General features: G+C 43.2%; 120 protein-coding genes and 1 other annotated feature (2 of these 121 cut by a window edge). Of the genes, 118 read left to right on the forward strand and 2 right to left on the reverse strand.

Annotation, left to right across the window (positions count from 1 at the left end; genetic code table 11):
* The 26 genes from murB to pyrE form a co-directional block, all read left to right on the forward strand.
* On the forward strand, positions 1-763 hold the 3' portion of the coding sequence (murB, locus tag BTO28_RS00295; RefSeq protein ID WP_076762862.1) for a UDP-N-acetylmuramate dehydrogenase. It extends 146 nt beyond the left edge of the window; the window shows 763 of its 909 coding nt (coding positions 147-909); its start codon lies off the left edge, out of view; the stop codon is at positions 761-763.
* A gap of 19 nt (positions 764-782) precedes the next feature.
* Positions 783-1580 carry a cell division protein FtsQ/DivIB gene (locus BTO28_RS00300; protein WP_076762864.1) on the forward strand — a complete coding sequence of 266 codons (798 nt, stop codon included), beginning with the start codon at positions 783-785 and terminating at the stop codon, positions 1578-1580.
* A 218-nt stretch (positions 1581-1798) separates the two neighbouring features.
* Positions 1799-3103, forward strand: coding sequence for a cell division protein FtsA (ftsA, locus tag BTO28_RS00305; RefSeq protein ID WP_076762866.1), 1305 nt, complete (start codon positions 1799-1801; stop codon positions 3101-3103).
* A 38-nt stretch (positions 3104-3141) separates the two neighbouring features.
* Positions 3142-4299 carry a cell division protein FtsZ gene (gene ftsZ / locus BTO28_RS00310; RefSeq protein WP_076762867.1) on the forward strand — a complete coding sequence of 386 codons (1158 nt, stop codon included), beginning with the start codon at positions 3142-3144 and terminating at the stop codon, positions 4297-4299.
* Positions 4300-4456: 157 nt separating this feature from the next.
* Positions 4457-5305 carry a sigma-E processing peptidase SpoIIGA gene (locus BTO28_RS00315; protein ID WP_076762869.1) on the forward strand — a complete coding sequence of 283 codons (849 nt, stop codon included), beginning with the start codon at positions 4457-4459 and terminating at the stop codon, positions 5303-5305.
* 22 nt (positions 5306-5327) lie between these two features.
* A complete protein-coding gene (gene sigE / locus BTO28_RS00320; protein WP_076762871.1) occupies positions 5328-6047 on the forward strand; it encodes an RNA polymerase sporulation sigma factor SigE in 720 nt (239 codons plus the stop codon).
* Positions 6048-6108: 61 nt separating this feature from the next.
* A complete protein-coding gene (gene sigG, locus BTO28_RS00325; RefSeq protein WP_076762872.1) occupies positions 6109-6888 on the forward strand; it encodes an RNA polymerase sporulation sigma factor SigG in 780 nt (259 codons plus the stop codon).
* A gap of 76 nt (positions 6889-6964) precedes the next feature.
* Entirely contained in the window at positions 6965-7222 is a 258-nt protein-coding gene (locus BTO28_RS00330; protein WP_198936722.1) for a YlmC/YmxH family sporulation protein, read from the forward strand.
* 51 nt (positions 7223-7273) lie between these two features.
* Positions 7274-8089 carry a peptidoglycan editing factor PgeF gene (pgeF, locus tag BTO28_RS00335; protein ID WP_076762876.1) on the forward strand — a complete coding sequence of 272 codons (816 nt, stop codon included), beginning with the start codon at positions 7274-7276 and terminating at the stop codon, positions 8087-8089.
* Positions 8090-8093: 4 nt separating this feature from the next.
* Positions 8094-8768 carry a YggS family pyridoxal phosphate-dependent enzyme gene (locus tag BTO28_RS00340; RefSeq protein WP_076762877.1) on the forward strand — a complete coding sequence of 225 codons (675 nt, stop codon included), beginning with the start codon at positions 8094-8096 and terminating at the stop codon, positions 8766-8768.
* Positions 8769-8784: 16 nt separating this feature from the next.
* Complete coding sequence (locus BTO28_RS00345) at positions 8785-9210, forward strand: cell division protein SepF (protein WP_076762879.1); 426 nt, start codon at positions 8785-8787, stop codon at positions 9208-9210.
* A 5-nt stretch (positions 9211-9215) separates the two neighbouring features.
* On the forward strand, positions 9216-9476 hold the full coding sequence (locus tag BTO28_RS00350) for a YggT family protein (protein ID WP_076762881.1): 261 nt from the start codon (positions 9216-9218) through the stop codon (positions 9474-9476).
* A gap of 12 nt (positions 9477-9488) precedes the next feature.
* The gene (locus BTO28_RS00355; protein WP_198936723.1) at positions 9489-10265 is read left to right on the forward strand and encodes a YlmH family RNA-binding protein; all 777 of its coding nucleotides are present in this window, start codon (positions 9489-9491) and stop codon (positions 10263-10265) included.
* Positions 10266-10356: 91 nt separating this feature from the next.
* A complete protein-coding gene (locus BTO28_RS00360; protein WP_076762884.1) occupies positions 10357-10866 on the forward strand; it encodes a DivIVA domain-containing protein in 510 nt (169 codons plus the stop codon).
* 50 nt (positions 10867-10916) lie between these two features.
* Positions 10917-11135, forward strand: a binding site (T-box leader).
* Positions 11136-11188: 53 nt separating this feature from the next.
* Positions 11189-13960, forward strand: coding sequence for an isoleucine--tRNA ligase (gene ileS, locus BTO28_RS00365; RefSeq protein ID WP_076762886.1), 2772 nt, complete (start codon positions 11189-11191; stop codon positions 13958-13960).
* A gap of 73 nt (positions 13961-14033) precedes the next feature.
* The gene (lspA, locus tag BTO28_RS00370) at positions 14034-14492 is read left to right on the forward strand and encodes a signal peptidase II (RefSeq protein ID WP_076762887.1); all 459 of its coding nucleotides are present in this window, start codon (positions 14034-14036) and stop codon (positions 14490-14492) included.
* A 1-nt stretch (position 14493) separates the two neighbouring features.
* Complete coding sequence (locus BTO28_RS00375) at positions 14494-15405, forward strand: RluA family pseudouridine synthase (protein ID WP_076762889.1); 912 nt, start codon at positions 14494-14496, stop codon at positions 15403-15405.
* Between the two features lie 171 nt (positions 15406-15576).
* Positions 15577-16113 (forward strand): bifunctional pyr operon transcriptional regulator/uracil phosphoribosyltransferase PyrR, encoded by a 537-nt coding sequence (gene pyrR / locus BTO28_RS00380; RefSeq protein WP_076762891.1) that lies wholly within the window; start codon positions 15577-15579, stop codon positions 16111-16113.
* Positions 16114-16304: 191 nt separating this feature from the next.
* Entirely contained in the window at positions 16305-17213 is a 909-nt protein-coding gene (locus BTO28_RS00385) for an aspartate carbamoyltransferase catalytic subunit (protein WP_076762892.1), read from the forward strand.
* Positions 17197-18477 (forward strand): dihydroorotase, encoded by a 1281-nt coding sequence (locus tag BTO28_RS00390; RefSeq protein WP_076762894.1) that lies wholly within the window; start codon positions 17197-17199, stop codon positions 18475-18477. The genes BTO28_RS00385 and BTO28_RS00390 overlap by 17 nt, the downstream gene beginning before the upstream one ends.
* Before the next feature lie 2 nt (positions 18478-18479).
* Complete coding sequence (locus tag BTO28_RS00395) at positions 18480-19571, forward strand: carbamoyl phosphate synthase small subunit (protein WP_144289418.1); 1092 nt, start codon at positions 18480-18482, stop codon at positions 19569-19571.
* On the forward strand, positions 19564-22770 hold the full coding sequence (carB, locus tag BTO28_RS00400; RefSeq protein WP_076762896.1) for a carbamoyl-phosphate synthase large subunit: 3207 nt from the start codon (positions 19564-19566) through the stop codon (positions 22768-22770). Before BTO28_RS00395 ends, carB begins: the two co-directional genes overlap by 8 nt.
* A complete protein-coding gene (locus BTO28_RS00405; RefSeq protein WP_076762897.1) occupies positions 22767-23546 on the forward strand; it encodes a dihydroorotate dehydrogenase electron transfer subunit in 780 nt (259 codons plus the stop codon). The genes carB and BTO28_RS00405 overlap by 4 nt, the downstream gene beginning before the upstream one ends.
* Positions 23543-24454 carry a dihydroorotate dehydrogenase gene (locus BTO28_RS00410; RefSeq protein ID WP_076762899.1) on the forward strand — a complete coding sequence of 304 codons (912 nt, stop codon included), beginning with the start codon at positions 23543-23545 and terminating at the stop codon, positions 24452-24454. The genes BTO28_RS00405 and BTO28_RS00410 overlap by 4 nt, the downstream gene beginning before the upstream one ends.
* On the forward strand, positions 24454-25167 hold the full coding sequence (pyrF, locus tag BTO28_RS00415; protein ID WP_076762901.1) for an orotidine-5'-phosphate decarboxylase: 714 nt from the start codon (positions 24454-24456) through the stop codon (positions 25165-25167). Before BTO28_RS00410 ends, pyrF begins: the two co-directional genes overlap by 1 nt.
* Positions 25164-25790: an orotate phosphoribosyltransferase gene (pyrE, locus tag BTO28_RS00420; protein WP_076762903.1), complete on the forward strand. Its 627-nt coding sequence runs from the start codon at positions 25164-25166 to the stop codon at positions 25788-25790. Before pyrF ends, pyrE begins: the two co-directional genes overlap by 4 nt.
* 102 nt (positions 25791-25892) lie before the next feature.
* On the opposite strand, the gene BTO28_RS00425 is transcribed toward pyrE, so the two are convergent.
* Positions 25893-27596, reverse strand: a complete 1704-nt coding sequence (locus BTO28_RS00425) for an Rqc2 family fibronectin-binding protein (RefSeq protein WP_076762905.1) — start codon at positions 27594-27596, stop codon at positions 25893-25895.
* A gap of 169 nt (positions 27597-27765) precedes the next feature.
* Between BTO28_RS00425 and remA the strand changes: the two genes are divergently transcribed.
* From remA to spoVM, 15 genes are all read left to right on the forward strand, one after another.
* Complete coding sequence (gene remA / locus BTO28_RS00430; RefSeq protein WP_076762907.1) at positions 27766-28026, forward strand: extracellular matrix/biofilm regulator RemA; 261 nt, start codon at positions 27766-27768, stop codon at positions 28024-28026.
* A 5-nt stretch (positions 28027-28031) separates the two neighbouring features.
* Complete coding sequence (gmk, locus tag BTO28_RS00435) at positions 28032-28649, forward strand: guanylate kinase (RefSeq protein ID WP_076763413.1); 618 nt, start codon at positions 28032-28034, stop codon at positions 28647-28649.
* Positions 28649-28876: a DNA-directed RNA polymerase subunit omega gene (rpoZ, locus tag BTO28_RS00440; protein WP_076762908.1), complete on the forward strand. Its 228-nt coding sequence runs from the start codon at positions 28649-28651 to the stop codon at positions 28874-28876. The genes gmk and rpoZ overlap by 1 nt, the downstream gene beginning before the upstream one ends.
* Positions 28877-29064: 188 nt before the next feature.
* Positions 29065-30270, forward strand: coding sequence for a bifunctional phosphopantothenoylcysteine decarboxylase/phosphopantothenate--cysteine ligase CoaBC (gene coaBC / locus BTO28_RS00445; protein WP_076762910.1), 1206 nt, complete (start codon positions 29065-29067; stop codon positions 30268-30270).
* On the forward strand, positions 30267-32663 hold the full coding sequence (gene priA / locus BTO28_RS00450; protein WP_076762912.1) for a primosomal protein N': 2397 nt from the start codon (positions 30267-30269) through the stop codon (positions 32661-32663). The genes coaBC and priA overlap by 4 nt, the downstream gene beginning before the upstream one ends.
* Positions 32664-32677: 14 nt before the next feature.
* The gene (gene def / locus BTO28_RS00455) at positions 32678-33160 is read left to right on the forward strand and encodes a peptide deformylase (RefSeq protein WP_076762914.1); all 483 of its coding nucleotides are present in this window, start codon (positions 32678-32680) and stop codon (positions 33158-33160) included.
* A complete protein-coding gene (gene fmt, locus BTO28_RS00460; RefSeq protein ID WP_076762916.1) occupies positions 33160-34101 on the forward strand; it encodes a methionyl-tRNA formyltransferase in 942 nt (313 codons plus the stop codon). Before def ends, fmt begins: the two co-directional genes overlap by 1 nt.
* A 1-nt stretch (position 34102) precedes the next feature.
* Complete coding sequence (gene rsmB, locus BTO28_RS00465) at positions 34103-35428, forward strand: 16S rRNA (cytosine(967)-C(5))-methyltransferase RsmB (protein WP_076762917.1); 1326 nt, start codon at positions 34103-34105, stop codon at positions 35426-35428.
* Positions 35429-36508, forward strand: a complete 1080-nt coding sequence (rlmN, locus tag BTO28_RS00470; RefSeq protein ID WP_076762919.1) for a 23S rRNA (adenine(2503)-C(2))-methyltransferase RlmN — start codon at positions 35429-35431, stop codon at positions 36506-36508.
* 5 nt (positions 36509-36513) lie between these two features.
* Positions 36514-37266, forward strand: a complete 753-nt coding sequence (locus tag BTO28_RS00475; RefSeq protein ID WP_076762921.1) for a Stp1/IreP family PP2C-type Ser/Thr phosphatase — start codon at positions 36514-36516, stop codon at positions 37264-37266.
* A 4-nt stretch (positions 37267-37270) separates the two neighbouring features.
* Entirely contained in the window at positions 37271-39214 is a 1944-nt protein-coding gene (gene pknB / locus BTO28_RS00480; RefSeq protein ID WP_076762923.1) for a Stk1 family PASTA domain-containing Ser/Thr kinase, read from the forward strand.
* A gap of 11 nt (positions 39215-39225) precedes the next feature.
* Entirely contained in the window at positions 39226-40101 is an 876-nt protein-coding gene (gene rsgA, locus BTO28_RS00485; protein ID WP_076762925.1) for a ribosome small subunit-dependent GTPase A, read from the forward strand.
* Positions 40102-40103: 2 nt separating this feature from the next.
* Positions 40104-40763: a ribulose-phosphate 3-epimerase gene (rpe, locus tag BTO28_RS00490; protein ID WP_076762926.1), complete on the forward strand. Its 660-nt coding sequence runs from the start codon at positions 40104-40106 to the stop codon at positions 40761-40763.
* Positions 40760-41419: a thiamine diphosphokinase gene (locus BTO28_RS00495; RefSeq protein WP_076762928.1), complete on the forward strand. Its 660-nt coding sequence runs from the start codon at positions 40760-40762 to the stop codon at positions 41417-41419. Before rpe ends, BTO28_RS00495 begins: the two co-directional genes overlap by 4 nt.
* Positions 41416-41499, forward strand: coding sequence for a stage V sporulation protein SpoVM (gene spoVM, locus BTO28_RS17795; RefSeq protein ID WP_076762930.1), 84 nt, complete (start codon positions 41416-41418; stop codon positions 41497-41499). Before BTO28_RS00495 ends, spoVM begins: the two co-directional genes overlap by 4 nt.
* Positions 41500-41546: 47 nt before the next feature.
* On the opposite strand, the gene rpmB is transcribed toward spoVM, so the two are convergent.
* Positions 41547-41735 (reverse strand): 50S ribosomal protein L28, encoded by a 189-nt coding sequence (gene rpmB, locus BTO28_RS00505; protein ID WP_018392308.1) that lies wholly within the window; start codon positions 41733-41735, stop codon positions 41547-41549.
* A 226-nt stretch (positions 41736-41961) separates the two neighbouring features.
* Here rpmB and BTO28_RS00510 point away from each other — a divergent pair, with 226 nt between their 5' ends.
* The 77 genes from BTO28_RS00510 to BTO28_RS00890 all read left to right on the forward strand — a co-directional run.
* Entirely contained in the window at positions 41962-42324 is a 363-nt protein-coding gene (locus tag BTO28_RS00510) for an Asp23/Gls24 family envelope stress response protein (protein WP_076762931.1), read from the forward strand.
* A 17-nt stretch (positions 42325-42341) separates the two neighbouring features.
* Entirely contained in the window at positions 42342-44006 is a 1665-nt protein-coding gene (locus BTO28_RS00515; protein ID WP_076762933.1) for a DAK2 domain-containing protein, read from the forward strand.
* A gap of 50 nt (positions 44007-44056) precedes the next feature.
* Positions 44057-46120 carry an ATP-dependent DNA helicase RecG gene (recG, locus tag BTO28_RS00520; RefSeq protein ID WP_076762935.1) on the forward strand — a complete coding sequence of 688 codons (2064 nt, stop codon included), beginning with the start codon at positions 44057-44059 and terminating at the stop codon, positions 46118-46120.
* A gap of 85 nt (positions 46121-46205) precedes the next feature.
* Positions 46206-46796, forward strand: a complete 591-nt coding sequence (gene fapR / locus BTO28_RS00525; RefSeq protein ID WP_076762937.1) for a transcription factor FapR — start codon at positions 46206-46208, stop codon at positions 46794-46796.
* Positions 46780-47781, forward strand: a complete 1002-nt coding sequence (plsX, locus tag BTO28_RS00530) for a phosphate acyltransferase PlsX (protein ID WP_076762938.1) — start codon at positions 46780-46782, stop codon at positions 47779-47781. Before fapR ends, plsX begins: the two co-directional genes overlap by 17 nt.
* Positions 47781-48728, forward strand: a complete 948-nt coding sequence (gene fabD / locus BTO28_RS00535; RefSeq protein WP_076762940.1) for an ACP S-malonyltransferase — start codon at positions 47781-47783, stop codon at positions 48726-48728. The genes plsX and fabD overlap by 1 nt, the downstream gene beginning before the upstream one ends.
* Positions 48725-49468, forward strand: a complete 744-nt coding sequence (gene fabG, locus BTO28_RS00540) for a 3-oxoacyl-[acyl-carrier-protein] reductase (RefSeq protein ID WP_076762942.1) — start codon at positions 48725-48727, stop codon at positions 49466-49468. Before fabD ends, fabG begins: the two co-directional genes overlap by 4 nt.
* Before the next feature lie 60 nt (positions 49469-49528).
* Positions 49529-49762, forward strand: coding sequence for an acyl carrier protein (acpP, locus tag BTO28_RS00545; protein WP_045850123.1), 234 nt, complete (start codon positions 49529-49531; stop codon positions 49760-49762).
* Between the two features lie 116 nt (positions 49763-49878).
* Positions 49879-50616: a ribonuclease III gene (gene rnc, locus BTO28_RS00550; protein WP_076762943.1), complete on the forward strand. Its 738-nt coding sequence runs from the start codon at positions 49879-49881 to the stop codon at positions 50614-50616.
* A gap of 17 nt (positions 50617-50633) precedes the next feature.
* Positions 50634-54194 (forward strand): chromosome segregation protein SMC, encoded by a 3561-nt coding sequence (gene smc, locus BTO28_RS00555; protein WP_076762944.1) that lies wholly within the window; start codon positions 50634-50636, stop codon positions 54192-54194.
* 20 nt (positions 54195-54214) lie between these two features.
* Positions 54215-55231, forward strand: a complete 1017-nt coding sequence (gene ftsY, locus BTO28_RS00560; RefSeq protein WP_076762946.1) for a signal recognition particle-docking protein FtsY — start codon at positions 54215-54217, stop codon at positions 55229-55231.
* A 211-nt stretch (positions 55232-55442) separates the two neighbouring features.
* Complete coding sequence (locus tag BTO28_RS00565; protein ID WP_198936728.1) at positions 55443-55742, forward strand: putative DNA-binding protein; 300 nt, start codon at positions 55443-55445, stop codon at positions 55740-55742.
* Positions 55743-55756: 14 nt separating this feature from the next.
* The gene (ffh, locus tag BTO28_RS00570) at positions 55757-57106 is read left to right on the forward strand and encodes a signal recognition particle protein (protein WP_076762950.1); all 1350 of its coding nucleotides are present in this window, start codon (positions 55757-55759) and stop codon (positions 57104-57106) included.
* A gap of 101 nt (positions 57107-57207) precedes the next feature.
* Positions 57208-57480 carry a 30S ribosomal protein S16 gene (gene rpsP, locus BTO28_RS00575; protein ID WP_076762952.1) on the forward strand — a complete coding sequence of 91 codons (273 nt, stop codon included), beginning with the start codon at positions 57208-57210 and terminating at the stop codon, positions 57478-57480.
* Between the two features lie 78 nt (positions 57481-57558).
* Positions 57559-57948 (forward strand): YlqD family protein, encoded by a 390-nt coding sequence (locus BTO28_RS00580; protein ID WP_076762954.1) that lies wholly within the window; start codon positions 57559-57561, stop codon positions 57946-57948.
* A 5-nt stretch (positions 57949-57953) separates the two neighbouring features.
* Positions 57954-58472, forward strand: a complete 519-nt coding sequence (rimM, locus tag BTO28_RS00585; RefSeq protein WP_076762956.1) for a ribosome maturation factor RimM — start codon at positions 57954-57956, stop codon at positions 58470-58472.
* The gene (gene trmD, locus BTO28_RS00590) at positions 58469-59203 is read left to right on the forward strand and encodes a tRNA (guanosine(37)-N1)-methyltransferase TrmD (protein ID WP_076762958.1); all 735 of its coding nucleotides are present in this window, start codon (positions 58469-58471) and stop codon (positions 59201-59203) included. Before rimM ends, trmD begins: the two co-directional genes overlap by 4 nt.
* A gap of 129 nt (positions 59204-59332) precedes the next feature.
* The gene (gene rplS / locus BTO28_RS00595) at positions 59333-59680 is read left to right on the forward strand and encodes a 50S ribosomal protein L19 (RefSeq protein WP_076763415.1); all 348 of its coding nucleotides are present in this window, start codon (positions 59333-59335) and stop codon (positions 59678-59680) included.
* Positions 59681-59775: 95 nt separating this feature from the next.
* Complete coding sequence (gene lepB / locus BTO28_RS00600) at positions 59776-60315, forward strand: signal peptidase I (RefSeq protein WP_076762959.1); 540 nt, start codon at positions 59776-59778, stop codon at positions 60313-60315.
* Between the two features lie 23 nt (positions 60316-60338).
* A complete protein-coding gene (gene ylqF, locus BTO28_RS00605) occupies positions 60339-61193 on the forward strand; it encodes a ribosome biogenesis GTPase YlqF (RefSeq protein WP_076762961.1) in 855 nt (284 codons plus the stop codon).
* Between the two features lie 70 nt (positions 61194-61263).
* Positions 61264-62034 (forward strand): ribonuclease HII, encoded by a 771-nt coding sequence (locus BTO28_RS00610; protein WP_076762963.1) that lies wholly within the window; start codon positions 61264-61266, stop codon positions 62032-62034.
* Between the two features lie 15 nt (positions 62035-62049).
* Positions 62050-63738 (forward strand): hypothetical protein, encoded by a 1689-nt coding sequence (locus tag BTO28_RS00615; RefSeq protein WP_076762964.1) that lies wholly within the window; start codon positions 62050-62052, stop codon positions 63736-63738.
* Positions 63735-64007, forward strand: coding sequence for an EscU/YscU/HrcU family type III secretion system export apparatus switch protein (locus BTO28_RS00620; RefSeq protein WP_076762966.1), 273 nt, complete (start codon positions 63735-63737; stop codon positions 64005-64007). Before BTO28_RS00615 ends, BTO28_RS00620 begins: the two co-directional genes overlap by 4 nt.
* Positions 64008-64162: 155 nt before the next feature.
* Entirely contained in the window at positions 64163-65323 is a 1161-nt protein-coding gene (gene sucC / locus BTO28_RS00625) for an ADP-forming succinate--CoA ligase subunit beta (RefSeq protein ID WP_076762968.1), read from the forward strand.
* Positions 65324-65357: 34 nt separating this feature from the next.
* Positions 65358-66260 (forward strand): succinate--CoA ligase subunit alpha, encoded by a 903-nt coding sequence (sucD, locus tag BTO28_RS00630; protein WP_076762970.1) that lies wholly within the window; start codon positions 65358-65360, stop codon positions 66258-66260.
* A 67-nt stretch (positions 66261-66327) separates the two neighbouring features.
* Positions 66328-67203, forward strand: coding sequence for a DNA-processing protein DprA (gene dprA / locus BTO28_RS00635; protein WP_233129792.1), 876 nt, complete (start codon positions 66328-66330; stop codon positions 67201-67203).
* Positions 67204-67416: 213 nt separating this feature from the next.
* On the forward strand, positions 67417-69495 hold the full coding sequence (topA, locus tag BTO28_RS00640) for a type I DNA topoisomerase (RefSeq protein WP_076762973.1): 2079 nt from the start codon (positions 67417-67419) through the stop codon (positions 69493-69495).
* A 144-nt stretch (positions 69496-69639) separates the two neighbouring features.
* Positions 69640-70944, forward strand: a complete 1305-nt coding sequence (gene trmFO, locus BTO28_RS00645; RefSeq protein ID WP_076762975.1) for an FADH(2)-oxidizing methylenetetrahydrofolate--tRNA-(uracil(54)-C(5))-methyltransferase TrmFO — start codon at positions 69640-69642, stop codon at positions 70942-70944.
* A gap of 61 nt (positions 70945-71005) precedes the next feature.
* On the forward strand, positions 71006-71905 hold the full coding sequence (gene xerC, locus BTO28_RS00650; RefSeq protein WP_076762978.1) for a tyrosine recombinase XerC: 900 nt from the start codon (positions 71006-71008) through the stop codon (positions 71903-71905).
* Between the two features lie 13 nt (positions 71906-71918).
* Positions 71919-72461, forward strand: coding sequence for an ATP-dependent protease subunit HslV (hslV, locus tag BTO28_RS00655; RefSeq protein ID WP_076762979.1), 543 nt, complete (start codon positions 71919-71921; stop codon positions 72459-72461).
* A gap of 11 nt (positions 72462-72472) precedes the next feature.
* A complete protein-coding gene (hslU, locus tag BTO28_RS00660; RefSeq protein ID WP_076762981.1) occupies positions 72473-73882 on the forward strand; it encodes an HslU--HslV peptidase ATPase subunit in 1410 nt (469 codons plus the stop codon).
* 19 nt (positions 73883-73901) lie between these two features.
* A complete protein-coding gene (gene codY / locus BTO28_RS00665) occupies positions 73902-74681 on the forward strand; it encodes a GTP-sensing pleiotropic transcriptional regulator CodY (RefSeq protein WP_076762983.1) in 780 nt (259 codons plus the stop codon).
* Between the two features lie 261 nt (positions 74682-74942).
* Positions 74943-75329: a flagellar basal body rod protein FlgB gene (gene flgB, locus BTO28_RS00670; protein WP_076762985.1), complete on the forward strand. Its 387-nt coding sequence runs from the start codon at positions 74943-74945 to the stop codon at positions 75327-75329.
* Positions 75326-75778, forward strand: a complete 453-nt coding sequence (gene flgC / locus BTO28_RS00675) for a flagellar basal body rod protein FlgC (protein WP_076762986.1) — start codon at positions 75326-75328, stop codon at positions 75776-75778. The genes flgB and flgC overlap by 4 nt, the downstream gene beginning before the upstream one ends.
* 13 nt (positions 75779-75791) lie before the next feature.
* Positions 75792-76097 (forward strand): flagellar hook-basal body complex protein FliE, encoded by a 306-nt coding sequence (fliE, locus tag BTO28_RS00680; RefSeq protein WP_076762989.1) that lies wholly within the window; start codon positions 75792-75794, stop codon positions 76095-76097.
* Between the two features lie 37 nt (positions 76098-76134).
* Positions 76135-77706, forward strand: a complete 1572-nt coding sequence (fliF, locus tag BTO28_RS00685; RefSeq protein ID WP_076762990.1) for a flagellar basal-body MS-ring/collar protein FliF — start codon at positions 76135-76137, stop codon at positions 77704-77706.
* A gap of 11 nt (positions 77707-77717) precedes the next feature.
* Positions 77718-78731 carry a flagellar motor switch protein FliG gene (gene fliG, locus BTO28_RS00690; RefSeq protein WP_076762992.1) on the forward strand — a complete coding sequence of 338 codons (1014 nt, stop codon included), beginning with the start codon at positions 77718-77720 and terminating at the stop codon, positions 78729-78731.
* Positions 78724-79482 (forward strand): flagellar assembly protein FliH, encoded by a 759-nt coding sequence (gene fliH, locus BTO28_RS00695; protein ID WP_076762994.1) that lies wholly within the window; start codon positions 78724-78726, stop codon positions 79480-79482. The genes fliG and fliH overlap by 8 nt, the downstream gene beginning before the upstream one ends.
* Before the next feature lie 3 nt (positions 79483-79485).
* Positions 79486-80799 (forward strand): flagellar protein export ATPase FliI, encoded by a 1314-nt coding sequence (gene fliI, locus BTO28_RS00700; protein WP_076762996.1) that lies wholly within the window; start codon positions 79486-79488, stop codon positions 80797-80799.
* A 5-nt stretch (positions 80800-80804) separates the two neighbouring features.
* Positions 80805-81251 (forward strand): flagellar export protein FliJ, encoded by a 447-nt coding sequence (gene fliJ, locus BTO28_RS00705; protein WP_076762998.1) that lies wholly within the window; start codon positions 80805-80807, stop codon positions 81249-81251.
* A gap of 5 nt (positions 81252-81256) precedes the next feature.
* A complete protein-coding gene (locus BTO28_RS00710; protein WP_076763000.1) occupies positions 81257-81889 on the forward strand; it encodes a MotE family protein in 633 nt (210 codons plus the stop codon).
* A gap of 54 nt (positions 81890-81943) precedes the next feature.
* Positions 81944-83356, forward strand: coding sequence for a flagellar hook-length control protein FliK (locus tag BTO28_RS00715; protein ID WP_076763002.1), 1413 nt, complete (start codon positions 81944-81946; stop codon positions 83354-83356).
* Positions 83357-83359: 3 nt separating this feature from the next.
* The gene (gene flgD / locus BTO28_RS00720) at positions 83360-84034 is read left to right on the forward strand and encodes a flagellar hook assembly protein FlgD (protein ID WP_076763004.1); all 675 of its coding nucleotides are present in this window, start codon (positions 83360-83362) and stop codon (positions 84032-84034) included.
* Between the two features lie 19 nt (positions 84035-84053).
* Positions 84054-84446: a TIGR02530 family flagellar biosynthesis protein gene (locus BTO28_RS00725; RefSeq protein ID WP_076763006.1), complete on the forward strand. Its 393-nt coding sequence runs from the start codon at positions 84054-84056 to the stop codon at positions 84444-84446.
* Between the two features lie 80 nt (positions 84447-84526).
* The gene (gene flgG, locus BTO28_RS00730) at positions 84527-85372 is read left to right on the forward strand and encodes a flagellar basal body rod protein FlgG (RefSeq protein ID WP_076763008.1); all 846 of its coding nucleotides are present in this window, start codon (positions 84527-84529) and stop codon (positions 85370-85372) included.
* 29 nt (positions 85373-85401) lie between these two features.
* Positions 85402-86241: a flagellar basal body rod protein FlgG gene (flgG, locus tag BTO28_RS00735; RefSeq protein WP_076763010.1), complete on the forward strand. Its 840-nt coding sequence runs from the start codon at positions 85402-85404 to the stop codon at positions 86239-86241.
* A gap of 60 nt (positions 86242-86301) precedes the next feature.
* Complete coding sequence (locus tag BTO28_RS00740) at positions 86302-86523, forward strand: flagellar FlbD family protein (RefSeq protein WP_076763012.1); 222 nt, start codon at positions 86302-86304, stop codon at positions 86521-86523.
* Complete coding sequence (gene fliL, locus BTO28_RS00745; protein ID WP_076763014.1) at positions 86513-86962, forward strand: flagellar basal body-associated protein FliL; 450 nt, start codon at positions 86513-86515, stop codon at positions 86960-86962. Before BTO28_RS00740 ends, fliL begins: the two co-directional genes overlap by 11 nt.
* 30 nt (positions 86963-86992) lie before the next feature.
* A complete protein-coding gene (fliM, locus tag BTO28_RS00750) occupies positions 86993-87994 on the forward strand; it encodes a flagellar motor switch protein FliM (RefSeq protein ID WP_076763016.1) in 1002 nt (333 codons plus the stop codon).
* Complete coding sequence (fliY, locus tag BTO28_RS00755; RefSeq protein ID WP_076763017.1) at positions 87984-89165, forward strand: flagellar motor switch phosphatase FliY; 1182 nt, start codon at positions 87984-87986, stop codon at positions 89163-89165. Before fliM ends, fliY begins: the two co-directional genes overlap by 11 nt.
* A gap of 23 nt (positions 89166-89188) precedes the next feature.
* Positions 89189-89554, forward strand: coding sequence for a response regulator (locus BTO28_RS00760; protein ID WP_076763019.1), 366 nt, complete (start codon positions 89189-89191; stop codon positions 89552-89554).
* Between the two features lie 13 nt (positions 89555-89567).
* A complete protein-coding gene (locus BTO28_RS00765; protein ID WP_076763021.1) occupies positions 89568-90239 on the forward strand; it encodes a flagellar biosynthetic protein FliO in 672 nt (223 codons plus the stop codon).
* Positions 90232-90897 (forward strand): flagellar type III secretion system pore protein FliP, encoded by a 666-nt coding sequence (fliP, locus tag BTO28_RS00770; protein WP_076763023.1) that lies wholly within the window; start codon positions 90232-90234, stop codon positions 90895-90897. Before BTO28_RS00765 ends, fliP begins: the two co-directional genes overlap by 8 nt.
* Before the next feature lie 12 nt (positions 90898-90909).
* Complete coding sequence (fliQ, locus tag BTO28_RS00775; protein WP_076763025.1) at positions 90910-91179, forward strand: flagellar biosynthesis protein FliQ; 270 nt, start codon at positions 90910-90912, stop codon at positions 91177-91179.
* Between the two features lie 6 nt (positions 91180-91185).
* A complete protein-coding gene (gene fliR / locus BTO28_RS00780) occupies positions 91186-91962 on the forward strand; it encodes a flagellar biosynthetic protein FliR (protein WP_076763027.1) in 777 nt (258 codons plus the stop codon).
* A 4-nt stretch (positions 91963-91966) separates the two neighbouring features.
* Positions 91967-93046, forward strand: coding sequence for a flagellar biosynthesis protein FlhB (flhB, locus tag BTO28_RS00785; protein WP_076763029.1), 1080 nt, complete (start codon positions 91967-91969; stop codon positions 93044-93046).
* A gap of 23 nt (positions 93047-93069) precedes the next feature.
* The gene (gene flhA / locus BTO28_RS00790) at positions 93070-95106 is read left to right on the forward strand and encodes a flagellar biosynthesis protein FlhA (RefSeq protein ID WP_076763031.1); all 2037 of its coding nucleotides are present in this window, start codon (positions 93070-93072) and stop codon (positions 95104-95106) included.
* Positions 95103-96215, forward strand: coding sequence for a flagellar biosynthesis protein FlhF (gene flhF / locus BTO28_RS00795; protein WP_076763033.1), 1113 nt, complete (start codon positions 95103-95105; stop codon positions 96213-96215). The genes flhA and flhF overlap by 4 nt, the downstream gene beginning before the upstream one ends.
* Complete coding sequence (locus tag BTO28_RS00800) at positions 96212-97102, forward strand: MinD/ParA family protein (protein WP_095532626.1); 891 nt, start codon at positions 96212-96214, stop codon at positions 97100-97102. The genes flhF and BTO28_RS00800 overlap by 4 nt, the downstream gene beginning before the upstream one ends.
* Positions 97102-98187: a protein-glutamate methylesterase/protein-glutamine glutaminase gene (locus tag BTO28_RS00805; protein WP_076763036.1), complete on the forward strand. Its 1086-nt coding sequence runs from the start codon at positions 97102-97104 to the stop codon at positions 98185-98187. The genes BTO28_RS00800 and BTO28_RS00805 overlap by 1 nt, the downstream gene beginning before the upstream one ends.
* A gap of 6 nt (positions 98188-98193) precedes the next feature.
* On the forward strand, positions 98194-100242 hold the full coding sequence (locus BTO28_RS00810) for a chemotaxis protein CheA (RefSeq protein WP_076763038.1): 2049 nt from the start codon (positions 98194-98196) through the stop codon (positions 100240-100242).
* Positions 100243-100256: 14 nt separating this feature from the next.
* Positions 100257-100694: a chemotaxis protein CheW gene (locus tag BTO28_RS00815; protein WP_076763040.1), complete on the forward strand. Its 438-nt coding sequence runs from the start codon at positions 100257-100259 to the stop codon at positions 100692-100694.
* A gap of 17 nt (positions 100695-100711) precedes the next feature.
* Positions 100712-101353, forward strand: coding sequence for a chemotaxis protein CheC (locus BTO28_RS00820; RefSeq protein WP_076763042.1), 642 nt, complete (start codon positions 100712-100714; stop codon positions 101351-101353).
* Positions 101346-101843 (forward strand): chemotaxis protein CheD, encoded by a 498-nt coding sequence (locus BTO28_RS00825; protein ID WP_076763044.1) that lies wholly within the window; start codon positions 101346-101348, stop codon positions 101841-101843. Before BTO28_RS00820 ends, BTO28_RS00825 begins: the two co-directional genes overlap by 8 nt.
* A 120-nt stretch (positions 101844-101963) precedes the next feature.
* Positions 101964-102728, forward strand: a complete 765-nt coding sequence (locus tag BTO28_RS00830; RefSeq protein WP_076763045.1) for a FliA/WhiG family RNA polymerase sigma factor — start codon at positions 101964-101966, stop codon at positions 102726-102728.
* Positions 102729-102756: 28 nt separating this feature from the next.
* Positions 102757-103056, forward strand: coding sequence for a hypothetical protein (locus BTO28_RS00835; protein ID WP_076763047.1), 300 nt, complete (start codon positions 102757-102759; stop codon positions 103054-103056).
* 8 nt (positions 103057-103064) lie between these two features.
* A complete protein-coding gene (locus BTO28_RS00840) occupies positions 103065-103535 on the forward strand; it encodes a DUF6115 domain-containing protein (protein WP_076763049.1) in 471 nt (156 codons plus the stop codon).
* A gap of 151 nt (positions 103536-103686) precedes the next feature.
* Positions 103687-104439, forward strand: a complete 753-nt coding sequence (rpsB, locus tag BTO28_RS00845) for a 30S ribosomal protein S2 (RefSeq protein WP_076763050.1) — start codon at positions 103687-103689, stop codon at positions 104437-104439.
* Positions 104440-104585: 146 nt separating this feature from the next.
* Positions 104586-105467 carry a translation elongation factor Ts gene (gene tsf / locus BTO28_RS00850; protein WP_076763052.1) on the forward strand — a complete coding sequence of 294 codons (882 nt, stop codon included), beginning with the start codon at positions 104586-104588 and terminating at the stop codon, positions 105465-105467.
* Between the two features lie 90 nt (positions 105468-105557).
* On the forward strand, positions 105558-106280 hold the full coding sequence (pyrH, locus tag BTO28_RS00855; protein WP_076763054.1) for a UMP kinase: 723 nt from the start codon (positions 105558-105560) through the stop codon (positions 106278-106280).
* Between the two features lie 38 nt (positions 106281-106318).
* Positions 106319-106840: a ribosome recycling factor gene (gene frr, locus BTO28_RS00860; RefSeq protein WP_408606623.1), complete on the forward strand. Its 522-nt coding sequence runs from the start codon at positions 106319-106321 to the stop codon at positions 106838-106840.
* Between the two features lie 117 nt (positions 106841-106957).
* Positions 106958-107719, forward strand: a complete 762-nt coding sequence (locus BTO28_RS00865; RefSeq protein ID WP_076763058.1) for an isoprenyl transferase — start codon at positions 106958-106960, stop codon at positions 107717-107719.
* Between the two features lie 25 nt (positions 107720-107744).
* A complete protein-coding gene (locus tag BTO28_RS00870; protein WP_076763060.1) occupies positions 107745-108533 on the forward strand; it encodes a phosphatidate cytidylyltransferase in 789 nt (262 codons plus the stop codon).
* 12 nt (positions 108534-108545) lie between these two features.
* Positions 108546-109691 (forward strand): 1-deoxy-D-xylulose-5-phosphate reductoisomerase, encoded by a 1146-nt coding sequence (dxr, locus tag BTO28_RS00875; RefSeq protein WP_076763062.1) that lies wholly within the window; start codon positions 108546-108548, stop codon positions 109689-109691.
* An 18-nt stretch (positions 109692-109709) separates the two neighbouring features.
* Entirely contained in the window at positions 109710-110969 is a 1260-nt protein-coding gene (rseP, locus tag BTO28_RS00880) for an RIP metalloprotease RseP (RefSeq protein ID WP_076763064.1), read from the forward strand.
* A gap of 33 nt (positions 110970-111002) precedes the next feature.
* Positions 111003-112709: a proline--tRNA ligase gene (locus BTO28_RS00885; protein WP_076763066.1), complete on the forward strand. Its 1707-nt coding sequence runs from the start codon at positions 111003-111005 to the stop codon at positions 112707-112709.
* 58 nt (positions 112710-112767) lie between these two features.
* Positions 112768-115343: the 5' portion of a PolC-type DNA polymerase III gene (locus BTO28_RS00890; protein ID WP_076763068.1), read on the forward strand. It continues 1741 nt past the right edge of the window; only the first 2576 of its 4317 coding nucleotides appear in the window; the start codon lies at positions 112768-112770; its stop codon lies beyond the right edge, outside the window.

Here is a 115343-nt window from a genome sequence, read left to right on the forward strand (position 1 = left end):
AATGAATGTCATTATTAAACATCAGGTGCCGTGGCGTGTGATTGGACGAGGATCTAACCTGCTCGTTTCAGATTCAGGCATTCGCGGTGTTGTTATTAAACTCGGAAAAGGAATTGACGACGTTTCAATAGACGGTGATATTGTTACAGCAGGTGGAGGATTTCCTCTAGTTGTACTTGCGACAAAAGTTGCGAAAGAATGCTTGACCGGCCTTGAATTCGCAGGCGGCATTCCTGCCTCTGTTGGGGGCGCAGTTTATATGAATGCAGGTGCTCATGGATCAGAAATGTCTTCTATTCTTATGAAAACGCACATTTTGTTTGCTGATGGGAAAATGGCATGGCTGACGAATGAAGAAATGGACTTTTCATACCGGACGTCTATTTTACAAAAAAAACGTCCGGGTATTGTTCTCGAAGCCATTTTTCAATTGGGTGAGGGGGATCGTGAAACCATTCGCTCTCACATGATGAAATATAAAGATTATCGCAGGACAACACAGCCATGGGATCACCCTTGCGCAGGAAGCATTTTTAGGAATCCACTTCCGGAACATGCCGGTCATTTAATTGAAAAAGCTGGATTAAAAGGGTATTCCATTGGAGGGGCGAAAATTTCCGATCTTCATGGCAACTTTATCGTGAACACTGGAAATGGTACTGCAGCTGACGTACTGGCGTTAATTGAGCATGCGAAAAACGTCGTCTATGACCGTTATCAAATTGAAATGGAGACGGAAGTTGAATTGATTGGTGGTCCGTAAAACGGTCAGAGGTGTTAACATGAATAAACAAAAAATCATTTCAATTGAAGACCGTATACCGAAGCTAAAAGAAATGCGTAAACGTAAAGCAAACCGGCGCCTGATCATTTTGCTGTCTTTGTTCCTTCTTCTTGCACTCTTATTAATTTATTTACAGTCTCCATTAAGTAAAGTGGAGCAAATTCATATTGAAGGCAATAATTTAATATCGGAAAAGGAAATTATTGAGCAAAGTGGACTGAATATAGGCAGTAATATTTGGTCTGCTGACAAACGTGCAGCAGAAAAAAAGCTTCTTAGCGATGACAGAATTAAGAAAGCGCATATATCAACAGGTTTTCCGAATGATTTAAAGGTGACGGTCACGGAGCAGCATGAAATAGCCTATGCGGCACGAAATGGCGGCTTATATCCGGTTTTGGAAAACGGAAAAATTGTAGCGAAAGCAGTAAATGGACCGCCGTCACAACTGCCGATACTATATGACTTTAAAGAGGGAGAAGCGCTTGATCATTTTGCAAAAGCAATCTTGACGCTCCCGGATGAAGTTGTTAATACAATTTCTGAAGTATATCATGATCCGAAACCCAATGACCCACTGCATATAAAAGCGTATATGACAGATGGATTCGAAGTTTCGGCAACGCTTTCCACATTTGGGGATAAAATGATTTACTACCCCTCTATTTCAAATCAGCTTGATCCTAATGTTAAAGGGGTCATTGATCTTGAGGTAGGGTCTTATTTTAAAGCGTATGACCCTTCAAAGCAGCAAAAATTAGAAAATGAGAGCCTGGAGGAGGCAGAAACTCCATAGTGTTTCTGAAAACGGGATAACTTAGCCTTTTCCAGCCTCTCATCTTAGTGTAGACTTGTATGAGAGAGTTCTAGAAACAAATTTAGTTGAAATTGTACACTTAAAGAGGAAAATATATTGAATAAGACGAATAACGTTCTTTATATACATTTTAGCGTCTAGTGGTGCGAATTGTTGTTCGGTTATTCAAGCTTTTATGGTAAGGGAGGTGCCACAGCATGAATAATAATGAAATTCTTGTAAGTCTTGACATTGGTACATCCGCTATTAAAGTGATCATTGGAGAAATGGTTAATGATTCTTTAAATGTTATCGGTGTCGGGAATGTAAAATCTAAAGGAATTCGAAAAGGGGCTGTCGTCGATATTGACGATACGGTTCACTCGATAAAAAAAGCAATTGAGCAGGCAGAGCGTATGGTCGGTGTTGAAATTAGTACCGTGATTGTTGGTATTGCAGCCAATCACGCGGTTCTTCACCCGTGCAATGGTGTTGTGGCTGTTTCAAGTGAAAATCGTGAAATTACGAGCGAAGATGTCATACGAGTAAAAGATGCGGCACAGGTAATGTCCATCCCGCCGGATCGAGAAATTGTAAACGTTATTGCAAAACAATTTATCGTAGATGGATTTGATGAGATTAATGACCCGCGGGGTATGCTTGGCGTTCGCTTGGAAATGGAAGGAATTATCGTTACCGGTTCGAGAACTTTTTTACATAATACTTTGCGCTGTGTAGAACGAGCAGGATTAGACATTAACGATATTGTTCTTCAACCACTTGCAAGTGGTGAAATAGCACTGTCAGACGATGAAAAAAATCTCGGCACGGTTTTGGTAGATATTGGCGGCGGTTCAACGACGATCTCTTTTTATAAAGATGGACATATAAAGCATACAACGGTTTTGCCTGTCGGCGGAGATCATATTACGAAAGATTTGTCGATCGGCCTTCGTACCTCCACTGAAGAAGCTGAGCACATTAAAACAAAGCACGGTCATGCTTTTTATGATCTTGCTTCAGAAGAAGAAGTCTTCAGTGTTCCGATCATTGGCAGTGATCAGCACGATCAGTTTAATCAGCTTGAGATATCAGAGATTATTGAAGCAAGACTCGAAGAATTATTTATGATGATTGTAGAAGAACTTCGGCAATCAGGAATTACAGATGTGGCAGGCGGTTATGTATTAACTGGGGGCACTTCTGCAATGAACGGAATACTAGACCTTGCACAAGACGTTTTCCAAAATCGTGTTCGTGTAGCGATCCCAGATTATATCGGTGTCCGGGAACCTCAATTTACGACAGCTGTTGGTTTGATTAAGTATGCGTATAAAAATGCTCGTCTTACCGGACGGAAAGTTGGCGAGCCTCTGGATACACAGCCGAAAGAAATTGAAGAGCGCAGAGAGCGGCAGGAACAGAAGCAGGATACAAAGCCCTCAAAAAAAGAAAACGAAAAACAAAAAGATGGTGTCGGTTCAAAAATGAAACGGCTTTTCGGATACTTTTTTGAAGAGTAATAAGAATAAAAGATTATGACGAATTAGGAGGATTTGCCATGTTGGAGTTTGATACAAATATAGATTCGTTGGCAACGATTAAAGTGATCGGCGTTGGCGGCGGCGGAAATAATGCTGTAAATCGTATGATTGAGCATGGTGTACAGGGCGTGGATTTTATCGCCGTTAATACAGATGCGCAGGCACTCAATTTATCAAAAGCAGAAGTAAAAATGCAAATCGGTTCAAAATTGACACGAGGGTTAGGTGCAGGTGCCAACCCGGAAGTCGGAAAAAAAGCCGCAGAAGAAAGCAAAGAGCAAATTGAAGAAGCGCTTAAAGGTGCAGACATGGTATTCGTTACAGCTGGTATGGGCGGTGGAACGGGTACAGGCGCAGCTCCGGTTATTGCTCAAATTGCAAAAGACCTTGGTGCGCTGACTGTAGGTGTTGTAACACGTCCTTTTACATTTGAAGGACGAAAGCGTGCTACGCAGTCCGCAGGCGGTATTGAAGCAATGAAAGCGTCTGTCGATACATTGATCGTTATTCCGAATGACCGCATCCTTGAGATTGTGGATAAAAGTACACCGATGCTTGAAGCGTTCCGTGAAGCTGATAACGTTCTTCGCCAGGGTGTACAGGGGATTTCCGATTTGATAGCTGAGCCTGGTTTGATTAACCTTGACTTTGCTGACGTGAAAACAATTATGTCCAATAAAGGATCTGCTTTGATGGGAATCGGGGTTGCATCCGGTGAAACCCGTGCAATCGAAGCGGCGAAAAAGGCAATTTCCAGTCCGTTGCTTGAAACGGCGATTGACGGCGCGCAAGGTGTGTTGATGAACATTACTGGTGGAACTAACTTGAGCCTTTATGAAGTACAGGAAGCAGCAGATATTGTCTCATCTGCTTCTGACCAAGAAGTGAATATGATTTTCGGTTCTGTTATTAACGAGAATTTAAAAGATGAGATTATCGTTACAGTTATTGCGACCGGTTTTAAAGAACTTCCGTCTCAAGGGGGACAAACCCGCCCTAGTCTCGGCCAGGTAAAGCCTCAACAACAGGCAGCCCCGCAGCAACAAAAACCACGTGAAATTAAGCGTGAAGATGTGCCAGCTCAGGAACAGCCTATTCGTCAGCAGCAGCAAACATCTGCAGACGATACACTGGACATCCCGACATTTTTGCGTAACCGTAACAGAAGAAGATAGAATATAGTAACCCGTCACATTGGTGGCGGGTTTTTTTGTGATGACATATTTCGAAAAAATTGCTGTAAAAATTCACTCACATTGTGACATACATTGGAAACATATTCCGCTAAACTAATGGTCATAGGACAGGCTGCCGGCACGGGGGAGGGTTGAATTGACCGGTTATGCAGAAGTAATCCTACTTTATAATTTAGCGGCTGATGGGCTGCTATTGCTGGTAACAGGTATCTTACTTGGTCACCCACCAAAAAGATCGCGCATTATACTGGCATCTATAATCGGAACGATCCCGCTATTCCTTCACATGATTTTGGGGTGGGACTGGCTAATCCATTTTGCGGTTAAAATGATTTCACCGGTTTTGATGGTCGTTATTGCCTTTAAAATAAACGGTATCGCCGTCCTTTTATCGGCTGTTCTTACCTTTTATTTCGTTACATTTTTAACAGGCGGTGTGTTATACGGATTTCAGTCTGTCTTATTAAATGGTACTGCATCCGGTCATTTTTCTACTGTACTGTTGTTCATTTTATCTATTGCAACAACTTTTTATTTTATTCAGAGACGTCTTTTCAGTATGAGTACGAAAAGAAGTCTAAAAAGGCAAACAGTCCCGGTCAAGTTTTCAATTTGTCAGAAGGAATGGTCCGGCACAGCGCTAATTGATACGGGAAATTCACTGTGCGATCCCATCTCAAAAAAGGAAGTGGCTGTCTGTCAAGTCCGGGAGGATGAAGGGTGGCCGGCAGCAATTAGCGCAGGAGAACATGAAGCGCTCGCACAGCTTCCTGATCAATGGGCTGAAAAGATGACATGGATTCCTGCGAGGTCAATCGGTGCAGAACACCAGCTGCTCTCGGCATTTCGCACGGATGAATTTACCGTTTATATTGATGGGAAAGCTATCCAGACAAATAGAGCGCTTGTGACCTTTACAACATCTGCGCTTTCCGATGATCAGACTTTTTTTTGTATTCTGCACCCGAATATGGTTCGACAATGAATGGAAAGGTGAGTGGTTATACGTGCGCCCTGTCAAAACAAAGTTGATGTACGTGATGTACAATATGCTGCAAAAAGCAGGCATGAAATCAAAAACGATATATTATATCGGGGGTAGTGAAGCATTGCCGCCTCCCCTTTCTCGAGATGAAGAAGCACATCTGCTGATGCAGCTTCCATCAGGTGATAAAGCAGTACGTGCGATGTTGATAGAGCGTAATTTGAGACTTGTTGTTTATATTGCCCGTAAATTTGAAAATACCGGTATTCATATTGAAGATTTAATCAGCATTGGCGCAATCGGACTTATAAAAGCCGTAAACACATTTAACCCCGAAAAGAAAATTAAACTAGCGACATACGCATCGCGTTGTATTGAAAACGAAATTTTAATGTATTTGCGCCGGAATAATAAAATACGTTCAGAAATTTCATTTGACGAGCCGCTTAACGTGGATTGGGACGGCAATGAATTGCTTTTGTCCGATGTATTGGGCACTGATAACGACATAATTACAAAAGGAATTGAAGAAGCGGTTGACAAACATTTGGTCACTGAAGCACTTGCTGATCTTGAAGGTCGAGAGAAGCAAATTATTGAAATGCGATTTGGTTTAAATGGAGAAGAAGAAAAAACACAAAAAGAAGTGGCTGACCTCCTAGGCATTTCACAGTCTTATATTTCACGTTTAGAAAAAAAAATCATCGGACGGCTTAAGAAAGAATTGAATAAGCTCCGCTGAATAAAATTTTCCGGGCCGGAGATACTGTTCGAGAAACAGAGCAGCATGAGGAGGAACAGTGATGGCCCGGAATAAAGTTGTATTATGCGGTGTCGATACGTCGACGCTTCCTGTTTTGACAAATCCCGAAATGAAAGTGCTGTTTGTAAAGTATCAAAGCGGCGATAAAAGTGCACGTGAGGAACTCGTTACGGGCAATTTACGCCTTGTTTTAAGTGTTATTCAACGGTTCAATCACCGGAATGAACAGGCCGATGATTTATTTCAAGTCGGCTGCATTGGCTTAATGAAGTCAGTGGATAATTTTGATTTAAGCCATAACGTTCGTTTTTCGACGTATGCCGTGCCGATGATTATCGGTGAAATACGCCGTTATTTACGTGATAATAATCCGATTCGTGTCTCACGCTCACTGCGTGACATTGCGTATAAAGCATTACAGGCAAGAGAAAGACTGACGGCAGAACGTTCAGTTGAGCCGGCTGCAGAGGACATTGCCCGCGCTATTGATGTCCCAAAGGAAGATATTGTCTTTGCGCTCGATGCTATTCAAGATCCAGTTTCATTGTTTGAACCTGTTTTTCAAGACGGTGGTGATCCAATCTATATGATGGATCAAATTAGTGACGGGAAAGATCGTGAAGTTGAATGGGTTGATTCAATTACCGTTACAGACGAGCTTAATAAGCTGTCAGATCGGGAACGGATGATAATTGAAAAGCGTTTTTTCAGCGGGAGAACGCAAATGGAAGTCGCTGATGAAATTGGGATTAGCCAAGCACAGGTTTCCCGGCTCGAAAAAGGCGCCATTAAACAAATGAAAAAGAAAATAAATGGTTGATGAAAAACAGGAGATTTTACCTTCCTGTTTTTTTTCTTTGGCCTTCTACATACATATGTAAAAAGGAGGCTTCATCATGCGCATTTCTGACTTTCAATTAAAAGATATTGTCAATGTTACAGACGGCAAAAAACTTGGAAGACTTACGGATATTGAACTAAACAGCGGAACAGGAGCGATATCTGCATTGATTATTGAACAAAGTGGAAAAAAATTCGGGTTATTTGGTAAAGAAGAAGAAATTGTGATTCCGTGGATAAATATTGTGAAAATTGGAGGGGACGTCATTTTAGTTCGCCACGGTGAAAAAACAACCGTTAAAGATGAACGGTGACGAAAAATGCTTCGGTGTGGTACACTAGAGGAAAATACGCGGGAGATTGATATGACAGAACCTTTCAAAAAATCAAAAAACGGTTTATATTTTATTGACCGCTGGGAAAAAGAAGCGCCAGGCTTAACAGCAGGATTCACGTCAAAAGAAGGCGGATTCGGCAGATTTAATGGTTTAAATATGGCCTTTCATGTGAAAGATGACCTGGCCGGTGTTCAGAAAAACAGGATTATGGTTGGGGAGCAGGCTGGAATTACAGCCGATAATTGGGTTGGCTGCGAACAGACGCATGGAATACACATTGAGCATGTCACAAAAAAAGACAGTGGACGCGGTGCGCTAGATTATGACAGTGCTTTTTCGTCAACAGACGGTCTATACACCAATGATTCGGGCATTTTATTGACGCTATGTTATGCCGATTGCGTTCCCCTTTATTTTTATGACAACAAATCGTTGAGAATCGGAGCAGCTCATGCCGGATGGAAGGGATCTGTCGGGGGTATTGGACCTGCTATGATTGAAAAGTGGAAAGAAGAGGGCAGCCGGATGGAAGATATTCATGTCGTTATTGGTCCATCTATATGTGGCGATTGTTATAAAGTGGGAAAATCGGTTATTGATGAAGCTATTAAGTGGTACGGCAAGGATGAGATGAAATCATTTTTACCGGTATCAAATGAGCCGTGTACATTTTATTTTTCACTGCAGACGTTTAACCGGGACCTTTTTATAAAAGCAGGCATCCCGGAGGAAAATATCCAGGTGACGCGTCTTTGCACAAGCTGTTCTTCTGATTTTTTTTCACATCGACGCGACAATGGTGATACAGGAAGAATGATAAGTTTTATCGGCTGGAAGGAATGAAAGTATGAAAGTCAGTGATAATTTAGCAAAAATTAAAACACAAATACAGGAAGCAGCCATTCGGGCAGGAAGAAACCCTGATGATATTAAAGTGATAGCTGTAACGAAGTATGTCTCGAATGAACGGGCAGAAGAAGCTGTTGAAGCTGGAATCCTTGATCTTGGGGAAAACCGTGATGAAGGTCTAAACGGGAAATATGAAAGAATAGGTGACCGAGCAGTTTGGCATTTTATCGGTACGATGCAGACGAGAAAAGTGAAATCAGTCATTGATAAAGTTGATTACATCCATTCGCTGGATCGTGAATCGCTGGCGAAAGAAATTGACCGGCGCGCAAGTCGTAAGGTGAATTGTTTTGTTCAAGTGAATGTGTCCGGCGAAGAGTCCAAGCATGGATTAGAACCGGATGAGGTTATCCCATTCATTAAGTCGCTCTCTGGGTATGAAAATATACGGATATGCGGTTTAATGACGATGGCGCCATTTACTGAGGATAAAGATGTACTCCGATCCTGCTTTCGTAAGCTGGCGGAGTACCAAAAATATGTACAGGCACTAAAGTTGCCATATGCACCCTGTACAGAGCTTTCTATGGGGATGAGCAACGACTTTGAAATAGCAATTGAAGAAGGAGCCACAATGATCCGAATTGGCACAGCGCTTGTCGGTAAAGAATGAAAGCAGAGGTGGAACCATGGGAGTAAAATCGAAATTTAAATCATTTTTTCTTTTAGACGAAGAAGACTATGACATGGTTGATGAAGACACATATGAAGAAGAAAGTCAGTCTCCTGCTGTGCATAAAAAGAATGTCGTTAGCTTAAAAAGCGCACAAAAGCCTGCAAAGGTGATTATGTCTGAACCGCGTATGTATGCTGAAGCACAGGAAATCTCTGATCATTTAAAAGCAAAAAAAGCGGTCGTCGTTAATTTGCAGCGCATTCAAACAGATCAGGCACGCCGGATTGTCGATTTTCTTGGTGGTACAGTGTACGCAATTGGCGGGGAAATGCAGCAAATTGGTGATAAAATTTTCTTTTGTGCACCAGAAAATGTAGAAATTACTGGAAGTATTACACAGTTTAACGATAATGACCATGATAAAACGGGGTGGCAATAAGTCGAATGGATACTATTATTAATTTTTTAGCCAGTGCGATGAATCTTTATTCATGGGCGCTGATTGTTTACATTTTAATGTCCTGGTTTCCGGACGCCCGTCAAACAACGATTGGACGCTTTTTAACGAATATTTGTGAACCATATCTCGAACCGTTCCGCCGTTTCGTACCGTCAATCGGAATGTTTGATATTTCACCTATTGTAGCGTTAATCGTATTGCGTCTTGCAGAAACAGGATTGTATCAGCTGAAGGTATGGCTGTAAGAGGTAAAGATGTTGAATGGAATTTACCAGCATTTCCGGCCCGAGGAAAAAGAGTTTATAGATAAAGTAGCTGAATGGAAACAGCAGGTGATGGAAATGTACGCGCCAAAAATGACAGGTTTCCTCGACCCGAGAGAACGTCAAATTATTCGAGCTGTCGTTGGGTCGGATGAAGAGGTCTGCGTTTCTTTCTTTGGCGGTACAGCAGATTCAGAACGGCAGCGCGCCCTTATACACCCGGACTATTTCGAACCGGATGCAGAGGATTATGGCATTATTTTATACGAGATCAATTATCCTGATAAATTCTCTACAATCAGCCATTCGCAGATTCTGGGAAGTATAATGGGGCTTGGAGTAAAACGGGAAAAGTTTGGCGATATCATTACTGATGGCAGCTGTTTTCAGCTGTTTGTTGCGAAAGAAACTGCTAATTATATGCACATGCACTTTGATCACGTTGGCAAGACACCAGTAAAGCTTGTGGAGAAGCCATTACAAGAAGCAATTCATACAATAGAAGAGTGGCGTGAACAGTCAGTTACCGTTTCTTCTACACGATTGGATGCGATTATTGGTTCGCTGCCGGCAATGTCGAGACAGAAATCACAGCAGCTTATAAAAGGGGGCGCAGTAAAGGTAAACTGGAAAGCGGTTGAAAATCCATCATTTGAATGTGCAGAACAAGATGTTTTATCTGTCCGCGGCATTGGACGGTTGAAAATATTATCGATTGATGGAAAGACAAAAAAAGAAAAATGGCGAATGACTCTGGGTATTTTGAAATAATTTTGTGAAAATGAAGGGATTTTCCCACAAAAGTGCGAAAAACCTTTATAATGTAAAATAGTGATAAATGTTATGGTTTGGAGGTGGGTGTATGCCCTTAACGCCATTGGACATACATAAAAAAGAATTTGGCCGTTCTTTTCGCGGATATGATGAAGATGAAGTAAATGATTATTTAAATCAAATTATTAAGGATTACGAACTAATTATTCGTGAAAAAAAAGAACTTGAATCACAGCTTGCTTCGCAGACGGAGCGGCTCAACTATTTTTCAAATATTGAAGAAACGTTAAACAAATCAATCGTTATTGCCCAAGAAACAGCAGAAGATGTAAAGCGAAATGCTTTGAAAGAATCGAAATTGCTTATACGGGAAGCGGAGAAAAATGCCGATCGGATTGTTGAAGAATCGCTTTCAAAAGCCAGAAGAATTGCTGTGGAAATTGAAGAACTGAAAAAGCAGTCAAAAGTATTCCGGACTCGTTTCAAAATGTTAATGGAAGCACAGCTTGATCTTTTGAACAATGAGGATTGGGATGCGTTGATGGATTTTGAAGTTGATACGAATGAACTCGAGGAAATGAGCGAAGAGGACATGTAAACTTGACGGATGACCCGTTCATTTTTATAATGAAATCATTCAATTAATAAGAAAAAACGATGACGGGGACAGTACGTATACATGATCAGTCGAAAAGCGAACCGGGGATGGTGAAAGCCCGGCGTCTGACGGTAAACGGAAGATCACCCTTGAGTGCTTTTCGTGAATAATCAATAGCGAAAAGCGGCTCATCCACGTTACGGATGATGAGCGGGCAGCGAATGAGCTGTCAATCAGGGTGGTACCGCGGAAACCTTTCCGTCCCTTTTATAGGGATGTGAGAGGTTTTTTTGTTTTTTACTAAATAAAAAGGAGATTATATATGAACTACAAAGATACATTGTTAATGCCGAAAACTGAGTTTCCGATGCGCGGCAATTTGCCAAAACGTGAACCGGACATGCAAAAGACATGGAATGACGCAGAAATTTATAAGCAGGTCTTAAAACGTACGAAAGACCGCCCGATGTTTGTTTTACATGATGGACCTCCATACGCGAACGGCGATATCCATATCGGTCATGCGCTTAATAAAATTTTAAAGGATTTTATTGTACGTTTCAAATCAATGAGCGGCTATTATGCGCCGTATGTACCAGGATGGGATACACACGGTCTGCCGATAGAGCAAGCATTGACGAACTCGGGTGTAAACCGAAAAGAAATGACGATTGCTGAATTCCGTCAGCTTTGCGAAGAATATGCCTACAAACAAATAGACAGCCAGCGTACTCAATTTAAACGACTTGGTGTCCGCGGTGACTGGGAAAATCCATATATTACGTTAAAACCGGAATATGAAGCTGAGCAAATTAAAGTATTCGGCGAAATGGCGAAAAAAGGATATATTTATAAAGGATTGAAACCAGTTTACTGGTCTCCTTCATCTGAATCAGCACTTGCGGAAGCAGAAATTGAATATCAGGATAAGAAGTCAGCGTCTATTTATGTCGCGTTCGATGTGAAAAAAGGAAATGGCGTTCTTGAAGAAGGAACAAAGATTATTATTTGGACGACAACGCCGTGGACAATTCCAGCAAACCTTGGTATCGCCGTCCATCCGAATTTATCTTATTCAGTAGTGAATGCAAATGGTGAACGATACGTTGTCGCTGAAGCGCTTCTTGAAGAAGTGGCTCAGAAAGTTGGCTGGGACCAGTTCACGACAGAAAAAGTAGTAAAAGGGGAAGAGCTTGAAAATATTCTTGCTGCTCATCCAATTTACGGTCGTGATTCTCTCGTCATGCTCGGTGAACACGTTACGACGGATTCTGGTACAGGTGCCGTTCACACCGCTCCAGGACACGGGGAAGATGACTTTATCGTCGGCAAAAAATACGGTCTTGACGTTCTTTGTCCGGTAAATGACCGTGGTGTTATGACGGAAGAAGCACCTGGTTTTGAAGGTCTTTTCTATGATAAGGCAAATAAAGCCATCACAGAAAAGCTGCAAGAAGTGGGCGCACTTCTCAAGTTGGAATTCATTACTCACTCCTATCCACACGACTGGCGGACGAAAAAACCGGTTATTTACCGTGCGACAGCGCAATGGTTTGCATCAATCGATACATTCCGAGCGGAGCTGTTAGAAGCGGTTAACGAAACAAAATGGGTACCGGCATGGGGTGAAACACGCCTGTATAATATGATTCGTGACCGTGGCGACTGGTGTATTTCCCGCCAGCGTGCCTGGGGTGTTCCGATTCCGGTATTTTATGCGGAAAACGGAGAAGCGATCATTACAGATGAGACAATTTCACACGTATCAGAATTGTTCCGCGAGCACGGTTCAAACATTTGGTTTAAGCGTGAAACAAAAGACCTGTTACCTGAAGGATTCACTCATCCTGGCAGCCCGAATGGTGAATTTACGAAAGAAAATGACATTATGGATGTTTGGTTTGATTCCGGTTCCTCTCATCAAGCAGTATTGGAAACACGGGATGATTGCCAGCGGCCTGCAGATCTTTATCTAGAAGGTTCCGATCAATATCGTGGATGGTTTAACTCCTCACTTATCACAGGTGTTGCGGTTACAGGTAAAGCACCTTATAAAGGTGTACTCAGCCATGGGTTTGCACTTGACGGTGAAGGGCGTAAAATGAGTAAGTCACTTGGGAACACCATTGTGCCTGCAAAAGTAATGGAGCAGCTTGGTGCCGATATTTTACGTCTATGGGTTGCATCCGTTGACTTCCAGTCAGACGTGCGCGTATCTGATGCGATTTTAAAACAGGTTGCAGAAGTTTACCGCAAAATTCGGAACACATTCCGCTTCCTGCTTGGAAACTTAGATGGTTTTGCTCCATCAAAGCACGCTGTAAATTATGAAAACTTGCGTGAAGTGGATCAATTTATGATGATCAAATTAAATGAATTAATTAAAAATGTTCGCAATCATTATGAAAACTATGAATTTGCCGCGATTTATCACGCGATCAATAATTTCTGTACAGTCGATTTAAGTTCGTTCTATTTGGATTTCACAAAAGACGTACTTTACATTGAAGCTGAAAACAATGAAGACAGGCGTGCCATTCAAACCGTTCTTTATGAAACGTTAACGGCTCTTGCCAAGCTATTGTCTCCAATTCTCCCTCACACGGCTGATGAAGTATGGGTTGAAGTGCCGGGAGCAACAGAGCAATATGTACAGTTGACAGATATGCCAGAGTATAAAGAAATTCCCGGTGCGGACAAATTGAAAGAAAAATGGACGTCATTTATGGCTGTTCGCGACGATGTGTTAAAAGCGTTAGAAGAAGCGCGCAACGAAAAAACGATCGGCAAATCGTTGACAGCACATATACGTCTATATGCTGACAATGACGTGACAGAACTTCTTGCATCGATTAAAGAAGATGTAAAGCAGCTGTTTATCGTATCCGGATTTGAAGTGGCGGGTTCAAAAGCTGATGCACCTGACAATGCGGTCAACCTTGACACAGCTTCCGTTGTCGTTGAAAAAGCAGCAGGGGAAACATGTGAGCGCTGCTGGACGGTATCGAAAGAAGTTGGACAGGTTCCGGCGCATCCTACACTTTGCCCACGTTGTGCGACAGTTGTGTCTGAGCATTATCCAGAACTAAACTAAAGGATAGGGAAAAGAGGTTAGCAGAAGACCGCTAACCTCTTTTCACCGTAATCCGGCGGATAGGAGGAAATGTATGTATTATATATTAACGCTGTTGGTCATTTTACTAGACCAGTGGACAAAATGGCTGATCGTGGCGTCAATGGAAATTGGCGAGAGCGTGAAAGTGATCGATGATTTGCTGCATATAACATCACACCGGAACAGAGGAGCAGCATGGGGAATGCTGGAAGGGCAATTTTGGCTTTTTTATATTATTACGGTTGTCGTCGTCGTAGCCATTATTTATTTCATGCAGACAGAGGCAAAAGGGAAACCTTTAATGAAGACGTCTTTGGCTATATTGCTTGGCGGTGCGATTGGTAATTTTATTGACCGGCTGTTTCGCGGTGAAGTTGTTGATTTTGTACAAACGTTTATTCTGGGGTATCATTTCCCTATCTTCAATATTGCCGACGCAGCATTGACGATAGGTGTCCTGTTATTGTTTGGCGCAATGTTTATTGAAGACCGAAAAGGAAAGAAGGAATAGGATGGAAAAGATACAGTTTACTGTTAAGGAAGAAGAAAATGGAAGCCGTATAGATAAATTGGCTGCAGCACAGGATGAACAGTTTTCCCGTACACAAGTGCAGGAATGGTTAAAGGAAGGCCGGGTTCTCGTGAATGATAAACCGGTGAAGCCAAACTATAAAGCGGCTTCAGGCGATGAAGTTGTCATTCACATTCCAGAACCGGAAGAATTACAAATTGAAGCGGAAGACTTGAATCTTGATGTGTATTATGAAGATGCGGACGTCATCGTAGTTAACAAACCACGGGGCATGGTTGTGCATCCGGCACCGGGCCACGTGACCGGTACACTTGTAAACGGCTTGCTGTTTCACTGTAAGGATTTATCAGGGATTAACGGCGTCATGCGTCCTGGAATTGTCCACCGCATTGATAAAGACACGTCCGGACTTTTAATGGTTGCAAAAAATGACCTGGCTCATGAAAAGCTTGTAAATCAACTTGTAGAAAAATCAGTAACGAGAAAATACAAAGCGATTGTGCACGGGGTTATTCAACATGATTTTGGCACAATAGATGCACCAATTGGCCGCGATACGAAAGACCGCCAAAAAATGGCTGTCATTGATCATGGGAAAGTGGCCGTCACGCATTTTCATGTCATCGAACGATTCCATGACTTCACGCTTGTTGAATGTGAACTTGAAACAGGACGGACTCATCAAATTCGCGTTCATATGAAATATATCGGTTTCCCGCTGGCAGGAGACCCGAAATATGGGCCGAGAAAAACGCTTAATATTGACGGACAGGCACTCCATGCAGGAGTGCTCGGCTTTGTTCACCCCCGTACGGGTGAGTATGTGGAGTTTGAAGCACCCGCTCCGAAAGAATTCGAAGACCTTATCTTTGAACTGAAGAAAAACATTTGACATTCGGCTTTTTAATGGGTAAACTGAATGCAGTTGAATAAGAACCTTTAAAGAACAGTCCCGTGAGGCTGGGAAGGGATCGGATGCTATACAGGATATGCGGGATACGTGTATCTGCTTGTTATGGAACCAGTGTGCCTTCTCACCAAATCGGGTGAGGAGGCTTTTTTCATGGAAAAAGCAGTTGTGCTCGATCAGCAGGCGATACGCCGTGCTCTTACGAGAGTTGCTCATGAAATCATTGAACGAAATAAAGGAATTGAAAACTGTGTATTAATCGGAATTAAAACCCGAGGCATATATGTTGCAAAGAGGCTGGCGGAACGCATTTATCAAATTGAAGGACAGCAAATTCCTGTTGGAGAGCTTGATATAACACTTTATCGTGATGATCTGACTGTTAAAACGAAAAGCCATGAGCCAGAAGTCAAAGGATCAGTCATCCCGGTCGATTTGAATGGAAAGACGGTTGTTTTAGTGGATGATGTGTTGTACACAGGGCGGACTGTGCGGGCAGCGATGGATGCAATCATGGATATAGGCCGCCCTTCACATATTCAAATGGCAGCACTTGTTGACAGAGGCCACCGGGAACTGCCGATTCGGGCGGATTACATCGGGAAAAATATCCCCTCGGCGAAAAGTGAACGAATTGTTGTCAAACTAGAAGAAGTAGATGAGTTTGACCGTGTGAGTATATATGAATAAAAATGAATGTTAGAGTAAGAGTCCTGTGAGACTTAATGAACATTGAAAACCTTTTAAGAGTGCACGAGAGGCATTTAAGGGTGAAATCGGTCTGCACGCTTGTGCAGTACAGCTTCGTTATGCTGTATAGACGAAAAAACACCCTTTTTGCAAGGGTGTTTTTTTCATGAAAACGGAGGCGGAAATCGATAATGAAAAATTTAGTTTCAATTAGGGATTTGAATAAAGATGAAATTTTGTTAATATTAATGCAGGCACAAAAATTTGCGGAAGGTGAAAGCTGGTCGCCGGATGAGAAGTTGTTTGTCGCAAATTTATTTTTTGAAGCGAGTACAAGAACAAAAACAAGCTTTGAAATGGCCGAACGAAAATTGGGATTGGATGTCATCCCGTTTGATGTCGGAAGCTCAAGTGTATTAAAAGGGGAAACGTTGTATGATACAGTGCGGACGCTTGAAGCAATCGGGGTTAATGCGGTAGTTGTTCGGCACGAAGAGGATGCATATTACGACGAGCTTGTCGGCCATATCGATATTCCTGTTATAAACGCCGGTGATGGATGTGGACAGCACCCGACACAATGTCTTCTAGATCTGTTGACGATTCAACAGGAGTTTAGTTCATTTGATGGGTTGAAAATAGGCATAGTCGGTGATATCCGCCATAGCCGGGTAGCACGGTCAAATGCAGAAGCGCTCAGGCGACTAGGAGCGGATGTTAAATTTTCAGGACCGCCGGAATGGTTTGAAGAAGATTTCCTGAATTCGGGGGGATTTGTGGAAATCGATGAATTAGTTGAACAGGTTGATGCATTAATGCTGCTCCGTATTCAACATGAGCGCCACCAGGTTGCTTCATCAATGACAAAAGAAGAATACCACATTCGTTACGGACTGACAGAAGAGCGGGAAAGCCGGATGAAAGAGGGGAGCATTATTATGCACCCGGCGCCGGTAAACCGTGACGCAGAGATTGCAGACAACCTCGTGGAATGCCGGCGTTCGCGTATATTTAAGCAGATGGAAAATGGCGTGTTCGTTCGGATGGCCGTACTAAAAGGGGTACTTGAAGGGAGATTGGCAAATGAACTGGTTAATTAAAAATGCACAGGTTTTAACTGATAACGGGGAATTAAGCAAAGCAGATCTTCGCATTCAAGATGGCAAAATTGCTGAAATTGGAGTGGAACTTGCTGCATCAACAGAAGAAGTAATCGATGCAGGAGGAAATCTCGTAGTACCAGGGTTTGTTGATTTACATGTTCATTTGCGTGAGCCGGGCGGCGAGCATAAAGAAACGATTGACTCAGGTACATTGGCTGCGGCAAAAGGCGGTTTTACAACGATTGCAGCAATGCCAAATACCCGTCCTGTACCAGATACAAAAGAAAATCTGCAAAAAGTGAACAGCTTAATTGATGAAAAAGCACACGTACGCGTTTTGCCATATACTTCGATTACAATTCGTCAGGCTGGAAAAGAACTCGTCGACTTTTCCGTTTTAAAAGATAACGGTGCATTTGCTTTTACAGATGACGGCGTTGGCGTTCAAGAAGCAGGTATGATGCATGATGCGATGAAACAAGCTGCATCGATCGACATGCCCATCGTTGCGCACTGTGAAGATAACAGCCTGATTTATGGAGGAGCGGTTCACGAAGGGGAATTCTCAAAACGTGAAGGCATTCCGGGAATTCCGTCCATTTGCGAATCCGTTCAGATTGCCCGGGATGTATTGCTTGCTGAAAACACAGGCTGCCATTACCATGTATGCCACGTCAGTACGAAAGAATCGGTCCGCGTTATACGGGATGCGAAAAAGGCAGGTATCCGTGTAACGGGAGAAGTAACACCGCATCACCTCGTGTTAACTGAACTCGATATTCCAGGTCAGGATCCAAACTTCAAAATGAACCCGCCTTTGCGCGGGGAGGAAGATAGAGCCGCTTTAATCGAAGGACTGCTTGACGGCACCATTGATTTTATTGCAACGGATCATGCGCCGCATACAGCCGAAGAAAAAGCAGCCGGCATTCAAAAAGCGCCATTTGGCATTACGGGATTTGAAACAGCATTCCCGCTTTTATATACAGAGCTCGTTCAAAAGAAAGTCATTTCATTAAAACAGCTCGTTGACTGGATGACAATCATCCCTTCAAACACTTTCAATCTACCATTCGGCCGTTTGGAAGAAGGTGCTGCGGCAGATATAACGGTTATTGACCTTGAAACAGTAAAAGAAGTCGACCCTGAGTCGTTCTTATCTAAAGGAAAAAACACGCCATTTACAGGCCGGAAGCTTGCGGGCTGGCCAATAGCAACATTTTTTGAAGGAAATCTTGTATGGCAGGAAGGAAAGGAATAATCATGAAAAAACAGCTGATTTTAGAAGATGGAACGGTATTTGCCGGTGAAGGATTTGGCAGCAATAAAGAAATTACAGGTGAAGTTGTTTTTACAACCGGTATGACTGGTTACCAGGAAACACTATCTGATCCCTCCTACTGTGGACAGATCGTCACATTCACCTATCCGTTAATCGGAAACTACGGAGTAAACCGTGACGACTTTGAAACAATTCAGCCCGCTGTAAAAGCACTCGTTGTGAAAGAAGCAGCAGATTTCCCATCTAATTTCAGAAGCGAATTTTCAATAGATGAATATTTGAAAATGAAAGACATTCCAGGGATTTCTGGTATTGATACACGTAAACTAACACGCATTATCCGTCAATATGGTGCGTTAAAGGGAGCCATTGTTTCTGCGGATGTAAATGCTGAAGAGGTTGTCCATCGTCTACAGGCAACAGTTTTACCAACGGATCAAGTTGCACAAGTGTCAACAAAATCCGCTTATCCGAGCCCGGGCCGCGGCTTCCGCGTAGTGCTAATCGATTTTGGTATGAAACACGGCATTTTGCGGGAGTTAAATAAACGCGACTGTGACGTGATCGTCGTTCCGCATGATACAACCGGCGAGCAAATTATGCAATTTAAACCGGATGGAATTATGCTGACAAATGGACCAGGAAACCCGAAAGATGTACCGTACGCGATTGAAACAATAAAATTTTTAATCGGAAAAGTGCCGATTTTCGGTATTTGCCTTGGCCATCAGTTGTTCGCACTTGCCTCAGGTGCTGATACATTCAGATTAAAATTTGGCCATCGCGGTTCAAATCATCCAGTAAAAGACCTTGAAACGGGCCGGACAGCGTTGACTTCACAAAACCACGGATATGCCGTAAGTGAAGAATCGATTGCGAAAACAGACTTGAAAGTAACTCATGTGGCCTTAAATGATGGAACAGTAGAAGGCCTTGCTCATAAAGAATATCCTGTCTTTACGGTTCAGTATCACCCTGAAGCTTCACCAGGACCAGAAGACGATAACATTTTATTCGACCGTTTTATTAAAATGATGAAAGAGAACGCTGTAAAGGAGACTCAACATGCCTAAACGTACAGACATCAAAAGTATATTAGTAATTGGCTCTGGTCCAATCGTGATCGGCCAGGCAGCAGAATTTGACTACGCAGGAACACAGGCGTGCCTGGCATTAAAAGAAGAAGGATACCGTGTTATTCTTGTGAACTCCAACCCGGCAACAATCATGACGGATACAGAAATTGCGGATGCAGTCTATATCGAACCCATCACGCTTGAATTTGTCCGCCGTATTATTCAAAAGGAACGTCCAGACGCAATCTTGCCGACACTTGGCGGGCAAACAGGCTTGAACATGGCAGTTGAACTTGCGAATGCAGGCGTTCTTGAAGAACATAATGTGGAAGTACTCGGAACGAAATTGTCTGCGATTGAGCAGGCGGAAGACCGTGACTTGTTCCGTACGTTAATGAATGATTTAAATGAACCGGTACCGGAAAGTGAAATTATTCATACTCTTGAAGAAGCGTACGGTTTTGTTGAACAAATCGGCTATCCGGTCATTGTCCGCCCTGCCTATACACTTGGCGGTACAGGCGGCGGTATTTGTGCAAATGAAGAAGAATTAATTGAAACGGTCACAAACGGGTTAAAACAAAGTCCAGTGACACAATGTCTTCTTGAAAAAAGCATTGCAGGTTTTAAAGAGATTGAATATGAAGTAATGCGCGACTCGAACGACAATGCAATTGTTGTTTGTAATATGGAAAATATTGATCCGGTCGGCGTTCATACAGGTGACTCAATTGTAGTAGCGCCAAGCCAGACCCTTACAGACCGCGAATATCAAATGCTTCGCAACACGTCATTGAAAATCATTCGTGCTCTTGGCATCGAAGGCGGTTGTAATGTTCAGCTTGCACTTGACCCATACAGCTTCCAATACTACATCATTGAAGTAAATCCACGGGTTAGCCGTTCTTCTGCTCTTGCATCAAAGGCAACAGGATACCCGATCGCAAAACTGGCTGCGAAAATTGCGGTGGGATTAACACTTGATGAAATGATGAACCCTGTTACAGGGAAAACATATGCTTGCTTCGAACCTGCCCTTGATTATATCGTATCGAAAATTCCACGCTGGCCGTTCGATAAATTCGAGCATGCGAACCGTACACTCGGAACACAAATGAAAGCGACAGGGGAAGTCATGGCAATCGGGCGTACGTTTGAAGAGTCAATGTTAAAAGCAGTTCGCTCACTTGAAAGCGGGGTTTACCACCTGTCTCTTGATGAGATTGCAGATAAAGATGATTCTTTCATTGAAAAACGCATCCGTAAAGCAGGGGATGAACGTTTATTCTACCTCGGTGAAGCACTGCGCCGCGGTGTGACAATCGAAACAATTCATGAATGGAGCCAGATTGATCTTTTCTTCTTGAAAAAATTTGAAAACATCGTACGTTTTGAAAAAGAAGTGGAAAATAATCCTTTCCATATAGAAACAGCAAAAAAAGCAAAAGAACTAGGGTTTGCTGACAGAACAATTGCAAAAGCATGGGGAGTAAAAGAAAAAGACGTTTACGACTGGCGTAAGGAAAACGGCATAACACCAGTATTTAAAACAGTTGATACATGTGCCGCGGAGTTTGAATCTGAAACACCATACTATTACGGAACATACGAAGAAGAAAATGAGTCCATTGTGACAGATCGTAAATCCGTTGTCGTTCTCGGCTCCGGGCCGATCCGAATCGGGCAAGGCGTTGAGTTTGATTACGCGACAGTGCACTCCGTATGGGCACTGAAAGAAGCGGGTTATGAAGCGATTATCATCAACAACAACCCAGAAACGGTTTCAACCGACTTCAGTATTTCTGATAAGCTATATTTTGAGCCATTAACAATTGAAGATGTCATGCATATTATCGATCTGGAAAAACCAGAAGGCGTTGTGGTTCAATTTGGTGGTCAGACAGCGATCAATCTGGCAGCTAAGCTGGTTGAACATGGCGTGAAAATTCTTGGCACAAGCTTAGAAGACGTAGACCGTGCGGAAAACCGCGACAAATTTGAACAGGCTTTGCAGGAACTTGACGTACCGCAGCCGCTCGGCAAAACAGCATTTTCTGTTGAAACAGCAGTAGAAATCGCTAACAGCATCGGCTATCCGGTACTTGTTCGCCCTTCGTACGTACTTGGCGGACGTGCAATGGAAATCGTCTATAAAGAAGCCGAACTGCTTCAATACATGAAAAATGCAGTGAAAGTTAATCCAGAACACCCAGTCTTGATCGACCGCTATTTAACAGGAAAAGAAATCGAAGTGGATGCCATTTCCGACGGTACTAACGTTGTGATTCCGGGCATCATGGAGCATATTGAGCGTGCGGGTGTTCACTCTGGCGACTCTATCGCGGTTTATCCGCCGCAAAAATTGACGGAAGACCAGAAAGCGAAAATCATTGAGTATACAGTAAAGCTTGCAAAAGGCTTGAATATTGTCGGCCTTCTTAATATCCAATATGTGATTTCAAAAGGCGAAGTATACGTAATCGAGGTGAATCCTCGTTCAAGCCGCACTGTGCCGTTTTTAAGTAAAATTACAAACGTGCCGATGGCGAATCTTGCAACGAAAGCGATCATGGGGCATTCATTGAAAGAGATGGGCTATGAAACAGGTCTCGTTCCTGAAAAAGAAGGCGTGTATGTAAAAGTGCCGGTCTTCTCATTTGCTAAACTACGCCGTGTCGACACAACTCTAGGCCCTGAGATGAAATCAACGGGTGAGGTAATGGGGAAAGATTCAACGGTTGAAAAAGCGTTGTACAAAGGCCTCGTTGCATCCGGTATGAAGATCCCAACGAAGGGTGCTGTCCTCTTGACAGTAGCGGATAAAGATAAAGAAGAAGCACTTATACTGTCAAAACGTTTCCACAATATCGGCTTCCAGCTGCTTGCAACATACGGAACTGCAAACTTGATCCGTGAATCAGGTGTTCCGGTTGAAACAGTTGCGAAAGTCGGCGCGAAAGGACCAGACATGCTGGATACAATTCGCGGCGGCCAGGCGCAATTTATTATTAACACATTGACAAAAGGCAAACAGCCGGCACGTGATGGATTCCGGATCCGCCGTGAATCTGTTGAAAATGGCATCCCGTGCTTAACATCACTGGATACAGCACAGGCCATTTTAGAAGTTCTTGAATCTATGATCTTTAACGCAGAAGCAATGCCAAAACCGGCATTGGAGGCGATTCATTCATGATTCAAAAAGAGTTGATGACCGTTACAAGCCAGACGGAAATCGCCCATAATATTTATGAAATGACGCTCCAAGGAACACTTGTTGACGAGATGAACGAACCAGGCCGGTTCGTTCATCTGAAAACAGGTGATGACATGATCCCGCTATTAAGGCGTCCGATCAGCATTGCGCGTATTGAACAGGAAAAGCAGGAATTTACAATGATTTACCGGGCAGAAGGAGCCGGAACGATTGCGCTTGCGAAAAAGCGTGCGGGCGATAAAGTCGATGTACTCGGTCCTCTAGGACACGGTTTTCCTGTTGAAGAAGCGAAATCAGGACAGACAGCCCTTTTAATTGGCGGCGGCATCGGTGTTCCGCCCCTATATGAATTGTCCCGGCGTTTAAATGCCCATGGTGTTAAAACGATTCATGTACTTGGTTTTCAAAATCAAGAAGCGGCATTTTATACGGAGCAGTTTTTGGCACTTGGTGAAACATATGTTGCAACGGTTGATGGATCACTTGGTGAAAAGGGATTTGTGACAGATGTTGTCCGCAATCATGGTATAACAGCTGACATTTTTTATTCATGCGGACCGACACTTATGTTAAAAGCGGTTGAACAACTTCATGCAGCGCCCCGGGGTTATATTTCGCTAGAAGAGCGGATGGGCTGTGGGATCGGCGCATGTTTTGCCTGCGTCTGCCATCCAGCACAAGACGAGTCAGGCACTGCTTATTTAAAAATATGCAGTGATGGTCCCGTATTTCCAGCCGGGGAGGTAGCACTTTGAATAGATTATCGATTGAACTCCCAGGGCTGTCATTAAAAAATCCGGTTATGCCTGCTTCAGGTTGCTTCGGCTTCGGACGTGAGTATAGCCAGCTGTACGATTTAGGTTCACTTGGAGCGATTATGATTAAAGCGACAACAGAAGAGCCTCGTTATGGAAACCCAACGCCTCGAGTAGCGGAAACACCGGCGGGTATGCTCAATGCAATTGGTCTTCAAAACCCGGGTTTGGAAAAAGTCATCGAAAATGAACTCGAATGGCTAAAACAGTTTGATGTGCCAATTATTGCGAATGTGGCCGGTTCAATGACCGAAGATTATGTCGCAGTAGCAAAAGAAATATCTAAAGCTGAAAATGTTCATGCACTTGAATTGAATATTTCTTGTCCGAACGTCAAAACAGGCGGCATCGCATTTGGTACTGTACCAGAAACAGCAAAAGAGCTGACAAAACGGGTGAAAGAAGTATCGGATGTTCCTGTTTATGTAAAGCTTTCCCCAAACGTAACGAATATTGTCGAAATGGCAAAAGCGGTGGAAGACGGCGGTGCGGACGGAATTACAATGATTAATACCTTAATCGGTATGCGTATTGATGTAAAAACAGCTCGGCCGATATTATCAAACCGTACAGGAGGTTTGTCCGGTCCGGCGGTTAAACCGGTTGCGATACGTATGGTGTATGAAGTAAGCCAGCAAACCAGGCTGCCGATCATTGGTATGGGTGGAATTTCAACAGTGGAAGACATCATTGAATTTTATTTAGCCGGTGCAGATGCAGTTGCAGTCGGCACAGCAAACTTTGTCAATCCATTTGTATGTCCAGAATTAATTGAGCAGCTTGATCAGTATTTAGAAGCACATAACATCAACCATATTAGTGAACTGAAGGGACGGAGCTGGAAGTAATGGAGAAAGAACCAATCATTGCACTTGATTTCCCTTCATGGGAGAAAACAGAACAATTTCTTGCGCCGTTTGGAAATGAACAGCTTTATGTAAAAGTTGGCATGGAGCTTTATTTACAAAATGGACCGCTTATTATTAAACGGTTAAAAGAAATGAATCATCGTGTTTTTCTTGATTTGAAACTTCATGATATTCCAAACACGGTCAAGCAGGCAATGAAGGGTCTCGCAGCGCTTGGTGTCGACATGATAAACGTTCATGCGGCGGGTGGCGTAGAAATGATGATAGCAGCGCGTGAAGGGCTAGATGAAGGTGCAAGGGGCGGTAAACGTCCTGTTTTGCTTGCTGTCACTCAGCTCACATCTACCTCTGAAGAAGGAATGAAAGCAGATCAGTTAATTACTGTTCCTCTTCATGAGTCTGTTCTTCACTACGCGAAAAAAGCAAAAGAATCTGGCTGCGACGGTGTTGTTTGCTCAGTTCTTGAAGCATCCGACATTCGTGATGCGTGTGGAACGGACTTTTACAAAGTGACCCCTGGTATCCGTTTGAAAGATGGAAATGCGGATGATCAGCAGCGCATCGCCGACCCGGAGAAAGCACGAGAAATCGGCTCGACAGCAATCGTTGTCGGACGTCCCATTACGAAGGCAGCTGATCCTGTTGCTGCATACCATCACATTAAAACACTGTGGGGAGGAAACGTACGATGAAAAAAGAGATTGCAGAAGAATTACTGAGAATCCGCGCAGTGTATTTGCAGCCAAACGATCCATTTACATGGTCATCAGGCATGAAGTCACCTATTTATTGTGACAACCGTTTAACGTTGTCATATCCGGAAACACGTCAGAAAATAGCTGACGGACTCGCTAAATTGATTAATGAGCACTTCCCTGAAGCTGAAATCGTAGCTGGTACCGCTACAGCGGGGATTCCGCATGCAGCATGGGTATCGGACGTGTTAAATCTTCCGATGTGCTATGTCCGTTCTAAAGCAAAAGAACACGGCAAAGGGAATCAAATTGAAGGCAAAATTGACCGTGGCGCGAAAGTCGTCGTGATCGAGGATTTAATTTCAACAGGCGGCAGCGCAATCACCGCAGCAGAGGCTCTTCGCGATGCGGGCTGTGACGTTCTTGGCGTTGCAGCGATCTTTACATACGGTTTATCAAAAGGGGACGCACGTCTTTCAGATGCAGACCTATCAGCTGTAGCTCTTAGTGATTATGATGCATTAATTGAAGTAGCTGCTGAGAAAAACTACGTGGCATCTAGCGACCTTGAAACATTAAAACAATGGAAAGAAAACCCTGATGCATGGGGCGGGAAATAAAACGGTCACGAATTTGTGACCGATTTTTTATTGCCTGCAACGATTATAATTAGAATTGATAGCAAAAAAGAACCTGAGCAGATGGATGCTCAGGTTCTTCTTCTATTTCTTCATCTCCATCACTTTGCCTTCATCCGGAGTCACGTAAACAGTGTGCTGCTGGTCATAGATCACAAAACCAGGTTTGGCGCCTGATGGTTTTTTAACATAGCGCACTTTTGTGTAATCAACTGGCACGGATGATGATTCTTTCGCTTTGCTGTAATAGGCAGCAATCATGGCGGCTTCTAAAATCGTCTGATCTGATGGATCGTCCGATCGTATGACGACGTGTGAGCCGGGAATGTCTTTCGTATGCAGCCAAATATCATCGCGGCGCGCAAATTTATTGGTCAAGTAGTCATTTTGCCGGTTGTTTTTTCCTGCATGAATGGATGTGCCGTCAGATGATACATACTCTTCTATGGATGGTTTTTCCATTTTCTTTTTCTTTTTCACATTTCGTGCTTTCATGTAGCCTTCTTCGGCAAGTTCTTCACGAATTTCTTCAATGTCGCGCGGTGAAGCAGATTCGAGCTGCTGCAGAAGAGATTCAAAATATTGGATTTCTTCGTTTGTTTTCGTAATCTGTTCCTGCACAACAATGATCGCATTTTTCGCTTTTTGATAACGGGAAAAATACTTTTGTGCGTTGTCAGCAGGATTTTTTTGTGGATCAAGCGGAATTGTGATCTTAGCACCTGTTTCATCGTAATAATTCAACACTTCTATTTCCGTCATGCCCTTTTGTACGGCATATAAATTAGCGGTTAATAGTTCACCAAGACGCTGATACTCACCGGCGTTTTCCGCTTCTTCAAGCGTTCTCTCGAGTTTGCTTATTTTCGACCGGTTTTTTTGCAGCTCATTGCTAATCAAGCGTTCAAGGTCATTTGCCTGCTGACGGACTCGGTCTCGTTCCGCTTTTCCGAAATAATAACGGTCAAGCAGCATTGATAATGTATCGAATATTATTCGTTCACCGTTTAAATGCGGTAAATCTGTCATATAAAAATACGTTTTTTCCCCGTTATCGATCATGATAGGTGTATACGCCTTTTTTTGCAGCGGTTTTATTACTTCCAAAAACGCAGGAGGAATCGTTTCGCGGTTTGCGAGACCGGTACGCGAGACGATTTCATTGCTGATGAGCGGCGACATGCCCTCAAACGCGGCGACTAGCTGTTTTCCTAGTTTTCCCCCGTTAAAATCAATTGACTGAATGACTGTTTCGGCGTCAGCAGTAAGTGGATTTTTTTTGTTTTGTGAAGGTGGATCGATGTACTTAGAACCCGGTAAAATCGTCCGGTAGCTGTTAAGCGAGGCCGGAATATGTTTAATGCTGTCAATAATCGTGTTTTTTTCTTTATCGACAAGGATAATGTTGCTGTGGCGGCCCATAATTTCAACGTATAGCTGTTTATAAGAGATGTCTCCAATTTCATTTTTGCCTTTAAATTCAAAGACAATCGTGCGGTCAAGTCCATTTTGAGTAATTTTTTCTAAAATGGCTCCATCCAGATGTTTCCGCATCATGATACAGAACAGAGGCGGCTCAGACGGATTATCCTGCACCGTTTCAGTCACCTGCACACGAGCGTATGATGGATGGGCGGATAAAAGTAGTTTGTTATTTTTCCCGCGGGCACGGATCACCATAATCGTTTCATTTTTATATGGCTGGTGAATTTTATTGACGCGTCCACCTGAAAGCAGCTCGCTTAATTCTTCCACCATTGCCTTTGTAAATAGTCCATCAAATGCCATAACTCTCATACTCCCTTTTAAACGAACATATTTATTTATCATATCATGACGAAGAGAATAAGGTAAATTTACTGTCCGCTTATTTTTTAAGCAATAAGCGGATAAAATATGATATAATACTAAAAGTATGCAAGAACGGATTCGATAGGACAAAGGGGATAATAAGACGATGCAGTTAATCAATATCGGTTTTGGGAGCGTCGTCTCGGCAGAACGGATTGTGACGATTGTCAGCCCGGAGTCGGCACCGATCAAACGGCTTGTTCAAGAGTCGCGTGAAAGGGGTAATCTCGTCGATGCGACGTTTGGCCGCAGGACGCGAGCGGTTATTATTACAGACAGCAATCATATTATTTTATCGGCAGTTCAGCCGGAAACAGTAGCGAACCGCGCTGCTTTGAAAGATGAGGATGCAGAGGAAGGATTGTGAAAGACGTGAAGGAAAAAGGCTTGCTGATCGTATTGTCCGGGCCTTCAGGCGTTGGAAAAGGGACTGTGCGAAAAGCTATTTTTTCAAGGGATGATGTAAAATTCGACTATTCGATTTCGATGACAACTCGCATACCGCGCGAGGGAGAGGTTGATGGTGTTGATTATTTTTTTAAATCCCGAGAAGAATTTGAGCAGCTAATTGAAGCCGGAAAACTGCTTGAATACGCTGAGTTTGTCGGAAACTATTACGGGACACCCGTTGATTACGTAAGGGAATCTCTTGATGCAGGAACGGATATTTTTCTGGAAATTGAAGTCGAAGGCGCCCGCCAAGTACGTGAGAAGTTTCCGGAAGGGCTGTTTATATTTCTTGCTCCGCCGAGTCTTTCTGAGCTGCACAGCCGGATTATCGGCCGCGGCACTGAGACAGATGAAGTGATCCGCGGACGAATGGAACAAGCTAGAAAAGAAATTGAGATGATGGATTTGTATGACTACGTTGTAGAAAACGACGAAGTAGAGCGGGCATGCACCCGAATCCAATCCATTGTCGAAGCGGAGCATTGCCGCCGTGAACGTGTGCAGCACCGTTACCAAATTATGCTGGAAGGTGAAAAGTAATGTTATATCCATCAATTGATAATTTACTTACGAAAATCGATTCAAAATATTCCCTCGTTAGTGTTGCCGCTAAGCGTGCACGCTTTATGCAGGAAAATAAGGGCACAGAGGCATTATCTTCATACAGATCCCATAAATTTGTCGGCAAAGCGCTTGAAGAAATTTATGCAGATGAGCTTGTCATGAAAAAGAAAGATTTGAATGAAACATATTCAGATGAAGTGTAAATAACTCATGAAAGGAAAAGGGCGGTTTTCTCCGGCCTTTTCTTTTTTGTCTCGGTGAAAAGAAGCCAATGTAGATTTGATGCCGAGACAAAAGATGACGGTCATTCAAGTGAAAAACCCTCCACTGAATGGCGTTATACTTTATGCTATCATATTTGTATAAGAACGAATGAACGGAGGATACATATATGAATGGAAAACACATTCTTCTTTGTGTCAGCGGAGGAATTGCGGTTTATAAGGCAGCGGCACTTACAAGTAAATTAAAGCAGGCCGGTGCGGAAGTGAAAGTCGTTATGACGGAATCGGCACAAAAATTTGTCACACCCGTTACTTTTCAAGCGCTATCCGGTCAGCCTGTTTATACGGATACATTTGATGAAAAGGATCCGGCAAAAATTGCGCACATTGATATTGCGGATTGGGCAGACCTTGTTCTCGTGGCACCAGCGTCTGCGAATATCATCGCTAAAATGGCCAATGGGATTGCTGACGACATGGTCTCAACCGTGCTTCTTGCCGGTACAGCTCCAAAATGGATTGCTCCTGCGATGAATGTTCATATGTATGCTCATCCTGCTGTGCAAAAAAATATGAACACGTTGAAATCATTCGGTTACCGGTTTATTGAACCAGGTGAAGGATATCTTGCCTGCGGATATACAGGAAAAGGACGGCTGGAAGAACCGGAAGTGATCACCGCGCTTGTATCTGAATATTTCTCAGGGCAAAAAAATACGCCGCTCTTAGGAAAAAAAGTGATAGTAACAGCAGGACCAACACGTGAGGCAGTAGACCCGGTCCGCTTTTTTACAAATCATTCAACAGGGAAGATGGGTTATGCAGTTGCGGAAGCAGCACGTGATCTGGGTGCTGATGTTACACTTATTTCCGGTCCGGTGAACCTGGAACCGCCGGCTGGCGTAAATGTAATCAACGTGGAGAGTGCAAAAGATATGTTTGACGCTGTGATCGAATCGTATGACGGAGCTGACATCGTTGTAAAAACAGCCGCGGTTGCAGATTACCGTCCGAAACGTATCCATGATAGTAAAATGAAAAAACAGGACGGTGAACTTTCTCTTGAATTGGAGCGTACGATTGATATTTTAAAAACGCTCGGTGAACAGAAAGCACATCAATTTTTAATCGGTTTTGCTGCAGAAACGAACGATGTCACGACCTATGCGAAGCGAAAGCTGGAATCGAAAAATGCAGATATGATTGTTGCCAATAATGTAAAGCAAGCAGGGGCAGGGTTTGGCGGCGATACGAATATTATTACGGTTTTCCACAGGGACGGGACAACTCGCGAATATGATTTGATGTCGAAAAGAGATGCGGCGGTTCATATTTTAAAAGAAGCGATTGAGCGAATGGGTGATAAGGCATGATTGTAGCTTCTGTCATTGTCGATGTGGCTGTCATGCAGACAGACCGCCCCTTTGACTATGAAGTACCGGATCGGTGGCAGGAGGTCATTCAGCCCGGGATGCGTGTTGTTGTCCCGTTCGGACCGCGTCATGTACAAGGATTTGTACTGGATGTTAAAGAAGAGGCGGAGATTCGGAAGTTGAAGCCGATTGTTGAACCGATGGATATTGTACCGGTACTCAATGAGGAACTCCTTTCACTTGCGGATTGGCTCACAGCCGAGTCACTTTGCTTTAAAATTTCCGCATTGCAGGTTATGCTGCCTGCCGCAATGAAAGCAAAATATCAAAAATTTATTCGGAAAACAAGAGAGCAGTCTGTTCAGCCTGCAGTTGAGTCACTATTTAATAATAGGGAAGAAATTCCTTGGGAAGAAGCAACAGATGCCGGGAAATTGTCTGATATACGAAAAGAAGTAAAAAACGGAACACTTGAAGTCATTTATTCAGTAAAAAGCAAAGGCCGCAAGAAAACGGTTAGAATGGTGAAATGCACGCTTTCCGAAAATGAGCTGGCCGAAATAGTTAACATTATGCCAAAAAATGCGGTCAAACAAAAAGAAGCATTGCTCGTTTTTACTGGACGGACACATCATTGGCTTTCTTTAAAAGAAACAGGCATCTCGTCGGCAACCGCAAAATCATTAATTGAAAAAGGATTCCTAGAAGAAAAGCAGGAAGAAATGTACCGGGATCCGCTTGGCGGCCAGCATTTCGAACCGGATAAACCGCTTATGTTAACGGAAAATCAGCAGAAGGCAATACGGCCTATTCTTGATAACTTAAACGCCGGTACATCGGGAACGTTTTTATTACATGGTGTGACGGGAAGCGGCAAAACAGAAATATATTTGCAATCCATCAGCCGCGTTATTGAAAAAGGACAGGAAGCCATTTTACTCGTTCCAGAAATATCATTGACACCTCAAATGACAGAGCGCTTTAAACGCCGCTTTGGCAACGATGTTGCGGTTCTTCACAGTGGTCTTTCGACCGGAGAAAAGTATGATGAATGGAGAAAAATAAGTCGGAAAGAAGTGAAAGTCGTCGTTGGCGCACGGTCGGCTATTTTCGCACCTTTTGAAAATATTGGTCTCATCATTATTGATGAAGAGCATGAAACGAGCTACAAACAGGAAGAAAATCCCCGCTATCATGCACGTGATGTGGCAATTCAGCGTTCTTTCCACTACAACTGTCCGGTTATTTTAGGCAGCGCCACACCATCTCTTGAATCATATGCGCGGGCAAAAAAAGGTGTATACACGCTGCTTTCGCTCGACCAACGTGTCAATGACCGTCCGCTTCCAACAGTCGACATTGTGGATATGCGTGAAGAGCTGCGTGAAGGAAACCGGTCTATGTTCTCACGGACGCTGTTTGAAAAAATAAAAGATCGACTTGAAAAAGGGGAGCAGACCGTTTTATTTCTAAATAAACGGGGCTATTCTTCTTTTATTATGTGCCGAGACTGCGGCTATGTTGCCGGATGCCCGCATTGCGATGTGTCAATGACCTATCACCGCCATCGCCACCAGCTAAAATGCCATTATTGCGGGTATGAAGAAGCCGCGCCCTATGTATGTCCAGAATGCACGAGTGAACATATTCGTCATTTTGGCACAGGGACTCAAAAGGTTGAAGAGGAATTATTAAAGCTCCTGCCGGAAGCACGAATTATTCGAATGGATGTCGATACAACCGGAACGAAAGGCGCCCATGAAAAATTACTTCGAAAATTTGGTGATAAAGAAGCGGATATTTTACTTGGCACGCAAATGATTGCAAAAGGTCTTGATTTTCCGGATATTACGCTTGTTGGCGTTTTAAGTGCAGACACGATGCTTCATTTGCCGGATTTCCGTTCATCAGAAAAAACATTTCAGCTGTTAACACAGGTGAGCGGGCGAGCTGGACGGCACACTCTCCCAGGGGAAGTTGTTGTACAGACATACACTCCAGAACATTACAGCATTCAGTTAGCGGCGGAACAAAATTATGAATCATTTTATCAACAGGAAATGATGATGAGGAAAATGGGGGGGTATCCGCCGTTTTATTTTTTAGCTCTCATCACCATTAGCCATACAGAAGCAATTGAAGCGGCATCGGCGGCGAATAAAATTGTCACAAAAATTAAACCTGCGCTTTCCTCTGCCGCTGTAATTCTCGGACCTGTCGCATCGCCAATCGCTCGTATCAATAATAGATATCGATGGCAATGTTTGATAAAATACAAACGTGAACCGAAGTTAACGGAGATATTAAAAAAAGTCCTGGAACATTATACAAAACAAGGAAAATCGAACGGATTAATTGTGTCAATTGATATACATCCATACGTGTTAATGTAGAAAAGAGGAATGATATGACAATATTAAAGATTGTCGAACATCCGGCGGCAATTTTAGAAACAAAATGCCGGCCGGTGACAACGTTTAACAGCGAATTAAAGCGTCTTGTACGCGATATGCAGGAAACAATGATCGAAGCAGATGGTGTTGGACTTGCAGCACCGCAAATTGGTATGGACATTCGGCTTGCAATTGTAGATGTGGAAGATGAGCATGGATTAATTGTACTGGTCAACCCTGAACTGATTGCTTCATCAGGCAGTCAGACTGATATCGAAGGTTGTTTAAGTTTTCCTGAGTTATACGGGATAGTGACCCGCCCGAATGCCATTAATATAAAAGCACAAAATGTCAAAGGGCAGATGTTTACATTTCAGGCAGAAGGTTTTTTGGCCCGAGCAATTTTACATGAAATGGATCACCTTGACGGGATTCTTTTTACATCAAAAGTAGAAAAGTACATTCCATCTGAGGAATTGGAAAGGGTGGATTCCTAATGACGAAAATAGTATTTATGGGCACACCTGATTTTTCGGTTCCGGTTCTCGATATACTCGTTAAGGATGGGTATGACATTCTTGCGGTTGTTACGCAGCCTGATCGTCCCGTCGGCAGAAAAAAAATCATGACCCCGCCTCCTGTGAAAGAAGCGGCTATAAAACATAATTTACCTGTATTGCAACCGGTAAAACTCTCGGCTTCTATAGAATTACAAAAAATCATCGAGATGAAACCAGATCTTATTGTAACAGCCGCATATGGACAGTTGCTGCCAAAAGACTTGCTTAATACACCGAAATTTGGCTGTATTAATGTTCATGCTTCTCTCCTGCCTGAATTACGCGGGGGCGCTCCGATTCACTATTCGATTCTGCAGGGGAAAAAAGAAACGGGCATTACGATAATGTACATGGCTGAAAAATTGGATGCAGGTGATATTATTACACAGGCGTCTATTCCAATAGAAGAAGATGATCATACAGGCATCTTACACGATAAATTAAGCGAGGTTGGAGCGAAATTGCTTTCTGAAACAATCCCGGCTATTTTAGAAGGAACCTCAAGCCGTACACCGCAGGATGAGTCAAAAGCTACATTTGCACCAAATATTCGCCGTGCGGATGAAAAAATTGACTGGAACCGTTCCGGTGAAGAGTTATACAACCAGGTGCGGGGCCTTTATCCGTGGCCGGTCTCCTACACAATGCTTAATGGAGCGGTCGTAAAAGTCTGGAAAGCAGAAAAAGCAACTGGTACATCTGACGAACCAGGCACCGTAATATCTATTGAGGATGACGGGTTTATTGTATCAACGGGTTCACGTACCGCATTAAAAATTATTGAATTGCAGCCTGCAGGAAAAAAACGAATGAGTGCCCGCGATTATTTACGAGGCTCTGGTTCCATCCTTTCGGCCGGCATGAAGTTTGGAGAATAAAATGGGAACACTGAATGTGCGCGAAACAGCGCTGGAATTAATCGAATCAGTTGAAAAAAGTGGTTCATACAGTAATTTGCTTTTAAACAATGCGATTGAAAAGAATAACATTTCTGGCCGTGACGCCGCCTTGTTGACTGAAATTACGTACGGCACCATTCAACGAAAATTAACACTTGATTTTTATCTGGCTCCTTTTTTGAAAAAGAAGCCAGAGCGTTGGGTCAATAATTTGCTCCGTTTATCCCTTTACCAGATGGTCTATCTTGATAAAGTACCTGAGCGCGCCGTCATTCATGAAGCGGTTAATATAGCGAAAAAACGCGGCCATAAAGGGATTGCCGGTATGGTGAATGGGGTGCTGAGATCCATTCAACGCGAAGGACTGCCGAACACGAACGAGATTCGCGATGAAGCGGAACGGATTTCTGTTGAGACAAGTCATCCGCTTTGGCTTGTAAAACGATGGATTAAAGCGTATGGTGCAGAAAAGACAGAGGCAATGTGCCGCCATAATTTAACGGCTCCTGAACAGACTGTCCGTGTCAATAAGATCCAAATGACAAGGGATGAAGCGATTAAAAAGCTTAAAGAAGAAGGATTTGATGCATGTTATTCAGAGGTGTCTCCATTTGCAATTCGCATCGCAAGAGGAAATGCAGTAAGATCTACGTTATATAAAGATGGTGCGATTTCGATTCAAGATGAAAGTTCTATGCTCGTTGCTCCTGTTCTTGGCGTATCACCTGGACAGCGCGTTCTCGATATGTGTGCTGCACCCGGCGGCAAAACGGCGCACATAGCTGAAATAATGAATGGCGAAGGACACATCGATGCCCTTGATATTCACGCTCATAAATTAAAACTTGTTGAGCAAAACGCCGAACGTCTTTCACTATCGAATATACATGTTCAAAAACAAGATGCTCGAAAGGCCGGCGAGATATTTGAAAGTGAAACCTTCGATGCAATTCTTGTCGATGCCCCGTGTTCAGGTCTTGGTGTCATCCGCCGAAAGCCGGATTTAAAGTATGTGAAAACGGAAGAAGATCTGGACAACCTGCAGTCAATTCAACTCACTATATTAGCTGCTGCTGCACCGCTTGTAAAAGATAACGGTGTTCTTGTATATAGTACTTGTACCGTAGACAAAGCTGAAAACGAAGGGACGGTTGCTTCTTTCCTGAAGGCACACCCTGAATTTGAAGCGGAGCCGCTTGAACATATATCATTACAGCCGCAGTCTTCAATGATCCAAATATTCCCTGATGATTTTGGCGGAGACGGATTTTTCATTAGTAAATTTAGAAAGAAGGAACGAACCTAAATGAATGCAGCAACGAACAAACAAAACGAAGCACAGAAGCCATCAATTTATTCTTTGGAACTTCATGAAATGAAAGACTGGCTTACAGAAAACGGGGAAAAACCTTTTCGTGCCGAGCAAATATTTGACTGGCTGTATGTAAAACGGGCGAAATCCGTAGATGAAATGACAAACTTGTCAAAAACATTACGGGAGAAACTGGAAGTTCATTTTGCATTCACTGTTTTAAAAACAGCGATTCAACAAGAATCCGCAGATGGCACCATCAAATTTTTGTTCGAACTGCATGACGGCTACTCCATCGAAACGGTGTTAATGCGTCATGATTACGGAAACTCAATTTGTGTGACTACTCAAGTCGGCTGCCGCATTGGCTGTACATTTTGCGCATCCACACTCGGAGGTTTGAAACGAAACCTGGAAGCAGGGGAAATTGTTGCACAGGTGGTCAAAGTACAACAGGCGCTTGATGAAGTTGGTGAACGAGTCAGCTCGGTCGTTATTATGGGCATCGGGGAACCATTTGATAATTATGATGAAATGATGTCATTTTTGAACATCATCAACCATGATAAAGGATTAAATATTGGAGCTCGTCACATTACCGTCTCAACTAGCGGGATAGTGCCGAAAATTTACAAATTCGCAGATGAAAAAACACAAATTAATTTTGCTGTATCCCTTCATGCACCGAACGACGAACTTCGAACAAAATTAATGCCAATAAACCGTGCGTATAAATTAAAAGATTTAATGGAAGCAATCCGCTATTATACAGAAAAAACGGGACGCCGCATCAGCTTTGAATACGGCTTGTTCGGCGGGGAAAATGATTCTGTTGCTCATGCGGAAGAACTAGCAGGGCTTATTAAAGGGATTAAGTGTCATGTCAACTTAATTCCGGTTAACTATGTACCGGAACGCAATTACGTTCGTACACCACGCAACAAAATATTTGAGTTTGAAAAAACATTGAAAAAGAATGGCGTGAATGTGACGATCCGCCGTGAACAAGGAACAGATATCGATGCGGCATGTGGACAGCTTCGAGCGAAAGAGCGTGCTGGCGAAACGAGGTGACCAAATTGAATGCTGTGTTTCGGACAGACAGGGGTCGAATTCGGGCTCACAATGAAGATAATGGCGGTGTATTTCATCATAAACAGTCCCTATGTTTAGCCGTTGTGGCGGATGGCATGGGCGGTCATAATGCAGGTGATATCGCCAGCCGCATGACGATTGAGGGGATGGAATACGCCTGGAATGAAGCAAATTCCCAAATTGAATCACCAGATGATGCAGTAGAATGGCTGAAGTCCACTATTTTTGAGATCAATGCTGCTATTTTGAACCATGCGAAAGAACATCCTGAATGCAGCGGAATGGGGACAACGCTTGTCACTGCATTATGTACGGAGAAATATTGCACCATCGCAAGCATCGGCGACAGCCGGTGCTATTTGCAGAATGAAGACGGCTTTTCACAAGTTACAGAAGATCATTCACTCGTTAATGAGCTCGTGAAATCTGGTGAAATAAGCCGCGCAGATGCAGAAAGCCATCCGAGAAAAAATGTGCTGACACGTGCGCTTGGCACCGATGAAAAACTGACAGTTGATTACCGGACGATCATGTTTGAAGAAGGAGATTTTCTTCTTCTTTGTTCTGACGGTTTGTCTAACAAAGTAAGTGCTGTTGAAATGAAAGACGTTCTTGAATCACCAGATTCGCTAGAATTAAAAGCGGATACACTCATTCAGATGGCCAATGAAAACGGGGGAGAGGACAATATTACGGTTGTCATCCTCGAACATTGTCCTGGCAGTGAAAGAGGGTGAGTAAATGCTGATTGGGAGACGATTAAGCGGCCGCTATAAAATCGAACGGACAATCGGTGGCGGCGGTATGGCCCACGTCTACCTTGCGCGGGATATTATTTTAGAACGGGATGTTGCAATCAAAGTTTTAAGATTTGATTTTGCCGGGGAAGATGAATTTTTACGGCGGTTTCAACGAGAAGCACAAGCAGCATCGAGCCTGGTTCATCCGAATATTGTCAGTATTTATGATATTGGCGAAGAAGATAATGTGAATTTCATCGTTATGGAATATGTGGATGGCATGACGTTAAAAGAATACATTCAACAGTTTTCACCACTTCCATATGAAAAAGTGATAGATATAATGAAACAGATGACAGCCGCAGTAGCATTTGCTCATCAGCATTCAATTATTCACAGGGATATAAAACCGCATAATATGTTAATCGATCATGATGGCACCGTCAAAATTACTGATTTTGGGATTGCGATGGCGATGAGTGCAACGTCCATTACACAGACAAATGCGGTTCTCGGTTCTGTTCATTATATTTCACCTGAACAGGCAAGAGGTGGAATGGCAACGAAAAAGTCGGACATTTATGCACTTGGCATTGTCATGTACGAATTGTTAACAGGGAGTCTTCCTTTTTCAGGTGAATCTGCTGTATCTATTGCCTTAAAGCATTTACAGTCCGATACACCATCTGTACGACAGCTTTATCCAGATGTGCCGCAAAGTATTGAAAATATTGTTCTTCACGCAACTGCAAAAGATCCGTTTCACAGGTATGCAAATGCCGAAGCGATGGAAGCAGACCTTTCGACAGCACTTGAAGACTATCGTATTCATGAAGAAAAGTTTACAATACCGGATGAGGATGATGAAGTAACGAAAGCAATTCCAATCATTGCTTCGAAGCCGCAGGAAAGCGAAAGAATCACCGCGCATGAGGAACCGGAGAAAAAATTTGCGCCCGAAAAAAAAGAAAAAAAACGCAAGAGTTGGCCATGGATTATTTTTATTCTTATGGTAATGGCGGTTGCTGCCTCAGTTATTTGGCCAATGGCAACAGCACCAAAAGATATAAACGTGCCTGATACGACAGAAAACGGTCTTGATGAAGCTGCATCCACACTCGTTACTGCGGGGCTGGCTGTCGGAGAATCGCAAGAAGAATTCAGTGCGGACATACCGGAAGGAAAAGTCATTCGAACCTCCCCGGAAGCCGGAGAAACGGTAAAAGAAGGGACTAAAGTAGATTTGTATGTATCTGCTGGGAAAGAGCAATCAGACATGGCGGATTACACAGGAAAAACATTAGAAGAAACACGTGAACTGTTAGAAGAAGCCGGATTTCGCAATGTGAATGTAGAAATGGTTCACGACGAAAGTGAAGCGGGTACCGTCTTGGAACACAATCCCGAAGCTGGCGAGAAAGTTATCCCTGAAGAGGAAGATGTTAAACTGACTGTCAGTGCCGGACGTGCAAATGTTGTTCTAATTGATTTAACAGACTACAACAAAAAAAGTCTTGAAGATTATGAGGATTCTGCGGGCGTTACAGTCCATGTTGCTGGAGAAGAATATTCAGATACCGTAGATGCCGGACAGGTATTATCACAGTCACCCCAGGCCGGTAGTGAAGTGCCGTATGGAAGCACGGTTGAGGTAATCTTGTCCAAAGGACCGGAAGAAATTCCGCCCAAAAAGGTATTAAAAGACATTGTCATTCCATATGAACCTGGAACGGAAGGCGAACCGCAGGAAATTCAAATATATATTGAAGATATGGATCACAGCATGACGGAACCGTATGAGAAGTTTTTAATAACAGAAGATACGGAACGCACACTTGAATTTGTTTTTGAAGAAGGAACAAAATCGGGTTTTAAAGTTATTCGAGATCAAATTGTCATTATGGATGAAACGATTCCATTTCCTGATGCTGATGAAAATGAATAAGGGGGTCCTTCATGCCAGCAGGCAAAATTATTAAAGCATTAAGCGGTTTTTATTACGTTCTAGATGGAGAAGAAACGATTCAATGCCGGGGACGCGGTGTATTCCGGAAGCGAAATATTACACCGCTCGTCGGTGATTATGTTGAATTTGAAGCAGAAAATGCCAAAGAAGGGTACATTTTATCGGTAGAAGAACGTAAGAACGATCTTGTGCGTCCGCCTGTCGCGAATGTCGATCAGGCAGTACTCGTTTTTTCGGCGATGGAGCCCACATTTAGCACTACGCTTCTCGATCGGTTTCTTGTACTCATTGAATCAAAAGATATTGAACCGCTTATTTGCATTACAAAAATGGATTTATTGAATGAAATTGATGAAGTAGCGAAGTATGTATCTGATTATCGGAATATTGGCTATACCGTAATTGAAACATCATCTGAAACGCTTGATGGCATAGAGGCACTTGCGGATTATTTACATGGTAAAACGTCTGTTTTTGCCGGTCAGTCAGGTGTTGGAAAATCGTCATTATTAAATGCTATTCGTCCCGATTTAGAATTGAAAACAAATGAAATATCTAATTCTCTTGGACGAGGAAAACATACAACCAGGCATGTTGAACTAATACCAGCAGCCGGTGGACTTGTCGCGGATACACCGGGATTCAGTTCCCTCGACTTTGATGGTCTCGAAATGGAAGATGTTTCATCATGCTTTCCTGAAATGGTGAAACGAAGCAATTCTTGTAAGTTTAGAGGATGTCTTCACATAAATGAGCCAAAATGTGCAGTGAAACAAGCGGTAGAAGATTCCATGATCCCCTCATACCGATATGAACATTATTTGCAATTTATAGAGGAAATAAAAGAGAGAAAGCCGAGGTACTAGCTATGATCAAAATAGCCCCTTCGATTTTATCGGCCGATTTTGCAAGGCTTGGAGAAGAAGTGAAAGATGTGGAAAAAGGCGGTGCAGACTACATTCATATAGACGTGATGGACGGTCATTTTGTTCCTAATATTACGATTGGTCCTCTCATTGTGGAAGCGATCCGGCCGGTCACTAAACTTCCGCTTGACGTCCATTTAATGATTCAAAATCCGGATGCATATATTGAATCATTCGCAAATGCGGGAGCCGATATTATTACGGTACATGCAGAAGTGTGCCCTCATTTGCATCGAACCATTCAGCTTATCCGCTCATTTGGCGTAAAAGCAGGTGTTGTTCTTAATCCATCAACTCCGGAACATGTCCTTGAATATGTCATAAATGATATTGATATGGTGTTGATTATGACAGTCAATCCTGGATTTGGCGGGCAGGCATTTATTGAGGCGGTTGTACCAAAGATCCGCCGAGTCCGTCAAATGATAATAGATGCCGGTGTCAATGTCGATATTGAAATTGATGGCGGCGTGAATCCGGAAACGGCAAAAGTTTGTGCAGAAGCAGGTGCAAATGTACTTGTTGCCGGTTCAGCTATCTATAACAAGGATGATCGCGGTGCTGCGATAAAAGAAATTCGCCGTGCTGCCGAAAACGCGTGATCATCCGCATTGTCGCCGGAGGTCCTGAACAGGAGCTTCCAGAGTTTCATATAAATAATACAGATGAAACGGAATGGATCGGGGTTGACCGCGGTGCATTGTATTTACTTGATCGCGGTATTACACCGTCAAAAGCATTTGGGGATTTTGATTCCGTGTCTCCTTCAGAATGGAAAAGAATTTCTGATTTAGTCTCGGATCATGTGCAATTTCCATCAGAAAAAGACGAAACGGACCTGGAGATTGCTTTAAATTACGCTATTAGCCAAAACCCGGATGCTATTGAGCTCTATGGTGTAACAGGGGGCCGCCTCGACCATTTTTTCGGAGCGGTCACACTTCTGATGAAAGAGGAATTAAGGGGGGGACCCTCTGTAACGATTATTGATCGGCAAAATCGAATAAACATTTATAACCCTGGGCGTGTAGTAATAAACGCGGAGAAGAATATAAAATATTATTCGTTTTTTGCCATGAATGAAAAGGTGGAGGGGTTAACGCTTCAAGGGTTTAAATACCCGCTTGAGGATTACTTGCTCAAAAGCGGTTCATCCCGATGTGTCAGTAATGAATTAAATGATAAAAAAGGGGTCTTTTCATTCGATTCGGGCATATTAATGGTAGTAAGAAGTATTGACGGGGGGATGAGCCGTTGAAATTTTACACATTAAAGCTGCCAAAGTTTGTGGGCGGGATGATCAGAATGGTATTGTCTGCAGGGAGAAAGAATAAATAAAAAAGCACCTGTGCCATTGAGGTACAGGTGCTTTTAACTATAGAAGATTATACGCGTTCCACTTTTCCGGATTTAAGCGCACGAGCAGAAACCCATACACGTTTCGGTTTACCGTCTACGAGGATGCGAACTTTTTGCAGGTTAGCGCCCCATGTACGTTTGCTTGAGTTCATTGCGTGTGAACGATTATTTCCAGTACGTGCTTTACGGCCAGAGATAACACATTGTTTTGGCATTTTATTCACTCCTTACTGTTCAGGATTAACATAATCTGTTTTCATATGTGCAAGACACTTAAATAATTTATCATACTAAGATGACGAATGCAACTACTTCAGTAAAGTCTTTCAAGAAAAAAACCTTGACACTAAATAGAACAACAGCCATTAATAGAGTGAGTTGTGAATATATATATAAATATAGTAAAATGAACATAGTTCGATTCGCAAGGGAGGATTTTTTGTGACGATTGAATTGAAAACAGAGCTTGGACACATTGACATATCAAACGAAGTGATTGCGATGATTGCCGGCGGAGCTGCAGTGGATTGCTATGGCATTGTTGGCATGTCTTCAAAAAAGCAGTTGAAAGACGGTATTGCTGAAATTTTACGCCGTGAAAATTTTACGCGCGGTGTTGTTGTCCGCCAGGAAGAAGATCGCGTTTTTATTGATATGTACATAATTGTGAGCTACGGAACGAAAATTTCGGAAGTGGCAAGCAATGTACAATCAAAAGTCAAATATACACTTAATAAAACGGTCGGCCTTTCGGTTGATTCTGTTAATATTTTTGTACAGGGTGTACGGGTTACGAACCCGTAGTGTGAGGAGGAAATTTCGTGGCTATTACTTCATTGGACGGACTGCGTTTTGCCAGGATGGTGCAGGCAGGCGCGCAGCATCTATCTGCAAATGCCGCAATGGTTGATGCATTAAACGTTTTCCCGGTACCGGACGGAGATACGGGAACAAATATGAATTTGTCTATGACGTCTGGAGCAAAGGAAACGGAACAAACTAAACAGGCGCATTTTGGCAAAACAGCTGAAGCGCTCTCAAAAGGACTGCTAATGGGCGCACGGGGAAATTCGGGCGTCATTTTGTCCCAATTGTTCCGTGGCTTCTCAAAAGCGATCGCGGGAAAACAGGAAGTGAATGCATTTGAATTGGCTGCTGCGTTTGAAGCAGGAGTACAGACCGCATATAAAGCTGTCATGAAACCTGTCGAGGGGACGATATTAACCGTCGCAAAAGATGCGGCAAGAAAAGCAGTCGAAAAAGCGCATAAAGAGACGAATGTGATTGCGGTCGTTGAGGCGCTTGTTGAAGAAGGACAGGCGTCGTTAAACCGTACTCCTGACCTTTTGCCTGTTTTAAAAGAAGTCGGCGTTGTCGACAGCGGCGGTCAAGGACTTCTACTCGTATATGAAGGCTTCCTTGCCGAATTAAAAGGGGAGGCGCTTCCGGCGCCGCTCTCAACCCGTCAAGATTTGGCGGATCTTGTTAGTGCTGAACATCATAAAAGCGTTCAAAGCTTTATGAGCACTGAAGATATTGAATTTGGCTACTGCACGGAATTTATGGTGAAATTTGATCCTGATAAATTGTCTAAACATCCGTTTTCGGAAGAGGACTTCCGTAATGAGTTGAGTCAATTTGGCGATTCGCTTCTCGTCATATCTGATGATGAGATTGCAAAAGTACATATTCATGCGGAACATCCTGGTGATGTACTTTCGTGCGGTCAAAAATACGGCAGCCTGATTAATATGAAAATAGAAAATATGCGGGAACAACACAGCGCGATTACCGGCGGGGCTGCTGAAGCACCAAAACCTGCAGAAAAAGCACGTTACGGTATTGTTTCGGTTGCAATGGGAGCTGGTGTTGCTGAACTGTTTAAAAGTATTGGGGCCACGTTTGTTATTGAGGGCGGGCAGACAATGAACCCATCGACGGAGGATATCGTAAAAGCGATTCATGATTCACATGCGGACCACGTGATTGTACTCCCGAATAATAAAAATATTATTATGGCTGCTGAGCAGGCAGCGGAAGTGTCTGAAGCAAGCGTCTCCGTTGTGCCGACAAAAACAGTTCCTCAAGGTCTAGCAGCATTGATTGCTTTTAACCCGGATGGGGATGAACAGTCGAATAAACGTGCGATGACAAATGCAGCAGGTCATGTAAAAACAGGGCAGATTACTCATGCTGTGCGGGATACGAGCATTGACGGTATTGAGATCAAAAAAGATGACTTTATGGGCCTTGCGGAAGGGAAAATTGTTGTAACGAATGACAATAAAATGACAGCTGTTACAGAGCTTCTTGATACACTCCTTGATGACGAATCAGAAATTGTCACAATCATTTTTGGACAGGACGCATCAGAAGCGGAAGTAGAACAGGTTGTATCATATATTGAAGAAAATTTCCCAGGTGTGGAAGCGGAAGTTCATAACGGACAGCAGCCGCTTTATCCGTTTATTTTCTCAATCGAATAAACAAGGAGAGGGAGAAATCTCTCTCTTTTTCACATTTTAAGAAAGGAGGAATGGATGTGAATCAGGGTGATTCTCCACTTCATTTGCCGATTAGCGTCCTAAAAGGTGCCGGGAAAGAAGCAGAAACATCACTCGCCGGTATCGGTGTGTTAACAGTCGGAGATTTAATGGAATTTGTGCCGGCTCGGTATGAAGATATGCGTCTTAAAAGCCCGGTGGAAGCGGCTCACGATGAAAAGGTGACGATTGAGGGAACAATTCAAACAGAACCCTCAGTCATGTATTATGGAAAAAAAAAATCACGTCTTACATTTAAACTGCTGTCAGGGCCTCATTTAATTAACGTTACATTTTTTAATCAGCCCTATTTAAAGAAAAAAGCAGCGGTCGGCGATACGGTTACTGTTACTGGTAAATGGGACCGAAATCGTTTATCAGTATCGGGTCAATTACTTGAAATTGGACCATACTCGCGAGGAACTGATTTTGAAGCGGTGTATCTTCTGCGTAATGCCATTTCACTTAAGCAGTTCCGTAAGCTTGTAAAGCAGGCGATTGAACTGTATGGGACTTATATTGAAGAAACATTGCCAGATAGTCTTTTGAACCAGTACAGACTAATTGCAAGGAAAGATGCAATCAAAGCACTTCATTTTCCAGCATCTGAAGAAGAAATGAAACAAGCGCGGCGCCGATTTGTGTATGAAGAATTTTTTTATTTTCAGCTAAAAATGCAGGCGCTCCGAAAAACAGTTCGAGAGCAGTCCGGTGGCATCTCGCAAAAATACGATCTTGTGAAATTAAAAGAGCTTATCGATTCATTGCCGTTTGAACTGACCAATGCGCAAAAAAAAGCGGTGAATGAAATATGTGCCGATATGAAATCTCCATACCGGATGAATAGATTGCTGCAGGGGGATGTAGGGAGCGGAAAAACAGCTGTAGCAACACTGGCTCTTTACGCATCTGTTACAGCTGGATACCAAGGTGCTCTTATGGTGCCGACAGAAATTTTAGCCGAGCAGCATGCGAAATCTCTTCATGATATGCTTGAGCCATTCGGTATTCATACAGCGCTTTTAACAGGAAATGTGAAAGGGAAAAAACGGAAGGCACTTCTTGATGCGCTGGCTTCTGGTGACATAGATATTCTAATCGGCACGCATGCGCTCATTCAAGACGACGTTCAATTTCAAAACCTCGGTCTCGTTATTACGGATGAACAGCATCGATTCGGTGTCAATCAGCGGCGCATTTTGCGGGCAAAGGGAGATAATCCGGATGTACTGTTTATGACAGCAACACCCATTCCCCGTACACTGGCCATTACGGTGTTTGGTGAAATGGATGTGTCGATTATTAACGAAATGCCGGCAGGAAGGAAAGCGATTGAAACGTATTGGGCCAAAGAAGAAATGCTTGGACGCGTGCTCGATTTTACCGAAAAAGAACTAAGAAAAGGCAGGCAGGCATATGTCATTTGTCCGCTTATTGAAGAATCAGAAAAACTCGATTTTCAAAATGCTCTCGATGTACATGCGCAGCTGAGCAGTCATTTCCATGGCAAGTTTACTGTCGGTTTAATGCATGGACGTCTGTCTGGTGAAGAAAAAGATGAGGTTATGAAATCGTTCAGCGCGAACGATTTAAACATTCTCGTTTCAACGACAGTCGTGGAAGTGGGTGTAAACGTCCCGAATGCAACGGTCATGATCATATATGACGCTGAGCGGTTTGGCTTGTCACAGCTTCACCAGCTGCGTGGACGGGTTGGACGTGGTTCGGAGCAGTCATATTGCATGCTCATTGCTGATCCAAAATCGGAAACAGGGAAAGAGCGGATGACGGCAATGACGGAAACCAATGATGGATTTGTTCTTAGTGAAAAAGACCTGGAACTGCGCGGGCCAGGTGATTTCTTTGGACGTAAACAAAGCGGATTGCCGGAATTTAAAATGGCAGACATGGTGCATGATTATCGTGCGCTTGAAACGGCACGGGATGATGCAAAAAAATTAATCGATTCTCCTGCTTTTTGGAATGGCCATGAATACCGTCATTTACGCGCGGTATTAACGGACTCAGGAGTACTGGCCGGTGAGAAGCTTGATTAAGAATGCAAGATTTTCCTTGCATTCTTTTTTTGTTGTCTCTATACTGTTTTTAGTACCTAGTCCTAATATCGGATGGTGGCATTCAATGAGAAGATCAAAAAAAGAAAGGCAGGAGCGTCTTCAGGAGACAATTCAGGCGAATCCGTTCGTTACCGACGAGGAGCTCGCAGGAGAATTTAAAGTTAGTGTACAGACAATTCGGCTTGACCGAATGGAGCTGTCAATTCCTGAATTGCGTGAGCGCATTAAATATGTAGCAGAACAAAACATGCATGATGAAGTAAGATCCCTGCCGATTGAAGAAGTAATTGGGGAGATTATCGACATTGAACTAGATAAAAGTGCAATATCCATTTTTGACGTAAAAAAAGACCATGTTTTTAAGCGAAATGGAATTACCCGGGGCCATCACTTATTTGCACAGGCTAATTCGCTGGCTGTCGCCGTTATAAATGATGAAATGGCCCTTACAGGAAAAGCAGATATTCGCTTTACCCGACCGGTCCGAGAAGGCGAACGCGTGATTGCAAAAGCAAAAGTAACCCGTCTGGAAAAGTTAAAAACAATAGTAGAGGTATCAAGTTTTGTCGGCAGCGAACGAGTTTTTTGTGGAGAGTTTTCAATGTTTCGTGCGCCGGCAGCAGAAAAGGATGATCAAGATGAAATTGGCAATTGATGCAATGGGCGGTGACAATGCCCCAGAACAAATCATTCTCGGTGTAAATCGGGCATTAAAAGAAAATCCAGAACTGGTGTTAACGGTTTTTGGAGATGAAGCGAAAATCCGTACATATTTAGATCAAAACAGCCGTGCCGAAGTTGTTCATTCACCTGATGTTATTCTTGGGACGGATGAACCTGTACGGGCTGTGCGCCGAAAAAAAGAGTCATCACTTGTCATGATGGCGGAAGCTGTTGCAAAGAACGAGGCTGCGGCATGTGTGTCAGCAGGAAATACAGGCGCGTTAATGGCTGCAGGTTTGTTTATTGTTGGCCGGATAGACGGGGTCGAACGTCCGGCACTTGCACCGACATTACCGACGATTGATGGAAGAGGATTTGTCATGCTTGATCTCGGGGCGAATTCGGATGCCAGGCCGGAACATCTTCTCCAATATGCAGTCATGGGATCTGTATATGCTGAAAAAGTACGGGGGATTGATAATCCTAGGGTTGGCTTGCTTAATATTGGCACAGAAGAAAAAAAAGGAAATGAGTTAACGAAAGCAGCATTTTCGCTTTTAAACGGTGCAAACGATCTTCATTTTATCGGAAATGTTGAATCTCGTGACTTGCTGAATGGTGTGGCAGATGTTGTCGTCACAGATGGATTCACGGGCAATATGGTTTTAAAAACACTTGAAGGCACAGCACTGTCTATTTTCTCTATGTTAAAGCAGTCGCTGGCATCGTCACTAAAAACAAAAATTGGGGCAGTTCTTTTAAAAGAGGAGCTATATGCTTTAAAAAATAAAATGGATTATGCCGAATACGGCGGTGCAGGCCTTTTTGGCTTGAAAGCGCCGGTCATTAAAGCGCACGGTTCATCGGATGCGAATGCTTTTTTTCATGCAATTGAGCAGGCGTACAAAATGGCGCAGGCAAATGTACCATCAATTATAGAATCGCAAATTTCAAGCGGAGAGGGAGAATCGAACTAATGGGGAAAATTGCTTTTGTCTTTCCTGGACAGGGATCGCAGACAGTCGGAATGGGAAAATCGCTTGCGGATCAGCATGAAGAAATACGAGCAATGTTCCTTTTAGCTGATGAAAAACTCGGTTATTCACTTACAGATATTATGTTTGAAGGGCCAGATGAACAGCTGACGTTAACAACAAATGCACAGCCTGCTATTTTAGCGACTAGTATGGCGGTGTTAAAACGGTTTGAGAAAGAAGGTATTAAGGCTGATTTTACTGCCGGTCATAGTCTTGGTGAGTACACGGCGCTTGCAGCAGCCGGCGCCATTACATTTGAAGAAGCTGTGTATGCAGTAAACCAGCGGGGGCGGCTGATGGAGGAAGCTGTACCGGCTGGACGAGGTGCGATGGCGGCTGTCCTTGGCATGGAACGTGATGCACTTAAAGGCGTGATGAAAGACGTGGAGAACGCCGGGCTTGTTGTCGCGGCTGCGAATTTCAACTGCCCGGGTCAAGTTGTGATTTCTGGCACAAAAGAAGGTGTAGAAAAGGCATCAGAGCTCTTGAGGGAAAAAGGAGCAAAAAGGGTCATTCCGCTGAATGTGAGCGGTCCATTCCATTCGCCGCTTATGAAATCGGCCGCGGAAAAACTCCGTGAAGTCTTACATGCTGCAAATATTCAATCAGCGAGCATACCGGTTGTTGCGAATGTCGACGCCTGTCCTGTAACAGATGCGGAGGAAATTATAGATAACCTTGTTAAGCAGCTATATTCACCTGTTTTATGGGAAGACAGTGTAAACACGCTCTTAAAAGAAGGTGTCGATACATTTATTGAAATCGGTCCAGGTACAGTGTTATCCGGATTAATTAAAAAAGTAAACCGCCGAGTAAGAACGTTTGCGGTAAGTGACGAAGAATCGATTATGAAAACAGTTGCCACACTAAAGGAGGAAGCAAAATGAATCTTGAGGGGAAAACAGCACTCGTAACGGGTGCATCTCGCGGAATCGGGAAAGCAATCGCACTTGAACTGGCTAGACTTGGTGCTGACGTGGCGGTTAACTATGCAGGCAGTGAACAAAAAGCTGCAGATGTTGCTGAAGAAATTAAAGCAATGGGACGTCGTTCGTTTATCGTACAATGCGATATTTCCGACAGTGAAGCTGTACAGTCAATGGTGAAAGAAACGATCAGTCAATTTGACCGTATTGACATTCTTGTTAACAATGCAGGAATTACGAGAGATAATCTTCTTATGCGTATGAAAGACCAGGAGTGGGATGAGGTGATAGACACGAATTTAAAAGGTGTCTTTCTTTGCACAAAAGCCGTCACTCGCCAGATGATGAAACAGCGAAGCGGAAGGATTATTAATATTTCTTCTGTTGTCGGCCGGATTGGCAATGCCGGACAGGCAAACTATACAGCGGCCAAAGCGGGCGTTATCGGGTTAACAAAAGCATCAGCACGTGAACTTGCACCGCGCGGCATTACAGTTAACGCAATTGCTCCAGGTTTTATTTCAACAGATATGACTGACGAACTGCCTCAAGAAGCGAAAGAGCAGCTGATTGGCCAGATTCCACTTGGCACACTCGGAGATGTTGAAGATATTGCTGCTGCAGCGGCATTTTTAGCCGGAGATGGGGCTAGATACATTACCGGTCAGGTCATTGGTGTTGATGGCGGCATGGCAATGTGAGAAAAGACGTGTTCTAACTGGGTAAATCGTCTATAATACATTGAGGGGAGGTGAATCATAGTGGCAGATGTTTTAGAACGTGTAACGAAAATTATCGTGGATCGTCTAGGTGTTGAAGAATCTCAAATCAACCTTGATGCAAAATTCAAGGAAGATCTTGGTGCAGATTCTCTTGACGTTGTTGAGCTTGTCATGGAGCTTGAAGACGAATTCGATATGGAAATTTCCGATGACGACGCGGAAAATATTACGACGGTAGGCGACGCTGTAACATACATAAACAGCAAAAACTAATCGTCATTAATGGCAGATCCGCCCATGCGGGTCTGCTTTTTTAATTGTCTTTGCGCAATGCATTTTTTTCAGCTAAACTGTTTTTGTGTGCATTTTAACTTTTCGGAGGAACAGGAATGAAGAAATTAAATCGGGAGCATCGTTATTCCGAACGGAAAGATATGGAGTTTAAACAATTTCAAGATACCATGGGCATCCGTTTTCAGAACGACTCACTATTAAAGCAGGCATTTACCCATTCATCATATGTGAATGAGCATCGGAGAAAACCGCATGAAGACAATGAGCGACTTGAATTTCTTGGTGACGCCGTACTGGAACTGACCGTTTCACAATTTTTATATAAAACGTATCCGGTTATGTCAGAAGGAGAATTGACGAAGTTACGTGCAGCGGTAGTTTGCGAGCCGTCCCTCGTCACGTTTGCTAATGAACTCGAGTTTGGCCGCCTCATTTTGCTTGGAAAAGGAGAGGAAATGACCGGAGGGAGAATGCGTCCGGCGCTCCTGGCTGATGTATTTGAAGCCTTCATTGGTGCCTTATATCTAGATCAAGGGATGGAATCGGTCATCCGCTTTTTAGAGCGGGCCGTATTCCCGAAAATAAGTGCCGGTGCTTTTTCTCATGTGATGGATTTTAAAAGCCAGCTTCAGGAATATGTACAGCGAGAATTAAAAGGATCGCCGGCGTATCGCGTTTTAGAAGAAAAAGGCCCGGCACATAATAAAGAATTTATAACAGAAGTTTCATTAAATGGAACCATCCTCGGCACTGGAAGCGGCCGCTCGAAAAAAGAAGCGGAACAGTTTGCTGCCCGGATGGCTCTTGAAAATATGAAAGAACAATCGAAGTAAAAGACAGGTGGATAAGCATGATCCTGAAAAAGCTGGATATTGCGGGATTTAAATCATTTGCCGGAAAAGTGACCGTTGAATTTATGCCCGGTGTAACCGCAGTCGTCGGGCCAAATGGCTCCGGAAAAAGCAACATCACAGAAGCGATTCGGTGGGTGCTCGGAGAACAGTCGGCAAAAAGTTTACGCGGCGGAAAAATGGAAGATGTCATTTTCTCGGGCAGTGACTCAAGAAGAAGATTGAACGAGGCGGATGTGACCATTACGCTCGATAACCGCGATGGGGCACTTCCGCTCGATTACACTGAGGTAAGCATTACACGGCGTGTAAACCGGAACGGTGAAAGTGATTATTTTATTAATAAGCAAAGCTGCCGGTTAAAAGACATTATTGAACTATTTATGGATTCGGGTCTTGGCCGAGGTGCATTTTCCATTATCGGCCAGGGGCGTGTCGATGAAATTTTAAACAGCCGTCCGGAGGAAAGACGCTCCATTTTTGAAGAAGCTGCGGGTGTGTTGAAATATAAGACTCGCAAAAAGCAAGCGGAACAAAAACTTTTGGAAACAGAGGAAAACGTCAGCCGTGTAAATGATATATTACATGAACTGGAACAGCGTATTGAGCCGCTAGAAATGCAGGCGTCAGCCGCGAAGGATTACTTGGAAAAAAAAGCTGAATTAAAAGAAATTGAAGCAGCTGTATGGGCGCATGATATTGCCGCGTTTCACGATGAATGGGAGCGCCAAAAAGAAGAAAGACTGCGGAATGAACGGCAGGCAGCCCGTCTGTCGGAGCAAGTGGATTCAGAAGAGTTATTGATGAAAGAAATGGAGCAGGAACTAAAACAGCTGGGTGAACAGGAAGATGCCGCACAGCAAAACCTCCTGACGATTATTGAATCCCTTGAAAAAATTGAAGGAAAACGAAGGCTGATGGACGAACGGGAAAAAAATGCGTCCTACAATGAAGAGCGCCTGACAAAATCGATAGCTGAAGCAGAGCGGAAACGATCATCATTAAAGGCTGCAGCGGAAGAAGCAAGTACGTCCGCTGAGTTAAAACGCAAAGAATATGAACAACTTCAAAAAGAAGCAAACGAAAAAGAAAAGCTGTTGAATGCTCTATCAGAAAACACGGAAGAAAAGCTGGAATCGTTAAAGTCTGATTACATTGATCACTTGAACCGCGCTGCTGCTGCGAAAAATGAGCTTCGTGAAATCGAACGGCAGCTCGAACGGCTGACCGTTCGTTTTGAACGTCTTGGCGGCACCAATGATCAATATTTACAGGAGCGACAATTGCTGGAACAAGAGCGGATAAAGCTTGAAGAGGCCCGTGAAGCGGCAGAAGAGCGATTGAATAAACATACCTCATCCTATAGAGAAGCCAAAAAAGACCGTGATGCATTAAAAGAAACCATTGAAAAACGCCGTACAGCACTTTATAAAGCATATCAAATTTTACAGGAAGCTGTATCCAGGCGTAATTTATTGTCTTCCTTGGAAGAGGAATACGCCGGTTTTTATTCAGGTGTCAAAGAAGTGTTAAAAGAAAAAAATAATCGTCTTCCTGGGGTTATCGGTGCTGCAGCGGAACTAATCAATGTGCCGAAAGAATATGAAACTGCGATTGAAACAGCACTTGGCGGTGCATTACAGCACATTTTCGTCACAAATGAGCAATCTGCACGCGAGTCCATTTTATTTTTGAAAAAAAACCGGTATGGCCGTGCAACCTTTTTACCGCTCTCGACAGTGAAAGAAAAAACACTTCCAGACCATGTGCTGGCATCGATCCGGCATGAAAAAGGGTTTCTCGGTACAGCAGCTGAACTGACTGAGTATGATCAACAATATGCACGTGCTGTTGGTCATTTACTCGGGAATGTTATCATTGCTTCTTCTTTAGAGGAAGCGAACAGTATTGCACGGAAAATCAATCATCGTTATCGCATTGTCACCGTAGAGGGGGATGTCGTAAATGCTGGAGGCTCTATGACAGGCGGCTCTCTCAAAAAGAATGCTGTATCCTTAATTGGACGAAAAAATGAATTAGAGCTGCTGAGCAGCCAGATTGAAAAAATGGAGCAGAAAACGGCTGCCGCTGAAAAAGAAGTGAAGTCACTTCAGATTCGTTCCGCTGAACAGGAGAAAGAAGTGCAAAAGCTTGAAGAAACTGGTGAAATATATCGTCAGTCCCTGCAGGAAGTGATAAATCAGCTGCTGGAATGGTCTTTTAACGAACAATCAGTTAACGATCGTCTTGCTGTCTATGATGCAGAAAAGCGTGAATTTTATAATGAACAATCCCGTTTGCTGAAGCGAAAGGCTGAGGTGGAAGTAAACCTAAAAGAGGAAGAGTCCGCCATTCAATCACTCGATCAGCATATTGCATCGCTTGAATCAAAACGTAAATCAGCCAATTCTGAACGTGAAAAAATTGCTGAAGAACTGAATATACTTCGTCCACAAATTGCGGTGCTGAATGAACAGCTTGATTATAAAAAAGAACAAGAAAACCGTCTGCGGTCAGAATGGATAGAAATAGAAAAAGTGTACAAACAACTGTCAGCAGAGCTTTCATTTATGAAAAATGAACGAAATGACAGTGGAACAACCGGTGTCACGCTAGCGGGTCAATCAGAAGAGCTTTCCATAAAGAAAGACCGAACAATGAAAGAAATTTCCCGCATCAAAACAAACCGTGGGGAAAAGTCTGCGCAGCTTGAACAAAAGACGCGCTTATTATCCGAGTCGCGACGTCTCTTAAAAGGTTTATCTGATGCCCTGCGTGAACATGATGTGAAAATTGCCCGCCTTGATGTTGAATTGGATTCACTTTTGCAAAAATTAAATGAACAATATTCTCTGACGTTTGAAGAAGCGCAGCGTGATTTTCCACTGAACCGGCCAATAGATGAAGCAAGGCGCCACATTCGTTTAATTAAAAAGACGATTGAAGAACTGGGCGATGTGAACATCGGTGCGATCGAAGAATACGAGACAACATTTGAACGTGTCACGTTTTTACGTGATCAAAAAACAGACCTTGAAGAAGCGAAAGAAACATTGCGGGATGTTATGAATGAAATGGACACTGAAATGACTCGGCGATTTACTGACACATTCGATGCAATTAAAGCGGAATTTCAACCTGCTTTCACCGAATTGTTCGGCGGAGGCCGGGCGGAATTAAAATTGACAGATCCGAAAGACATTCTTCATTCCGGAGTCGATATTTCCGCGATGCCGCCGGGGAAAAAACTCCAAAATTTAAGCCTGCTCTCCGGAGGGGAACGGGCACTGACGGCTATAGCGCTGTTGTTTGCCCTTTTACGCGTCCGCCCAGTGCCGTTTTGCATTCTTGATGAAGTGGAAGCGGCTCTTGACGAAGCAAACGTTCACCGTTTCAGCCGTTATTTAAAACAGTTCAGTGAAGACACACAGTTTATCGTGATTACGCATCGGAAGCAGACGATGGAAGAAGCAGATGCACTGTATGGCGTTGCCATGCAGGAATCAGGAGTTTCAAGCCTCGTATCCGTTCGTCTTGAAGAAGCAGCTGCAACCATTTAACCGGGAAAGGATTGAAATAAATGAGCTTTTTTAAAAAATTAAAAGATAAGTTTTCCGGTTCACAGGAACAGGAGCAAACAACTGAAAAATATACAGAAGGTTTAACGAAAACACGTACCGGTTTTGCTGCAAAAGTAAATAATTTAATTGCTAGATACCGGAAAATTGATGAAGAGTTCTTTGAAGAGCTGGAAGAAATTTTAATTGGGGCAGACGTCGGCTTTGAAACCGTCATGGAACTGATTGATGAACTAAAAATGGAAGTGAAGCGCCGCAACACCAATGACCCGGAAGCGATTCGCGAAATTATCACCGAAAAATTCGTTGATATATACACAGACGGTGCTGAGGTGCAGTCTGATTTAAACATTCAAGAATCTGAATTGACGGTGATTTTGTTCGTCGGTGTGAACGGTGTCGGAAAAACAACGACGATCGGGAAATTGGCACATAAATTTAAAGAAGACGGCAAAAAGGTCATTCTCGCTGCTGGTGACACATTCCGTGCGGGTGCGATTGATCAGCTTGAAGTGTGGGGAGAGCGTACCGGTGTGGATGTTATTAAACAGTCGGAAGGATCGGACCCGGCGGCTGTCATGTATGACGCAGTCCGTGCAGCGAAATCGCGCGGTGCTGACATTTTGCTATGTGACACAGCAGGACGACTGCAAAATAAGGTCAATTTAATGAACGAATTGCAAAAAGTAAAGCGTGTGATTGAACGCGAAATCCCAGATGCACCACATGAAGTATTGCTCGTTGTGGATGCCACTACCGGGCAAAACGCGCTTATACAAGCAAAAACATTCAAAGAGGCGACCGATGTATCCGGCATTGTATTAACGAAGCTGGATGGGACGGCAAAAGGCGGCATTGTGCTTGCAATTCGTAAAGAGCTTGGTGTTCCTGTCAAGTTTGTCGGTCTTGGAGAAAAAATGGATGACCTGCAGCCTTTTAATGCGGAAAAGTATGCATACGGATTATTTGCGCAGGCGTTTGAAGAAAAAGAAGTGGCAGACAACGAAGCAGGAGAATAAGTGAAGATCCTTTTCCGCTATGACTAATCGGGCTTTTACGGGCAGTTAATCCTTCTCTTAGACTATTTTTGATGTCGGAGTGATGGATTACTGCCCGTTACGGTGAGACGCTCTTTCGTCGTTCTTGACAGAAGAGGAAGAAGCAGGTACACTGATTGGGTGTAAAGGTTTTTCACTTAACAAAGGAGGGGCGGCCGTGCTTGAAAAAACGATGCGGATGAATTATCTGTATGATTTTTATCAGATGCTTCTGACAGAGAAACAGCGCAGCTATATGTCCCTATACTATTTGGACGATTACTCTCTCGGGGAAATTGCCGAAGAATATGAAGTGAGCCGTCAGGCGGTTTACGACAATATAAAACGTACAGAAGCAATGCTTGAAGAATATGAAGCGAAATTAATGCTGCTGAATAAATTCCAGAAGCGTCAGCAATTAATCGAGCAGTTAAAGGAATGCGCAGATTCGCACACTTTGCCGCTCGTTCTGGCGCTCGAGGAACTTGAATAGGGGGACTGCATACGATGGCGTTTGAAGGATTGGCCGAACGGCTGCAAGGAACGATGCAGAAAATCCGAGGCAAAGGAAAAGTATCAGAATCAGACGTAAAAGAAATGATGCGTGAAGTACGTCTTGCGCTGCTCGAGGCAGATGTTAACTTTAAAGTCGTCAAAGAATTTGTTAAAAAAGTAAGTGAGCGGTCTGTTGGCCAGGAAGTGATGAAAAGCTTAACACCAGGCCAGCAGGTTATTAAAGTCGTAAAAGAAGAATTGACGGAGCTGATGGGCGGCGAAGAAAGCCGGATTGGCACAGCAAAGCGTCCTCCGACAGTCATTATGATGGTCGGTTTGCAAGGTGCGGGTAAAACAACTACAACAGGCAAGCTTGCCAATCTGCTTCGAAAAAAACACAACCGGAAACCACTGCTTGTGGCAGCTGACGTTTATCGTCCGGCGGCAATTAAACAGCTTGAAACGCTTGGAAAGCAGCTCGATATGCCTGTCTTCTCTCTAGGTGACCAGGTTAGTCCTGTCGACATTGCGAAACAGGCGATTCAAAAAGCAAAAGACGAGCATCTTGATTACGTCATCATCGATACTGCCGGTCGTCTTCACATTGACGAAACGTTAATGGATGAATTGAAACAAATAAAGGATCTGTCTGCGCCGGAAGAAATTTTCCTTGTTGTTGATTCAATGACGGGTCAGGATGCCGTTAATGTAGCAGATAGCTTTAATGAACAGCTCGGCATTACCGGTGTGGTGCTTACAAAACTTGACGGTGATACACGCGGTGGTGCGGCACTGTCCATTCGTGCTGTCACGAGCAAGCCAATTAAATTTGTAGGGATGGGTGAAAAGCTTGATGCTCTTGAATCTTTCCACCCTGAACGGATGGCATCACGCATTCTCGGCATGGGCGATGTACTTACCCTTATTGAAAAAGCACAGACGAACGTCGATGAAGCAAAAGCGAAAGAGCTCGAACAAAAAATGCGTACGATGTCATTTACATTTGACGACTTTCTCGACCAGCTCGGACAAGTGCGCTCAATGGGACCACTGGATGAAATTTTAAAAATGCTGCCGGGAGCAAACAAAATGAAAGGCCTCGCTAATGTGCAGGTTGATGAAAAACAGATCGGGCGTGTTGAAGCCATCATTCGGTCAATGACGCCATCTGAAAAACAGCAGCCGGAAATCATTAACGCCGGCCGACGCAAGCGCATTGCCCGCGGCTCTGGCACATCGATTCAGGAAGTAAACCGTCTTTTGAAGCAATTCGAAGACATGAAAAAAATGATGAAGCAAATGTCAGCTATGCAGCAAAAAGGCAAGAAAAAAGGCGGTATGCCAAAATTTCCATTTATGTAATGGAAACAGTTTGATCCTGTAAAGAAAAAACACTTTACAACACATTAACAATTTGATATTATTCTATCTTGTGTGAAACTATTTCGGAGGTGCTTATTAGCATGGCAGTAAAAATTCGTTTAAAACGCATGGGTGCAAAAAAATCCCCATTCTATCGTATCGTAGTAGCAGACGCTCGTTCACCACGTGACGGCCGTTCAATCGAAACAATCGGCACGTACAACCCGGTATCACAACCGGCTGAAGTGAAAATTAACGAAGAGCTTGCTCTTAAATGGCTGCAAGATGGTGCAAAACCATCTGATACAGTTCGCAACTTGTTCTCAAACGAAGGCATCATGGAAAAATTCCATAATGCCAAACACAGCAAGTAATTCATCAACTGACAATTCCCCAAAAGAATATTCTTTTGGGGAATTGCTATTTATGTTCCAATAAAAGGAGCGGTGGATGTGCTAATTTTACAAACGGTATCAATCGTTCAAGTTGTCACTGAAACATTGAAAAAAGAGCGAATGAATATGTATGAAAATCAAAAAAGCCGGTTAGAAAGAGAAACAGCACAGCTTCTTTTTGAAAAGAAAAAAGCAGAGCGTGCCGGATCAAAACAGGCGGAAGCAGCCGTCCGGTTCCAGCAGGAGATTGATCAGCGCCATGAAAAAATATCCGTGATTGAATTTCAAATGAATCAGCTTGATCAGCTGCCGCTTGGAACGGAGTTAAAGGAACGAGACATTCAATCTGTTGTTGATGTGAAAGAGGGCGACCGTTTCAATGGAAGAGACGGGGGAACAATCGTTGTAAAAGATGGTGTTATTATTGAAATCCGCACGCAGAGGTGAACAGTATGAGTAAATGGTATAACGTCGGAAAAATTGTCAATACGCATGGGCTGCGCGGTGAAGTACGGGTACTTTCCCGCACAGATTTTCCGGAAGAACGGTATAAAAAAGGCAGCACTCTTTCTATTTTTAAGCCGGGTGATAAAGAAGGTATTCCGGTAACGATTGCCTCGCACCGAAAGCACAAAACATTTGACCTGCTGACATTTGAAAATTATCCGTCGATCCAGATGGTCGAACCGTTTAAAGGTTCTATTTTAAAAGTAAGTGAAGAGCATCTCGGTGCTCTTGATGAAGGCGAGTTTTATTTTCATGAAATTATTGGCTGTGAGGTAAGAACGGTCGAAGAAGAGATCATCGGCACGGTGAAAGAGGTACTTACACCAGGGGCAAATGATGTTTGGGTCGTCAGTCGCAGCGGTGGAAAAGAAGCTTACATTCCATACATCGATGACGTCGTGAAATCCGTCGATCCAGACGAAAAGGTCATTATTATTGAGCCAATGGAAGGTTTGCTTGAATGAAAATCGACGTACTGACATTGTTCCCGGAAATGTTTCATGGTGTATTTTCATCGTCCATTATGAAAAAAGCAGCCGATAAAGAAAAAGTGTCATTTCGCACCGTGAATTTCCGTGATTATGCCGAAGGTAAACACAAGGTCGTTGATGATTACCCGTACGGCGGGGGTGCTGGCATGGTATTAAAGCCACAGCCGCTCTTTGACGCTGTTGATGCACTTAAAGAAGAAGCGGCAGCCGCACCACGGATTATTTTAATGTGTCCGCAAGGCGAGCGGTTTACGCAAAGAAAAGCAGAGGAATTCGCACAGGAAGAACATCTTATTTTTCTTTGCGGTCATTATGAAGGGTATGATGAGCGCGTTCGCACACACCTTGTAACGGATGAAATTTCAATTGGCGATTATGTTCTAACGGGTGGCGAACTCGGCGCAATGGTTGTGGCAGACAGTGTAGTCCGTTTGCTCCCGGGTGTGCTTGGAAATGATGATTCTGCCGTACAGGATTCTTTCTCATCTGGAATGCTTGAACACCCCCATTATACCCGGCCTGCTGATTTCAGAGGCATGAAGGTACCGGATGTATTAACGTCTGGGAACCATCGCCACATTGAGGAATGGCGTCGAGAACAGTCGCTGAAACGTACGTGGGAACGCCGTCCAGACTTGTTTGAAACAATATCGTTAACAGAGAAAGAAACACAATTAATTGAGTCATGGAAAAAGAATAAATAAATTGATTTTATATTCAATTTATGATAAAATTTCGAAGTCAGTGTGCGGAATCGTATGCTGCATTACAACGGTGTTCCGCTGCCGCAAATTTGCGGGTATGAGCATTTGTTAGAAGGAGAGGAAAACACAATGAACAAATTGATTCAAGAATTAACTCAGGAGCAGCTTCGTACTGATCTTCCATCTTTCCGTCCGGGAGACACAGTTCGTGTACACGTGAAAGTTGTCGAAGGTACACGTGAGCGTATTCAGGTATTTGAAGGCGTTGTAATCAAGCGTCGCGGCGGCGGCGTTAGCGAAACATTCACAGTTCGTAAAATTTCTTACGGCGTGGGCGTTGAGCGTGCATTCCCGCTTCACACACCGAAAATCGCAAAAATTGAAGTAATGCGCCGCGGTAAAGTTCGTCGTGCGAAATTGTACTACTTGCGCAACCTGCGCGGTAAAGCAGCCCGCATTAAAGAAATCAGATACTAAGTTTTTAAAAGGAGTCTGCTTGCAGGCTCCTTTTTCTTTCAGATTTCGACGATTGCATGATATGATGAAAGTACTTTGATAAGGTGGTGTCACGTATGGCTGAAGGGAAAAATGAATTTTGGGAATGGACGAAAGCACTGCTAATCGCAGTCGGTCTGGCAGCTCTTATTCGATATTTTATTTTTGCGCCGATTGTCGTAGATGGTCTTTCGATGATGCCGACGCTGGAAAGCGGCGACCGCATGATTGTCAATAAAATGAGTGAACCGGACCGTTTCGATATCGTTGTATTTCATGCTCCTGAAAATAAAGATTACATAAAACGGGTGATCGGGCTCCCAGGTGATACAGTGGAATATAAAGATGATGTACTGTATGTAAATGGAAAAGTGCAGGATGAACCATATTTAGATGAGTACAAAAGCCAAGCAACAGATGGTCCGCTTACACCCGACTTCACACTTGCAGAAATAACCGGACAGGAAACGGTGCCGGAAGGTGAAATTTTTGTACTTGGTGATAACCGCCGCTTTAGTAAAGATGGCCGTCATATTGGGACAGTGAAGATCGATGAAATCGTCGGCGAGACGAAATTTGTTTATTGGCCTTTTGACCAGATCCGTGTTGTTGACTAACTGACAGAAAGGATGGCATGAGCTTGACGATTCAATGGTTTCCCGGCCATATGGCCAAAGCACGGCGGCAAGTAACAGAAAAGTTAAAGCTTGTTGATATTATTTTTGAACTTGTTGATGCGAGATTGCCATTATCATCACGCAATCCGATGATCGATGAAATCATCAATCATAAGCCGCGTCTTGTTATTTTAAACAAAGAAGATATGGCGGACCCTCATGCAACGAAAGAATGGATCCGTTATTTTAAAGAGCAGGGCGTTGAAGCTGTTTCTGTCAATTCACAGGCAGGAAATGGACTCGATAAAATTGTGAAAGCAGCGGAGAGCATTTTACAAGAAAAGTTTGACCGAATGAGGGCGCGCGGTATGAAACCACGTGCGATGCGCGCGATGATTGTTGGTATTCCGAATGTTGGGAAGTCCACACTCATTAACCGAATCGCGAAAAAAAATATTGCTAAGACAGGCAATATGCCAGGCGTGACAAAAGCACAGCAATGGATTAAAACAGCGAAACAATTGGAATTGCTTGATACACCAGGGATTTTATGGCCGAAGTTTGAGGACCCGGAAACAGGCTTTAAACTGGCACTAACAGGTGCGATCAAAGATTCTATTTTAAATTTGCAGGATGTAGCGATTTACGGGCTTCGTTACCTCGAGGAACGGTATCCAGCACGTCTGGAAGAACGGTATGGATTTTCGGCACTGCCGGATGATATGGCTCAGGTGTTTCATCAAATCGGTGAGCGCCGCGGCTGTCTTTCGTCAGGGGGCGAAGTGGATTACGATAAAGTAACCGACGTCATTATCCGAGATGTACGGAACAGCCAGTTTGGCCGTCTGACATTTGATATTCCACCTGAAAAAGCGTGAAGGACTGCCTTCACGTTTTTTTGTGGAAAAAAATCGAATCCTGCCGATAAAAATCACAGGGAGAATAGATATGGTGAAAGAAACAATTATATGTATAAAAGAACAGCTGTCCACTGTCACAAACATAGATGATCCAAGGTTTGCAGTATGGAAAGAGGATGAACGAAAAGGTGTGCAGACAGCTGTCATATCGTGCATTCGGCGGCTAGAAAAAGAAAAAAAAGAAAAAGAGCGCCTTTATCAAATGATGGAGTATGAACGAAATGTGCAGGCAAGCGGAGCTCGCTTCATTGCAGGGATTGATGAAGCTGGCAGAGGACCGCTTGCAGGACCTGTGGTAGCCGCGGCATGCATTTTGCCAGAGGGATTTTTACCATCCGGCTTGAATGATTCGAAAAAAATGAGTGAAAGCGCAAGAGATCATCTTTATGAGTTAATCATGAACCATTGCCAGACCGGTGTCGGTATCATTAGTGCAGAAGAAATTGATGAAATCAATATATATGAAGCGGCAAAAAAAGCAATGGTCGAAGCGGTCAAGGCTCTACCGGAACCCCCGGATCACCTTCTTGTCGACGCGATGGTTATTCCAGGTGAAGTTGATCAAACATCGATCATTAAAGGAGACGCAAAAAGTGCCTCGATTGCGGCAGCATCTATAGTAGCAAAAGTAACACGCGACCGGCTTATGAAAGAATATGCGCTGAAGTATCCAGGCTATGGATTTAATAAAAATATGGGGTATGGGACTAGTGAGCATTTACATGGACTCAAGAAGTATGGGATTACTCCTCAGCATCGTAAAACATTTGCGCCGGTGAAAGAAATGCTTAACACTTAGAGGAGGTGAAAGTGCATGGAAATCGGTCAATCACCCATTCAAAGAGGAATCTTAGCAGAACCCGGTCGGAATCCCGTGAATATGCTGAAAGAAGGGCAGATTTTTTCTGCCAAAGCGGTGAAGCTTTTGCCGGGACAGATGGCAGAACTTGCTGCTTTCGGTCAAAGGATTACCGCCCAGCTTGAAGTCCCTCTGCAAGCTGGTGAACGCTACTTTTTTCAAGTCACTTCACTTGAAGGGGAAATGCGGCTGAAAGTTGTGTCGGATAATGCCCTCATTCAGCGTACGGCTGATCAAGCGGCTGTTCTGCTTGAGAAATTACAGCTGCCAGTCACAAAAGAAAGTGCCGCGTTTACAGCGCTATCGGTTGAGTTAGGCCGCCCGATTTCAAAAGAGAGCATACAAACGGCAAGTGCATGGTTATCAAAATCCGGTTTGGAGAAAGGTCTAGAGACGCTTCGCTTTATGTTCAGCCGAAATTTACCGGTAACAGAAAACGTGTTTCAAGCGCTGTTATCGGCCCGATCAACTGAATCGTTAACCGGAAAGTTAGAATCACTTCACAATACACTTGTAAAGCTTGGACAGGCACCGGAAGCATTATCCGCGATAAGCAGGCTGCTTCCTGATCGCGGTACAGTACAATCGGTTAAAGCAGCTGTCACGGAGACGCCGGAACAAATCGTCTCATTGTTAAAAAACAATGCGTCATTATCTGAACCTATGCCAACTATACAAAGAGGAATGCCGCCTGTGCAGATGATGAAGGAAGCGCTTGTGCAGCTGGCTGCAAGACCAGTTAGTCCTGAAGCGATTGCATCTTTTAAAGAAGCTATAGCGCAATCTATTCCGGCCAATCATCCGGAGCGGACAGCGATCATGCAGCAAGCAGCCAAATTATCGGACCAGCTGATAAACCGTGCACAGGCTACCGACAGGCAGATCACTCACTTATTTCAACTTGCTTCATCCGCTGCAGCTACTGTACCGGAACAAGCCTCCGCTCGAATGGCCACTCTGCTGGGCACCGATGCACTGCCCCAAGAAGGACCGATGCAGCCTTTGGCTAACGGGAAAGAAGCAGCTGCGGCTTTAAAAGATGCTTTTCGTTTTCTTGGAATTGATCATGAAGCGGTCATTGCGACTAAACATCAGCCTGAAGCAGTGCAGCAAAATGTGAAGCAGGAGCTGTTAAAACTAATGTCGGAAACATTCCCGGTTCCTATTCGTGAAGCCGCTGAACAAATTGTCGGACGTATCAACGCACAGCACATTTTATCGGCAGAATCAGGACCTCTTCAGCAGCTTGTCATGCAAATGCCTGTTCAATTTGCGTCTTTTCACGGGGATGTCACGATAAAGTGGCAAGGAAGAAAGAAACAGGATGGTAAAATTGATGCCGATTTTTGTCGTGTATTGTTTTATGTAGAAATGCCGAAATTGAAAAATACGGTGATCGATATGCAGGTGCAAAATCGGATTATTCATGTAAATATAGTAGCAGACGCAGAACCGGATTCTTTAAAGCAGCTAAGCAATACAGCACTTGATAGTTTAAAAGATTCGCTCCAGGAGCAGGGGTACAAACTCTCGGGTGTTCAATTTAAACAGCCGTCCGATAAAGAAGAGTCACAGCGTTCCAAATCACCGCTTGCCCAAATAATGGATGATCGTGACTATCTGGGGGTGGACATTCGCATATGAAACCGGCAAATCGAAGACAGGCTGCTGCGCTTTCATACAATCCGGACTCAGAAGGGGCGCCGATTGTCAAAGCGAAAGGGAAAGGCTTAGTCGCAGAGCAAATTATTGAAACAGCAAGAGAAAACAATATTCCCGTGCAGGAAGATCCTGGTCTCGTTGAACTCCTTGGCCAGCTTGAAATAAATGAAGCGATTCCAGAGGATTTGTATCAGGCGGTAGCAGAAGTATTTGCGTTCGTATACCGTCTTGACAAAAACCTTGACAAATAAACAATGTAAGCGCATAGCAATATAAAACCGCTCCTGAAAAAAAGGAGTGTTTTTTTATGTTCAAAAACTGGACATAATTTCATTTTTTAACTACAATGAAGTCGCAGTCTGTTTTGTTTGTTTACTATGTTTTGAGATCGATAGGAGGCTGGAAGATGAATATTCATGAGTACCAGGGTAAAGAAGTTCTCAGAAGTTACGGCGTTGCTGTACCAAATGGGAAAGTTGCTTTTTCCGTTGAAGAAGCGGTTGAAGCAGCGAAGGAGCTTGGCACAGCGGTAAACGTTGTCAAAGCACAGATTCATGCAGGCGGCCGCGGAAAAGCGGGCGGAGTAAAAGTAGCAAAAAATCTGGATGAAGTGCGTACATATGCAGAAGAAATTCTTGGGAAAGTCCTTGTCACACATCAAACAGGTCCTGAAGGAAAAGAAGTAAAGCGCCTTCTTATTGAAGAAGGATGCGATATTAAGAAAGAGTACTATATTGGACTCGTTCTTGATCGTGCGACGTCTCAGATTGTCTTAATGGCATCAGAAGAAGGCGGAACTGAAATCGAGGAAGTGGCAGAAAAAACACCGGAGAAAATCTTTAAAGAGTACATTGATCCAGTTACCGGTCTTAGTGCGTATCAAGCCCGCCGTGTGGCATTTAATATCAACATCCCGAAAGAGCTTGTTGGCCAAGCAGTTAAATTTATGATGAGCCTATATACAGCGTTTGTGGAAAAAGACTGCTCTATTGCAGAAATCAATCCCCTCGTTGTGACTGGAGACGGAAAAGTCATGGCACTGGATGCAAAATTGAACTTTGATTCAAATGCATTATACCGCCATAAAGATATTTTAGAATACCGTGATCTTGAAGAAGAAGATGAAAAAGAAATCGAAGCGTCAAAATATGACTTAAGCTACATTGCACTCGACGGCAACATCGGCTGCATGGTAAATGGTGCTGGTCTGGCGATGGCAACGATGGACATTATTAAACATTATGGCGGCGATCCTGCTAACTTCCTTGATGTTGGCGGCGGTGCGACAGCTGAAAAAGTAACAGAGGCATTTAAAATTATCCTTTCTGATGAAAACGTTAAAGGGATTTTCGTCAACATTTTCGGTGGAATTATGAAATGTGACGTCATCGCAACTGGCGTTGTCGAAGCAGCGAAACAGGTCAGCTTGTCTGTACCGCTCGTTGTCCGTTTAGAAGGCACGAATGTCGATGCTGGTAAAGAAATTTTAAACCAGTCAGGTCTTGACATTGTTTCTGCCGATTCAATGGCTGATGGCGCGCAAAAAATCGTTAGTCTCGTAAAATAATAATGATGTTGACAATAGAAAGGCAGGTACAGGCATGAGTGTATTTATTAATAAAGATACGAAAGTAATTGTTCAAGGAATTACGGGCTCGACTGCTCTTTTCCATACAAAACAAATGCTTGAATATGGCACAAAAATCGTCGGCGGCGTAACGCCTGGTAAAGGCGGCACAGAAGTTGAAGGCGTGCCGGTATTTAACACGCTATCTGAAGCAGTAAAAGAAACTGGTGCTAACGCTTCTGTTATTTATGTGCCAGCACCATTCGCAGCGGACGCGATTTTGGAAGCGGTTGATGCAGAACTGGATCTTGCTATTTGCATCACAGAACATATCCCTGTTCTTGACATGGTGAAAGTAAAACGCTATATGCAGGGCAAGAAAACACGCCTTGTTGGACCGAACTGCCCAGGTGTTATTACACCAGATGAGTGCAAAATCGGTATTATGCCTGGCTATATTCATACGAAAGGCCATGTCGGCGTTGTTTCACGTTCAGGCACATTGACTTACGAAGCGGTTCATCAGTTGACAAAAGCTGGAATTGGTCAATCAACAGCAGTTGGTATCGGTGGAGATCCGGTTAACGGCACGGATTTTATTGACGTTTTAAAGGCGTTTAATGAAGATCCGGAAACAAAAGCGGTTATCATGATTGGCGAAATCGGCGGTACAGCAGAAGAAGAAGCAGCTGAGTGGGTGAAAGCGAATATGACAAAGCCGGTTGTCGGCTTTATCGGTGGACGTACAGCACCTCCGGGAAAACGCATGGGTCATGCCGGTGCCATCATTTCCGGTGGAAAAGGAACAGCTGATGAGAAAATCCGCGTGATGAATGAATGCGGAATTCCGGTAGCTGAAACACCGTCTGTTATGGGTGAAACGTTAATTAACGTTCTTAAAGAACAAGGACTTTTAGAAGAGTGTAAAACACACTAATTGCCGAAAATGGACGCCTGTCTTTATACAGGCGTCCCATTTTGCTATGAAAAAAAGGGGGTATAACGTGGATTCTGCGACAAAATATTTATTGCTATTTCACTATTGCTGTGAAGCCGGATGGAAGGATCTTTTTCATTTATTTAAACATGATCCGGATTTTTCACAGCTGCCTAATTTAACTGCTTCTCAGCTTTCCCACATTACCGGCCGGTCGGAACAACATTCCGCCTCAATTCTTTACAAACTTCATTCCCTCTCCGCCGAACATATTCTTGCGACTCTTAGTGAGGAAAATATTCACTTTATCCCCTTTTATGATCAACGGTATCCAGATGTGTTAAAAACATTGCCGCAGCCTCCGTGGGCGTTATTTTCAAAAGGGAATACCGGGTTGCTAAGCAGTCAAAAAATAGCGGTAGTCGGTTCACGCAACGGCGATCAATATGGAAAGGAGTCGCTCAAACAGCTTATCCCGCCGTTAGTTAAACGAAATTTCACAATCGTCAGCGGCCTGGCAAAAGGGATTGATGCGTTTGCACACGAGCAGACAATCGAGTCTAAAGGAAATACAATTGCAGTCATCGCCGGTGGGTTTAATCATTTTTATCCCCGTGAAAACATCGGCCTTGCACGTCAAATTGTGAACGAAGGACTTGTGTTATCTGAGTATGCGCCTCATATAAAGCCTGCAAAGTGGCATTTCCCGGCAAGAAACAGGATCATTAGCGGGCTGTCAAAAGCTGTCCTTGTTGTACAGGCTGCGAAAAAAAGCGGATCGCTCATTACCGCTTCATTTGCATTAGAACAGGGGATCGATGTGTTCGCGGTACCTGGGCCGATTACTCACACGCTGTCAGAAGGGGTTCATGAACTAATTGCTGATGGTGCGAAAATTGTGCATTCGGCGGAAGATATTTTGGTTGAATTAAATGGAATTTAAAAAAATCACGCACTGTTTCTATAAAAATAGTTGCAATTCCTGCCATTATCATATAAATTTTGCAACAGAACGATTTTTACAATACATGTCCTGTTTTGTAACAGAGAGAGCCTGAAAATGAATGAAGGATAAAAGAATCGTTTGACAAACAGAGGCAGTACACATAATAATTATGTCTAATTATTCATTTCACCTCTCAGGGGAGGTTTTTCTATGTCGGATTATTTAGTTATAGTGGAATCCCCGGCGAAAGCGAAGACAATTGAACGCTATCTCGGGAAGAAATACAAAGTACGGGCATCGATGGGGCACGTTCGCGATTTACCGAAAAGCCAAATGGGTGTCGATACAGAAAACGGGTACGATCCAAAATACATTACCATTCGCGGGAAAGGCCCTGTATTAAAAGAATTAAAAACGGCCGCTAAAAAGGCGAAAAAGATTTATCTCGCAGCTGACCCGGATCGTGAAGGAGAAGCGATTGCCTGGCATCTTGCGCATTCATTAAATATTGATACGTCCTCTGACTGCCGTGTTGTGTTTAATGAAATTACAAAAGATGCAATTAAAGAGTCTTTTAAGTACCCTCGCCCGATCAATATGGACCTTGTAGATGCGCAGCAGGCACGGCGCATTTTAGACAGGCTTGTTGGCTATAATATCAGCCCGCTGCTCTGGAAAAAAGTAAAAAAAGGGTTAAGTGCGGGCCGCGTACAATCAGTCGCCCTTCGTCTTATTATTGATCGGGAAAATGAAATTAAAGCATTCGTTCCAGAAGAATACTGGACAATCGATGCTGAGTTTAGTAAAGGGAAAGAGACATTCCAGGCATCATTTTATGGAATGAACGGCAAAAAAACGAAACTATCATCCGAACAAGACGTAAAGCAGGTATTGTCGGCGATTAAAGGTAATACCTTTCATATCGCTTCTGTAACAAAAAAAGAACGCCGCCGAAACCCAGCTGCTCCTTTTACTACGTCTTCCCTTCAGCAGGAAGCTGCACGGAAATTAAATTTCCGGGCGAAAAAAACAATGATGATTGCCCAGCAATTATATGAAGGAATTGATCTTGGCAAAGAAGGAACAGTTGGTTTAATAACCTACATGAGAACAGATTCAACGCGTGTGTCAGAAGTCGCCCAAGCTGAGAGCTATGACTACATATTATCTCAGTATGGAAAAGAATACGCGAGAGAGAAGGGGCAGAAAAAAGAAACGAAAAGAGCAAATGCTCAAGATGCTCATGAAGCGATCAGACCAACGAGTACCCTGCGTGAGCCCTCCGCTTTAAAAGAGTTTTTATCACGCGATCAACTCCGCCTTTACAAGTTGATATGGGAACGTTTTGTAGCAAGCCAAATGGCGGCAGCAGTAATGGATACAGTAAGCGCTGATATCGTCAATGGCGATGTGATGTTTCGTGCAACCGGTTCGAAAGTGAAATTTCAGGGGTTTATGAAAGTATACGTTGAAGGGTCAGATGACGCGAAAGAAGAAAAAGAAAACTTCTTGCCAAATATTGAAGAAGGTGACGGTGTAACATCAGGCGAAATCGATCCGAAACAGCATTTCACTCAGCCGCCGCCGCGCTACACCGAAGCTCGCCTCGTCAAAACACTGGAAGAACTCGGCATCGGCCGTCCGTCTACTTATGCACCGACACTTGATACGATCCAAAAGCGCGGATATGTCGCACTCGACAATAAGCGGTTCGTTCCAACAGAGCTGGGCAGTATTGTTCATGAGCTGATGGTGGAATTTTTTGCGGATATTATCGACGTTGAATTTACAGTGAAAATGGAGCGCGATCTTGATAACGTGGAAGAAGGCGTGAAAGAATGGGTCGCAGTCATTGATGAATTTTACAAGGGCTTTGAGGGGCATCTTGAAAAAGCAGAAAAAGAAATGGAACAAATCGAGATAAAAGATGAGCCGGCCGGTGAAGACTGTGAGAACTGTGGTCACCCGATGGTTTTCAAAATGGGTCGCTACGGAAAATTCATGGCGTGCTCAAACTTTCCTGACTGCCGTAATACGAAGGCCATCGTGAAAGAAATCGGCGTGAAATGTCCAAAGTGTTCAGAAGGTAATATAATAGAAAGAAAAAGTAAAAAACGCCGTATTTTTTATGGATGTGACCGGTTTCCGGAATGTGATTTCCTATCATGGGATAAACCGATAGAGCGTCCTTGTCCAAAGTGCAGCAAAATGCTCGTAGAGAAAAAATTGAAAAAAGGCGTGCAGATTCAATGTACGCAATGTGATTATAAAGAACAGCCCCAGTCATAAAATAAAAGAACTGTCTGAATCAATTGTGTTCAGACAGTTCTTTTATTTTTCAAAAAACATTTTTCTTTTTTTCTGAATACAGGTAGTGTAAAATGCTTAAAGGATACATAGGTACGTACCTTTATTCGCAGGAGGAAACAAACAATGGTTCAAACAATTAATGTTATCGGCGCCGGTCTTGCCGGAAGTGAAGCGGCTTTTCAAATTGCCGAGCGCGGAATTCATGTTCATCTATACGAAATGCGTCCGGTAAAACAAACCCCAGCTCATCATACCGGCCAATTTGCAGAGCTTGTCTGCAGTAATTCACTTCGGGCAAACGGTTTAACGAATGCTGTTGGTGTATTAAAAGAAGAAATGCGCCGTCTTAACTCTGTCATTATCAGTTCGGCGGATGCATGTGCTGTACCGGCGGGGGGAGCGCTTGCAGTAGACCGTCATGAATTTGCGGGGCATGTTACAGAACGGGTTAAAAATCATCCGAATGTAACAGTCATTAATGAAGAAGTAACGGAGATTCCAGACGGGATTACCGTGATTGCTACAGGTCCGCTCACAACAAAAGGCTTAGCTGGAAAAATTCAGGAACTTACTGGCGAGGACTATTTGTATTTTTATGATGCGGCTGCTCCGATCATTGAAAAAGACAGTATTAATATGGACATCGTCTACTTGAAATCAAGATACGATAAAGGCGAAGCTGCTTATTTAAATTGTCCAATGAATGAAGAAGAATTTGACCGTTTTTACGAAGCGCTCATCAGTGCGGAAACAGTCCCGTTAAAAGAGTTTGAAAAAGAAATTTTCTTTGAAGGCTGTATGCCGATCGAAGTAATGGCGAATCGCGGAAAAAAAACAATGCTCTTTGGACCGATGAAGCCGGTTGGTCTTGAAGATCCACGTACAGGAAAGCGTCCATATGCTGTTGTTCAACTTCGTCAAGATAATGCAGCGGGAACCCTTTATAACATTGTTGGTTTTCAGACACATTTAAAATGGGGTCCGCAAAAGGAAGTTTTACAGTTGATTCCGGGACTTGAAAATGCAGAAATTGTCCGTTATGGTGTCATGCACCGCAATACCTTCATTAATTCGCCCAAAGCATTGCTTTCCACCTATCAATTGAAAGACCGTCCAAATATATTTTTTGCGGGTCAAATGACAGGTGTAGAAGGTTATGTTGAGTCGGCGGCAAGCGGTTTAATGGCTGGAATTAATGCAGCGCGTCTTGCGAACGGACAGGAACCGGTTACGGCGCCACAAGAAACAGCGATTGGTGGCATGGCTCATTATATTACGCATGCAGCCGCGGATAATTTCCAGCCGATGAATGCAAATTTTGGGTTATTTCCGCAGCTTCCGGTAAAAATAAAGAATAAGAAAGAGCGCTATGAAGCGCTTGCTGAACGAGCTTTAGAAACAATTCAAACTTTTTCGAAAAGTTTGTAAACTTTCTTGCAAGGGCTGCTATCTTGTGTTATCATTTAGTAGCCCTTTCTGAGGTGGGAAAATGTCGAAACTTTTCAATAATTATACACATTCTTTTTTTGCTTATTTGCAAATAGAAAAAAACAGCTCTGTCCACACGATGAAAAATTATCGTGATGACCTAGAGCAATTTTTTGTGTTTATGAACGAACAGCATATCGAAAAACTGTCTGATGTAACCCATCAGGATGCCAGGCTTTATTTAACGACACTTCATGAAAAGAAAATGGCTCGAGCGTCTGTTTCACGGAAAATTTCGTCTTTGCGGGGGTTTTACCGATTTTTAATGAGGGAAGACATTGTGAATGAAAATCCTTTTTTAATTGTCCACCGTCCAAAAGGAACAAAAAAACTCCCTTCTTTTTTTTATGAAGAAGAAATGGAAGAACTGTTCGAAACGGTTCAGGAAACGGATCCGCTTTCCATACGAAATAAAGCGCTCCTTGAGCTCATGTACGGGACGGGTATCCGCGTGAGTGAATGTACGGGTCTTACACTGGAGGATGTGGATTTTCATCTCGGTGTTATTCTCGTTCGGGGTAAAGGTGGAAAAGAACGGTATGTTCCGTTCGGCAGTTTTGCAGCAGAAGCCGTACAATCATATGTAGAGTTGAGCCGATTAAACTTAATGAAAAACAGCAATCATAAAGTCCTGTTTGTTAATTACCGCGGTGAACCTTTGACCGTAAGAGGAATTCGCCACATTTTAACCGGGCTGATTGAAAAAGCATCATTATCCGGAAAGATTCACCCCCACATGCTGCGTCATACATTTGCGACACATTTATTAAATAATGGAGCGGATATGAGGACAGTACAGGAACTGCTTGGACATGCCAGCCTGACTTCAACGCAGATGTATACGCACGTAACGAAAGAACATTTGCAAAAAACGTATATGAATCATCATCCGCGGGCATAAAGGAGAGAAATCAATGGAACAATTTCACGCCACAACGATTTTTGCTGTAAAACACAACGGTTCGTCCGCTATGTCTGGAGACGGACAGGTGACATTTGGGAATGCAGTCGTCATGAAGCATACAGCGAAAAAAGTGAGACGGCTCTTTAATGGAAAAGTCATCGCCGGTTTTGCTGGTTCAGTAGCTGACGCGTTTACATTGTTTGAACTCTTTGAGAAGAGACTGCAGGAATACAGCGGTAATTTACAGCGGGCAGCAGTTGAACTTGCAAAAGAATGGCGCTCGGATAAAATGCTTCGGCGTTTAGAGGCGATGCTCATTGTGATGGACAAAGATCATTTACTGCTTATTTCTGGTACAGGGGAAGTGATTGAACCGGATGACGGTATTTTGGCGATCGGTTCTGGAGGGAATTATGCATTGTCAGCAGGACGTGCCTTAAAGCAGTATGCATCTCATTTATCCGCATTCGAAATTGCTGAAGCATCACTGAAGACAGCGGCAGATATATGCGTTTATACGAATCATAATATTATTGTAGAGGAACTGCAGTGAGGAGTGGGAAAATGAAAAGCAACGCATTGGAATTGACGCCTCGTCAAATTGTTGAGCGTCTTGATCAATATATAGTCGGGCAAAAAGAAGCAAAAAAGGCCGTGGCTGTAGCACTGCGCAACCGCTACCGCCGCAGCATGCTTGAAAGCTCCCTGCGCGATGAAGTCATACCGAAAAATATGCTTATGATCGGTCCTACTGGTGTTGGAAAAACGGAAATTGCGAGGCGTATCGCTAAGCTTGCAGGTGCTCCTTTTATTAAAGTGGAAGCCACAAAATTTACGGAAGTCGGCTATGTAGGCCGTGACGTAGAGTCAATGGTGCGAGACCTTGCTGAAACGGCAGTGCGTTTAGTAAAAGAAGAAAAGATAAATGCCGTGCGTGAACCAGCAAAAGAAGCTGCAAACCGCCGTCTTGTTGAATTGCTTGTTCCGTCACGCAAAAAAACATCGACGGTTAAAAACCCGTTTGAAATGCTGTTTGGCGGGAACGGAAATCAGCAGGTGGAACAAGATGAAACACCGGAAGATATGTCGATACATGAAAAGCGGCGAGTCGCTGCCAAAAAACTCGCAGCCGGTGAACTTGAAAATGAAGTAATCACGATAGAAGTGGAAGAACAGACTCCGTCCATGTTTGATTTTTTTCAAGGGTCCGGAATGGAACAAATGGGCATGAACATGCAGGATGCGCTCGGCGTTTTAATGCCAAAAAAGAAAAAGAAAAAAAAGCTTTCGGTAAAAGATGCCCGCACGGTGCTTGAACAAGAAGAAGCGCAAAAGCTTATCGACATGGATGAAGTGACACAAGAAGCGGTAAGACGTGCAGAGCAGACTGGAATCATTTTTATCGATGAAGTGGACAAAATTGCAGTAAAAGGCGGTGCCCAGTCTGGTGCAAATGTATCCCGTGAAGGAGTACAGCGGGATATTTTGCCGATTGTAGAGGGATCAACAATCGTCACAAAATATGGGGCGGTGAAAACAGATTATATTTTATTTATAGCAGCAGGCGCTTTTCACATGTCAAAGCCATCCGATTTAATTCCAGAACTTCAAGGCCGTTTCCCGATTCGTGTTGAGCTTGAAAAACTGTCCACTGACGACTTTGTACGCATTTTAATTGAACCCGATAATGCGCTGATTAAACAATATAAAGCATTGCTTGAAACAGAAGGAATCCATGTGGTATTCACGGATGAAGCAGTACAGCGTATTGCGGAAATTGCGTTTCATGTGAATGGAGAAACGGACAATATCGGTGCGCGGCGTCTTCATACCATTATGGAAAAATTGCTTGAAGATTTGTCATTCGAAGCACCAGATATTACACTAGAACAAGTGACCATTACACCGCAATATGTAGATGATAAATTATCAGCTATTTCACAAAACAAAGACTTGAGTGAATTTATTCTTTAATTTGATGGAGGAACAACAGATGAATCTTTTAGATAAAACTAGAAAAATAAACAAAATGCTGCAAAACGCGGCAGGGAAAACAGTAAATTTTAAAGAAATGGCAGAATCGCTGTCAGAAGTAATTGAAGCAAATATATTTGTAGTCAGCCGGCGAGGCAAGCTTCTTGGATTCGGAGTCAATCAGCAAATCGAGAATGATCGAATGAAGCAGATGCTTGCCGAACGACAATTTCCGGAACAATATACAAAAAATTTATTTAACTTGAATGAAACGTCATCAAACCTTGATGTAAATAGTGAGTACACGGCATTTCCTGAAGAAAATAAAGAACTATTCCAAAATGGGTTAACAACCATCGTTCCAATCGTTGGTGCTGGTGAGCGCCTAGGCACGCTGGTTCTCGCTCGTCTCGAAGAACAATTTCACGATGATGATCTTATTCTAGCCGAATATGGTGCAACTGTCGTCGGAATGGAAATTTTGCGTGAAAAAGCCGAAGAAATGCAGGAAGAAGCACGAAGCAAAGCTGTAGTTCAAATGGCAATCAGTTCACTTTCATACAGCGAACTTGAAGCAATCGAACATATTTTTGAAGAACTTGACGGAAAAGAAGGCCTTCTTGTCGCATCAAAAATTGCTGACCGCGTTGGAATTACGCGTTCCGTGATTGTAAATGCCCTTCGCAAACTAGAAAGTGCTGGTGTAATTGAATCTCGTTCTTTAGGGATGAAAGGAACTTATATTAAAGTATTAAATGACAAATTTTTAATGGAATTGGAAAAATTGAAATCAAATTAAAAACAACCATTATTTACCGGTGGAATAATACATTCCGCCGGTTTTTTCTGATTTTCTCGGATAACTTTTGTGAAATGATAGAGGGATATGTATAATGAAAATATAAAAATAAGTATATTTATGACAGATTAGTGAAGGATTTGTAGGTTTTTGAAAAATTAATGTTAATTTTGTAAAGATTCGTGTCGTAAAATGACTTTTATGTTATATTTCTTTAAGTATGTATTTAAACTATGAAATTTATAGATGGAGTGATGAATATTGAAACTCTTTTCAGACTCAATTACATCTCTAGAGCGTGGATTAGATTATGCAGCATTGAAGCAAAAAACAATTGCCGATAATATTGCAAATGTTGACACGCCAAACTACAAGTCTCGGGAAGTAAGCTTCAAACGTATCTTATCAAATGCGGGGGAGACATTGGCAGCCAACCGAACCGATCAGCGTCATTTTGAGTTTTCCGCTTCCTCGGATGGCACGATTATCGCGAAACGAAATCTTACTTATAATGAAAGTGGAAATAATGTTGATATTGATCAAGAAATGTCGGATCTTGCGAAAAATCAAATTTATTACAATGCTTTAACAGATCGGCTAAGCTCCAAGTTTTCATCACTAACAAATGTCATTAAGGGAGGCAGATAAATATGTTTAATGGAATGAATATTACCGCTTCCGCCTTAACTGCACAGCGTCTTCGAATGGATGTAGTTTCATCGAATATGGCAAATGTGGATTCAACGCGTGCAAAACGGGTAAATGGAGAATGGCAGCCGTACCAGAGAAAATCAGTTGTGCTTCAGCCGAAAGAAGGATCATTTGCTTCGTTTCTAAACCTTGCGGCAAACAGGCAGGTAGAAGGTGATGGTGTAAAAGTAACACGAATTGTTGAAGATACCGAAACACCGAATAAACTTATTTACGACCCTGAGCACCCGGATGCGAATGAAGATGGATATGTAAATATGCCCAATGTCGATCCACTTCGTGAAATGGTTGATTTAATGAGTGCGACTCGTTCTTATGAAGCCAATATTACCGTTTTTAATGCTTCAAAAGCGATGATGACGAAAGCACTAGAAATTGGAAAATAAGGAGAGAAAATAAATGGCTATTGAAGCATTAAACGCCGTCTCCTCAAATGTTATCCAAACAGGAGATGTGAAAAAAGTCTCAACCCCATATGAAGCTCAGCAAAAGTTTGCGGATTTTTTAAAGGATTCGCTGAATAATGTCATGAAAAATGAAGAACATTCAAATTCCCTGCAGGCTAAAATGATTAGAGGCGAAGACGTCGACATTCATCAAGTCATGGCTGCTGCGCAAAAATCAGGGATTACGATGCAGTTAACGATAGAAATGAGAAATAAAGCTGTCGAAGCATATCAAGAAATTATGCGAATGCAAATTTAAACCATTCATATGGCAATGAGGCAACCGGGGGATAGGGATGAACGAAAATATAAAACAGCAACTAGCTAAAATAAAAGAATACTGGAACAGCCGTTCAAAGAAACAAAAAATTATTGGTGTCGGAGCATTTGCTTTCTTCGTCATCGCATTGTCGCTGATTGTCTTTTTTGCGACAAGAACAACGATGGCGCCTTTATACAGTGAGCTGTCGCCTTCTGAAATTGGTGCTGTCAAAGAAAACCTGGATGGCCGGGGAATCGCCTATGAAATTACTGAAGGAGGCACAGGCATCCTTGTTCCTGAAGAAGCGGTTGATACGTTAAAAGTGGATCTTGCCGCGGAAGGTCTGCCCCAGTCTGGCACGATTGACTACAGCTTTTTTAGTCAAAATGCCGGTTTCGGAATGACGGATAATGAATTTAATGTATTGAAGCTCGACGCCATGCAAACAGAGCTCGGTCAGCTGATTCAAGGCATTGACGGTGTGAAAAATGCGAATGTCATGATCAATTTGCCGCAGGAACAAATTTTTGTGACAGAAGAAGCGGAAAAAGCTTCTGCTTCGGTTGTGTTAGAAACAGAACCAGGTTACCAATTCGATGAAAAGCAGGTGAAATCACTTTATCACCTTGTCTCAAAAAGTGTTCCAAACCTCCCAGTGGAAAATATAGCGATCATGAATCAGAACTTCGAGTATTTCGATTTAAATAATGGTGGAGGTTCTTTTGGCGGTGATAGCTATGCGCAGCAAATGAATGTAAAAAAACAAATTGAACGTGACATTCAACGCAGAGTGCAAAGTATGCTTGGTACCTTGATGGGACAAGACAAAGTAGTTGTATCCGTTACAGCAGATATCGACTTTACAAAGGAAAACCGGGAAGAGAACCTGGTAGAACCTGTCGATGAAGAGAACATGGAAGGCATTCAAATCAGCGCCCAGCGTATTACTGAAACCTTTACAGGTGATGCTGCAGGCGCAGGAGGCATTCCGCAGGCTGAAGATCCAGGTGATACAGCGACTTATATGGAAGGCGCAACCGGCACAGGCGACTATGAACGAAATGAAGAAACCATTAATAATGAAGTGAATCGTATACGCCGCGAAATTACAGAAAGCCCGTATAAAATTCGTGACCTCGGTATTCAAGTAATGGTCGAGCCGCCAACAGCAGATGACCCAGAATCATTGCCGCAGGAAAATATTGATGATATTCAGCAAATGCTTGGTACGATTGTCCGGACGTCTGTGGATGAAAGCTATAATGCGGACTTGACTGATCAAGTGCTAGAAGAAAAGATTTCAGTTTCAGTTCAGCCGTTTAACGGAAAAGTGACCTTTGAAGAAGAAGCAAGTCCTGGTATCCCGTGGTGGGTATACGTAATCGGTGGAGTTCTTCTTGTGATCATCGGGGTTCTCGTCTTTATAATGGTTAGAAGACGTCGTGAGGAAGAGGAAGAAGAGGAAGAAGAGTTGGAAGAAATTGCAGTGGGTAATATTTTGACAGAAACAGAAGGCAGTGAACGACGCAAACAGCTCGAAAAAATGGCTCAAGAAAAGCCGGAAGAATTCGCGAAACTGCTACGTACATGGCTGTCTGAGGAATAGGAGGATTGACAATGGCTGCAAGAGAGAAAAAACTAACCGGGAAACAAAAAGCCGCCATCCTGCTTATTTCCCTCGGGCCGGACTATTCGGCTTCCGTTTATAAACATTTATCTGAAGAAGAAATTGAACGGCTGACACTTGAAATTTCCGGAGTGAAGAAAGTAGAAACAGAAGTAAAAGAAGAGATATTCGAAGAGTTTCATAACATTGCAATGGCGCAGGATTATATTTCACAGGGCGGGATCGGGTATGCAAAAACCGTCCTTGAAAAAGCGCTAGGCTCGGATCAAGCTCAAAACATTATTAACCGGCTCACGTCTTCACTGCAGGTTAGACCGTTTGATTTTGCAAGACGGGCAGATGCCGGACAAATTTTAAACTTTATTCAAAATGAGCATCCGCAGACAATTTCGCTTGTACTGTCGTATTTAGATCCACAGCAGGCCGGACAGATTTTATCCGAACTGCCACAGGAAGTACAAGCGGATATTGCGAAACGAATTGCGATTATGGATAGCACATCGCCGGAAATTATTAATGAAGTCGAAGCGATTTTAGAACGGAAACTGAGTTCTACGGTTACGCAGGATTATACGCAGACTGGCGGCGTTGAGGCAGTTGTTGAAGTGTTAAATGGTGTTGACCGGGCAACTGAAAAAACGATTCTCGATGCGCTTGAAATTCAAGATCCAGAACTTGCTGAAGAAATTAAAAAGCGGATGTTTGTATTCGAAGATATTGTTACGCTTGATAACCGCTCGATTCAGCGTGTTATCCGTGACTGTGAAAATGAAGATTTGCTTCTATCTCTGAAAGTGTCGAGCGACGAAGTAAAGGATGTCGTCTTCCGGAATATGTCACAGCGCATGGTTGAGACATTTAAGGAAGAGATGGAATATATGGGCCCTGTTCGTCTTCGTGACGTAGAGGAAGCTCAGTCACGGATCGTAGCGACAATTCGCCGACTTGAAGAAACAGGCGAGATCATCATCGCCCGCGGTGGAGGAGATGATATTATTGTCTAATGTCATTCGTACAGACAATATAAATTCTGAGGAAAAAACAAAGCGCATTATCGGGATTAAACCTATTTTTACCGATCAGGAAGAAGAGGAGAATACCATTCCTGATTTTGAGCAGGAGCGGTCTGCTGTAATATATGAAGCAAACAGTGAAGCCCGCTCCATAATAGAACGGGCTGAAGAAGAGAAGCAGCGAATCATGAATGAAGCGGCAGCCTGGCAGTCGGACTGGGAAAAGGAAAAAGAACGAATCCAACTGGAAGCATATCAAAACGCATTTGAACAGGGTGCTGTCGAAGGACGGGAAACAGGCTATCGTGAAACGAGTTCACACATCGAAGAAGCAAGGGCTGTCGTTGATGCTTCTAAAGTTGAATACGAGAAAAACGTCGAGCGATCAGAACAGACGATTCTAGATTTGGCGCTCGTTTGTGCAGAAAAAATTCTTCGAGTACAACTTACAGACAATAATGAGATGTTTATGGGCATTGTCAAATCGGCAATTAAAGAAGTAAGGGAACAAAAAGAGGTACAGATACACGTGCATCCGGCGAGATATTCATTTGTTGTATCACAAAAAGATGAAATTGAAGCATTGTTCCCAGGGGATATTAACTGCTATATTTTTCCGAATGAAGAAGCGGATGAAGAAGCTTGTTTTGTGGAAACGGCAAGCGGCCGCATCGATGCAAGTATTGATGCACAGCTGCAGCAGCTTCGAAAAACTTTGTTTGACATACTGGAGAGAGAATAATCGATGAAAGCACGCGATTTGCGTTCCATTATTCCAACGCTTGACTCATTTAAACGATATGGCCGTGTTAAACGTGTCGTCGGCCTCATGATTGAATCACAGGGACCAGAAAGCTCGGTTGGCGATATTTGTTTAATTCGTTCGAAAGACGGCAAACGAACGATTATGGCGGAAGTAACCGGATTTAAAGATGAAATGATAATACTAATGCCGTACACAAATATGAATGAAATTTCACCAGGAAGCCTTGTTGAAACGCTTGGTCATCCACTTCAAGTAAAGGCGGGGCCTGCATTAATTGGAAAAATTATTGATCCACTTGGTGAACCTTTTGATGATACGGTCCTGCCCCGTACACTGACTTCTATTGAAACAGATGCGGATCCGCCGAACCCGCTCACAAGGCCGCCGATTCAGGAGAAGCTCGAAGTGGGTGTTCGGGCGATTGACGGCATGCTTACAGTTGGAAAAGGGCAGCGCGTTGGTATTTTTGCCGGAAGCGGCGTCGGAAAAAGTACATTGCTTGGCATGATTGCACGGAATACAAACGCTGATCTGAATGTGATCGCGCTGATTGGAGAACGAGGACGTGAAGTACGTGAATTTATTGAGCGTGATCTCGGTCCAGAAGGAATGGAAAAATCAATAGTTGTTGCAGCAACGTCCGACCAGCCTGCATTAATGAGGATTAAAGGCGCCTTTACCGCAACAGCCATCGCTGAATATTTTCGTGATAAAGGGTTGAATGTCATGCTTATGATGGACTCGGTAACAAGGGTGGCCATGGCTCAGCGTGAAATCGGACTTGCTGTAGGTGAGCCGCCAGCGACGAAGGGATATACGCCTTCTGTTTTTGCAATTATGCCGAAACTGTTAGAGCGGACTGGAACCAATACAAATGGCACGATTACTGCTTTTTACACTGTGCTCGTGGACGGTGACGATATGAATGAGCCAATTGCAGATGCGGTGCGTGGTATTTTAGATGGACATATTGTGATGGACCGTGAGCTAGCCAATAAAGGCCAATATCCGGCCATTAATGTGTTGAAAAGTGTCAGCCGGCTTATGCCTCACATTGTTAACAGCAGCCATTATGAAGCAGCAGTGACGGTAAGAGATTCGTTGAACACTTATTTAAACTCTGAAGACTTGATTAACATCGGTGCCTATAAAAAGGGCTCGTCTGCTGAAATAGACCGGGCAATACAAAACTATCAGCCAATTCTTTCTTTCTTAAAGCAGCGGACGAATGAAAAATCGACATTAGACGAGACGGCTCAAAAACTAATTCAACTCGCGAATAAAGGAGATTGATATTAATGGGCTACCAGTACAAATTCGAAAAAATATTGCAGTTGCGTGAACGTGAAAAAGAAGAATCGGAAAACGTTTATCGGGAAGCAGTCGATCAATTTGAATCAGAAGCACAAAAGCTTTACGACCTATTAAAGAAAAAAGAACAGTTAATTGAAGTACAAGAAGAAAAAATGAAAACGGGATTTTCAGTGCTCGATATTCAACATTACCAGCAGTTTATAGGCAATCTAGAAAAGCTGATTGACCGCCAGCAACAAGTGGTCATAACAGCGCGCGGACGAATGCAATGGTGTGAGCAGCAATTGAAAGAAAAGAATATCGAAGTGAAAAAATACGGGAAAATTCGCGCAAAAGAGTTAGCACTTTATCATAAATGGATGGGAATGGAAGAAGCGAAACAAATGGATGAGCTGTCGTCCATTCAATTTATGAACCGAAAGATCAGGTGAATGGTATGGCAAAAAAGAAAAAGAAGGCAGCTGCTGTTGAAATTGAAGAAAAAAAGGGACACAGCACGTTTCAATGGATCGTTTTCGTCTTTTTTATTCCTCTTTTATTTGCGTTGACGGTTGCGCTGATTGTTATGACAATTGCAGGAGTTAACGTATTTGAAAAAACGAAAGAAGTCGCTGCTAATGTTCCGTACGTGTCGGAATGGGTCGGTGCGGAGAAAGAAAAGGATGGAAAATCAGACAGTGAAAAAGTTTCCGAGCTGCAGGCGGATATTAAGAATAAAGAAGCTAAAATTAATAGTTTGGAAGATAAGTTGTCATCGTCTGACAAAGAGATTGAAGAACTGCTGACTGAACAGGACCGGCTGAATGCAGAGTTAAAACAGCTGCAGCAACAGCAAACAGCAGAGACTGCAAAAGGTGAGGGGGCGGTGGAAGAGACTGGAACAAACGATGTAATCAAGACATATGAAACAATGAATGCGAAAAACATATCAAGTATTATTGTGAATATGACTGATGCAGAAGCCGTCGGAATTTTAGAACAATTAAGTATTGAAAAACAGGCAGACGTACTAGCGAAATTACCAGCTGAAACTGCCGCTGAATATACAAAATTATTATCAAATGAATAAGGAAAAAAGTCGAATTTTATGAGATAATAGAGAATGAAAAGGGGGTGTAAAAAGATGCAGGCAACTTTTAGTAAAATTGTTACATCAGGAGCAGGTCCAGCTGGAGTTTCAAGTCAAAATGCGGGTCAAATGACATCTGGCACAGGGTTTAAACAAATGCTTGGCAGTGTACAGCAATCGATCGATGCACCTACAGCACCTGTAGCGCTCCCAGCAGTGTCAGAAGATTTCCTACTGACACTCAGTGAACTGTCGAACCCTGTCGAATCGATCTCGGATATACCAGGAATCAACCCCGAACTTGCAGAGCTAGCAGAACAGTTCATGCAGGACGGTGAGATGCCGACAATGCAGGAATTGTCACTAGTTCTTGGCATTGATGCAGAAACGTTATTGTCGTCCATGAAGCAATTGGCATCTTTACTTACAGATGAACAAATCATTGGGCAATTGCCATCTGAACTAAAGAAAGCACTAGAATCCTTAAAAAGTGATGAGGAAGAAGGAATTCCTGGAACAATGCCGGTAATGGAGCTTGCCGCAGTCGTACAGCTAATTGCAGCTAACGCGCAGCAAATCGTAAAAGAAAGAGATAAACAGGCCGCAATTGCCGTTATGAAAGCCGCTCAAGTATTGCAGCAATTGAAGAATACGGTATCAGTGACACAGGTGCCAACGTCAACGCCGGCTGCAGAGCAAACTTCGCAGGAATCGAAATTTTTGCAATCAGCCTTACAACAGGCAGCTGTTTCTTTGAAAAAAGAAGCAGGTCCAAGTCCGGCTATCAACACTCGTCAAACGGCACTTCAAACTGCATTTACACGCTATGATGGCGTGGGTCAGCCAACTGTTCAGCCGAAAGTAGCTGATACACCGCTCGTAAAGCAGAGTGCTCCGCATGCTTCTGATCATTTAGGAGCAGTGAAAACTGAATTGTCTATAGCTCGTTCAACAATTGGACAAGATGCACTGAATCCTGTTGTTCATCAAATGACAAAAACAGAGCAATTTGTGATGAGCGTCAAAACGGATCCACGTCCAATGAATATGGGACAGTTTATTGAAAAGTTCACACAGGTGCTGGGAAATTCAAATTTGATGAAAACCCCGAATGGTACAAAGCTGTTAATAAAGCTTTATCCTGAACAGCTTGGATCGCTAAGAATTGAACTTTTACAGCAAAACGGTATCATGACAGCGAAAATCTTATCTTCCACGCAGGCGGTAAAAGAGCTGCTCGAACAAAATGCGCATCAACTCAAAAATGCATTCAGCCAGCAGAACGTCGCTGTGGATAAAATAGAAGTCACCAATCCGGAAACGAGACAGCAAATGTTCGAACGGAACAGTCAGGACCGAAACAATGGCCAAAGACAACAGTCTGAACAGCAGCAGCCGGAACAAACAACAGATGAAGAAAACGGGTCATTTGCAGATTTTTTGACCGAAATAGAAACCGAGGTGTAACCCATGTCGAAAATTGATCCATCGTTATATTTAGCGAATAACCCAGCGAAGACAAAACAAACGGGAAACAGCGCTCTTGGCAAAGACGAATTTCTAAAAATCCTAATGGCTCAGCTTCAAAATCAGGACCCGCTCAGCCCGATGGAAGATAAAGATTTCATCGCACAAATGGCACAATTTACATCACTTGAACAAATGGTGAACATGACTTCCATGATAGAAGAAATGGTTCAGGCACAGCAAGCCTCTCAGATGATTAATTATCAATCATTTGTCGGGAAAGATGTGGTTTGGCATAAGATGACAGAAGAAACCGATGCAGAAGGTAAACCGGTTGTTGAAACAGGTACGGGGACAGTGAAATCAATTAAGTTCGAAGATGGAGGAGTTCAATTCACCCTCTCAGACGGGACTGTTCTAGAACCTGGAAATATTTCAGAACTTATTAGCAGTGGAAGCGGAACAAGCGGCACAGGTACATCAGGAGGCAGCAGCGTGATCAGTTCCAATCAGCTTGTTGAAGCAAGCTATTTAATTGGGCGTACGGTAACTTGGGGCGCAGATGGAAGTGAGAAAAGTGCAACAGTGAAATCTGTTTCGCTAAAAGATGGACAAGTATGGCTGCAGATGGCAAACGATGAAAAAATCGCGGCATCAAGCTTAACGAAAATCGAATAATAAGGCGGGTGAAGAAAGAATGAAACCCGTAAATCCAATTATCACAGGAACATATCAACCGCTTGCGCCGGTTAAAAAGCGCATCGAGCAAAAAACCGCGGCAGCCGTTTCATTCGGTGACACTTTCAGTAAAGCAATTTCACAGAGCTGCATGCCAAATATTTCAAAACATGCAGAGCAGCGTTTGAAAGAACGGGGCATTGTCATCCACACAGATGAATGGGCGTCTATAGGTCAAAAACTGGCTGAAGCAAGTTCAAAAGGCGTGACGGATTCACTTGTTTTACTAAAAGATGCGGCGCTCATCGCCAGCGCAAAAAATAATACAGTCATTACGGCAATGAACCGTGATGAAGCATCATCGCACATTTTTACAAATATAAACGGCACAATCGTCATGGATAATCTATAATAACCGGCTGGACCGAAAAGGAAGCCGGCCGTCTGCCGACCGACTGACGCAGACGCAAATCGAAAGGGGAAAAATAATAAATGTTACGTTCAATGTACTCCGGAATCAGCGGATTGAAAAACTTCCAGACAAAACTTGATGTGGTGGGAAATAACATCTCTAACGTAAACACATACGGTTACAAAAAAGGTCGTACAACTTTTAAAGACATGGTATCTCAGCAAATCTCAGGTGCAACTGGTGCAAGTGCAGCAGCTGGTATAGGTGGTACAAATCCAAGACAAGTTGGACTTGGTGCCCAGCTCGCTGCAATTGACACTGTTCATACACAAGGTAGTTTACAAACTACAGCACGGACTCTAGATTTAGCTCTTTCGGGAGATGGATTTTTTGTTTTAAGAAATGGAAATAATGATGTTTACTCAAGAGCTGGTAATTTTTATCTTGATGAGGCTGGTAACTTGGTGAATTCAGATGGTTTATACGTTCGTGGTTACGGAGTTGCATCTCAACCAACAGCAACAGCTGATGCAACATTTAATACAACTCAAGGTAATATTAATGTTCCTTCTACTGCTAAAAGTTTGAGTATAGGTTCAGATGGAAAAGTCACATATGTAGATCAAAATGGAAACTTACGAGCTGCTGGTCAAATAATTGTTGCTAAATTTGCGAATCCTGATGGTACAGAAAAAGTAGGAAGCAACACATTCGAAGAAACTACCAATTCGGGAGTCCCTACAGTTGGAGTGCCTGGTGCTGCTGGTGCGGGGACAATTGTTTCTGGTACTCTTGAGATGTCGAATGTTGACCTTTCAGAAGAGTTTACCGAAATGATCGTTGCACAGCGTGGGTTCCAGGCGAATACGCGTATCATTACGACTTCTGATGAAATTTTACAAGAATTGATGAGTATGAAACGTTAATAACTGATTGGTAGAGAGAAGGTTTTATCATGCTGCGGGCAATGTATTCCGGATATAGCGGGTTGAAAAACTCACAAACAAAGTTGGATGTTACAGGCAACAATATTGCCAATGTGAATACGCACGGCTTTAAGAAAGGCCGTGCAACATTTAAAGATATGTTAAGCCAGCAAATAGAGGGTGCTGCTGCACCGGCTGCGACGCGCGGCGGTACGAATCCGCTCCAAGTCGGGCTGGGCGTTCAAATAGGTGCGATTGATACTATTCATACGCAAGGCAGCTTGCAGACAACAGGGCGCTCGCTTGATCTTGCGATTTCCGGTGAAGGGTTTTTCATGATAGGACGCGGAAATGGGACAACAATCACCGATCAAAAGTATACGCGTTCTGGAAGTTTCTCTCTTGATGCGAACGGAAATGTTGTTAACAGCGATGGTGATTATTTAATTAAAGCTATACCTGACCCGGCTAATCCGTTGTTTTCTGTCTTATACATTCCTATTACAGTCCCTGCGACAGCGAGTGATTTCAACATTGAAAAAGATGGCACAATCACGTATAAGGATGAAAATGGAGAGACGGTTGAGCAAGGCGGATTGCCATTGGCGAAGTTTGCTAATCCTGAAGGACTTGAAAAGAGCGGTTCGAATAAATATGTTGCGACAGTCAATTCAGGTGAGCCAGTGTATACATGGCCCGGGGAAGATGGTGCAGGAACTGTTGTAACAGGGACGCTTGAAATGTCCAACATTGATTTATCAGAAGAATTTACCGAAATGATCGTTGCACAGCGCGGTTTTCAAGCAAATTCTCGTGTTATCACAACAGCGGATGAAATTGTTCAGGAAATTGCCAGCTTAAAGCGGTAAGCGCAGCATTTTAACAGCGGGGAGGGGACAGGGCTGAGGTTCGCTTCAGCCCTGACATATATGATTACTGTGACGAGACTTAACGGCAAGCCGTTTTCACTTAATGCGATATACATAGAAACGGTCGAAAGTTTTCCCGATACAACCATTACGCTTACGAATGGCAAGAAATACGTGGTTCGTGAAGCGCATGAAAAAGTGACCGCCGACATTGAATCATTTTATACACGCATTTCACTTCTCGGGAAAGTGAAAGTGGAGGAGGACGACGATGGAGAATGAACAAAAAGCACCAAAAAATAAATTGATGATGATCATGATTGTGCTCATGTCGGTCATCCTGCTGGCCGGGACCATTGCTGTTGTCGTTATTATAAAATCATCAGAAGGCGGTAAAGCTGAGGAAGGTCCGAGCATTGATGAAGTGCTCGAGTCATCTGTCGATATTCCCGAGATGACAACGAATCTGGCATCAGATGATTTCATCCGCATCTCATTTAAAATTCAAACTGATAGTGCAGAAGCAATGGAAGAAATGACAAAACGCGATTTCCAGGCGAAAAACATTATCATTCAAAAACTTTCGGAAATGACGGCAGATGATTTAAAAGGTGAAGCAGGCAAACAAAAATTGACTGAGACACTGAAAAGCGATTTAAACAGCATTATGCAAGACGGAGAAGTACAGGCCGTTTACATCACCTCGTACATTATTCAATAAGCTGGACGCGACAGACTGGGGGTGACTTATTTGTCCGGAGAGATCTTATCTCAAAATGAAATTGATGCGCTTCTTTCCGCGCTTTCAACAGGCGAAATGGATGCGGAAGAACTAAAAAAAGAAGAACAAGAAAAGAAAGTCAAAGTATATGACTTTAAACGGGCACTCCGGTTTTCGAAAGACCAGATTCGAAGTTTGACGCGAATGCATGATAACTTCGCCCGTATTTTAACGACGTTTTTCGCTGCACAGTTGAGAACGTACGTGCAAGTAACCGTTGTGTCAGCGGACCAAATTCCGTACGAAGAATTTATTCGCTCGATTCCAAACCGGACGATCTTAAACGTATTTGAAGTGCCGCCTCTCGAAGGCCGCATTTTAATGGAAGTAAATCCGAATGTAGCTTATGCGATGCTTGACCGCCTACTGGGAGGACGGGGCGAAAGTATTAACAAAGTTGAAAACTTGACCGAAATCGAAACGCAAATCATGTCAAGTATGTTTGACCATGCGTTTGAAAACTATCGTGAAGCATGGTCAAATATTGTTGAAATCGATCCGATTGCAACTGACTTTGAAGTTAACCCTCAATTTTTGCAAATGGTGTCTCCGAATGAAACAGTAGTCGTTATCTCTTTAAACACGACAATCGGTGAAACGAACGGTATGATCAATATTTGCATTCCGCATGTTGTCCTTGAACCAATTATTCCAAAGCTGTCCGTCCATTACTGGATGCAAAATCCTGATAAAAAAGAACGCAGTCCGGAAGACATTGAAAACTTGAACAAACGGATTAAAAAAGCGGAGTTGCCAGTTATAGCTGAACTTGGGCAGTCCGGTATTACCATTGAAGAATTTCTACTATTAGCAGAAGGCGATATTATTGAGTTAAACACACAAATTGATGACCCGCTTACAATTAAAGTCGGCAGTGTACCGAAATTCACTGCGCAGCCGGGGCGTGTAAATCGCAAGCTCGCTGTGCAAGTGCTGGATTACATGAAAGGAGGGGATAACGATGATGAGTGACGATATGCTATCCCAGGACGAAATTGATGCATTGTTAAAAGGAGGAAACGACGATGAGCCAGCTGGTTCATCGGATCCTGAAACAGCTTCAGTAGGTACAGTAGAAAATTATTTGGATGAATTGGAGCAGGATACACTTGGCGAAATTGGAAATATTTCATTCGGCAGCTCCGCAACGGCTTTATCAAGTTTATTAAACCAAAAAGTAGAAATTACAACTCCGACTGTTTCGGTAGTTGAAAAGAGTCGCCTCGAAGACGAATTCCCTCACCCATATGCAGCAATTGAAGTGGAATATACAGAAGGGTTTACCGGCGCCAATCTTCTTGTCATTCACCAGAATGATGCTGCAATTATTGCAGACTTAATGCTTGGTGGAAGCGGCGTTGATGTTGCAGCAGAGCTCGGTGAACTACAACTAAGTGCTGTTCAGGAAGCGATGAATCAAATGATGGGTTCGTCAGCAACATCGATGTCGTCCATATTTAATAAAAAAGTAGACATTTCACCACCTTCTATCTCGTTATTAAATTTGAATGAAGGCGAAGGAACGGATTCGATTCCAGAACAAGAATTATTAATTAAAATTTCCTTTCGTTTAACGGTTGGCGAACTTATTGATTCCAGTATTATGCAGCTCATTCCGCTTCAATTCGGTAAACAGCTTGTTATGGAACTGATGAATCCTGCACCTGAGGAACCTGCAGCACAGCCTGTTCAGCAGGCACCTGTTTCAAATGAAGCGCCGCCGACTCCTCAGGCGCCACCACAACCAGCGCCACAGATGCCATCGCGTGAATCAGAAACGCCTCGTCATCTTGGTGGTTCATCATTTGGCCAGCAGCAGCCGGTCAATGTGGAAACGGCTGTCTTTTCTTCATTTAATGCTCCACAGCTTGGTGAACAAGAAGCGCGCAATTTAAACATGCTTTTCGATATTCCGCTGCAGGTAACCGTTGAGCTGGGTCGTACAAACCGGAATGTGAAAGATATATTAGAGCTGACGTCCGGGTCGATTATTGAATTGGACAAGCTGGCTGGAGAACCGGTCGATGTCCTGGTGAACAACAGGTTAGTCGCAAAAGGTGAAGTCGTTGTAATTGAAGAGAATTTCGGTGTCCGGATTACAAATATCGCGAGTCCGGCCGACCGATTGAAAAATTTAAATTAATTTTTACTTGGGGGTAATAAAAAATGGCAAACCGTATTTTAATAGTTGATGATGCAGCATTTATGAGAATGATGATAAAAGATATTCTGACAAAAAATGGTTTTGAAGTAGTGGGTGAAGCGGAAAACGGTGCGCAAGCAGTTGAGAAATATGCTGAGTTAAAACCGGATCTTGTGACAATGGATATTACAATGCCTGAAAAAGATGGGATTGCCGCATTGAAAGAAATTAAAGCTTCTGATAGTGCAGCGAAGATTATTATGTGTTCGGCAATGGGGCAGCAGGCAATGGTTATTGACGCAATTCAGGCCGGTGCAAAAGATTTTATCGTAAAGCCTTTCCAGGCCGACCGTGTTATTGAAGCAATTTCAAAAGTGCTTTCATCGTAAGGTGTGATTTTACATGAACTTATTTTCAAAATGGATAATGCCTTTCTTTTTCGCAATGGCTCTGTTCTCTGGCAATCATTTGATTGCCGCGGCAGAGCCATTTAATTCGAATGTGAAAGATTGCATCGAAAACCGTGATCTCTGTTCAGAAGAAGAGCCGGCAGACGTCGGGGAGACGGATGCGAAAGCTGAAGCCGAAATGGAACAGGTAGGCATCGGATTTCTAGATGTCTTTCGTATGATTGCTGCGCTTGCATTCGTTGTTGCACTGCTATACTTTTTGCTGCGGTTTATAAATAAAAAAAGCCGCTCGTATCAAGAAAATCAAACGGTCCTTCATCTTGGCGGAACTGCTCTTGGCGGCAATCGTTCCGTTCAGGTGATCAAAGTGGGAGAACGTGTCCTTGTTCTTGGTGTCGGTGAAGATGTTTCATTGTTAAAAGAAATTGATGATAAGAAAGAAAGAGATAAACTTCTTACCCGCTATGAGGAACAGACGGACATGATGATGCAGCCTTCTGATATTTTCAATCGAATCAAAGCCTCCATGACAGAACGGAAAAAACAATCCGGTGGTCCATCAGATTTTAAGCAGGAATTCGAACGGAAAATAGCCGATTTAAAAAAGAGCCGTGAACAGGCGGTACAAGATTTAACCGACAGGGAGCAGAAAAAAAATGAATGAATTTATGGAGTTTTTTAATTCAAGCTCACCTGATAATGTTTCGACGTCCGTGAAACTGTTATTAATGCTGACAGTTCTGTCACTTGCACCAAGTATTTTAATTTTAATGACATGTTTTACGCGTATAATTATCGTTTTGTCATTTGTGAGAACGGCACTTGCGACGCAGCAAATGCCGCCTACACAGGTGCTTCTTGGATTGGCGCTTTTTTTAACCTTTTTTATTATGTCACCTGTTTTACAGGAAGTGAATGATGAAGCATTAACGCCTCTTTTTAATGATGAAATTAATCTTGAAGAAGCGTATACGCTTGCAAGTGGTCCATTTAAAGAATTTATGAGCGAACATACGCGGCAAAAAGATCTGCAATTGTTTCTGGATTATACGCAGGCGGAACAGCCGGAATCGATTGAGGATATTCCTCTCACAACGCTCGTGCCGGCTTTTGCCTTAAGTGAAATTAAAACCGCGTTTCAAATTGGTTTTATGATTTTTATACCATTTCTTGTAATTGATATGATTGTCGCGAGTGTACTCATGTCGATGGGGATGATGATGCTTCCGCCTGTTATGATTTCACTGCCATTTAAAATTTTGCTATTTGTACTGATCGACGGCTGGTATCTGGTGATAGAGTCGCTGCTCCAAAGCTTTTAGGAAGGTGAAGAAATGAATACTGAAATGGTTATTTCCATTGCTGAAAAAGGAGTTTATACGACGATTATTGTTTGTGCGCCACTCCTTTTGCTAGCGCTCGGAATCGGTCTTGCGGTCAGTATTTTTCAGGCGACAACGCAAATTCAAGAGCAGACGCTTGCTTTCGTTCCGAAAATTGTGGCGGTTCTTGTTGGATTAATTTTCTTCGGTCCGTGGATGATGACAACAATGATAACGTACATGATGGAGATTTTTACAAATTTAACGAGATTTGTAGGGTAGCAGTGTATGGTTGAATTGCTCCCTGACCTTTCCGTTTTTCTCCTTATTCTCGTTCGTGTATCGGCCTTTTTCGTGACGATTCCGCTATTCTCTTACCGAACAATTCCGGCACAGCATCGGATTGCTTTTGCACTTGTACTATCTTGGACAATGTATTACTCCATTGACGCTGGTCCATTTGAAATAAATGGTGAATACATCTTGCTTATTTTAAAAGAAGCGATGACCGGGCTTTTAATTGGATTGGCAGCCTATATCGTCTTATCTGCCATTCAAATTGCAGGTGGATTTATCGACTTTCAGATGGGATTTGCTATTGCGAATGTTGTCGATCCACAGACTGGTGCACAAAGTCCGCTTACAGGGCAGTTTTTATACATGTTTTCGTTATTAATGCTCCTTGCTTTAAACGGTCACCACCTAATCCTAGACGGTATTTTTTACAGTTATGAATTCATTCCAATGAACCAATTGTTTTTGCCGTTTGGAAACGGGGAAGCGGCTTATTATATGGCAAGAACGTTTGGTGCTGTCTTTTTGATCGCTTTTCAAATGTCCATGCCTATAGTCGCCGTATTGTTTTTGACAGATGTCATGCTGGGGGTAGTTGCCAGGACGGTTCCACAGCTTAATATTTTTGTTGTTGGGCTGCCTCTTAAAATTGGTGTTGGATTTGTTGTTTTATTTATTGTCATCGGCGTCATTTTTACATTAGTTCGAGATTTGTTTGGAATGATGCTGAATGTCATGAGGGATTTAATGACTATTTTTGGAGGCGGATAGCACCATGCTGCTGAAACTGGATCTGCAATTTTTTGCGGGAGAAAAGACGGAAAAAGCAACACCGAAAAAGAAGCAGGACTCCCGTAAAAAAGGGCAGGTCGCGAAAAGCCAGGATTTAAACACAGCAGTCAGCCTGCTTGTACTATTCGGTTTTTTAACTGCATTTGCTGCGTCAATGGGACAGGATATCTTTCACATGTTCCAGCATTCAATTGAATATTACATGCTGATGCCTGTGACAGAAGCAAATTTAAAAACAATTGTGTTTGAAATCATGGAACAGTGCGCCATCATTCTCGGTCCATTTATGGGGGCAGCCATGCTTGCCGGGGTGATCGCAAACTACTTTCAGATCGGCTGGCTTGTCACAACGGAACCGCTAAACCCAAAGCTTGAAAAATTAGATCCGATTAAGGGATTTAAACGGATTTTTTCGATGAGGGCAATCGTGGAACTAATAAAATCAATTTTAAAAATTGGTCTCGTCGGGATTGCCGCTTTTTTAGTTATCTGGATTCATATTGAAGAAGTGCTGGAAATGGCACTGAAGCCGATTGAAGATACGCTTCCGCTTATTGGCACATTGACCGTGCAAATGGGGCTTGTCGCCGCTGCGGTGCTGCTTGTGCTTGGTGTACTAGATTATTTTTATCAAAAGTACGATTTTGAGAAAAGCCTGCGGATGTCAAAGCAGGATATAAAAGATGAGCATAAAAATTCGGAAGGGGATCCGCTCATTAAATCTCGAATCCGGCAGACGCAGCGTGAAATGGCCATGCGCCGCATGATGCAGGAAGTACCGGATGCAGACGTTGTCATAACGAATCCAACCCATTACGCGATTGCGTTAAAATATGATGAATCAAAGCTGGATGCACCATATGTGGTTGCCAAAGGAACGGATTATATTGCACAAAAAATCAAGTTGATTGCGAAAGAAAACGACGTCACCATGGTTGAAAATAGACCGCTTGCAAGAGCACTTCATGATCAAGCAGAAATTGGTGATGCAGTACCGGAAGAATTTTTCAAAGCGATCGCAGAAATTCTTGCGTACGTATACAAGATTAAAAATAAATTGTAATTTCTTTGTTGGGAGAGAAAATAATGAAAGCAAGAGACCTCTCAGTTTTACTCAGTGTTATTTTAATCGTAGCGATGCTGATCGTGCCGCTTCCAACGTGGCTGTTAAGTGTGCTAATTATCATAAATATTTCTCTTGCGCTACTCGTTTTGCTCATCTCGATGAATATGAAGGAAGCGCTGGAGTTTTCTGTATTTCCTTCGCTCCTTTTGCTGTTGACTTTATTCCGTCTTGGTCTGAATGTGTCGACAACGCGATCCATTTTAAGTCATGGGGAAGCAGGGGGCGTTGTCGAGACATTCGGCACATTCGTTGTTGGAGGAAACTTAATTGTCGGGATGGTTATTTTTATCATCCTCGTCATTATTCAATTTATCGTTATTACAAAAGGGGCTGAGCGTGTTTCTGAAGTTGCGGCGCGTTTTACACTCGATGCAATGCCAGGGAAACAGATGAGTATAGATGCTGATTTAAATGCCGGCATGATCTCGGAAGCGCAAGCACGTGAACGTCGAGAAAAAGTGAGCCGGGAAGCGGACTTTTACGGTGCGATGGACGGTGCGACGAAATTTGTAAAAGGGGATGCGATCGCCGGTATTATCATGGTTATCATCAATCTCATTGTCGGGATTGTCGTTGGAATGATGCAGCAGGACTTATCTTTTGGCGAGTCCGCAGCACGTTATTCTTTATTAACTGTCGGTGACGGGATTGTTTCCCAAGTGCCAGCGCTTTTAATTACGACAGCTACTGGTATCGTCGTGACGCGTGCAGCATCAAATGGAAACCTTGGTGAAGAAATCACAGGGCAGCTTTTACGTTACCCTGCTATGCTTTACATTGCGGGAGGAACGATTTTTTTACTTGGAATCGCTACACCTATTAACGACATTTTAACGATTCCGATTGCGGCCGGACTTGCTTTTGGCGGTTACATGATTTCACGGTCACCCAAAGAGGAACTTGATGATTCGCCGCCTTCAGAAGAAGAGTCCGAAGCGGAAGAACTTAAAAGTCCTGAATCGGTTGTGAACTTATTGACGGTGGACCCGATTGAATTTGAATTTGGCTATGGTTTGATACCGCTCGCAGACACAAATCAAGGCGGCGATTTGCTTGATCGAATTGTCATGATACGGCGTCAGCTGGCGCTTGAACTCGGTCTCGTTATTCCGGTCGTCCGTATTCGCGATAACATTCAGCTGCAGCCGAATGAATACCGTATGAAAATTAAAGGAAGTGAAGTAGCAGGGGGAGAACTTTTGCTGGATCATTATTTAGCGATGAGCCCCGGTGAAGAAGATGATATGGTTGAGGGCATTGATACCATTGAACCATCATTCGGCCTGCCCGCAAAATGGATAACGGAAGATGCGAAGGAACAAGCTGAAATTTTTGGCTATACTGTTGTTGATCCACCGAGTGTTGTTTCCACCCATTTAACTGAAATTATAAAAAAACACGCTTATGAATTGCTTGGTCGACAAGAAACGCAGCAATTGATTGATCATTTAAAAGAATCTTATCCAATTTTAATTGACGAAGTGACGCCAAATCCGCTTTCAGTCGGGGAAGTTCAAAAAGTACTGGCAAAGCTGTTAAAAGAAAATTTATCGATCCGCAATTTGCCCATTATTTTTGAAACACTTGCTGATTTTGGAAAAATGACATCCGATACCGACTTATTAACCGAATATGTCCGCCAGGCACTTGCCCGTCAAATTACAATGCAATTTGCAGACGATTCTGGGTCACTTAATGTGATTACGTTATCCGGACGCATCGAAAAAATCATCGCGGACGGTGTTCAGCAGACGGAACACGGAAATTATTTGTCGATAGATCCTAATGAATCGCAGCGGATTTTAGAAGCGACTGCTCAGCAGGTAGAACAGGCATCGTTTATGCAGCAGTCACCGGTTATTCTTTGTTCACCGGCCATTCGAATGTACGTAAGGCAGCTGCTTGAACGATATTTTCCGCAAATTCCTGTTTTATCATACAATGAGCTTGAACCAAGCGTAGAAGTACAGAGTACAGGAGTGGTGACGATCGAATGAAAATGAAAAAATTCATGGCGCCTTCCATGCCGGAAGTAATGAAAAAAGTGCGGGCTGAACTCGGCCCGCAAGCTGTTATTTTACAGTCCAAAACGGTGTATAAAGGCGGCATGTTTGGGCTGTTTAAAAAGAAAAATATTGAAGTCGTTGCGGCGATTGATCCATATGCTGAAACGTTTGAACGGACAGCAGAAGCAAAACCGGCACCTATCACAGTTAATCAACCTGCTCAGGTCTCTTCAGAGCTTAGAAATGAAATGCTGGAAGTGAAACAAATGATTCGCCAGTTAAAGGAAGCAAAACCGGCAGATTTTTTGTATCCAGACGCTTTGCAGCCGGTGCTTGACCATTTGAAACGTCAAGGTTTATCAGCTGAATTATGGCAAATGACAGCAGATCATCTTTTGGCAAAATGGAAGGAAGAGCGCAGTGAAGCAGACAATTCAAAAGTACGTGATTGGGCAGTCAATTTTTTAAATGAACGCCTTTCATTGTGTCGGACAGTGAGTAATGAGGGGGCAAAATATTTTCATCTTCTTGGTCCAACCGGTGTTGGGAAAACGACAACACTTGCAAAACTCGCATCAAAAAAAGTGCTCGAAAACGGGAAAAGAGTGGCGTTTATTACAACTGATACGTATCGGATCGCCGCAATCGAGCAATTGAAAACGTATGCGGGTCTTCTCGATGCTCCGTTTAAAGTAGCTTACTCAAGAAACGATATGGAAGAGGCGTTTGCAAATCTATCAAAATATGATGTCTTATTTATCGACACTGCCGGCCGTAATTACCGCGAAAAGCAGTACGTAGAAGATTTGCAAAAAATGATGACAAAAAAGACTGAACAGTCCCTTTATTATCTTGTGCTTAGCGCGGCTTCAAAACAGGAAGACTTAGAAGAAGTCATTGATAATTTTACTTCCATTCAACTTGATGGATTTATTTTTACGAAGCTAGATGAAACAAAAACTAAAGGCACAATTATAAATTTAATGTATACTTATAAAGTAGGAACACATTTCATTACAAATGGTCAAAATGTCCCGGATGATCTAGCGGAAATAACACCAGAAATGATCATTGAATCATTATTTGAGGAATTCAGATGATGAACGATCAAGCGGCATCACTTAGAAAAAAAATGATGCAAAAAACGACAGATATTGAAATTTTAAGGGAAAGACGAGCGAAAACATTGGCCGTTGTAAGCGGAAAAGGCGGTGTTGGGAAATCAAATATTTCAGTAAATCTGGCGATTGGACTCGCAAAACTAAACAATAAAGTTTTATTATTTGATATGGACATTGGCATGGGTAATATTTATCATTTAATTAGTAAGGACCCGGGACAATCGATTGCCGATTTTTTCACAAAAAATACTCCGCTTACTGATTTGATCAAATCTGGTCCCGAAGGAATTGCATTCATTCATGGTGGATCAGCAGCAGCACAGTTATTTGAATGGGATGATACGTACACAGAAAAGTGGATTTCTGCTCTTGAGCAGCTGGTGGATGAATATGACTACATTTTGTTCGACATGGGCGCTGGTGCAACGAAAGAAAGCTTGAATATTTTGATTGCGGCAGAAGAAGTGCTGGTCGTGACGACTTCGGAGCCGACTGCAATGACAGATGCATATTCCATGATAAAATTCATTTGTTTACGAGACGATGAGAAGCGTTTTTATCTTGTGTGCAACCGGGCGGACTCAGAAGAAGAGGGAAGGAAAACAGCAGAACGTCTACAAAAAACGATGGATACATTTTTACAGGTCAGTCCGAACATTCTAGGATCATTGCCCGAAGACCCAACCGTTCGTCAATCTGTTAAAGCGGGACAGCCTTTTACAATCGCTTTTCCAGATGCTCGTATTTCAACAGCATTCGACATCATCGTAAATAGGTATGCTGGTGTACCTGTATTCGATGGACAGAAAACAATAGGCTTCATCAATAAGCTGCGGCGCTTTTTTAAAGAAAGAAGGGACAGCTGATGAGATCAAAAAAAGTTCTTGTTGTTGACGATTCTGCATTTATGAGAAAGCTGATTTCCGAGTTTTTATCAGAGCATCCAGAACTGGAAGTTATTGCTTTTGCCAGAAACGGGCATGATGCAGTTAAAAAAGCGATGGAGTTAAAGCCAGATGTTATAACGCTTGATATTGAAATGCCTGAGATGGATGGGTTAAAAGCGTTGAAAATCATTATGGACAAACAACCGTGCCCTGTTGTTATGCTGTCAAGCCTGACAAAAGAAGGAGCGGAAGTAACGCTAAAAGCAATTGAAATTGGAGCGGTTGATTTTATCGCCAAGCCATCGGGAACCATTTCTTTGGATCTTCACAAAATTAAAGAGCAGATAATTGAAAAAGTGCTCGCTGCTTCAAAAGCAAACATCAGCATAAAGCCGGTGCTCCGGGAGAAACCGTCAGTCAATATGCCTGCTGAACCAGCAGTTAAAGAACCAGGCGTACGCACGGGAGCGCATTTTAAAAAGATGGACAAGCTTGTTTTAATCGCAACATCAACTGGTGGTCCACGAGCGCTGCAGCATGTCATCACGAAACTGCCGGCATCTCTTCCCGCCCCGGTCGTGGTTGTACAGCATATGCCGCCCGGCTTTACTAAATCACTTGCCGCCCGCCTTGATTCATTATCAGAAATTCATGTAAAAGAGGCAAATGACGGTGAGATTTTGCAAAAAGGCACGGCTTATATTGCACCAGGGGGATATCATTTAACTCTGAAAAAAGTGGGTACATCAACCGTTGCTGCACTTGATCAAACTGAGCCGGAAGGGGGACATCGTCCTGCAGCAAACGTAACATTCCGCTCGGCAGCAGCGTTAAATGATTTTGAAAAGGTTGCAGTCATTATGACTGGTATGGGAGCGGATGGAGCTGAGGGGTTGATTAAACTGAAAGAAAACAGCAGGGTTAAAGCCATTGCCGAAGCGAAAGAAACGTGTGTCGTTTACGGGATGCCAAAAGCTGCTGTTGCAACACATCTAGTTGATGATGTAGTACCGGTTGATGAAATTGCATTTACCATTGTAAAGCACGTATATGATAAGAGGTGAACACAGATGGATACGAATCAATACCTTGAAATTTTTATTGATGAAAGTAAAGAACACTTACAAGCAATGAATGAGCATTTACTACAACTTGAAAAAGACCCAACAAATATTAACATTGTCAATGAAGTGTTCCGTTCCGCTCACACGTTGAAGGGCATGTCAGCGACAATGGGCTATGAAGACCTGGCGAACTTAACACATAAATTGGAAAACGTACTCGATGCGATTCGTAATCATAAAATTTCGGTTACATTAGAAATTATGGATACGGTATTTTCCTCCGTTGATGATCTTGAAGCGATGGTGCACGATATTTCTTCTGGCGGAGAAGGGAAGCGCGACGTTACAGAGGTCGTCACAAAACTACTCCAAATCGAACAGGGAGAGTTAGTTTCCTCTATTGCTGCATCGTCAGAAGGAAAACAAGAGACTTCTGAAACTGAAACGGGACTTCAGTATGATGAATTTGAACGTACCGTTATTGAACAGTCAAAAGAACAAGGCTTTACATGTTATGAAGTTGTCGTTTCTCTTCGTGCCGATTGTGTTTTAAAGGCAGCACGTGTGTTTATGGTATTTGATGTTCTTGAAAAATGCGGCGAAGTGATTAAATCAGTTCCAGCTTCTGAACAATTGGAAGAAGAAAAATTTGATGAACATTTTACCGTGACACTCTTAACAAAAGAGCCGGTCGAAGATATACAAGAAAAAGTGAAAAAAGTCTCTGAAGTCGACAATGTGAAAATTACAGAAATCAGCAACAGTGCAACTCTTGCACCAGAGCAGCAGCCTGAAGTGAAAGCTGAAACAACTTCTGAAGAGCCGAAAAAAGCGGAAGAGAAACAGGCAGAAAAGAAGCCCGTGGTGAAAAAAGCCGAAGAGAATAAAGGATCAAAACAGGCAGTTTCCAACAAAACAATTCGCGTAAATATTGAACGGCTTGATATTTTAATGAACTTGTTCGAAGAGCTTGTTATCGATCGGGGCCGGCTTGAATCTATTTCGGGAGAATTGAATCATTCTGAACTAAATGAAACGGTCGAACGCATGTCGCGTATTTCCGGTGATCTTCAAAATATTATTTTAAACATGCGCATGGTCCCAGTTGAAACCGTCTTTAACCGGTTTCCGAAATTGGTTCGCCAGCTATCGAGGGATTTAGGCAAACAGATCAATCTGGAGATCATTGGTGCGGAAACCGAGCTCGACCGTACTGTAATTGATGAAATCGGTGATCCGCTCGTGCATTTAATCCGTAACGCGGGAGATCACGGGATTGAAATGCCGGATGATCGGGTGGCAAAAGGAAAGCCTGCTGAAGGGACAATTAAATTAAAAGCCTATCATAGCGGAAATCACGTTTTCATTGAAATTGAAGATGATGGTGCTGGTATTAATAAAGACAAAGTATTGAAAAAAGCACTAGATAAAGGCATTGTGACAGAAGAACAGGCACTATCGCTTGATGATCGTCAAATATTTGAACTCATTATGGCATCCGGTTTTTCAACAGCTGATGTAATTTCTGATTTATCAGGCCGTGGTGTCGGACTGGATGTTGTAAAAACGACAATCGAATCACTTGGCGGATCCATAACCATAGATTCGGTTGAAGGAGCTGGTTCGACTTTCTTGATTCAGCTGCCGCTAACGCTTTCTATTATTTCGGTTATGCTTGTTGAAGTAGAGAAAGAAAAATATGCGATTCCGCTTTCCTCCATCATTGAAACGGCGATCGTGAAAAAAGATGAAATACTGAATGCGCATGACCAGCAAGTGATTGATTTCCGTGGAAAAGTAGTACCGCTTCTTTTCCTTGATGATATTTTCACTGTACCGAAACAGGAAAACGATGATCGATTCTATTCCGTTGTCATCGTCAGAAAAGGTGAGAAAATGGCCGGTCTAGTAGTTGACTCGTTTATCGGGCAGCAGGAAGTTGTATTAAAAGGTCTTGGCAACTATTTAACTAATGTGTTTGCTATTTCTGGTGCAACGATTTTAGGTGACGGTCAGGTAGCGCTTATTGTTGACTGCAATGCGCTCATTAAATAAGAGGAGGTGCGGCTATGAGTGAAACAAGTACTTCAACCGCAGTGAAAGTAATTGCTTTTCAATTGTTAGATAAAGAATATGCTTTACCAGTTAATCAGGTCCACTCCATCGAAAAATTAATGCATATTACGCGCGTGCCTGGAACCGTGCCTTTCGTTAAAGGCGTCATTAATTTGCGCGGTGTTGTTACACCAATTATTGATTTGCGTAATCGTTTCGGTTTATCTGATGAACAATATGACGATACGACACGCATCATTATTGCTGCATTGGATGATATGGAAGTCGGTCTTATTGTAGATGGTGCAAACGATGTACTTGATATCCCTGTTGAAGCGATAGAACCGCAACCGGAAGTCGTTGGTTCTCTTGGAGATGAATACATCACCGGTGTTGCCAAACTCGAAAAAAGACTGCTGATCATGCTCAGTCTAGAAAAGATTTTTAAATAACGGGTGGGCGGTTCATCATGAACTATTTTGAGAAAATACAGCCTATGCACCTTGACATTTTAAAAGAAATTGGCAACATAGGAGCGGGACATGCTGCCACATCGCTGTCCACCCTCCTGAACCGAAAAATTGATATGAGAGTACCGAGTGTCCGGGTTGTTCCGTTTTCAGAAATGCTAGAGCTAACGGGTGGTTCGGAAAAAGAAGTTGTCAGTGTCAGTCTTTGTATAGAAGGAGAAGCTGGCGGCAACATGTTTTTCATGCTGACAGTAGAAGAAGCGGACCGTTTTATTCAGAAATTGATGACTGACGACTCTTTTACATTCCATAACCCTGATTCGCAGCCTATCGGTTTCTCGGCAATGCAGGAGATGGGAAATATTTTATCCGGCTCATATTTATCGGCACTTAGTGATTTTACACGCTTAAAATTACAGCCATCTGTACCAGAACTTGCGGTAGACATGTTCGGTGCTATCATCAGCTATGGCTTACTCGAAATTTCTCAGTACAGTGACTTTGCCATTGTCATTGATACGATTTTGACAGAATTGGATGCGGGAAACGTAGAAACAGTAAAAGGACATTTCTTTTTTCTGCTATCTCCAGAGTCGTTCCCGGTGATTTTTGAGGCACTTGGAGCCGGGTACAATGAGTAATGTGCGGGATGTCGTAAAAGTAGGGATTGCTGACATGAATGTCGTCCAGCCTCCGGGTACAATTCGCACGTCCGGTCTCGGGTCTTGTGTCGGTGTCGTTTTGTACGATGAAACGGCCCGAATTGCCGGTTTGGTTCATGTTATGCTTCCGGATTCAAGCCTTGCGAAATCAGAAATGAAGAATGACGCGAAATTCGCCGATACGGGGGTGCCTTCCCTTATTAAAGAGTTGACACTAATCGGTGCCAAGGCATCTCGGCTAAAGGCTAAAATAGCGGGTGGCGCCCAAATGTTTCAGTTCAAGTCCGGAACGGATTTAATGAAAATTGGACCTCGTAATGTAAATGCAGTCAAACAGCAATTACAAATAGCGCGAATTCCATTAATGGCTGAAGATGTAGGGGGAAACAGCGGCCGGACGATTGAGTTCGATCCATCCACCTCAATTCTCCACATTCGGACTGTTAATAAAGGCGAACAACAGTTGTAAAAAGCAGCGGTTTTCATTTCCGCTGCTTTTTTGTGCTCATTGTTGGCAAATGGACGACTTTTCTTTAAAATAATAGGTAAGAACTTTTCTGTCCGTTTAGGTCAGGTGAGGGGGGATCAAATGACAAAGTTTACGCCGCACGAAGAGCATGATCTCTGGGAAAGGTGGAAAAAAGAGAAACATCCGGACGATGGAGATGCACTCGTCGCCCGTTACATGCCCCTTGTGACCTTTCATAGCCGGCGAATTGCGTCCACTCTTCCGAAAGCGGTGAGCAGGGAAGAGATAACGAGTTTTGGCTTATCCGGTTTGTACGACGCACTGTTAAAATTTGAACCTTCGCGTGACTTGAAATTCGATACGTATGCCTCGTTTCGAATCCGCGGTGCCATTTTAGACGGACTGCGAAAAGCGGATTGGCTTCCACGTGCTGCCCGAGAAAAATCAAAAAAAATCGAAGCGGCAGTTTCGAAACTTGAGCAGCGCTATTTACGAACCGTGACGGCAGAGGAAGTGGCGGAAGAACTCGGGATCACTGCGGATGATGTCCATGATACAATGGCGGAACATTTTTTTTCACACGTCCTATCGACGGATGAACAGGTGAATGAATTGGATCAGCAAGACGGTTCCGGATTTGCGATTAAAGATGAAAAGACGATGTCACCTGAAGATGAACTTGTCAAACATGAGCAAATTAACGAGCTGACTGCTCAAATTGAAAAATTGACGGAAAAAGAACAGCTGGTTATCGACCTTTTCTATAAAGAAGAATTGACGCTTACAGAAATCGGTGAAATTCTTGGGTTATCCACGTCCCGGATTTCGCAAATTCATTCAAAAGCGCTGTTTAAATTAAAACAGCAGCTCATAAAAACAAGATAATGAATTTTAGTATGAAACGGGGTGCGGTATGGATTTTAAATCAGTTGAAATGCAGGTGGCTCTCCCTCGAACATTTGAAGCTTCAAAAGCGGTTCAGGAACAGCAGCAAAATGGTCTTGCCGCGCAGCAAAACGCGAATGAAGATGTGGAAAAAGAAGCTCAATGGAAACGGAAAGCGGTAGTTGAAGGTGACAACATTGATAAACTGAACTTAAAAGACCGTGACCGCCAAAACGAGCAGCAGAGACAAAGAAAGAAAAAAAAACAGGAAGAAAAAAAGAAATCAGCTCACCCTTTTAAAGGAAAGCAGATTGATATAAGCGGGTAAGGAGAATTATGACGACGTTTTTAATGACGATTTCATTATTGCTGCATGCGGTCAGTCTGCTTGCGTTTATTTTATTATTCCAGCGGCAAAATATTATGAAGAAGACAGAAAAAAAGATGCAGCAGATGGCAGCGGAAACAGAAGAAATGATGACAGCCTTTTTGATGGATTTAAAAGAAGAAAACGAGCAGCTTATCACGCAGTTATCGAAAACTCAGTACAAACGAAACGAAACAATGCCAGAGCCTGATGAAGAGAAGGTGAACGCTGTCCAGCTTCCTCCGGTCGTTCCACGTAAAACAGCGGCGAAAGCCTATGCCGGTATTAAGAAAGAACCGAAGCAGCCGTCCGAACAGTCTACAATAGAGAAGATGATGGAACTGAAAAAACAGGGGCTATCAGACGAGGATATTGCTCGGAAACTGCAGATTGGCGTTACAGAAGTGCAGCTTGGTTTAAAATTTCAGCGCAATCAATAAAAATAGTTGCGGGTGAAGTCTTGTTGTGATATAGTAACTAACGGTGTTAATACACACGTCTTTTGATTCAGATAGACGGTGCCGTCCATGACGGATTTTGTCTGAAAATGATAAAGGCGGAGGAAAATCAACCAAACAGGAGGAAATAAACATGTCAGTAATTTCAATGAAGCAATTGCTTGAAGCTGGTGTTCACTTCGGTCATCAAACTCGCCGTTGGAACCCAAAAATGAAAAAGTACATTTTCCAGGAGCGTAACGGGATCTACATCATCGATCTTCAAAAAACCGTTCGCAAAGTGGAAGAGGCGTACAAATTTGTAAGAGAAGTTGCCGGTGACGGTGGTAAAGTATTGTTCGTTGGTACGAAAAAACAGGCTCAGGAGTCTGTAAAAGAAGAAGCTGAACGTTCAGGTATGTACTATGTAAACCAACGCTGGCTGGGTGGTACACTTACAAACTTCTCTACAATCCAAAAACGCGTTCAACGTTTGAAAAACATCGAAAAAATGGCTGAAGACGGTACATTTGAAGTACTTCCGAAAAAAGAAGTTGTTCAGCTTAAAAAAGAACATGAGCGTCTTGTGAAATTCCTTGGCGGTATTAAAGACATGAAAGGTCTTCCAGATGCCCTTTTCATTATTGACCCGCGCAAAGAACGCATCGCAGTAGCAGAAGCACGTAAATTGAATATCCCGATCGTTGGTATCGTTGATACAAACTGTGATCCGGACGAAATCGATTACGTTATTCCTGCAAACGATGACGCAATCCGCGCTGTAAAACTTTTGACTGGTAAAATGGCTGACGCTGTTCTTGAAGCGAAGCAAGGTGAAGAAATCGCTGAAGCAGAAGTTCAAGAAGAAGCAGTAGAAGCTGAAACAGCAGAAGCTGCAGCTGAGTAATGTACACAAAGGTGATAAGAGGGATACCCTTATCACCTTTTTTTAAAGAAATAAGCTTTGAGAGCGAAAATCGGCTAGCTGCCGAAATGCTGTCGTGACTCGCTGTAAGCGGGTATTGCTCTCTACATATTAAAGGAGGAATATTAATGGCTATTACTGCTCAAATGGTTAAAGAATTACGCGAAAAAACAGGCGCAGGTATGATGGACTGTAAAAAAGCATTAGTTGAGACTGATGGAAACATGGACCAGGCAATTGACTACCTTCGTGAAAAAGGGATCGCGAAAGCCGCGAAAAAATCAGATCGTATCGCAGCAGAAGGTACGACATTCATCACTAGCGAAGGAGACACAGCTGTTCTTCTTGAAGTAAACGCAGAAACTGATTTCGTTGCTAAAAACGAAAACTTCCAGGTTCTTGTGAAAGATATCGCGGCACATCTTCTAGCTAACAAACCTGCATCTGTAGAAGAAGCACTTCAACAAACAATGGGAAATGGTAAAACTGTTGATACGTACATCAGCGAAGCCATTTCTAAAATTGGTGAGAAAATTACTCTGCGTCGTTTTGAAATCCGTACAAAAGGCGAAAACGCAGCATTTGGCGAATACTTGCACATGGGCGGACGCATTGGTGTGCTTGCTATTCTTGAAGGTACAACTGACGCAGCAGCAGCGAAAGACGTTGCGATGCATGCCGCAGCACTAAATCCTAAATATGTATCACGCGACCAGGTTTCTGAAGAAGAAGTAGACCGTGAGCGTAAAGTATTGACTGAGCAGGCATTGAATGAAGGCAAACCGGAAAACATTGTTGCGAAAATGGTTGAAGGCCGCCTTGGTAAATTCTTTGAAGAAGTTTGCATTTTGGATCAAGGGTTCGTTAAAGATCCAGATCAAAAAGTACGTCAATTCCTTGAATCAAAAGGCGCAACATTGACAGAATTCGTTCGCTATGAAGTAGGCGAAGGATTAGAAAAACGCCAAGATAACTTTGCTGAAGAAGTTATGAGCCAAGTGAAAAAATAATGATTCCTTTTCCGCGGGGCGGAATGGAATAAGTGGAATCCCTTGCCGCTCCGGTGAGGGATTTCATGTACATTACAGATGGAGGTTTACATGAGCCAGCCTAAATATAAACGCGTTGTATTAAAATTAAGTGGGGAAGCACTTGCAGGGGAAGCCGGTTTTGGGATTAATCCTGCAGTGATTCAATCAGTTGCAGAACAAGTAAAAGAAGTAAGTGAACTTGACGTACAAGTAGCAGTTGTTGTTGGCGGCGGCAATATTTGGCGTGGTAAAATCGGCAGTGAAATGGGCATGGACCGTGCGACTGCTGATTATATGGGAATGCTTGCAACCGTAATGAATTCGATGGCATTACAGGACAGCCTGGAACAGCTGGGTATTGAAACGCGTGTTCAAACCTCGATCGAAATGCGTCAAGTTGCAGAACCGTACATTCGCAGACGAGCGATTCGCCACCTTGAAAAAGGACGAGTTGTCATTTTTGCTGCTGGGACAGGGAACCCTTACTTCTCAACTGACACAACAGCCGCTTTACGTGCTGCTGAAATTGAAGCAGAAGTTATTTTAATGGCGAAAAACAATGTGGACGGTGTCTACAGTGCGGATCCAAAAGTGGATGCAAGCGCAGTAAAATATACGGAATTATCTTATCTTGATGTTATTAAGGAAGGTTTGGCAGTCATGGATTCAACAGCTTCTTCTTTATGTATGGATAACGATATCCCGCTCGTCGTTTTTTCAGTAATGGAAAAAGGAAATATCAAGCGTGTTGTAATGGGTGAAAACATCGGAACAATCGTGAGGGGGAAATAATCTTGACACAGCAAATTATCAACCAGTCTAAAGAAAAAATGGACAAAGCGATTCAAGCTTTCACACGCGAACTGGCATCAATCCGTGCCGGCCGGGCAAGTGCGAACGTTTTGGACCGTATTACAATTGATTACTACGGTGCGCCAACGCCGATTAATCAGCTTGCTTCCATCAATATTCCGGAAGCTCGTCTCCTTGTGATTCAGCCATACGATAAAACATCGATGGGCGATATCGAAAAAGCGCTATTAAAATCGGATCTTGGATTAACACCATCAAACGACGGTTCTGTCATTCGTTTAAACTTCCCGGCATTGACTGAAGAACGCCGGAAAGAACTTGCAAAGCTCGTGAAAAAGGAAGCAGAAGATGCGAAAGTGGCAATTCGTAATATTCGCCGAGATGCGAATGATGAGCTGAAAAAAAGTGAAAAAAACGGTGATTTAACAGAAGATGATCTTCGCGGCTATACAGAAGACGTTCAAAAGCAGACAGATGATTACATTCGAAAAGTGGATGAAATCGCAAAAGATAAAGAACAAGAGATTATGGAAGTGTAATTAGCAAACCCTCTTGCTGGCAAGAGGGTTTCTTTTTATGGATGAATTCGCCGCATTTCCAATGAAATCGCCTTGTATGGTAAAATGGTTAGGAAGAAGCGATGTGGAGGATTTTGTATGGGACAAAAACAGTGGTTCTGGCAATCAAAACAAACAGGGGATAAAACGATATCGGAAGAAAATGTGCCTGTACATATTGCCATCATAATGGATGGAAACGGCCGCTGGGCAAAAAAAAGGGCTCTGCCGCGCATTGCCGGACACAACGAAGGCATGAAAACTGTACGGGAGATTACCCGCTGTGCCAATCGAATTGGCGTTAAAGTATTGACCCTTTATGCGTTTTCAACGGAAAACTGGAAGCGTCCAAAGCTGGAAGTCGATTTCTTAATGAAATTACCGGAAGAATTTTTATCCACCTTTTTACCGGAGCTTATAGAGGAAAACGTCCGTATAGAAATGATTGGCGACATGGAGAAACTGCCTGCTCATACAAAACGGGCTGTTCAAAACGCAATTGAAAAAACTGCCGGCAATGATGGTCTTATCTTAAATTTTGCATTAAATTATGGCAGCCGTGCAGAAATTGCAAACGCGGTTCAGGCAATAATGAATGACGTACAATCCGGTGTATTGCCAAACTGTGGTGTATCGGACGAAACGATTTCCCGCTATTTAATGACAAGTCATTTACCAGAGCCGGATTTACTGATCCGCACGAGCGGTGAACACCGTTTAAGTAATTTTATGCTTTGGCAGCTTGCCTACACAGAGTTTTTCTTTACAGATGTATTATGGCCAGATTTTTCAGAAGAAGACCTTCTTGAAGCAGTGGCCGCTTATCAAAAAAGGTCGCGGCGTTTCGGCGGGTTGTCGTGATGAATAAGCTGGGGGATTTTGAATTATGAAACAAAGAATTGTAACGGGTGTTATCGCAGCAGCGGCATTTCTGCCGATTGTTTTATACGGTGGAGTGCCTTTTATTGTGCTTGTGTTTTTAATGAGTGCAGCAGCCGTTCTTGAAACGTTGAAAATGAGAGGCATTCGGGCTATGTCATTGCCTGGCTTGGCGTCTGTCTTGCTTTCTTTTTTACTGCTTATGCCATCATCAATTGCACAAGGTTGGCAAGATGCAGGATATGGAAAGATGGAATTAACATTTATATTTGTCCTTCTTTTATTAGTCTATACAGTTCTATCAAAAAATCGATTTACATTTGATGAAGCGGCATTTTGCGTACTTGTACCGCTCTATATCGGCTTCGGTTTTTCGTATATGATCGAAACGAGAGAAGAAGGGATTGCTTTTGTCTTTTTTGCGCTGCTTGTTACGTGGGCATCAGATTCAGGAGCCTATTTTGTCGGACGTTCGATTGGTAAACGAAAACTGTGGCCGGAAATCAGTCCAAACAAAACCGTTGCGGGCTTTTTTGGGGGTATTGGATCGGCTGTTATAGTAGCCGTCATTTTTTTGTTTATACTTGATTTTGAAGCGAGTGCCGTTTGGGTGCTGCTCGCCACAGCCTTTTTATCTGTTGCAGGACAAATTGGGGATCTCGCAGAGTCTGCGTTGAAACGCCATTATAATGTAAAAGACTCTGGGAGTTTATTGCCCGGACATGGAGGGATTTTAGACCGGACAGACAGCTGGCTGTTCGTATTCCCGCTGTTACATATGCTTCAATTACTGTAAGGAGATGATTTTTTGAAAACGATTAGTTTGCTCGGGGCAACAGGCTCGATCGGTGTGCAAACGCTCGACATTATAAGAAAGCATCCAGATTCATTCGCTTTGTCTTCATTTTCGGCCGGAAAAAATGTGGATAAAGCAAGACAGATTATTAACGAGTTTCGTCCGGCACTCGTATCTGTTCTTGAAAAAGAGGATGCAGAGCGTCTGCAGACCGAGTACCCTGCCATTACGGTCCTCCACGGATCGAAAGGGCTAGAAGAGGCCGCCGTCCATGAAAAAGCTGATACACTCGTGAATGCCGTGATTGGCAGTGTCGGGTTACAGCCGACATTAAAAGCAATAGAAGCAGGAAAAACAATCGCCATTGCCAACAAAGAAACGCTTGTGACGGCAGGTCATATTGTGACAGCTGCCGCTAAAAAAGCAGGAGTTGAACTGCTTCCGGTCGACAGTGAGCATTCGGCAATTTTTCAATGCATGCAAGGTGAACATGGGAAAAATGTAAACCGAATTATTTTAACTGCATCAGGTGGAAGTTTTAGAGATAAAAAGCGGGAAGAGCTCGCGGATGTAACGGTTGAACAAACTCTGAATCATCCAAACTGGTCGATGGGTGCCAAAATTACCGTTGATTCTGCAACGATGATGAATAAGGGACTCGAAGTGATTGAAGCACACTGGCTTTTTAACTTGCCATATGATCAAATAGATGTTATTTTACATCGGGAAAGCATCATTCATTCGATGGTAGAGTTTCACGATCGTTCCGTAATGGCGCAGCTTGGTTCACCAGATATGAGGGTGCCAATTCAATATGCACTGACGTGGCCAGACCGTCTGCCGCTGCAGGATACAGCACCGCTGAATTTAGCGGAGTTTGGTCAGCTCCATTTTGAAAAGGTGGATTTCAACAGATTCCGGATGCTTCGTCTGGCATATGAAGCGGGAAGAGCAGCCGGAACGATGCCTGCTGTCATGAATGCAGCCAATGAAGAAGCTGTCGCTGCTTTTCTTAACGGAAAACTTACTTTTTTACAAATTGAAGAAGTGGTGGAGCGGGCGATGGAACACCATCATTCGATTCTTTCACCCGAACTGGGTGCTATTATAGAATCGGATGCTGAAGCAAGAGCGTTTGTACGCTCATTCTTATCATAAAAAGGTGGTTAGAAACGTTTGAATACCATAATCGCGTTTATCGTAATATTTGGCTCGCTAGTTTTTTTTCATGAGCTCGGTCATTTCCTGTTTGCTAAAAGGGCGGGAATTCTGTGCCGGGAATTTGCGATAGGCTTTGGGCCAAAAGTATTTGCCCATAAAAAAGGAGAAACGGTTTATACGATTCGCCTGCTGCCGCTTGGCGGGTATGTCCGCATGGCAGGCGAAGATCCAGAAATGACAGAATTGAAAGCAGGACAGCGCATTGGCGTCGTCTTTAATGTGGCAGGAGAAGCCGTTCATTTAATAGTAAATGGCCGGGATCGCTATAAAGAAGCGCGGGTTATTGAAATTGAAAAAGCGGATCTTGAGCACGGGCTGACAATCAGTGGATACGAAGAAGGCGAAGAGGAATTAAAAACATACCGCGTACATCGTGAAGCGTTACTGACAGAAGACAACTTAAGTACACAAATTGCGCCTTGGGACCGCCAGTTTAATTCTAAAACACTTCCGCAGCGCGCAATGGCTATTTTTGCAGGTCCTCTGTTTAACTTTATTCTGGCCTTTATCGTATTTGTATTGATCGCCATCATTCAGGGAATTCCGACGAATGATCCGATGCTGGGCAAAATGACAGAGGACGGTGCAGCAATTGAGGCTGGACTTAAAGAAGGTGACCATGTACTCGCGATTGACGGTGAGCCGATGTCATCATGGGAAGGTATTGTCACAGTCATTCAAGACAGCCCTGGCAAGGAGCTTACATTTGACATTGAGCGCGATGGCGAACAAATGTCGCTGGACGTTACGCCGACAATAGAAGAAGCGGAAGGGGAAACATTCGGGCGTATTGGCGTCCACAGTCCGTTTGAAAAATCTTTTATCGGAGCATTTACGTACGGCGCAAAAGAAGTATATTTCTGGACTACTGAAATTGGCCGTCTCCTAGGGACAATTGTAACCGGTCAATTTGAGATTGATATGTTATCCGGCCCTGTAGGGATTTATGCGGCAACGGATACCGTTGCGAAATCAGGCATTTTGTATTTAATGAAATGGGCTGGTGTGTTAAGCATTAATCTTGGTATAATGAACTTGCTCCCATTACCTGCACTTGATGGAGGACGGCTTATGTTTTTCTTGTATGAAGCCGTACGTGGGAAGCCGGTTGACCGGCAGATGGAGGGAATGGTTCATTTCGTCGGCTTTGCATTATTAATGTTATTAATGATTGTCGTCACATGGAACGATATCCAGCGTTTCTTTTTACAATAATAGATTAATTATTTTTATTCGAGGTGCGATTGAATGAAGCAAAGCAAAACGTTAATTCCAACAATGAGAGAAGTGCCTGCTGATGCAGAAGTGAAAAGTCATCAGCTTCTTCTCCGCGCCGGCTTTATACGGCAAAATGCGAGCGGTGTATATAGTTATTTGCCGCTTGGGAAAAAAATGCTCCGCAAAGTGGAAGACATCGTTCGCGAAGAAATGGACAATGCAGGTGCAGTTGAATTATTAATGCCGGCACTCCAGCAGGCAGAACTATGGCAGGAATCCGGCCGCTGGCAAACGTACGGTCCGGAATTGATGCGTTTGAAAGACCGTCATTCACGTGAATTCGCACTCGGCGCTACTCATGAAGAAGTGATTACAGCACTCGTTAGAGATGAAGTGAAGTCATATAAGCGTCTGCCTTTGACTCTTTATCAAATTCAAACAAAATTCCGCGATGAAAAACGTCCACGCTTCGGCTTGCTTCGTGGTCGAGAGTTTGTCATGAAAGACGCATACTCATTCCATTCCTCACAGGAAAGCCTGGACGAAGTATACGACCGTCTATTTGAAGCGTATTCGAACGTATTCCGCCGCTGCGGGTTGAATTTCCGGGCTGTTATAGCAGATTCAGGTGCAATGGGCGGCAAAGATACACATGAATTTATGGTTTTATCTGATATCGGTGAAGACACAATTGCGTATTCTGATACGTCAAGTTACGCAGCGAACGTTGAAATGGCACCAGTTGTAACAGTTTATGAAAAAAGTACAGATGCTCAAAAACCGCTTGAAAAAGTCTCTACACCGGGTTCAAAAACGATTGAATCAGTTGCCTCGTTATTAAACGTGCCCGCTGAACAATGCATAAAGACACTCGTTTTTAAAGCAGATGATGAATTGGTCGTTGTACTTGCACGCGGAGATCATGAGATTAATGATATTAAATTGAAAAACTTGCTGAATGCCGGTACAGTAGAAATGGCGGCTGAGCAGGAAGCCTCTGAACTATTTGGTGCACCGTTTGGTTCGCTCGGTCCGGTCGGTTTACCGTCAAATGTAAAGATCATTGCCGATAATGCGGTTCAATCAATCGCAAATATTGTCTGCGGGGCGAATGAAGATGGCTGGCATTACGTAAATGCCAATGTTGAACGTGATTTTAACGTACATCAATATGCTGATCTTCGTTTTATTCTAGAAGGCGACCCATCGCCAGACGGGCATGGAACGATTCAATTTGCCAAAGGGATAGAAGTAGGGCATATATTTAAACTTGGCACTAGATACAGCGAAGCGATGAATGCTGTGTACCTTGATGAAAATGGGCGTACGCAGCCAATGATCATGGGTTGTTACGGAATCGGTGTATCGCGCATAGTCGCAGCGATTGCGGAAGAGTTTAATGATGAAAAAGGATTTGTCTGGCCGGCTAACATTACGCCATTTGATGTTCACCTTATTCCAGTCAATGTCAAAGAGGAATCCCAAATGGCGGCGGCGGATACACTTTATGATTCTCTACGTCAGTCAGGCTTAAGTGTATTAATGGATGATCGTGCTGAGCGTGCAGGCGTTAAGTTTGCCGACAGTGACTTGATTGGTTTGCCTATTCGTGTAACGGCCGGTAAAAAGGCATCAGAAGGCATTGTAGAAATAAAAGTACGTAAAACGGGTGATGTGGTTGAAGCAACGATCGAAAATGTTGTCAACGTCATTCGTGAGCTTCAAGCTTCACTTTAAACAGAAGAGGATGACCGGCTTTTGCCGCTCATCCTTTTCTACGTAAGGGGGAAAAAGCATGAATGGAGATACATCCAGCGGCCGGAGTCGATTTTTAATATTGCTGGATCAGCTTCGTCTTACAGAAGACGCAGTCGTCCAGCATTTTCAACATACGGAAATAAAAAAATTGACTGTGTTGAAACAGGAGAAAAAGTGGCATTTTGTTTTTTCAGCGCAGACCATTATCCCGTGCCGTGTTTTAATGAGATTTGCGGATGCGCTCAGCAGTACGTTTTCTTCTTTTGCATCGGTCACATTTAGCATCGAAATTAATGAGAGATCATGTACTTCGGAGGATATTACAGACTACTGGACTTACTGCATCCGGCAGCTTGAAGGCATTGCGCCGCCTCTTCTGGCTGCATTAAATGAACAAAAACCGGGAGTGTCCGGCACGAAATTAATCATACAAACACAAAATGAAATGGAAGGAATGGCGCTTAAAAATAAATACGGCCGCCGCCTTTGTGAAGTATATGAAAGTTTAGGATTTCCGCCGCTTACATTTGATGTGCAGGTGTCAGAGAAAGCACAAAATGAGGAGTATGAGAAATTTCTCGAAGAAAAGCGAAAAGAAGACGCTGAACGGGCAAGACAGGCTGTTATCGACATGCAAAACCGGGCGAAAGAACAAGAGGCTGGTGCTGTGGAAGATTCGGGTCCTGTAACGATTGGCTACACGATTAAAGCAGACAGTGAATTTAAACGGCTTGAGGAAATTATCGATGAAGAACGCCGCATTGCGTCCGAGGGCTATATTTTTGATGCGGAAACGAAAGAACTGCGCAGCGGCCGCACATTACTTACGTTTAAAATCACCGATTATACGGATTCATTAATGGTTAAAATGTTTTCCCGCGACAAAGAAGATGCGGCGATGTTTAACCGTGTCAAAAAAGGGATGTGGGTCCGCGTAAGAGGATCAGTTCAAAATGATACATTTGTGCGTGACCTTGTTATGATTGCAAACGATATAAATGAAATTCGGCCTCCGTCGCGAGAAGATACAGCAGAGAGTAAACGTGTTGAGCTTCATCTGCATTCACCTATGAGCCAGATGGATGCGGTCACGTCAATCAGCACACTTGTCGGCCAGGCTAAAAAATGGGGTCATTCGGCAATTGCAATTACGGATCATGCGGTCGCACAGTCGTTTCCGGAAGCCTACAGCGCTGGAAAAAAGAACGGCATTAAAATATTGTACGGAATGGAAGCGAATTTGGTCGATGACGGGGTGCCGATTGCCTATGAAGATGCGGATCGGGAACTGGCAACGGATACGTTCGTTGTATTCGACGTCGAGACAACCGGTCTATCCGCTGTATATGACACGATTATTGAGCTTGCTGCTGTCAAAATAAAAGACGGAGACATTATTGACCGGTTTGAGCGGTTTGCCAATCCCCATCATCCGCTGTCGGCGACAACGATCGAATTAACGGGGATCACCGACGAAATGGTGAGAGATGCGCCAGACGTTGACGAAGCGCTTCGTGATTTTAAAGAATGGTGCGGCGATGCGATTTTAGTTGCCCATAATGCATCATTTGATATGGGCTTTATTCAAACGGGTTATCAGAAATATGGAATTGGACGAGCAGGAAATCCAGTCATTGACACGCTGGAACTAGCGCGTCTTTTGTATCCCGATATGAAAAATCATCGTCTTAATACACTCGCGAAAAAATTTGACGTAGAATTAACCCAGCATCACCGGGCGATTTATGATGCCGAAGCGACTGGATATATTTTATTGAAGCTGTTAAAAGACGCTGATGAAAAAGGCATTAAACGGCACAATGAATTTAATAATTATATGGGTGAAGGCGGTGCTTACAAGCGGGCTCGTCCATATCACTGCACGATTTTGGCGCAAAATGCGGAAGGGTTAAAAAACTTGTTTAAGCTTGTCTCCCTATCACATATTAATTATTTTTACAGAGTGCCGCGCATTCCACGTTCCGTTTTGCAAAAACACCGGAACGGCCTATTGATTGGCTCCGGCTGTAATAAAGGTGAAGTGTTCGAAGCAATGATGCAAAAAGGGATTGAAGAAGCGCGCCAAGCGGCAGAGTTTTATGATTATCTTGAGGTGCAGCCGAAACCGGTTCATGCTCCGCTTATTGAAATGGAACTGGTTAAAGATGAAGCAGGGCTTGAGGATATTATTCATAATATTATTCAGCTTGGGGAAGAAATGGACAAGCTGGTTGTCGCAACGGGAAATGTGCATTATTTAAATGAAGAAGACAAGGTGTACCGCCATATTCTCATTTCCTCTATGGGCGGTGCGAATCCGCTGAACCGTCAGACGCTGCCGGACGTCCATTTTCGGACAACAAACGAAATGCTTGATACATTTTCTTTTCTTGGATCAGAGAAAGCGCATGAAATCGTTGTTGAAAACACAAATAAAATTGCTGATCTGATAGAAGACGTAAAGCCGATCAAAGATGATTTGTATACGCCGAAAATTGAAGGCGCCGACGAAGAAATGCGTGAAATGAGTTATGGGATGGCGAGAAGTATTTATGGAGATGAACTGCCGGAGATAGTGGAAGCCCGCCTTGAAAAAGAATTAAAAAGCATCAT

Source organism: Domibacillus epiphyticus (genome assembly GCF_001975785.1).
In the GTDB taxonomy this organism is placed as follows: domain Bacteria; phylum Bacillota; class Bacilli; order Bacillales; family Domibacillaceae; genus Domibacillus; species Domibacillus epiphyticus.

Excerpts from the sequence above, each read along its gene's own strand:
- carB (WP_076762896.1), top strand. The coding sequence starts at position 19,564 with ATGCCTAAACGTACAGACATCAAAAGTATATTAGTAATTGGCTCTGGT.
- xerC (WP_076762978.1), top strand. The coding sequence starts at position 71,006 with ATGTCGAAACTTTTCAATAATTATACACATTCTTTTTTTGCTTATTTG.
- rsmB (WP_076762917.1), top strand. The coding sequence starts at position 34,103 with ATGGGAACACTGAATGTGCGCGAAACAGCGCTGGAATTAATCGAATCA.
- fliL (WP_076763014.1), top strand. The coding sequence starts at position 86,513 with ATGGAGAATGAACAAAAAGCACCAAAAAATAAATTGATGATGATCATG.
- rimM (WP_076762956.1), top strand. The coding sequence starts at position 57,954 with ATGAGTAAATGGTATAACGTCGGAAAAATTGTCAATACGCATGGGCTG.
- BTO28_RS00340 (WP_076762877.1), top strand. The coding sequence starts at position 8,094 with ATGAAAGTCAGTGATAATTTAGCAAAAATTAAAACACAAATACAGGAA.
- BTO28_RS00815 (WP_076763040.1), top strand. The coding sequence starts at position 100,257 with ATGAGTGAAACAAGTACTTCAACCGCAGTGAAAGTAATTGCTTTTCAA.
- ftsY (WP_076762946.1), top strand. The coding sequence starts at position 54,215 with ATGAGCTTTTTTAAAAAATTAAAAGATAAGTTTTCCGGTTCACAGGAA.
- rlmN (WP_076762919.1), top strand. The coding sequence starts at position 35,429 with ATGAATGCAGCAACGAACAAACAAAACGAAGCACAGAAGCCATCAATT.
- fabD (WP_076762940.1), top strand. The coding sequence starts at position 47,781 with ATGGGGAAAATTGCTTTTGTCTTTCCTGGACAGGGATCGCAGACAGTC.
- sucC (WP_076762968.1), top strand. The coding sequence starts at position 64,163 with ATGAATATTCATGAGTACCAGGGTAAAGAAGTTCTCAGAAGTTACGGC.
- pknB (WP_076762923.1), top strand. The coding sequence starts at position 37,271 with ATGCTGATTGGGAGACGATTAAGCGGCCGCTATAAAATCGAACGGACA.
- BTO28_RS00375 (WP_076762889.1), top strand. The coding sequence starts at position 14,494 with ATGGAAAAGATACAGTTTACTGTTAAGGAAGAAGAAAATGGAAGCCGT.
- trmFO (WP_076762975.1), top strand. The coding sequence starts at position 69,640 with ATGGTTCAAACAATTAATGTTATCGGCGCCGGTCTTGCCGGAAGTGAA.
- lspA (WP_076762887.1), top strand. The coding sequence starts at position 14,034 with ATGTATTATATATTAACGCTGTTGGTCATTTTACTAGACCAGTGGACA.
- ileS (WP_076762886.1), top strand. The coding sequence starts at position 11,189 with ATGAACTACAAAGATACATTGTTAATGCCGAAAACTGAGTTTCCGATG.
- BTO28_RS00870 (WP_076763060.1), top strand. The coding sequence starts at position 107,745 with ATGAAACAAAGAATTGTAACGGGTGTTATCGCAGCAGCGGCATTTCTG.
- BTO28_RS00835 (WP_076763047.1), top strand. The coding sequence starts at position 102,757 with ATGGATTTTAAATCAGTTGAAATGCAGGTGGCTCTCCCTCGAACATTT.
- BTO28_RS00760 (WP_076763019.1), top strand. The coding sequence starts at position 89,189 with ATGGCAAACCGTATTTTAATAGTTGATGATGCAGCATTTATGAGAATG.
- hslU (WP_076762981.1), top strand. The coding sequence starts at position 72,473 with ATGAAAAGCAACGCATTGGAATTGACGCCTCGTCAAATTGTTGAGCGT.
- rpsP (WP_076762952.1), top strand. The coding sequence starts at position 57,208 with ATGGCAGTAAAAATTCGTTTAAAACGCATGGGTGCAAAAAAATCCCCA.
- BTO28_RS00395 (WP_144289418.1), top strand. The coding sequence starts at position 18,480 with ATGAAAAAACAGCTGATTTTAGAAGATGGAACGGTATTTGCCGGTGAA.
- flgG (WP_076763008.1), top strand. The coding sequence starts at position 84,527 with ATGTTACGTTCAATGTACTCCGGAATCAGCGGATTGAAAAACTTCCAG.
- BTO28_RS00345 (WP_076762879.1), top strand. The coding sequence starts at position 8,785 with ATGGGAGTAAAATCGAAATTTAAATCATTTTTTCTTTTAGACGAAGAA.
- sucD (WP_076762970.1), top strand. The coding sequence starts at position 65,358 with ATGAGTGTATTTATTAATAAAGATACGAAAGTAATTGTTCAAGGAATT.
- recG (WP_076762935.1), top strand. The coding sequence starts at position 44,057 with ATGGATGTGAATCAGGGTGATTCTCCACTTCATTTGCCGATTAGCGTC.
- BTO28_RS00725 (WP_076763006.1), top strand. The coding sequence starts at position 84,054 with ATGAAACCCGTAAATCCAATTATCACAGGAACATATCAACCGCTTGCG.
- fliQ (WP_076763025.1), top strand. The coding sequence starts at position 90,910 with ATGAATACTGAAATGGTTATTTCCATTGCTGAAAAAGGAGTTTATACG.
- fmt (WP_076762916.1), top strand. The coding sequence starts at position 33,160 with ATGACGAAAATAGTATTTATGGGCACACCTGATTTTTCGGTTCCGGTT.
- pyrE (WP_076762903.1), top strand. The coding sequence starts at position 25,164 with ATGAAAAAAGAGATTGCAGAAGAATTACTGAGAATCCGCGCAGTGTAT.
- fliR (WP_076763027.1), top strand. The coding sequence starts at position 91,186 with ATGGTTGAATTGCTCCCTGACCTTTCCGTTTTTCTCCTTATTCTCGTT.
- rpoZ (WP_076762908.1), top strand. The coding sequence starts at position 28,649 with ATGTTATATCCATCAATTGATAATTTACTTACGAAAATCGATTCAAAA.
- fliY (WP_076763017.1), top strand. The coding sequence starts at position 87,984 with ATGATGAGTGACGATATGCTATCCCAGGACGAAATTGATGCATTGTTA.
- BTO28_RS00840 (WP_076763049.1), top strand. The coding sequence starts at position 103,065 with ATGACGACGTTTTTAATGACGATTTCATTATTGCTGCATGCGGTCAGT.
- BTO28_RS00425 (WP_076762905.1), bottom strand. The coding sequence starts at position 27,596 with ATGGCATTTGATGGACTATTTACAAAGGCAATGGTGGAAGAATTAAGC.
- fliG (WP_076762992.1), top strand. The coding sequence starts at position 77,718 with ATGGCTGCAAGAGAGAAAAAACTAACCGGGAAACAAAAAGCCGCCATC.
- topA (WP_076762973.1), top strand. The coding sequence starts at position 67,417 with ATGTCGGATTATTTAGTTATAGTGGAATCCCCGGCGAAAGCGAAGACA.
- fabG (WP_076762942.1), top strand. The coding sequence starts at position 48,725 with ATGAATCTTGAGGGGAAAACAGCACTCGTAACGGGTGCATCTCGCGGA.
- BTO28_RS00800 (WP_095532626.1), top strand. The coding sequence starts at position 96,212 with ATGATGAACGATCAAGCGGCATCACTTAGAAAAAAAATGATGCAAAAA.
- BTO28_RS00715 (WP_076763002.1), top strand. The coding sequence starts at position 81,944 with ATGCAGGCAACTTTTAGTAAAATTGTTACATCAGGAGCAGGTCCAGCT.
- remA (WP_076762907.1), top strand. The coding sequence starts at position 27,766 with ATGCAGTTAATCAATATCGGTTTTGGGAGCGTCGTCTCGGCAGAACGG.
- BTO28_RS00805 (WP_076763036.1), top strand. The coding sequence starts at position 97,102 with ATGAGATCAAAAAAAGTTCTTGTTGTTGACGATTCTGCATTTATGAGA.
- def (WP_076762914.1), top strand. The coding sequence starts at position 32,678 with ATGACAATATTAAAGATTGTCGAACATCCGGCGGCAATTTTAGAAACA.
- BTO28_RS00405 (WP_076762897.1), top strand. The coding sequence starts at position 22,767 with ATGATTCAAAAAGAGTTGATGACCGTTACAAGCCAGACGGAAATCGCC.
- trmD (WP_076762958.1), top strand. The coding sequence starts at position 58,469 with ATGAAAATCGACGTACTGACATTGTTCCCGGAAATGTTTCATGGTGTA.
- rpsB (WP_076763050.1), top strand. The coding sequence starts at position 103,687 with ATGTCAGTAATTTCAATGAAGCAATTGCTTGAAGCTGGTGTTCACTTC.
- BTO28_RS00385 (WP_076762892.1), top strand. The coding sequence starts at position 16,305 with ATGAAAAATTTAGTTTCAATTAGGGATTTGAATAAAGATGAAATTTTG.
- smc (WP_076762944.1), top strand. The coding sequence starts at position 50,634 with ATGATCCTGAAAAAGCTGGATATTGCGGGATTTAAATCATTTGCCGGA.
- flhB (WP_076763029.1), top strand. The coding sequence starts at position 91,967 with ATGCTGCTGAAACTGGATCTGCAATTTTTTGCGGGAGAAAAGACGGAA.
- sigG (WP_076762872.1), top strand. The coding sequence starts at position 6,109 with ATGGCCCGGAATAAAGTTGTATTATGCGGTGTCGATACGTCGACGCTT.
- flhA (WP_076763031.1), top strand. The coding sequence starts at position 93,070 with ATGAAAGCAAGAGACCTCTCAGTTTTACTCAGTGTTATTTTAATCGTA.
- rnc (WP_076762943.1), top strand. The coding sequence starts at position 49,879 with ATGAAGAAATTAAATCGGGAGCATCGTTATTCCGAACGGAAAGATATG.
- BTO28_RS00350 (WP_076762881.1), top strand. The coding sequence starts at position 9,216 with ATGGATACTATTATTAATTTTTTAGCCAGTGCGATGAATCTTTATTCA.
- BTO28_RS00300 (WP_076762864.1), top strand. The coding sequence starts at position 783 with ATGAATAAACAAAAAATCATTTCAATTGAAGACCGTATACCGAAGCTA.
- BTO28_RS00610 (WP_076762963.1), top strand. The coding sequence starts at position 61,264 with ATGGTGAAAGAAACAATTATATGTATAAAAGAACAGCTGTCCACTGTC.
- pyrF (WP_076762901.1), top strand. The coding sequence starts at position 24,454 with ATGGAGAAAGAACCAATCATTGCACTTGATTTCCCTTCATGGGAGAAA.
- BTO28_RS00765 (WP_076763021.1), top strand. The coding sequence starts at position 89,568 with ATGAACTTATTTTCAAAATGGATAATGCCTTTCTTTTTCGCAATGGCT.
- fapR (WP_076762937.1), top strand. The coding sequence starts at position 46,206 with ATGAGAAGATCAAAAAAAGAAAGGCAGGAGCGTCTTCAGGAGACAATT.
- BTO28_RS00330 (WP_198936722.1), top strand. The coding sequence starts at position 6,965 with ATGCGCATTTCTGACTTTCAATTAAAAGATATTGTCAATGTTACAGAC.
- rpe (WP_076762926.1), top strand. The coding sequence starts at position 40,104 with ATGATCAAAATAGCCCCTTCGATTTTATCGGCCGATTTTGCAAGGCTT.
- rsgA (WP_076762925.1), top strand. The coding sequence starts at position 39,226 with ATGCCAGCAGGCAAAATTATTAAAGCATTAAGCGGTTTTTATTACGTT.
- pyrR (WP_076762891.1), top strand. The coding sequence starts at position 15,577 with ATGGAAAAAGCAGTTGTGCTCGATCAGCAGGCGATACGCCGTGCTCTT.
- ftsA (WP_076762866.1), top strand. The coding sequence starts at position 1,799 with ATGAATAATAATGAAATTCTTGTAAGTCTTGACATTGGTACATCCGCT.
- BTO28_RS00825 (WP_076763044.1), top strand. The coding sequence starts at position 101,346 with ATGAGTAATGTGCGGGATGTCGTAAAAGTAGGGATTGCTGACATGAAT.
- BTO28_RS00820 (WP_076763042.1), top strand. The coding sequence starts at position 100,712 with ATGAACTATTTTGAGAAAATACAGCCTATGCACCTTGACATTTTAAAA.
- fliF (WP_076762990.1), top strand. The coding sequence starts at position 76,135 with ATGAACGAAAATATAAAACAGCAACTAGCTAAAATAAAAGAATACTGG.
- hslV (WP_076762979.1), top strand. The coding sequence starts at position 71,919 with ATGGAACAATTTCACGCCACAACGATTTTTGCTGTAAAACACAACGGT.
- fliJ (WP_076762998.1), top strand. The coding sequence starts at position 80,805 with ATGGGCTACCAGTACAAATTCGAAAAAATATTGCAGTTGCGTGAACGT.
- ffh (WP_076762950.1), top strand. The coding sequence starts at position 55,757 with ATGGCGTTTGAAGGATTGGCCGAACGGCTGCAAGGAACGATGCAGAAA.
- fliP (WP_076763023.1), top strand. The coding sequence starts at position 90,232 with ATGAATGAATTTATGGAGTTTTTTAATTCAAGCTCACCTGATAATGTT.
- BTO28_RS00810 (WP_076763038.1), top strand. The coding sequence starts at position 98,194 with ATGGATACGAATCAATACCTTGAAATTTTTATTGATGAAAGTAAAGAA.
- tsf (WP_076763052.1), top strand. The coding sequence starts at position 104,586 with ATGGCTATTACTGCTCAAATGGTTAAAGAATTACGCGAAAAAACAGGC.
- BTO28_RS00360 (WP_076762884.1), top strand. The coding sequence starts at position 10,357 with ATGCCCTTAACGCCATTGGACATACATAAAAAAGAATTTGGCCGTTCT.
- pyrH (WP_076763054.1), top strand. The coding sequence starts at position 105,558 with ATGAGCCAGCCTAAATATAAACGCGTTGTATTAAAATTAAGTGGGGAA.
- BTO28_RS00565 (WP_198936728.1), top strand. The coding sequence starts at position 55,443 with ATGCGGATGAATTATCTGTATGATTTTTATCAGATGCTTCTGACAGAG.
- coaBC (WP_076762910.1), top strand. The coding sequence starts at position 29,065 with ATGAATGGAAAACACATTCTTCTTTGTGTCAGCGGAGGAATTGCGGTT.
- flgG (WP_076763010.1), top strand. The coding sequence starts at position 85,402 with ATGCTGCGGGCAATGTATTCCGGATATAGCGGGTTGAAAAACTCACAA.
- pgeF (WP_076762876.1), top strand. The coding sequence starts at position 7,274 with ATGACAGAACCTTTCAAAAAATCAAAAAACGGTTTATATTTTATTGAC.
- lepB (WP_076762959.1), top strand. The coding sequence starts at position 59,776 with ATGGCTGAAGGGAAAAATGAATTTTGGGAATGGACGAAAGCACTGCTA.
- rplS (WP_076763415.1), top strand. The coding sequence starts at position 59,333 with ATGAACAAATTGATTCAAGAATTAACTCAGGAGCAGCTTCGTACTGAT.
- fliE (WP_076762989.1), top strand. The coding sequence starts at position 75,792 with ATGGCTATTGAAGCATTAAACGCCGTCTCCTCAAATGTTATCCAAACA.
- frr (WP_408606623.1), top strand. The coding sequence starts at position 106,319 with ATGGACAAAGCGATTCAAGCTTTCACACGCGAACTGGCATCAATCCGT.
- plsX (WP_076762938.1), top strand. The coding sequence starts at position 46,780 with ATGAAATTGGCAATTGATGCAATGGGCGGTGACAATGCCCCAGAACAA.
- priA (WP_076762912.1), top strand. The coding sequence starts at position 30,267 with ATGATTGTAGCTTCTGTCATTGTCGATGTGGCTGTCATGCAGACAGAC.
- BTO28_RS00885 (WP_076763066.1), top strand. The coding sequence starts at position 111,003 with ATGAAGCAAAGCAAAACGTTAATTCCAACAATGAGAGAAGTGCCTGCT.
- BTO28_RS00740 (WP_076763012.1), top strand. The coding sequence starts at position 86,302 with ATGATTACTGTGACGAGACTTAACGGCAAGCCGTTTTCACTTAATGCG.
- ftsZ (WP_076762867.1), top strand. The coding sequence starts at position 3,142 with ATGTTGGAGTTTGATACAAATATAGATTCGTTGGCAACGATTAAAGTG.
- BTO28_RS00865 (WP_076763058.1), top strand. The coding sequence starts at position 106,958 with ATGGGACAAAAACAGTGGTTCTGGCAATCAAAACAAACAGGGGATAAA.
- BTO28_RS00620 (WP_076762966.1), top strand. The coding sequence starts at position 63,735 with ATGAAACCGGCAAATCGAAGACAGGCTGCTGCGCTTTCATACAATCCG.
- BTO28_RS00615 (WP_076762964.1), top strand. The coding sequence starts at position 62,050 with ATGGAAATCGGTCAATCACCCATTCAAAGAGGAATCTTAGCAGAACCC.
- BTO28_RS00830 (WP_076763045.1), top strand. The coding sequence starts at position 101,964 with ATGACAAAGTTTACGCCGCACGAAGAGCATGATCTCTGGGAAAGGTGG.
- codY (WP_076762983.1), top strand. The coding sequence starts at position 73,902 with ATGAATCTTTTAGATAAAACTAGAAAAATAAACAAAATGCTGCAAAAC.
- flgD (WP_076763004.1), top strand. The coding sequence starts at position 83,360 with ATGTCGAAAATTGATCCATCGTTATATTTAGCGAATAACCCAGCGAAG.
- fliI (WP_076762996.1), top strand. The coding sequence starts at position 79,486 with ATGAAAGCACGCGATTTGCGTTCCATTATTCCAACGCTTGACTCATTT.
- BTO28_RS00710 (WP_076763000.1), top strand. The coding sequence starts at position 81,257 with ATGGCAAAAAAGAAAAAGAAGGCAGCTGCTGTTGAAATTGAAGAAAAA.
- flhF (WP_076763033.1), top strand. The coding sequence starts at position 95,103 with ATGAAAATGAAAAAATTCATGGCGCCTTCCATGCCGGAAGTAATGAAA.
- BTO28_RS00390 (WP_076762894.1), top strand. The coding sequence starts at position 17,197 with ATGAACTGGTTAATTAAAAATGCACAGGTTTTAACTGATAACGGGGAA.
- rpmB (WP_018392308.1), bottom strand. The coding sequence starts at position 41,735 with ATGCCAAAACAATGTGTTATCTCTGGCCGTAAAGCACGTACTGGAAAT.